Source organism: Gluconobacter cadivus, assembly GCF_015244745.1.
GTDB lineage: Bacteria > Pseudomonadota > Alphaproteobacteria > Acetobacterales > Acetobacteraceae > Gluconobacter > Gluconobacter cadivus.
Window position 1 is genome coordinate 1 of record NZ_JABCQI010000011.1, and the last position, 90,563, is coordinate 90,563.

Sequence of the window (90,563 nt, forward strand, 5' to 3'; positions counted from 1 at the left end):
CTCAAGACCCTCAGTGGCCTTACCCCTTACGAATACGTCTGCAAAATCTGGACTTCAGAGCTAGAAAGATTCATCATCAATCCAACCCATCAAATCCCGGGACTAAACACCGTAGCGGTCCTGCAATTCGGTGGTCAGCGTGGACAGATCGCGCCCGGCCATGACGGAACGCTGAACCATCGCCGAGACGTCGCTTAAATGCTGCTCGGCGATGCTTTTGATCAGCTCGACGTTCTCATTGATTACGCCATCTAACACATCCGTCACAGCCTTAGATGGTCGGAACTTCACTGCAAATCCGGCCTGCTTCAGCTTGCTCATCAGCGATGTGTCAGCGCCCTTCTGCCACTTCCCCGCCTGCGTCTCCGCCATCTTCCGCGCCCGGTCATCGAACAGACTGCGCCAGCGCACCGTCAGACGGTTCATGACCTTCTGAAGTTCGTCCGCCACGCTGTCCTGCGCAATGGTGGCTTCATGCTTTCGGTAGCTGGCCTTCAGCCAGTAAGTCAGGCTTGCGTCCATTTCGTCGATCAGAGCCATTAGCGCCTTATAGTAGGCAATCTCAACTCCGGCATTGGGTCGGACAGGCTTGAGTGTCTTAGGATGCTTACGCTGCTGCGCAGACACGCAACGTAAAGCCATGGCGATCTCCGATCAAAAGTGCGCCGAAGGGCGGCTCAATGTTTATGTAGGTTCGCCTTGATTGATCGAGATGCCCCCTAAACCCCACTTGCCCCTACATTCCCCGCCGCCGGATCTGACAACAGCGAGATATGATCGTCTCCATCTTCTGGGGGCGGCGGAACATCATCAACATCAATGCCGTCAAACGGGCTATCCGGGTCGTCAGCCACGACCTTGCGCCCTTCCTCTGGCGATACGACCCCGGCTTCGATCAGTTCAACCACGGTATCAGCCTTGGTCTTGAGGATCGCAGCCTTTGCGGCGTCATCCATCTGCCAGAGCGGGATGAATGCAAAATCAATGCTTTAATCAATCTCCCCCCAGAGAGACAGCATGATGATGCGCATCACTCGCGTGAGGTGAGGCCGGAAGAACTGTTCCTGATAGGCGGCGACCCGGTCATACCAGACCCTGATTTCACCATCTGACGAAGCATTGAGCCCGGATGGAGAGATACCCGTAAACTTGACCAGCGGCATCTGGGCGACAACACAGATTTGTTCCAGTGCCTGAGCCTGAAGCTTGTCCAGCCCCGCCAGATTGGCCGAAAGGATCTGAAGCTCTTCCTTTTCCTTGTCCGTAAGCATAACGCCACGGTTGGAGCGAAACTTGATAAATGACTGCACGCGGTCAATTAGGCCGCCAACGCCTACTTTTTGCATGGTGGCCATGAGATCGGTTTTCAGATTAACGATGGAGCAGCCGTTAATAAGATCTGCCACGGACTGTCGTGTTCTGAGCCAGTTATCGACATAAGGCTTGGCCATCTGGGCCAGAGACATCCCGCCAAAATTGTATGATGGCTTCAGAATGTCTGGCACGTCGCGAGATACGAAACGCAAAAGACGACTTTCGTGCAGGTTCGCGCCCTGCACCCACCATGTGGATGGGCGATAGAAAGCGGATTTTAGGGGGTCTGCAGCGTTGTAGTCGTTCGGACTAATCCAGATCGGGTCAATTACCCGCAGCGACTTGAGAGCGCCAATGCCGATGGTTTCAGGTTCGACGAGAAGAGGTGTGGCAAGATCCGGAGAACGTGTCGGCAAGCCTGTATCCAGATAAAGCATCCCCAGACCATAGAAGCCGTCATATTCCGAGAGTTGACGAAACCGGTCCCGTACCTTCAGGCGCGTAAATTCTGATCGGAGATCCTTCAGGCGTTCTGATTTATCTTCTCCGTCCGCTGCACGAAACTCGATCCATTCGCGGGTAGATTCCTCGGCCAGTGTTCCGACGATGTGACGGTATTCGGCCCGCTGAGCCATGGCGGCCAGGCGCGGATAGCCCATGAAGGCCACCCCATCTGCCACAGCGTTATTCATGAAGTTCTGAACGGCAGGCGGTATGGCGCTGTCCTGCGCAATGGGAGATGCCTTCGGCCGGACGCCGTCAAGTGGACGGTAAAGGGCGTATGAAGGCCGGTCCGCCCCACGAGAGAGGCCACGCTCCACCTCGCGCCATACGTCCCCATTGAATGGAAAGGGGGTTGCCTCGGCAATGCGCGGTTCCACCCGAGCGCGCGTATTGTCCACTGCTCGCTTGCGGGTAAAAGGCCACATAGATAAATCCTAGATCATTGCCATTTCAGCGGGGGTTAGACGCCGGAAGCCGTTAGACGGCTGGTCCTCAAGCATGACTTCCGTCAGACCCCAGACCATCGCGTCCGCACGGTCGGGTGAGCGGGCGCCTTGGAAGCCGGAGGCCGAGAACTGGCACATCTGGTCCTCAAGATCCGGGAAGCGGCCGTGATGCATGACCTTGCCCTGTTCGTAGAGGGCGGCAATTGGCTCGGCTCGAGCATATTTCCCGCGGGAGGCCGTGACCAGTTTAACCGGAGCAGTTGCCCGGACAGACCGGATCGTCTGCTCAACCATCGCGCCGCCAAAGTTCCGTTCAGCGACAATCCGATCCGCTTTCCACAGATCCAGTGCATCCAGAGCGACTTTTGCCCACCCTGCTGGTCCCTGACGACAGGTGAGATCAGCAAGAACGTGACCAGTGCCATCACGGTCCACTCCCGTCACCGCAATGCCAATTTCGTCAGAACGATAGTCTTCGGGACCGGAGCATCCGGAGGGGTCGACTGAGACAACAATTCGACGCATCTGCAACAGCACCCCACCGCGGTTTGCATCCGCTATCGGTGCCGAGCGTTTGATAAGGTCCAGAGTCCAAAGCGCACCATCAATGGCTGTCTGGTAATTGCCAAATAGAAAGCGCTGACGTTCCTTCTCGGGCAGGGATTCAAGCTGTTTCAGATATTCGGGCGACAGGTTTGCTCGGTTCGCGTCCGGGTTGATCTGCATCGTCGCATAATCGGTAGGGTCGGGCAGGGGGTCTCCGCCCTTGGGCTCAACCTTCCGCTCAAACAGGCTATAGAGCCAGTGCGAAGTCGTTGGCGGGTTGGCGTCGATGTATTCCTTGACCGAGAGACAGGTTTTCTGCGCCAAGCGGGTCAGCAGCATATTCCGCGCCGCGTAGCTGATCTGGCTTGCTTCGTTCATGTAAACAGTCGCGAACTCAAGCCCGAGGATCTTCTCGGTCCGCTCCGAACTGTCCAAGCCGTGAAACAGGATCTCCGAGCCATTCGGAAGGGTGACGTACCAATCAGTCCGGTTGAGCGTGTATGGCAGATCCGGAAAGCAAAGTCGCATGACCTTCGGGAACGTGTCGCCGATAATCGTGTGCTTCAGGGCATTGAAGCGGTGACGGAAGATACCGTGTCGCGAGCCCGGAGCCTTCACCGCCCGGATGATAATGGCGCGGATCAACAGGAAAGTCTTACCCGACCGAGAGCCACCGCGAAGGAGGATATGCGTTGCTGGAGAGCCTAGAAGACGATTTGCGTCGGCCTGAGCGGGGTTCAGTGTGGCAACCATGGATTACAGCGCATTGTCATCCGAGGTGATGGTGACGGCGATGGCACCGCTCTGTTGAACGTCATGCCGTTCCCGGTACTTCTCAGGTCGATGCGCCTTTAGAAGCAAGGTAGTCAGACTGTCGCTGAACTTCCGCTGCATAAGGGGTTTGCCCGTCTCGGGATCGCGGACAATCTGCCCCATAGAGATGACGTACTCCTCGTGACCATCCAATGCCCTACGACGTGCCTCAGCTTCCAAAGCATCGGTTGCCTCGTCAATCGCATCTTCCCATGCCCGGGCAAATTCGGGATCGGCCTCACGCCATTTGTAGGCGGTCGCCCGGTCAATCAACGCTATTCTTGCAGACTCCGAAATGTTCGACGTTTTACGAAGATGCTGCAGGAATATCTCACGCGGATTACGCGTTGAGCGTGTTGTTTTCGTTGTCGTCCGACCTTTAGCCAGACCTTTTCGCCCAGCCATAGGCTTGATCCTTCTTGAATGGGAAAACGCTGCCTGTCTCACCGCCCATCATTTATGGGGGCGGAGCCTATCTATGCGTTGCGTCGATTACGTTTGCCTGTGGGAACGGCCTCAAGGGAGATCAGGCCTCTCAGTTTTGAAATGAGAACCGTAACGAGAGCACCTACAGAGCTACATGGCTTGCAACAGCGAGAAACCATGAGCTTCTTCAAGCTGTCGCGCCGAAACTTCTCGACCGATAGCCAACCTGACACGCGCCACCAATTCCCCGGTCGCCTGATATCCCGCAGGTTCCACAAAGCGAACAGGGACACCAAAGGGCACACACCTGATTGCAGCTTCGCAATCAACGCGAAGATTGATCGCGTCGAACCAGGAGGGCTTCACATCTGCCCGATGACTTGGAACTGGGCATAGAACAATCGGGCAAATCGCCACGCTGTAATGTGTCAGGGAGACAACTAGATAGCGGCCATTCTTCCACCACACCACATCACCGACTGTGAGGGCGGGTGAGGGCATGGCGAATTGTCCGAGATATTTTGCGCTACAGGCGCAATTCTTCAGTGTTGCCCAACCGTATCAGGGCACGCTGGCAGGTACAAGCCCTTTCTCGGCGGCATTGCGTTCGATCCGCTGCCTGATTTCTCGGCGAGTGTCTGTATAGGCCGCGGGGAGCTGCTCAAGAACGAGCGCGCATTGAGCGGAGACCTTCCCGCGTTGAAGAGCTTTTCCGAGAGCCGGGTAAAGCGCTGCTCCCATGGCTGAAAACGACAGTTCCCGAGCCAGCATCATCTCCAGGCGCACATGAGCGCAGAACCCGAGCCGATCGCGAACCATTCCGATCCGCTCAGCCGCATTCCCACGGGAAATTGCGAATGTGTGCACGTTCCCCTTCTCGTATCCAGACGGCAGGACATCACTCAAAATGTCCAAATATCCGTGGTTCGCAAAGACATAATCGCAGATCCACCATTTCGCGGCAGTGACTGCATCGCCGTTAATGTCGCCAGCCATGTGCAGAGCGTTGACGGTATTCAGCTTGATCCTCTTCTTGCCCTGCCACTCATAATCCCCCTTCGAAAGCCGTTCGGGTGTTGGAGAATTATCCTCCGCTTTGGCTGGAATGAATGCCGTTTTTCGTACCGTCTTCGGCGTTGAAAACTGGCGGATCGTATCGCCGAGTCCGGCACGGGATTTCTGGGCTGCTGGCATGGGGAGAGGTTAGTACAGGGGAGGGTGGCTGTACAAGGAGGAACCTGCCATAAATTCAGGTTATGAGTGATCCATCTTCGCAAATTATAGAATTCTTCCGACACGTTGACGCAGCAACCGGCGGGTACCCCTCCCATATGCTGGAGCGTTTGGTAGATAGTATCTGGGACAAAGGCCTGAGTTACGGCCGAAGACTTCTTTTTCAGAAAACTGCGGACAAAATGCACGCTGCCGGCAAGCCTGTTTCCGAGACGTCCTCCCCTCGCTTGATTGCAGATATTCTTCGCAATGCGGACGGGGTAACTGATGAAACAATCATGGATTTATGGGCTTCTTTACTCGCTAAAGCAGCAACCGGGGACGACAAAAATATTAGACCGATATATTTCGATTTGATATCTAAACTTTCTCCACGGGATGCTTTGGTATTTTCAATACTAGGCTCAGAAGAGATAGAGGATACGAAGGAATTATTAAAACACGTTTCTCCAGTAATGATTCCAAGTACAAAAAGATTACACAGAAGTAAATTTATACAAACTAATTCTTCGATGAATGATTATGAACTATCTTTTTGTTACGACGCATTGGAGAGGCTCGGGCTGGTGGAAATGAACCACCAAAATTACCGCCAGCTTTCTATACTCGGCCGCGGCTTCTACCAAACGGTTTGTTCGCGGAATCAAGAGGACACACCTTCGAACCCCGACACCGAAAACATATAACCGCGACACCAACAAAATCAGGCTGGGCCTACGACTGCTGCAAGTGCGGGAAGGGCGCACCGTTTGGTGTTGAGCGCCCGAACGGAGATCTGCACTATTGCTATGAGTGTTGGCCGCAGCGTAAGGATTGAGAAACCAAATGACTAAACAAGAAACAATTCAGAAAATTATAGAACGAACAACATCAAGGATTCAAAAGCCAAATCCCAAAGATTATCGATATGTTATTATGATCCGTTGGAACGGCACCGAATTATGTCATCGTATAGCCCATTATAATTTTTCTTGGTCTAATACCAAAATCATTAGAAATTAATTACGACCACAATAACATTTATAATATTTGTGGTGCACCCTCACTGGAAGAAGTGATTGATAAAAATTTATTCGATATAGAGAAATTCGAATATGGAGGCGACAAATTCCTCGGAAAATATTCAGATAAATCTGACAGAGTTGCCTACTCGAATTCGCTCACCACTGCCCTTCCGCCCAAGGATTCAGAAGAGTCATAACTTCATCTCGCGCGTGGATGTTCTTAAGCAGCAGGATGTATTGGCTTCTGCTCTCCTTGGCCAAGGACTGTACGATCAGGATCTCTTTCAACCATAATTGCGCGTCTTTCCTCACTCGTGGTTCGGCCTTTCGACACCCACATTTCGAGAGCCCGCATTGCAGCATCCACCGGGGTTTCAGCGCGAGCTATGGGATGTCCTAGATGTGAAAACGTAGTTAATTGAGGATCAACAATCTCAACAAACCACACGTCTTCTTGAGGCGAAGGAGTCAGAATCCAAGTAACATGAGTTGGCAATTCCGCCTTCAACAGCGTTACGGCTTGCTCTAAATCAGCGCTCATCATTACTCTCCGATATTTTCCCGTCCTCAAGCCCCTTCTGGATCAGGCGACGGATAACTTCGGTGTGGCAGAGATGAAGTCCAGTTAAGCTTGGAGAACCCTCTGCGCTCTAATCAGAAATAGGCGCGAACAGGGTCTTTCCCGGCTGCCTTGGCGCGACTTTCCATCCGCCGCAAAAGCTCCCTTTTGGCAGGCGTCCGTAAGGCGCCCTTATTCCTAAGGCTTTCGATACGCTCGGGCGTCTCCGTCAAGCCGAGCGCTTGCTTTCGGGCGCTGATGTCGTGAAGCATGTCATCAAGGCGCAGCATAATCACTCCTTGGCAGTAACAGACTAATGTCACCACCTTCTTCCTCAACTCGTTTCCTGAGGTATTCCATATCAATTTTCGCTGCCAAAAGAAACATAAGTCTTGCCTGTTCCAGGCGTGATGAATCGTTTGGGGGCGCGACGGAATGCTGTGCCAACCTATCTGCTATAATATCTTCCACCGCCGGGAGCGTGATGTGGCGTCCTTCACGAACACTTACAGCGACAAGCCTGCGGCGATCAGCGCGCCCATCAAACAATGCCCCCGAAACGGCCTGAAAGCCGTATTCCGGATGTTGGGGATGATAATAGCCAATGTGTAAGCGCCCAGAGCGGGTTTCTTTGATGAATCCACACTTGGCCATTACGTTGCCGAAGACCTGATCATCAATAACGACAAAATCGAAGTCTCCTGAACTGAATGCTCCAGCCGTGTAAAGAACAGTCGCAGCGCCGCCTACAAGAACAGCATCGTGCCCCACTGTCTCCCGATAAAGCCTGAACGCTCCGGCTAACTCCGCAAGGGCTTCCAGAAAACTGGCAGGAACATCATTCATGGGGACAGTTTTCGTCCGTGGGGGCACTATCGTGCGAAGCCAGTCCGCGTTGAATAAGACGTCGAATGGCTTCAGGTCTTGATGGAAGGTCTTCTTGGTTCCGTCTCCATCCGTCCAATGCAAGTAGCCCATCACGATCAATACGGACGTTTACCGCCTCACTATCGACAGGGGGTCTACCTTTTTTCGGTTTCTTAGCGCTATCTATTGACATTATGATTTTATAGCGCGATAAAAAGTGGGCCGCAAGCGAGTTCGCACCTCGCAAGCGGCCCTAACCACCAACCGGAGATTACCCGGCCATGGCTAAAGCCATTCATACCACAATTGCGACTTTTCGTCTTCTGTTCGACCGGAAGTTCTCCGTGACGATCACGCCGATCATGGTGAAGGGAGACGAGGCATGAGCGCGTCACTCGCCAATATCGCCGTTACCATGTCTTCCCGCGAAATCGCGGAACTGACGGGGAAAATCATCAACACGTTCGGCGCGATGTTGAGAAGATGCTTGCAGACCTGAAGCTAGACGAAAAAGGGTATGTCCAAACTTGGACACACCCCCAAAACGGGCAGGAATACGAGGAATACGCTCTCCCCAAAAACCTGACCATGAACCTGATCACCGGCTATCGGGCCGATCTGCGCCTCAAGGTGATTGACCGCTTAATGGAGCTTGAAGCCGCACCAACCTTCAAAGCCCCGACCAACATGCGCGAAGCCCTGATGTTGGCACTGGACCAGCAAGAGGAAATCGAACGCCAGAAAGCCCTAATTGACGCAGCTGCGCCAAAGGTAGCCGCCCTCGACCGGATCAGCACGGCAGACGGATCATACGGCCTGACGGAAGCGGCGAAGATCCTCCAGATCAAGCCCAAGGCGCTGATTGCGTTCATGGCCACGTCACAGTGGATTTATCGCCGGAACAACGCGAAGAACTGGCTGGCCTATCAAGCCAAGATCGACGCCGGGTATCTCTGGCACAAGATCGCCACCTACACAGACCCGAACGGCGAGGAAAAGACCCGCGACACGGTGAAGGTTCTGCCGAAGGGTCTTGCAAAACTGGCCCAGATCGTGCCGGGCGCGAAGATTGATCCGGACCTGATGCAGATGGAGGCGCGCCCTTTCGCCAAATCCCCGGAGCCGGCGTCATGAACGCGCTGACCACCCGGCAGGACGCACGGGTTACAGGCGCCGTCATGGTCGAGGGTAAGATGCTATGCTTTGACGCAACGGACTACGATCTCGAACCGGGAACGGAAGCCGTGGCCATTGGGACGAAAGGCGAGATCTATGTCGCGCCCATCGCGAAAAACCATCCAGAGGACCGGGCACGACTGGCCCGCATACGCAGCGCGCTCATTCCGTATGTGTCTGGCTTCTATTCCACCAAAGTGCCTGAATTTTTACAGGTGAAGGTTCTCAGGCGGTATGTCCCAGTGCCCGCCGCTACCTCGGTAAAAGCAGGGAAGGGCGCTGCCCGGTCGCTGGCAGCAGCCTGACTATGGAGCCGCCTTTCGGGGCGGTTTTTAGGTAGATATATTTTTTTGGTCGGCGGGTTGCTCTTTCTTTTTTGTGAAGCGAGCTAATTTTGCGACAATATTATGTAATTTTACGAAATTATGTAATTTTACGAACTTATAAATATAACACGCGCCTGTGATCACGGCCAAAATTGTGACTCCTATAGCTAACCAATGGTTCACGTTGGGATCATTTTTCTGGATGACCGAGACATTATAGGTCCAGTAGGGAATAAGAAATCCAGCAGCAGAAAATAGCGCCGCAAATTCAGCTAGCGATCTGTTTAGTCTTGCATTTTCCATTTCCCAGCATATTTTCTTAAAGTCATACCATTTCTTTTTGAGTTCAATTTTTTTGTCTATAGTGTCGGCATCACAGGCATCACCTAATTCAGTCTCTTTTTTCAGAAAGAGACCATCTAATTCACCTTCAAATCTCAAGATGTCTTCGAGTCTTTTTGCTTGTTCTTTTCCGTTAACAAAGCCATCTAGTAAAGACACAAAAATAATCCTCAATTCATAAATAAGTTTATGAATAATACTGCATTTGGTTCGATTAAGGAATAATGAAAAACACCGCCCTCGCTGTTTATTGTTCCATAATTATCGAACAAAGCCGTAGAGGCATCGCCATTGGCCGTAGACGTTTTCGCATCATCGTGGTATCGCCTTACATCCCACACCGCACTCAGGGGCCAAAGGCGGTACCTCTCCGTGCATAATATCCGGGATGTTTCGTTGCATCATGTCCGGTTCTCCATTTCTCCACCGGCTGCACGCAGCTCGCGGATAACCGCATCGGCCAAAGTACCAGCCCGAGCCAGTTCTGCCCGATCCGGCCGCTTGCGCTCCGGCTCATGCGGCTTTTCCGCCATGGCAAGGATCTCCCGTAGCCCAGCCACCTCGGACCGGATCTGCTCGGCAAAAGGCCGGAGATGCGCGTACAGCTCACCCGGCGCGGGCCAGCGCGATCCAACAGGATAGCCTTTCCGGTCCGCCTGCCGTGTCCATGCGATCCGGGTTTCCGGGGCCCATGCGCCATCGGGAATGTCAGCACAGACCTCGGCAAAGACCGCGCAGATTTCGCCGGACGGGACTGGAGCGTTCGAGACCAGCGTTGCGAGCTTGGCCAGCCAGGTCTTGATTCCCTCGAACGGCGGCGGCATCAGCGCGGCTTCAGCCATAGCGAGCTGGCGGCGAACTGCGGAAAGGCGATCGGGCGTCAGGTCGGAGCGCCAAAGGTACCCTTCGCGCTTGGCTGCGATCAGGGCCCTGAGGTCTCCGCTTGCCGGAGCGTAGGCCACAGACTTGGCGACGGTGCCACGGTGGATTTTTGCGATGTCTGCCATGGTCAGTACCCCTCCAGCATCACGCCGGATTTCCACGCTTCCGCGTTGTCGGCCCGTTGCTGCGCCTTGCTCGGGGCAGCCTGCGACCGCATCCCGTCCTCACGCCGAACCCAGTTCCGCCACGTCGCGTCCCAGTCGGCCTTACAGCCCTTGGTGCCCGGCACACCGAGCCAGTAGTCGCGGAACACCTCGGCAGTCCGGACCGGATCGACCTGGTTGGCCTCGGCGAACTGGATTTGCTCGGGGGTCGGCTGCCAGTCGGCAAGGAGGCGGGAGGCCCGTTTCGGCTTTTCCGATTTCGGTGCGGGAGCGGGTGGCGCGTCGGCAGGCGCGCTTTCTAACTCACGCAGTGAGTTCTTTCTTTCTGTATCTGCTTCTGCTTCTGTTTCTTGGTGTTTAAGGGGAGGGGTTGCGTTTGCCTTAAGGGAGGGGGTTAACCCCTCTGCGTCTTCACCCTTAACCTTGCGCTTTCCCTTTCCGATAATGTTGGGATTACCCCCTTTCTTACCGTTGGCAGCGGCTTCATCGCTGATGGCCTTATCCCTGACCATACGGCGGCTGAAGATGGTGCCATCTTCGGAACGGCTAAAAACTCCGTTTTCTTCGAGTTCAGCCACCAGCTTGGTTGCCTCGCGTTCAGAGCATCCGAGCACAGCGGAGAGCTGCCGCATGTTTGGCGAGCGCCCATTGACTAGCAGGTGTCCGACCGGATCAGCGTCTGCCATCAAGCACAGCATCTCGATCCAAGCGCCACGTGCTGCGAGCGAGCACATTCGCAGCGCCGGGTCGCGTTGCCAGTCCTGCCACCAAAACTTTGCCCATCTGCGTGCGCTCATGCCGCCACCTCTGCGCCCACAATTTCAGTGATCGTAACGACCGTCCTCTGTTCGCACAGGCGACACTTCACGGCCTTCACATCAAGTACGAGATGCTTCGGCCCATCGTCCACGATAAAGCCCAGCCCGCGCTTGTTCTTGATGCGCTGGCGAGCGCCTAGCGTCCGCACAACAAGCGGGCAAGGTGTCGTCAGGCAGTCGATTAGACGCTTGGCAGAGCCCGCCAGATTGTCCGTATCAGGCGTTCCGACAGAATGGCGCTCGATCAGGACATGCGCCCGCTCAAACGGCACAGACGGGCGCAGGTGATACGCCACAGCCATGACTTCGCGCTGCATCTGCTTCTTCTGCCTCGTTGCTGTGAAGTGGCTGTAGCCAGTCGTGCGGTTCACAAGCGGATATGGCGCGGGTAGGGTGAAGGTGATTTTCCGGGTCATTGCACGTGTCTCCACGCTTGACCTTGAGCAATACGGATGATTTGCGCGCGACAGAGGGAGAATTTCTTATCCAACTCAGCCACAGGCAATCTGAGAGTTTTTAATTCTCGATATCGACGACGAATATATCGCACATCGTCTTCGGTTATTGTTGCACGGCCGTTTCTGGTGCCACGCGGGTCTGTGCCGTGCCTGCGTCGATCGGCGTCATTCTGACGTCGAGTTGCCCACCGCAAGTTTTCAACAATATTGCATAAACGTGACCCATTATTGTGGGCCACCTCATGCGTGATGCTCGGCTTTGGTCCAAGAAAAGCCATTGCGACGAGAGCGTGCGCTGATTTGTTGAGGCTTTTCCCATCCGTATCAGTGAGTGAGTAACGGATATATCCGTCCACATCGACAAATCCGCGCAGGCGTCTCCCAACTCCTCGTCTGTCACTGTTCAGCGCAATGCGTAAATCTCCGCAGTTGGAGACTTCATAGTGCTCCAACCCCGGTACAGATTTCCAAATAATGGCTTTCACTTTCACGCCCCCATCCCGAGCGCGCGCCGATATATGTCTAAGAGCGTTTCAGCCTCTTCAACATCTGCCGGCTCCATCTTGCGGATCCTGATGATCTGTTTGATAGTTTTAGAGCAGAAGCCGGCCGACTTGGCTTCGGAGAAAATGTCTTTGATGTCGCCAGCGAGAGCTTTGCGCTCTTCTTCCAGGCGCTCGACCCGCTCGATGATGGAGCGTAGGCGATCCGCCGCGATGCCGCCCACAGCGGCGGAGTTATGGCCTGTCATATCGGTCATCGGTTCTGTCCCTTCATCGGGTGGATCGTTTCAACCACGGCGTAACCAAGGGCATTCAGAACCCGGTTGCGTGCGTCGGGTCGGCCATTATTCACGGCCTGGGAAATATCGGACTGGTTGATGCGCAACGCGCGAGCCAGCGCGTGCTGACCTCCGGCCAGCTCGACCGCATCGCTGACGATTGATTGCGCTTCTGAAATCGGACGCTCGGTCATTTCCGAAGCTCCTCCCGCGCAGCATCCAGCGCACGGCGGTACCGGGCCATCTCAGCCTCAGCCCAAGCGGACCAGGCATCCCAGTCGCGCCAGAGAATGCGCAGCCACGCAAACCGGTATGACGGAGGCGGCCCCGCGTGATGGCCGAACCCGCACCGGCCTAGTTTAAGGGTGAACCAGGGCATTGTGTGTCCTCACGCGCCTTGCGGCGCTCTGCGACGAGGCGTTCAACCTCGTCCGCAATGGAGTTGCAGGAGGCCATCAGCTCGATCAGCGCCTCGGCATCGGGCGTGCATCGACCATCCAGCCAGTTTCGTGCGGCTCTCGGCGTCTTTCCTGAAGCGCGGGCCAGCATTTCTTGCGCGAAGCGGAGCGGGCGAAATTCGCGGCCAATCACTTCGAGCAGGGCTTCTTTGACGGGACGTGAAAGCGCGTTCATGCGCCCATCCATGTAAAAATTGCGCCCATTTGGGCGGGTTTTTGACCAATCATTCCGCACTGGCTTCCTCCATTCTCTGCCGTGTCACCGAGCAGAGAAGGAGCAACCACGATGGAAGGAGAGCCGCCCCAGACGCCACAATTCGAGATCGACGCGGACACGCCGCACCTTGCCGCCGCACTGTGCCGGGACGCCCAACTCTGGGGCGCTCTGCACAGTCGGCAGCCGCAGGAGGTCAAAGACCACTTGGCGCTCAAACTGGCGATGTTGGTTGGAGCGGACATCTGGGGCTGAGGCTCAGTGCAGCCCGCGGTCCCGACCGAACGCACAGTCCGGAACAGGAGGCGCATGACCGCCGAACAACGCACGCCACGAGACGTCCGAAAACGGCTCAAGCGGCCCCCGTAGGACCGGCTCGGCACGCTCCTTCTTGGGATGCGTCGCTTCCTGACGGGCTTTCTTCCATCTGGCCCGGAGCGCTTTCGGAGCATGGCGTTCCATCGCGGCCGACAGGGAGGCAGGCGAAACACCCAGGGCCTTCGCAATGGTGCCAGCGCTTTCATTGCGCTCCATCATCTCAAGGAGCGTCGGCATCAGCGGGTCCCAGTCGATGCGATTATGCGTGTTCTGCGGAGACGAGCCACCCGTTGCGCTGCCGTTCGGCGACAGGCCCGCAAGGCCATGACGGCCAATCATCGAGGAGAGGGAGGTTTCCTTCAACCCGAGTTGAGTAGCGATCTCGCGGCGGGTCTTCCCGGCTCGGAGCATCGCCTCGACCTCGGGAAGGTGAGGTGTCCAGTCGTGGCGCACCGTCATTGTGCGACCCTCCCGGCGAAGTGAGCTCGGATGAACGCGGCAAAGGAGAGGGCGCAGAAGGCAATAGAAGCGAAATCAAGCATCGTCCCGGACTCCCTTCACGGAAGTATCAGGCGTAGCGTCATTGCGGGGATCGGCGGCAACCGAGTCCCCGCTTTCACCATCTGACAATACAGAGGATGAACCATGTCCGAAAATGCGCCCTTCATGCATGTCACGCCCAAGTACCCGAAATGCGGAGAGAACCTTTCCATCAAGATCTTGGGGACGGAGCCATCGAACGACGATCTCGTCTTTTGCGAGGCCTGCGGTTTCGAGGCTGGGACACGCCGTGAGGTCTTTGAGCACATTCGCGAGAACAACCGAGACGATATCGTCAATACGGCGCGCGATGAGATTGCAAAGCTCCTCAAGAAGTCCCTCGGGAAACTCTGATCTGATCTTGAAGGTGAGGAGGTCAGGCATTGGCTGGCTCCTTTGCGGGCAGGAAGTCATTGAACGTGACTTTCCCCGCCGTGAATTCTGAGATGCGCTGGATTACTGGGAGTGCTGGAGTGCGCTCATGCTTCAGATACCGATATACGGTCCTGATGCGATGGGGCCCGGTCACGCCAATAGCATCGGCGAGATCCGAGACGGTAACGCCTTCTTGGCGTCGGTATTCGTCAAGGGTCATGGCCATGAACGTATGGCCGCAATGGCCAGAACGTCAATCATTAACGGCCATCATGGCCATATATTTTTTATGCCAGATATGGCCAGACTGGACACATGACTAACGAGATACCTGAGAGCCGCGTTCAAGAGCTTCGTTTGATGCGCGGGATGCGTGCCGCTGAAGTCGCACGCATGGCGAGCATGGACCCTTCCACTTACAATAAAATTGATAAGGGGAAACGGGGAGTATCGCCGCAGTTTGCCAAGCCTCTAGCGTATGCGCTGAAGGTCGGGCGCCTCGATGTTCTGGCCGAAATCGGGTCTCCAATTAGAGACGATGCAGACGAAGATCTGGAACGCATAGCTCTCGGACTTGATGAGCCGCAGCAGAACGAAAACAGCCTCAACGTTCCTGAGATCGACGTCAGTCCACAAGCTGGCATGGGTGCTGTGGTTTCAGATATCGTAGAGCATCAGCAGCCCATAGATCACTGGAGCTTTCCGCGCACACTTGTGAGCGCGTTCATCTCTGATCCTTCAAAACTGACGATTATCCGTGTGGCCGGCGACAGCATGGAGCCGGATTACTGCGCCGGAGATCGCATCCTGGTCGACACTGGGCACACTACCCCGTCACCGGCTGGCGTCTATGTGCTCTGGGATGGTCTGGGCGTTGTCTTGAAGCGTGTGGAAGTCGTGATGGGATCAGAGCCTAAGCGCATCAGGATCATGAGCATCAACCCCGCATATCCGGCCTACGAATTGGCTCTCGATGATGTGCGGATCAACGGCCGCGTCGTTGGGAAGTGGACTTGGAAGTGAGGGTAGGATGAGCGAAGGACTCGGCAAAAAAAATAACGTTATCAAGGCGATGCCACGAAATATAGCCCGTCAGGAACTCGGGCAAAATCAACATGATTTAGACCTCGGCATTGAACTCCAAGCTGAAATTGATGGCATTGGAATGGGTGTCCTTCGTGACGGAACGCCTTTTCTAACTGGGAGGGGGCTTGCAAGGCTCGTTGATATTGAAAACCTGCATATCCGTACTATTAGCCATGAATGGAATGAAGATCCTCTCAAACCTCGTGTTGCCCGGATAAAAGAGATTTTGGATAAATCTGGGATTGATTATAAAAATGCGCATATCGAAATAGTCGATGGATCTCGCACTATACATGCATATCCAGCGCCAATATGTCTTGCTGTGTTAGAATACTATGCGTTTGATGCAGCTAAACCACGAGACAAAGCGCGGGATAATTTTCGGATCTTGGCTGGAAAAGCTCTTCAAGAACTCATTTACAGTAAAGTCGGATATGACCCGACCGGACAACAAAGATTTCGTAAGTGGCATGAGCGCATTGAACTGAACCACCAAAGCGCTCCAGCAGGCTTTTTCAGTATTTTTAATGAAGCACATCCGATAATTTATGAACTCATTATGGCCGGTGCTGAAATCGGTGAAAAAATGGTCGTTGATATTTCTATTGGGAAGGGCTGGGCATCCTATTGGGATGCGAATGGCTTAGCTAAACGATATGGGGATCGAGAAAAATTTCCTCATAGATATCCTGACGATCACCCGCAAGCTAAATCGAACCCTCAGATCGCAAATTGCTACCCGCTTGAATCTTTAGGTGAATATCGGAGATGGCTTCAAGAAGATTACTTGGGGCAGGGAAAGTTTGCAAAGTACCTGCGAGGAAGAATACCTCCATCAGTGGCTGAGTTAGCTATTGAAAGGCTGGCTCCTCAAGCGATTGAGAAAAAAAACTAACCCCACCCGGCTCCGGCCGGGTTTTTTGATGCGATCAGCTCAAAAGGGATGTCCGACATGGATCTTAGCCAGAGAATTGCAGAGTATGGCGCTGAGGCCGTGAATTATTACGTCAAAATGGCGAGGCTCAAATACGACAATGAGGTCAGAGAAGAATTTGTCAGCGCGCGGATAGCAATAGCTTTGTTCGAGCGAGACGGCCTCGCTGCTCATGTTGAACGAGACTACCTCAGAATAGTGCAAGAACTGGGGAATGAGGTTAGTTCAAAAGATATTTCCAGCATGGGAAGCAAGCGCGCCGATATCGCAATTTATAATTGCGATGGCAATCCCTTAGCAGTTATTGAGGTGAAAATTTGCGACGAGGGCGATCGAAACGGCGCAGCAGTATTAAGTGACTACGAGAAAATCCAGAATCTTCGCGAGAGGGTTACGATAGACACCTATCTTGCTATTCTTCTCACAGATATTAACGACACAAAAAGATGCGAGATACGGCGCGGCAATCTAGAAGAAAGCTTGCATAGTCCCTTCACCGGTGACAGTGGTCTCATCCGCTCTCAAGATGCCGCTTGGGAATGGCAATTCCTTGCAGGAAAATTCTGACGCTCAAGTCGTTGAAAGCATCTTCCCAGGAAACTCACATCCCAGAACGGCTTTGAATAATCGTCACCCGCCAATGGAGACGACAATGCCCGACATTCGAACAGCCTGCGGCCAGCCCCCAGTGCCGCCGCCAAGTCCTCCCGGACCTCCGCACCCAAATCCATACCCGCCACCGGGTGAGGGTCCGCCACCCATGCAGGAACCGTCCCAACCGGTGAGCTGACAGAGACCTAGTGAGAGCCGGGTTTCTTTTGGTGGAAATGGATGGCCATAAAAGATATGGCCAACATGGCCAAATAAACATTGACGAACTGGCCATAACGGCCATAAGGTTCTCCCACACCGCACGAAGCGGCGAGGGAGAACCACAATGGCGAACCTGCCTGACAATTTCTCACAGAGTGCGTTTGATGCCCGCTACGGCGCTGGCAACACGGCTCTGGACGACGAATACGATTATCTGCGCGGATTGCAGGCTGCGTATGACGCGATCGACGTTCTGGAAGATCCGAACGACGATCAGCTTTCCGAACTACTGACCCTTGAGGATCAGATCGCAGATCAGCGCATCACCATCTCGATGATGGAGGATGCGTGATGTCAGCAACACTCACACGCCCGGTCTCTTATGATCAGGCCTGCAAGGATCTGGCTCCGGTCTGGGAATATCTCAAAGAACAGCGTCAGCAGGCCAATTTCCTGCACGGGACGAGGGCAGAGCGGGCATTGCGGGATGAGCGAACCGCCGAAATCGACCGGGTGGAAAAGCGCCTGAATGACTTCGTGGCCCAAGTAACCACCGACTGACACCAGCAGTAAACGACAGGAATTTCTGAAATGCGTGAAACAGCAAACGCCCGAGGTGTGTCTGGTGAACTGGAGTTCTTTCCGCCTGCGGTACGGCGGGAGATCCTGAACCTTGAGAGCCTGATCACTTACCACAGCAATCAGGCGATTATCGCGCCGCTGGAGAATGACCGTCGTGTGGCTCGGGACGTGAAGACGTCGGCGCTGACCCGCCTGAACGGGATCTACGAACGCCCCGACGTGAAGCAGGTCATGCGGACGCTCGGCGCGGTGCATGCCGGTCTGGCCTTCATCATGATGGAAACGCGGGGGGTGGCATGACACTCCGCGTCTACACCGACCTTGAGCAGGGCACGGACGAATGGCTGCAGGCACGTTGCGGCGTTCTGACGGCAAGCGTGATCGGCAAGCTGCTGACCCCGACCGGGAAGGCCGCCAAGAACGAGACCGCGCGCCGACTAGTTCTGGATCTTCTGGCGCAACGCATCAGTGGCGTGGTTGAGGAAGTGCCTCAGACCTTCGCGATGCAGCGCGGTCATGAAGACGAGATCGAGGCCAAGCTACTCTACGCCCAGAACATCGCCCCGGTGTCTGAGGTTGGCTTTATGACCGAGGACCGGTTCGGCTTTACGCTCGGATACTCACCAGACGGCCTGGTTGGTGACGATGGCCTGCTCGAATGCAAGTCACGCGCTCACGGCCTGCAGTTCGGCGTGATCTGCGGTGGGGACGTCCCGGCCGAATACATGGCTCAGATCCAGACCGGCTTGCTGGTATCCGGCCGGAAGTGGCTCGACTTCATCAGCTTCCCGGCCATGGGCGGCGGCAAGATGATGATCCGCCGTGTCTATCCGGATCCAGTGATGCAGGACGCGCTGATTGATGCCGCGATGGCCTTTGAAGGCGAGATCGCAGCCAAGCGCGCTGAATACGAAACAGCCCTGAAAAGCCCTGATCTGCGGTTCCTGGATACGGAACGGCGCGTCTTCAATGAAATGGAGCTCGTGGTCTGATGATTGACCTTGCCCCCACTATTATCGCCAAAAGCGACCAGCTCAATGCGGATGATCTCGTGTCCGGCCCGATGACGATTACGATTAATCGCGTCACCAAAGGGTCCGCTGATCAGCCTGTCCTTTTTTTCTATGAGGGCAGTGGGAAGAAATCTTTCCGCCCCTGCAAATCCATGCGCCGGGTTATTGCGGAAATCTGGGGGCAGGATGCCACCAAAGCTGTCGGTAAATCCATGACCGTCTTCCGCGATGCGCAGGTGCAATACAGCGGGCAAGAAGTCGGCGGTGTTCGCATCAGCCACATGTCTCACATCGACCAACCGCGCTCGGTATCTCTGATCACCACGCGAGGGCGGCGTGGTCTCTACAATGTCCAGCCGCTTATTGTAGACGTGCAGACCCCACAAGACCGCGGAGAATATTCAGCTCCGCGCAATAACCCCGCCGAGGGCAAGGCCGCCGAATGGACCGACCGGCAGATCTCCATGATTGCCGCGGTAAACCGCATTGAGGATCTTGAGGCCGGAACATCTTCAGACGGGTTCATGAAGAACCTTCAGCGCCTTGAGAAATCGCGACCCGAACTTGCAGACAGACTGAAGGCTGCATTGGGCCAACGCGTCGAAGACCTGACCACGGCTACCAAAACTGCTGATCAGGGCGAATGGGCATGACCCATCCCCGCGAAATCAACGAGGACCTGAGCGACGTGATTGCGCGCTCCCTCCTCATGGAGTGGATCGAGCGTGCAGCGGCCCTGCCGTGCCTCTCAGACCTCCGACATGACGACAGCGAAATCCGCCGCGAGTGCGGCCTGCTGAATGCTGAGAAGTGGAGCGCGTGATGCCCAATCTATTCCGCCCGATCCTGTTCGCGGCGCGCTCAATTCGTGACCTGTGGCGCTGGCTCACGAACGATCATGACGACTTCAATCCCGACCGCGATGACATGGGGCACTACCGATGAGCCAGACCGAACAGAAGCGTGAATATGGCGAAGCAACGGCTCTAGAAATCATGCGCGCTCTTGGCTTGTCCTCGCACGACCTGCCGAAATTGGCGCGTTACGCCCGGAAATGCTTTGAAGATGGCGCGGCGGAACAGCGCCGGAAGGATGCGGAGGGGCAGGAGCCGGTTGCGTGGCATTATTACGACGAAGAGGATGATGACGACCGTGGAGGGTGGCGGTACTCCAGCTCGAAGCCGTCAAGTCGTTATGAAGACGTACACCCTCTCTACACGCACCCCGCTAACGTCGCCGCACAGGCAGTACGGATTGCGGAGTTGGAGGCAGAGAACGGACGTCTGCGCAGTCGATATCTTCCAGAAAATCTGACCGATCCACTTCGGGAGGTTCTGGGGCGCATGTGTTTCGAGTGCATCACGATTGCCAGAGCGTTGCGGACTGACGGGATGGAAATCCGACATCGGGCAGAAGACGAACAGGCGGAGGTCATCTTCTTCTTACTTCCGTTTGTTCTCGCTTACGGAAGTGACTGGAGAAAACATGCCGCCGAGGAACTTGGAGGAATGGCCGAACGTCACCGCGCCTCCCTCACACGCGAGGGAGGGGTGTGATGGTAGAAGAAGGGCAAACCATTGCAGTCTGGTTTTCATGCGGCGCGGCATCAGCAGTCGCTGCCAAGATGGCAATCCAGCAGTATGGAAACATAGCGACTATTCGTGTTCTGAACACGCCAGTATTGGAAGAAGGGGCGGATAACCAGCGGTTTCGGCAGGAAGTGGAAAACTGGATTGGCATCAAGATTGAGACCGTCACCAACCCCAAGTGGCCGGAAAATTCCGCTCAAGCGGTTTGGGATAAGACGCGGTTCATGTCTGGGCCACGCGGAGCGCGCTGCACTTTAGAACTCAAGAAGAATGCCCGGTACGGATGGGAAAAAAACAATCATGCAGACTGGCACATTCTCGGATTTACAGCCGATGAGAATGATCGTTTCCAGCGGTTTAAATTGACGGAACGCAGCAACGTCATTCCTATTCTGGCCATGTATGGCCTCAAGAAACGGGGCTGTTTTGAACTTCTTGAAAAAGAAGGCATCCGGCTGCCTGAAGCGTATGCTTTGGGATATCCAAATGCGAACTGTCGTGGATGCGTCAAGGCAACGAGCCCGGCTTATTGGGATTTGGTTCGGCGCATTGACCCCAAGGTATTTGTGGCCCGAGCGCAGACTTCCCGCGCTCTAGGGGCTCGACTTGTGGAGATCCACAAAGAGCGCATCTTTCTGGACGAGCTGCCCGCCCAGACGGAGCAGCAATCACTCATTTCTGCGCCGGATTGTGGTTTTTGGTGTGAAGAGCCCGCAGGAGACCCGGCATGAACGGGCGGGAGGATACGGAGCGCCTGGACTGGTTTGACCAGAACTGCGCCCGCGCCCGATCAAGATGGAATGATTCCACCAAAAGCGTGGAATGGGACGTCCGAGGCGGAAACTGGCGCGCCTCATTCCGCGCGGCGATTGATGCAGCCATGGACCCGGAGAAAATGGGATGAGTGACGTAATAAGAAACGCAGAAATAAAGTGCGATGTGCTCGAAGCCCTTCAGCGGCAGGGTATGGCTCGCAAAGAGAAGCATAGCGTTTCTCCAGGCGAGCGAGTTGACCGCGTTCTGTACGAACTGAACCGCATGGGCTGGACCATAGTCCGTCAGGGAGAGCGCGATGAGTGAGGCCCTGCAAAACACACTCACCCTGAAAGACGTTCTCGAGAGGCTCAAGGGCCGGATCGGCCGAACGCGCCTTATCTATCATCTGCGCGATGTCAAAGAATACGATGGCGGCCCAACCCACCGCAGGTGGGGCAAGCGTATCATCTTTCTTCATGCCGATTTTAACCGACTGGTACTGAGCCTAGAATGCAAATCAAGGTCGTCAAACGATCATCATCCAACACGCTCTATCTCCGCGGCTCCCTCAACGGAAAGCGCATTTTTGAAAGCACAGGAACTTCTGACCCCCAAAGGGCAGAAGAATACCGGGCGAAACGCGAAGCCCAGCTATGGACGGAAAGCGTCTATGGCAAAAAGGCCGTCGTCACTTTCTCCCATGCCGTAGCGGCGTATGTTGAGGCCGAGCCGAGGTCTGATGCGACAAAGGCATACCTCTTGCGACTGCTTAATTACTTCGGAATGACGCGTCTGGCGGACATCAATCAGACTGCGCTTGATGAAGCGTACAAAGTGGTTTTGCGAGATGGTGCCCAAGCTAGTCCGGCCACGAAGGTCCGTTCAGTTTTAACGCCCCTTCGGTCGGTGCTGGAGTTTGCAGCGATCCGCCAATGGTGCGACCGGCCTGCGTTCGATAAGCCTCGCATTCCGGTTGGTCGAACGGTCTATCTCCGCCCGGAGCAAGTGAGGCGCCTGATCGACAATGCTGCGCCTCACCTGAAGCCGCTTCTGGTATTCTTGTTCGGCACGGGCGCACGCATGTCAGAGGCTCTTGAGCTTGACTGGGCCTGCGTGGATCTGAGAGGAGGGCGGGCCGTCGTTTGGCAGAAGCAAGGAAACGAGCGGCATATCGATCTGCCGCCACGCGTCTGTGCGTCGCTGGCTTCTCTGCCGAAGCGGGATGGGCGCGTATTTCGTCCCGTTCGCGCGAGGAAATCAAGAAACGGGCAGGGCAGGGAGATCGGAGAGGCTTATTCTGGAAACGGCCGAACGAGTGGCGGCCAGATCAAGTCTGGATGGTCGGTGGCTTGCCGCAAAGCGGGTCTGCCAGGACACATGCGCGTCTGGACGCCCGTGGGGCAAGAGAAGCCGAAGAGCGTATTTGTGCCAGACGTCACTCCTCACGATGCCCGTCACACATGGGCAAGCTGGCAATACTGCCTGCACAAGGATCTGATGCGCCTTAAGGCTGACGGCGGATGGGGCAACATCACGACGGTCACGCGCTACGCCAAAGTGATGCCGGACGCCTATCGAGATGAAATTCTGGAATGGCTGGGGATCCAGTAGGATGCGATTCGCACGAGATCGCTGGCCCCGCAGCACCTGCACCAGTTTTGCACACATCATAATGTCGCTAAGCGCATTAATATGAACAAACTTGAACTGACGGGTTAAGATCGTTTGCCTGAAAATTCGGCACTAAGCGACTGATTTTGGGGAGTTTTTCACCGGACCGAGTGGTGGGCGCAACAGGGATTGAACCTGTGACCCCTACCATGTCAAGGTAGTGCTCTACCGCTGAGCTATGCGCCCCCGGTCCGGTGAGGTGGCTTTTAACGGTGTCCGCTAAGCCTTGCAACCCCCTTTGAGGCGGAATATGGAAAATTATGAAAATTCCTTCGCCTCTAACGTCGTTCAAGGTAGATTATCCGCGGAATAACGCCACTCCTGTCATTGTATCCTCTCCGCATTCAGGACGCTATTATCCTTCTGATTTTCTTGGCAGTGCATCCCTGTCTCTTTTTGAGCTCCAGCGGATTGAAGATCGCTTCATGGATCAGTTGCTGGAGGATGCCCCTGATTTCGGAGCGACTTTGTTGAGCGCAAACTTTTCCCGCGCCTGGTGCGATGTGAATAGAGACTGGCGCGAGGTTGATCCGGAGATGTTTGCTCCCACGCCTCCTGAAGACGAGGTTCTGTTAAGCGCCAAGGTACAGGCTGGATTTGGAGTGATTCCGCGGTGTATTTCGCAGGGACGCCAAATCTACGGGCATTCCTTGCAACTTTCCGAATTAAGAAAAAGAATTGCTACAGCGTGGCTTCCTTACCATGAAGCTCTTGGGGCGCTTTTGGAAGAGGCACGTCTGCGCTTTGGATACGCAATCCTTCTCGATATGCACTCGATGCCGAAATTACCTTATGCGCGTTCAGGCGATATTGTACTTGGAGACGTACACGGAAAAAGCTCCAGTAAAGAGATAATTGACAAAATAGAGACCGAAATAAAATATAGTAATTGTTCGGTTCGTAGAAATTTTCCATATTCGGGAGGCTATATTACGCAGCATTATGGAAGACCGGAAGAAAAAATACATGCTGTTCAGATAGAAATCTGCCGCTCTCTTTATCTGAACAGCGCGACCCTTGAGCCGGGAAGCGGCTTTATGGAAACAAAGAAAAATATGCGGCGTTTTCTCGCCGCCATATCGGGCTGGACCTTGTAAATTCATAGGGATCGCCCTGTTCATCCCGCCTTGACGGATCATTTTTCTTGGTGCGCGCAGTTTGGTTTGGTTATCGCCATATTGCCGCTTCCAGGCTGTTTCCGTCGATGAAGCAAAGTGCGTTTCTCCACTGGAAACACTAAGCGCTGTCTGTACCGATGAGGCGGGTCGGTATGGGTCATTGTGGATTATCACCGGATCAAACTGGAGAGAGGTCAAGAATAGTCACGTCTAGGACAGACGTCGTTTTTCTTGACCTCAAAACCCTCATAAAATTGAGTAATGGAGACTTGTGATGGTCCAGAATTTTACGCCACTCTGGGGATCCGCAACAGATACGCCAGATGTGATCGGCTTGGTCAAATCACCTCAGATTGCCAGCGCGTTTGGTAATAAGGTTGATGCAGATGGCGGACAGTCCATCAACCAATCAATTCAGTCCGGTGCGCTTGATGCACTCAGTACGCTCGATGGTGTGAGCGTTACGGATGTGCTGGCGGCCAGTAGTCGGGCGCAGGTGTCTTCGGTAATGCAGTTCAGGGCGCTTAAGACTGCCCCTGTTGCGGTTACACTGACATCGTGGGACGGGACGACCCAGACGCGAGGGGCTGCTGGAATTTTTCTTCTGGCATCTGATGGGCTTGTGGCGGATGGAGGTGTCGTCATTGCGACGGCGGGCGCCGGAACCTATCGCCGCGTTTTTCAGGGCGGGGTGGATCCGGCTTGGTACGGTGCAATCGGGGATGGCACCTCGCACCCGGCTTCAACGATGTTTGCCACACTGGCCGATCTGCAAACGGTTTTCCCCAAAGCTTATAGCCTATCACAGGAAATGGACTGGCTGGCGATTCAGGCTGCCTCGCTCTCGGGATATGGCGTTTCCGGCCCAAAGCGGGCCTATATGATGTGCAACAGTGCGGTTGCCTCCGATGACAAACCGCTTGTCTGGATTCCGGGCACTACATTCGGGTCGTTCGGTGGATCAACTTTCGATTTCACGGCGTTGGAAACCGCCGCTGACAGCCAGGATTTTGTGACAAACGGTACGTTCTCCGATACAAGCGGTGCAGGTTGGTCTAACGCCACGATCTACCCGGCAATGCAGATCACAGATGCAACCTTTACGACCGGTGCAGCTATATTTACCGATCCGGCTGCCCATGGAGCCTGGACCGGGACAGTCTCGGGCGGTGTTATGACCGTGAGCGGGTTTTCAGGAAGTCCTGGGCTGGCTGTGGGTTCTGTGGTTTATGACATTGACAACACGCTCGCTTCGGGGACGACGATCACGAAACTGCTGACGGGGACGGGGGGCGACGGCACGTACCAGATCTCTGATGGCGCGGCGTCTATTACAACTGCGGTCGCCATGTCAAACTCCACCGGCCATTATGGGCAGTTTGGCCAGAAGCTTACGTTGCCGGCCGGAAATTATACGCTGGACGTCAAGTACGAGGTTACGCTCGGGGCATCTTATGCGAATGGAAACGGACAGCCGGGGAATGTCGGGGTTTCGTTCAGTGCGAATGGTCCAGGGTCTGGAAATAATCCCTGGAATAATTATGTATTCAAAGACACCGGCTGGGCAGATCCAGCAGTTGAAGGCGAGATTTCGTTTGCATTCAATGTAGCAGAAGCTGGGAGCGCGTGGCTGACCATTTCGGTTTCGGGTTATATCAATGTTCGCGTTACGAGCGTCTCCGTCAAGGCATTGCGGTGGAACTGCGCAGTTCTTTCGACACGTGATGGTGCCTTGGAGCACTATTCGAATAATGTCCTGATCGAAGGTCTTACGATCCTTGGGCCGACGGGTAATGCTGGCCTGACGGGCTTATTTTATAATTCATTTCAGAACACGGACGGCACGATCCACAACTTCAAGGATCTTTCCATACAGGGGTTCGGTGTTGGGATTGACTGGCGTAACGGGGCTTATCTCGCTGAATACTGGAACTGCTCCGTAACGTCCTCTGCATTATATGCGGTCCAGTTCCTGGCGGGCAGCGTCAATGCGGGCGAGAATTTCCGCTGGTACGGCGGCAGTCTTGGAAATTCGACAGGAATTGTGTTCAATCCGGGCGGGGCTGAAATCACATTTTATGGAACGTCTCTGGATTATTCGGACCAGATCGTCATCCAGAACACCGGCCGCATCGAGATGCATGGTGTGCATTGCGAAATGTGGGGACCTCAGACTGAGAACAAACCGCTGTTTCACTGTACCGGAAGCGGATACTTGGGATGGTTTGGCGGGATGATCCTGCTGGCCGGAAATTCGGCGACCTATAAGACGCCACCGGTCTGGATGGAACAGAACCTTTCACAGATCTGTTTTTACGGGACCCAGCTTTACAATCTGACAAGTGCGGATGGTCGGGCAGCTTATGGCGCCGGGTCGATCAAGACGTTTAACATGCTGAATACCGGAAACCCTAATATCGGGACGTTTATCAACGGGACTTCCGATCGACTGGGACTGTCAGGAAAGTTTATTCCGCAGTCCAAGTCCGTATTGTGCCGGGATGGGATTGGACTGGCTGGCGGCCTGTACTCCGACAATGCCGATGCGGTCTCCCAATGGGTATCGGATGGCGCGTCAGTCGCCATGAGCACGGCCTATACCGTCAACGGCAATCCTGCCGCGCTGGCGGTCACGACCCAGGGTAACAGTCGGAACGACCGCGTCGTGCTCTGTATCCCGATTGATCGTTATCAGTCAGGTTTTTTTAATATCCAGTGCCTGTTTCCCTACGATCTGACACAGACTGGTAAGGTTCTTTCAACGAATTCGCAGTCAGCAGCCTACTCGGATGATGTCTTTCCTCTCTATGCGCGAGCGTTTTACGTGTCGATTGTGGGTTATGACAGCTTCGGGAGGCCGAACTTTGGTGCGCGCGATCTGTTCGCGGGTGAAGCGGATTTCAGAATTCCAAAACAGGGTTGCACCCAATGGATGGAAGCTGGTTTTGCGTGTGCTTATTTGGGGCTGCCATCGGCAGGCACAGGCGAAAATGATATCTCGCTTGCAGGTGCGGGGGGGGCTCCGTCCTTTGCAACACATATCGCCATTGTTCTGGACAGCGAAAGTCTGCCTGCGACGACATATTACATTGGGGAATTCGGTGGCTCCGTCTTCTGATTTTTTTTTGTTGCAAAACCGAGATACGCTTAAAGAAATGCTAGCTTTAGAGACTTCATATTTTCCGCCCTTCTGAAGTTCAGTCCGGGTCGGAGGCGGGGAGCGATCATTCGTATCGTCCTCCTTATCGACGACCCGGCATAGGGCGGCTCATAGGATCACGTTTCCACTGAAATAATATCATTCTACAAACAGCCAGCTCACCACACTGGTTTCGGATCGCTTTGTTCACCGGGAGACGCCGTTTTTCTCGCGGCTTGCTGTAATGCAGCCGCGATGCGTTCGAAATCGCCGGAGAGGTGAGAAATCGAGAAGCGGATATGAGAGGGTGCCAATAAGGAACATTGGTGGCCAGCCGAAACCCGGATGTTTTGCGAAGCAAGAGAAGCACAGGCGGCCTCATCATTCAGAACAGGAATCCAGAAACTGAAACCTTCTCCGGTAGGGATGTCGATGCCATTGTGGCGGAGAGCAGAGGTCATTTCATGGCGTTGTTCCTGATGATGGCGATAGTTTCCGTGGATGGTTTGGTGAGTTTTCTCATTCTCCAGAAGTCGGGCGGCGACAGTCTGCAACAGACGACTGGTCCAGACGGGACCAAAGCTGCGATAGGCTTGGATTTCACGAATAATCATGGATGACGCGGAGACGATGCCCAGCCGCAGGTCTGGTCCCAAAATCTTGGAGAGCGAGCGCACATGGATGACGCGTGGACCAAGCCATACTCCAATGCTTTCTGCCAGCACGTCCGAAAACCACGGAAAAGCGTCGTCTTCGATGATCCATGTCGAGGGAGATGTTCTGAGGATCTGGGCAAGTTCGTGCAGGCGCGCGCGCGACATACGCTGACCTGTAATAGCATTGATATTGGGCTGCAGATATAGTGCCGTCGGATTTCTAGCCAGAGCCTGTGCCAACGATGCGGGGAGAATGCCGTCGGTATCACTTTGCAGCGGGAGGATCGAGGTACTCAGGTAATCAAGAATATCGAGAATTCGCATGGGAGCAGGATCCTGAACCGCCACAGTGGATCCTGGAGGAATGAGCGCCTGCATGGTGTCGAACAAAGCGCTGTAGGCACCATTGGTCGCCATGAAATCCTCGGCCGGATAGGGCCAGTGCGCGGCACAGATCGCGCGAAGAGCCGGAGAAATCGTTTCGTCGTTATAAGTATTAAGGTTGGGAATAGAGGTCAGTGCCTCGAACGCATCGGAGAGATGGGGCAGGCGGCCAGGATCTGGCGTATAGGACGTCAGATTGAGGCTGACATTTTCAGAGCTGAGACTTGCCGTGCGCCTGACAGGGCGGGGCGAGAGAAACATATTGCACACATGCATTCCGCGTCGGCCACGCCCGGCAATAATTCCCCTTTTCCGCAGGTCGGTCCAGGCGATGGAGACGGTAGCGGGACTGATACCCAGACCGAAAGCCAGATCCCGGATTGAGGGCAGACGTGTCCCCACCGGCAGTGTTCCACTCTGTATCAGGGCGGAAATCTGCCGTGCGAGACCCCGCGCAGAGCGGTCATGCAGGCGGTTTACAAACCACTCCGGATTAAACTCTTCCATATCGTGATTCCAGCAAATAAATGTCCAATAACGTAATATCATTTGCGCCAGAGGAGTGAAGGCCTCTTAATCATTTCGTTGCCGACCCTTTTTAGAACACGGATCGAAAAGACATGATGAGCATGCCTTCTTCATTCAGGCAGAGACGCCCCCTTTCGGCCGGAGCAGTTCTTCTCTGCGGAACCGCATGTCTCATTTACATGCCGACTGCGTTGGCGGAGACGTCGATCCCACATACGAAGCGCTTCAAAGCCCATCTTGCGGGCAAAGCTACCCCACTGGTGGCGCCAAAGAAAAGAACTGCGGTGCAGGCATCCCAGGCCGAAAGCCTTCAAGTGGAGGGACGGCATTTTTTTGCATTTGCCCAGGCGCAGCGTCAGCCTGATTCCAATACACGGATTTCGGCTCAAACCCTGCTGGAACGGCGGGTTGTGTCCGTGACCGATCTTCAGAATTTAGCGCCAAATCTCACAGTACAATCCCTGAAGGGTACGCAGAGCATCAACTATCACCTGCGGGGCGTTGGGATGGATGATTATTATGAGAACAACGTCTCATCCGTCATGGTTTATCTTGATGGAATAGCTTATCCGTTTTCGTCCATGACGGATGGCATGATGTTCGATATCGCAAATGTGGATATTGCGCCGGGCCCGATGGGCTTTACTCATGGCATGCCAGATACGGGTGGTGAGGTTTCTCTACAGTCGAATGATCCTACGTCTGACTGGCACGGGAATATTACCCAGGATATCGCCAGTTATGCGCGTTCGCGGACAAGTGGCTTTATTTCCGGTCCACTCGCCAAGAATCTATCGTTCAGAGTTGCAGCACAGACAACACAAGGCGGGGGATGGCAGTATAACCCGTTGAATGGGGCGCATCTCGGCGACCAGAACCAGACCTCGCTTCGCGCCAAACTGAAATGGACACCTGACGATAAGACGGTCATTGCCTTGGGAGGACACTGGACGCGGGATCTGTCTGAACTGGTCAATGGCAATCCGGTCATCAACCTTGCGCCAGCGTGGCAGAAATATCCGAAATTCTCCGGCTACCGCCAGACGGCCTGGGGAATTCAGCCCGGTTTTGCAAAACTTGTTGGGCGTCCCGAAAGTCTGAAACCGTCTGAAGATAATATTTTCTGGGGTGCGGATTTCCGGATCAGCCGTGAATTGGGTTTTGCACGTCTGGAATCCATTTCGGCGTTCGAAACAGAGCGTCAGGGCGAATACTCGGATGAGGACGGTACAGAACTTGCGACTGGCGACGTTTATCGAAATGTGAATGGCGACGTCTTTTCGCAGGAACTGAAACTGGTTTCCACCTTACCAGGAAAACTGCACTGGACAGTAGGCGCCTATTACAATCGCTCCCGTATGCAACAGCAGTTTTATAACAATTTTAGCGATTATCAGGGGCGCGGATATATTTCAGAAAGCGCGTACGATCAGAACCAGCAGGCGTTTTCGCAGTATGTGAAGGTGAACTACGATCTTACGAAAATCATTACGGTGTTTGGTGGCCTGAACCACATGTCGGATGATCGCCAGCTTCTAAATTTCAAAACGATCAAATACGGTGTGAACACTTTAGACTTCGCCCCTGAAGGGGCGCTAACGAACCAACTGGGTGGGTTACTTGGGATCCAGGCACAGCTGACAGAACATCTGCAAACCTATTTCAAGGTCAGCAAGGGGTTCAAGCCCGGTGGGTTTGCTGCCAACAACACGGTTGCGCAGGCGCAGCTTAAGGCGTTCAAGCCAGAATCCCTCGTGGCGTATGAAGTGGGTTTCAAGAGTGAACCCCTGCCAGGAAAATTGCGCCTCAACGGTGCAGCATTCTATTATGACTACCATAATCAGCAGGTCGTTTCGAGTTTCCTGCTGAACAATTACGGTCCGCTTGGGACGTATGTGAATGTTCCCCATTCGGCAATCTGGGGTATTGAAATCAGTGCCGAGGCCCATCCGGTATCCCACATCTATATCAATGGTAACATGGGATATGAGCGCGGTTCCTACACATCCTTTTATGCGCTCAATACACCAGCCGTGAACGCCAACCGGGTCGCGACCGGAGTTTATAAGTCGTTTTATACGGATTATCGTGGGGCTGATCTCGGTATTCCGAAACTGACGCTGAGTGGCAGCATCGCCTATCGCGCCAATCTGCCCTACGGCCTGTCTACGGATCTGGGCGTAAATGGTAATTACCGGGATTCACAGGCGATGACGATCGGCGGGACGGGTGCCTACAGGCTTCCGCCATATTTCCTGATGGGGACATATGTCACCATCGGGAACAAGAAACAGGGCTGGAATGCCACGATCTACGTCACGAATCTTCTCGACCGGCACTACAGCATCACGTCCTCATCGCAGAGCACGACATATCAGCATGTACCCGGAGCACCGCGTTTTATTGGCGGCCGTCTGAGTTACGGTTTTTAAGAGGGGACTGTGATCATGAAAGTCGCATTGGGACAATTTGCAGTCGCTGCGGACTGGGAAACCAATCAGAAGCAGTGTCTGGAACTGATTGAACGTTCAAAAACGGAAGATGCCGACCTCCTGCTTCTGCCTGAGGGTATCTTGGCCCGCGATATCAACGATCCGGAAATCATGCCTCGGACCGCCCAGCCCCTTGATGGGCCCTTCATGGAAGGGTTGAAACAGGCAAGCTACGGGATCGCCGTGGCAGGATGCGTGAATGTTCCGGACGGGCAGGGGCGTTTTTTCAATACGCATTTCGTTATGAAGGATGGTGCCTTTATTGCGCTGTATCGCAAGCTACATCTTTACGATGCTTTCAATATGAAAGAGTCCCAAAGAACGTCTCCCGGCGTAGAACTGCCACCGGTTCTGGACATTGCTGGCATGCGGGTGGGTCTGATGACCTGCTACGATGTCCGCTTCCCCGAGTTGGCCCGCCATCTAGCGCTGGAAGGCGCAGAGGTTCTCCTCCTGCCGGCTGCCTGGGTGAGGGGGCCATCCAAGGAACGTCACTGGGAAGTTATGGCCGTAGCAAGGGCGCTTGAAAATACCTGTTATGTCGTGGCTGTTGGAGAATGTGGTCCGCGCAATATTGCTGCCAGTATGGTGGTAGATCCGCTTGGTGTCGTGACACTGGCTTTGGGTGAGGGACCAGCGCTTGGTTTTGCGACATTGCACCGGGAGCGCATTACTCATGCGCGTCGTATCCTGCCCGTTTTAGAGAACCTGCGGTTTACGGCGCCTGTACTGGCGCCCGTTTCGGCCGACGCATGACTTCAGAACTGACGTCCAAGCGAGATGGTCTGCGTCCATGGTTGGCGTTGGTTGGTCTTGTGGTTCCGGTCAACCTGATGATGGCACTCGACAAGAACAGCTTCGCGCTCGCTGCTCCGCGTATCGGACAGACGTTGGGGCTCGATTATGTGCATATTTCTCTAGTGATTTCCGCTCTGTCCTGGAGCTATGCGGTCATGCAGCTGCCTAGCGGATGGCTGGTACATCGGCTGGGGCCGCGCCGCGCGCTGGGAATGGCATGTCTGTTGTGGTCCTTAACAACGATGCTTATGCCGCTTTCAGCCGGTTTTGTATCTTTTCTGGTGCTACGCATGGCGATGGGGGCATTCCAGGCGCCGGACTGGAGCGCGAGTGTTGTGGCGGTGCATGACTGGTTTGCTCCTGAGCGGCGATCACGTGGCAATGCCGTATTACTTGGTGCCCTGTATCTGGGGTCCACTCTCGCCGGCCCCCTGACGACCGAAACGACGCTGATGTTCGGCTGGCAGCGGTGCCTGTTCGTTTTCGGATGCTTTGGCGCAGTCCTGAGCGTCGTGTGGCTGTTGCTGTTTCGCGATGGTCCGTACCGTCATCGGGAAGACACGCCAGCACTCCTTCCCGACAAACATGTTGTATATCAACTTGCCACATCAGGAGGCTTCTGGGCTATCGGCGGCTTTTATTTGTGCATGCTGGCAGTTCAGTCCTTTTATCATGTGACATTACCTCAATATCTTCTCTCGGCACGTCATCTGTCTTACCGGGAGATGGGCTGGGTATTTAGTTTGCCCTGGTTCTGTCTTTACGGTTCGGTTGTCACCAGTGGCTTTGTCAGCGATCGGATCTATGCGCGAACAGGATCGGTTTTTCAGGCCAGGGTGCTGTTTGGTGCTGCAGGAGCCGTAACAAGTGCGCTGTCTTTGGAAGCTGCGGCCCTCTGTCACGGGACTATCGCCTCGGTAGTGTTGCTTTGCGCCGCGTTGGCAGCTCTTGGTCCGTGTCAGGTGTCGATCTGGACTCTGGCACAGGAACTGACCCGTCATCATGCTGCCGTGGTCGTTGGGTGGGCTGGATTCTGCGGGAATCTCGCTGCGGGTGTTGTGCCAGTTCTGACGGCTCATCTTCTTAAAACTGGGCTGAGCTGGCCCAATGCATTGCTTTTACCGTGTCTACTCGGTGTGCTCGGAGCAGTGTGCTGTCTGCTGACAGGATATTTCGGGCAGATCGATGAATGCCAGAATACATCTTCAAGTAATACTTCACGGGAATCGTATGATGTCTGAAATTTTCAATGGTGTATGGATGATTGAAAATGCCTCTTCTTCATGGAGCGATGGAAAATTTCCTCCCGATATGAGCTTACGCCTTTGGCTCAATTTTCAAGACGGGCGGCTGATTTATCACTCGGAAAACAATACTGATAAAAGCCAGCCTGTCAAAATGCTCGACTATGATACGCCCCTGACCGGAGAAAGCAGCCCACTGCGGGGGAGTGCACGGTTTGACAGTGTACGTGTTCGCCAGATCTCGGAACGGGAATTCGAAATTTTGGAGATGCTTGGAGACGACGTTGTCGTAGCGGCATATTGGCGTTTTTCAGACGATGCAAAAAATCTCTGGCGCTGGGGAGTCGGAAAATCTCCGGAAGGGCGCTCTCGATCTTATGAAGAACTGTTTATCCGCCAGAATTAAGCTTTATCGATTGGAGGAAAGATCGCATTTCCCAAAACTATGAAAGCATGCCAGAAAAGCAGTTTCATAAGGGTTTGTGGCGCCCGGTAGGCGCGAAAGCGCAAGGACAGTATTAGACAGCATGAAAAAACAGCTCTTCTAACGGAGATTGCCATACAACGTCGCGGCAAACGCAGAGTAAAAAGTCATTACCTAGAACCATCAATCAATCCGGCATACCGTAAAACCAGGCGTCTAGGACACAATCAACGCTTCTTTAATCTCTTTGATTCAGAATATTGAAAATTCTGTTATGTTATGAAAATCAAGTGTTTCTCATAAAGGGAATGCAGTCACAATTTTAAAAAGAAGATTTTGAAAAATTATAAAATATTATAGACCAATCAGAAAATAGAATATTATAAATATGGAGACACTAAATTGATAAAACGCAAAAGAGGGGCGTTTTTAATAGCTTCATTAATAATTTTTTTATCAGGATGCGCGACGTCAGAATTGGATACAGCACCCTCCAGTCCTGATCATCCATGGACCCCTAATGTCACGTCTGGAGGTGTCATTATTCCTGGAAAAGAGAAAAGGATCTCCGCTTTATCTCTACCTGGAAAATATACCCTTCCTTCCAATCCAAACGCGGCTATTGAGGGGAGTGCGCCATTAATCAATAACCAGAAAAAAACTCCCTATAATTTAGCGGAGTTAATTGATATTTCGCAGTCTTCTAATCCTCAAACGAGGAAAGCATGGAATACCGCACGGGATGCTGCACTGGCCGTTGGCATCATTAAGAGTACCTATCTTCCAACGTTGACGGCGACTGTTGTAGGGGGTTGGTCTCGGGCAAGAAGTCAGACTACAGAAGCCTCTCTGAATGCGGATGACTATGGATCCATCGGCATTAACGGCACCCCGAGGCGGGGAAGCTCAGGTACAGCTGAGGTACAAACTGTAGGCTTGCGCTGGTTACTGTTTGACTTTGGACGAAGAGAGGCATTGATTCGCGCCGCACGCCAAGCCCAGCTGGCTACAAATGTTTTATTCACAGGTGTACATCAAAAAATAATCTATAGCGTTACCACTGCCTTCTATACGCATGCAGCGGCATCCACCCGGGCACAACTCTTGCAAACTGCTCTCGAAAACGCAGAGCATGTGCAGGCTGCAGCCGAAGCGAGGCTGAAGCAGGGGCAGGGAACAATTATGGATGTCACTCAAGCACGGCAGATTACGGCTCAAGTTAATCTCCGTCTTGTGCAAGCTGAAGGTGAAGAACAGAATACCTATCTGGCGTTACTTAATAATATGGGTGTTTCAACAAACTCACACCTCGATCTTGAAGACGTATCGGGTCGTCCTCTATCGTTAGAAGACGTTCGTTTGAGCGATGAAGTGGTTAAGGCCGCGGTTGGACGTCGTCCTGATGTATTGGCCGCTTATGCTGCAACACGTTCTGCCAAAAGCCGAATTTCTGCAGCGCGAGCGGCATTTCTTCCAAGTATTTTTATGACCGGCAATGTGGCATATTCAACGGGAAGAACGAGCCTGACCTCCATCCCGAGTGCCAGCGATAGTGTTTCTCCTACTCTTAATCTTTCAGGAAATCGCTTTAGCACTTTAATTCTTGGCGGTATTAGCGTGCCTATTTTTGACGGCGGTCTGCGCGCTGCCATTGTCAAACGTGCACAAGACCAAGAAGATAGTGCAGAGGCTACTCTTCAGCAGACAGTTAATGGCGCCGTCCAACAGATCGTTTTGGCGGAAAATGCTCTTCATACCAGCCTTCAGGCCTACGAAGCAGCCTCTAAACTCCGCGTGGCATCGCAAACGAATTTCGATGCAGCTTTATTGTCGTATCGCGCAGGGACAGGATCTGTGACGCAAGCGGAGTTAGCGCAAAATGGACTTCTTGATGCCAATATCAGTCGTTCAGACGCTTATTATGCGGCTCTGATTGCAGCTGCGGGGCTGGCTTTTGGAACAGGCTCGCTGGGCTAGCTCATGTTGACAAAACATCCGACCTAGAGCGCATTCCTGATTGTCTCCATCTACAGATATGTGTCCGTGCCTTCGAGCGCGCTCCGACGAAAGGACGCTGGAAGCCACCTGAAGGCATTTTAGGTTTATGACATCGGGAATGGTGGCTGGCCGTTTGATGCGGTCACGCCGCCATCCACGGGCATGATGAGACCTGTGATGTAGGACGCGTCGGCGCTCGCTAAAAATGTAATGGCGGCGGCCATATCTTCTGGTTCTCCCAAGCGCTGTAATGGCACCCGATCTTCCACACTTTTGACGAAGCCTTCGTCCTTAACCGCTTCTGCCGTCATGGCCGTACGTGTGACGGAAGGACAGATTGCGTTGACGCGCACACCCTTTTTGCCGTGGTCCATGGCCATGACGCGGGTCAGGTTCACCACGCCTCCTTTCGCGACATCATAATACGCCGTATTCCAATCTCCTCGCATGCCAGAAACCGAAGCGGTGTTGACGATGTTGCCTTTCGCTTTGATCAGCATGGGGAGAAATGTACGGCTAACGTTGAGAGTGCCGGTGAGGGTTGTCGCGCAGACGGTGCTCCAGGTTGCCAAATCGCAATCCAGAACGGTGCCCATAGCAGTCACTCCAGCGTTATTCACCAGAACGTCAAGTGTTCCAAACTGCTTCTCGACAAATTTATAGAGATCCTCAACCTGTTCCGGAGCAGAAATATCCGTCAGGGATGGCACGGCATATTTCGGGTCCAGCACCTTTGTAACGTCATCAAGCTTTGCCTTGTCCCGATCAACGAGGAGGACATGAGCGCCCTCGTCAAGAAACCGAAGCGCTGTAGCGTGCCCAATCCCTGAGGCCGCGCCCGTCACGAGAACCTTCTTATCCTTGAAACGCGATAATCCGTGAATAGACATGAATGCTTTCCCTACACAGTTCAGGAGATAAAGCGCTGTCGTCCCGGATGGTTGCCACAATAAGACACTCGGCCTGCCTGACGACAAACCGTCATCCATCGTGGAGATGGGGTGTTGGCCATTGTCATTCTGACATCGCGCATTACCGTCGCTGCGTGCGTAGGGCTAATGCATAGCGTGGTGGCTGTCATTCGCATGGCCTTAAGCGCTGCGCTGGGTCATAGCACACGCTTCCTTGTCGTTGGCTGGGCAGGAAGCGTATTGCTTTCCTACTCCGCAATCAGCTTCTTCAGCCGATCAATTCCACGTTTTCGGCAATCAATATACCTTCCAACAGCACCGTCGCGCTTTCAGAATGATGATAGCTCTGCGCGTCTTTATTCGCCATGCGAGGCCGCGCATTTTTGCTGCAGTCGCTGCATGGCATCGGGGGACATTGGTGCAACCATCATGGCCCTGTAACTCATGCAGGCAACCGTTTCATGCTCTGGAGGCTTACTAGAGCCGCCAGAACAGGCATTCAGAACGAAAGCCAGAGAAGCTATAGCAAACAGGCGCAAAACACTTCTCAAACCTGATAAAGTTCCAGAGGAAGACCGTCTGGGTCTGAGAAAAAAGTGAAAAGGCGGCCTGTATACGGATCTGTTCGAACAGGCTCCGATTCCACACCATGACGCTCAAGATGCTGCACCACTGCAGAGATGTCCTGAACACGAAAAGCCAAGTGCCGTAGGCCACAAGCTTCTGGCCGCGATATCCGAGGAGGAGCCGCCGGAAAGGAAAAGAGTTCGATTTGCGCGTCACCAACCTTGAGGTCGCACTTCCAGGAGTCGCGTTCGGCACGAAAATTTTCAGCGAGGACGGGGAAGCCCAGCACGTCAACGTAGAAATGTCGGGAACGCTGATAATCGGACGCTATGATCGCAACATGGTGGAAACCTAAGATGCCTCCTGAAGTCTGCTCCATTTGGTCTGTCCTCCACACAACATGATCAGATCAGTAGTAATGCCACGATCTTTCCATATCTACCATTTAGGCGGCAGTTTACCGGTCCGTGCTCTTCCGTCTAGATCGCGGAGGCCGATGTCACCCCTGTCCAGCAAGAAGTCTGGGGACGGGCCGTAATCTCGCCTGCTAAAGCGTATTGATTAGCGGCCGAGTACATCACAAGCTTGGGGCATAGCACATAGTGCAAGTGGTGAAGGCAAGAAGCTGATAAATTCTGCTCACGCCTTCACCTCGGACATACAGGAAACTCACAGTGTTTTCTGCAAGCGCTCACTCGTTGCCGGTCACTATATTATGGCTCACCCATAAATGCTCCGACTACGGGAATTCCTACAATGCAGCAACGACCACAATATCGAGAAGCATTTGCTCAGCCTCTTATCAGTTGATGACAGACGCCCTCAAGCTGGCTGTTCGCACTCAGATAGCCTGGCCGCCGGAAACCTCGATCCGCTGTGCATTGACCCAACGATTGTCTTCGGACAGCAGCGAGGCAATCATCGGGCCGATATCATCCGGAACTCCAGGACGTCCAAGCGCAGTTGCTTCCGCGATATGGCGGGCCACCTCCGGATTGTCCCGTACTACACCGCCTGAAAAATCCGTCTGGATAGCGCCCGGGGCAATTGTATTCACGGCAATGCGACGCGAGCCGAGTTCCTTGGCCATGTAACGTGTCATAACTTCCACCGCCCCTTTCATGGAGGCATAAGAGATACGGCCAGGGTAAGAAAAACGGGTCAACCCGGAAGAGATGTTCACGATCCGACCGCCATCTGCGATTAATGGCAGCAACGTTTGCGTCAGGAAGAGAGGACCTTTCACGTGAACACGATAAGCGGCGTCAAGATCCTCCTCCGTCACCTCGCCGAACAGGCCGCTATGCGACGTCCCTGCCATGTTGATGAGGTAGTCGAAACGCTCAACGCCCCAGTCGCCCAGCACGCGTTGAATCTCATTGGCAAAAGCCGGAAACGTGTGAATGTCGGCAGTGTCGAGTTGTAAGGCCACAGCGCGAACCCCGCTGCGTTCTACGCTGGCGACAACCGTGTCAGCAGCAGCCTTATTAGCGTGGTAAGTGAAGATCGACGAAATACCACGTCGGGCCAGCGCCTCGACAGTCGAACGCCCGAGGCCTCGGCTTCCGCCGGTGAGGAGGGCAATTGTTTTGACTTCAGGCATGGGACTCTCCGTTTGGTGGGAGCCCCATATTGCTCATCCTATCGACCGTTCGATAAGATCGTCCTTTCCGAAAGCATTGTTTTGCATCATGGAACAATCCCATGGACAGGCTTGCCACGCTCGATCTTTTTATCCGCATTGTTGATCGCGGCAGTTTCAGTGCTGCAGCCGCTGCCTGTGGCGTTTCGCGGCCGGTCGCGACCGCTGCGATCAAGGCGCTGGAGAGCAGGCTTGGCACCCGATTGCTACAACGTTCGACCCGGCACGTCCGGCCTACGGTGGAAGGAACCGCCTATTATCGGCGCTGCATCGCGATCCTGGCTGATCTCGAGGACGCGGATCGTGAAGCGGCTGGAACTGTTTCCGGCATTTTACGCGTGGACGTCGTCGGCTACCTCGCGCGCACCATCCTGCTGCCGGCGCTGCCCGATTTTCTCATGCGGCATCCCGCCCTGACCGTCCATCTCGGAGAGGGCGAACGGTTTGTCGATCTGGTCCGGGAGGGGGTGGATTGCGTCGTGCGGGCCGGCCCTCTTGCTGACAGCGACATGGTGGCCCGCCCCCTGGGGGTGATGGAAGAAATCACCGTGGCCAGCCCGGACTATCTGGCGCGGCATGGAATGCCCACGACACCGGAGGACCTTCAAGGCCATCAGATGATCGGTTTCGTATCGTCGCGCACCAGCCAGCCCCTGCCGCTGGAGTTCACGCGCGGAGACGAAGTGATCGAGATCATACTGCCGACGCAGTTGTTGGTTAGTGGCGCTGAAACCAGTGCCGCGGCCACGCGGCAAGGCTTTGGCCTTGTGCAGGCACCACGTTACCGCTTCATTGATGATCTCGCGAATGGCAGGTTGATTGAAGTTTTGCCCGATTTTCCCCCGACACCCACACCGCTCTCGGTGCTCTATCCGAGCAACAGACAGCTTTCTCCGCGTGTGCGTGTCTTCGTTGACTGGTTGGTGGAAATTATCGGCTCGGGGCTCCTTCCGAGCGGGTGAGGTGTGCCGCGAGAAGCCCGGCATTGACGGAAGCAAACCCGTTGTTTTCGAGTAATATTATGGCGGTTTGCTTCTCGGAAACATCCAGCACTGATCTCCAAAGAGATCAGCCGTCTGTCGATAGGGTTAACTCTTCCCAGTCCGCAATTTCCTTTTCCAGACGAGAGAGACGGTCACGAACCAGTTGCAGAGCATCACTCCCCAAAAGGAGTTGAGGTGGAGGCGTGTCCGACGCGATGAGTTGAAGCACTGCCGCGGCGAGTTTCGCTGGATCGCCCAGTTGTCTGCCGTTCTTCTCGTGTCGAGCGGCCCGGATAGGGTCGAACAAAGTATCATAGTCCCCGATCGAGCGCTCAGTCCGCACCATCGAACGCCCGGCCCAGTCTGTGCGGAACGATCCGGGGCACAATGCGGTGACATGAACGTCAAACGGCGTCATTTCCGCGCGCATGACCTCTGAAATCCCCTGTAAAGCGAATTTGCTACCACAGTAAGACGCCAAGCCCGGCATGGTGATGAGACCACCCATCGATGTCACGTTCACGATATAGCCGCCACGGCGTTTGCGAAAGCGCGGCAGGAAGGCTTTGGCGACTGCAATGGCTCCAAAAACATTCACGTCGAACTGGTGCCGCATTTCCTCTAAAGGGGATTCCTCCAGAATACCTTCATGGCCATATCCGGCATTGTTGATGAGCACGTCGATCGGACCGTGATCTTCTTCTGCCTGTGCGACAATGGCGGGAATACGATCGAACTCGGTGACGTCACACAGGACTACGCGGATATCCGGGAGTTGCTCCAGTAACGATGCTCTTGCGGTTGGCGAGCGGACTGTACCAATCACCCGATGACCGGCTTCAAGGGCAGCCCGGGCGATGGCCAACCCGAAGCCTGAATTGGCGCCTGTGATGAAAAAAGTATGCTTTGTCATGGCGTTGCTCTGTCTGGTTGTATTCACGCCTTGACCAATAATATTGAACCGGCGCCTTATCTATTGCAGTTCCTCTAATATTCTTGCCTGATCCTATGATCCCTCATTCCGCACCCTCTGCTCTCCTTGTACTAGCCGCCGCCCTTGCACCGCGCACTGGCTACAACGCCACGCTTTTGCCCGGTATTCGCATCCTGCGTTCCGAGACCGTCCTTGAAGATGTGCCGGTTCTTTATCGCCCTGGTGCGGTCTTTGTATTGCAAGGGGCCAAACAGGGGTTCCTCAATAGCGAGGTCTACCGCTATGACGCCGACCATTATCTTGCGGTTTCAGTCCCCGTACCTTTTCGGATGGCGTCGCAGGCCAGCGCCGACCAACCTCTGCTGGCTCTCTACTTTGATTTTGACCTGCATCTGGCCGCTGAAATTGTGACAGCACTGGAGGGACACATGGGTCATGACGAGGGAGTGCGAGCAAAAAGCATGGTTTCAAGCCGGATGACGCATTCCATTGTGGATGTGCTCCAGCGTCTGCTTCACGCTCTCCATCATCCGCAAGAACTTGCCATTCTTGGCCCGGGGCTACTCCGGGAATTGCATTATCGTGTCCTGATCGGTCCACAGGGGAACGCCCTGATGGCAGCGCTGCGTGGCCACGACACGTCAGACAGGATTGTACATAGCCTGAGGCTGATCCGCGAACGCTATAATGCTAGACTGTCGGTGCCAGAACTGGCTGCCGAGGCCGGTATGAGCGTTCCGTCCTATCACGCCGACTTTAAGGCCCTCACTGGAACGACCCCGATCCAATACATCAAGGTTTTGCGGCTACACGAAGCCCGGTTGATGGTTGCACGGCGCAAGGGTTCGATGGCCATGGTTTCTGCCGAAGTCGGCTATGCCAGTCCCGCCCAGTTTAGCCGGGATTTCAGGCGCCACTTCCATCGCACCCCAAGCGAAGAGGCTAAATGGATGCAAGAACATCTGGGAGAGTCGACCTTACAAGTCGAATTGCTTGTGCCGCCTTGAAAAAGGTCGGGAGCACCGGCAGGCTGCGTAGATCGTCTTCAGATCGAACTGGCCATGAGGACGCTGATGTCAGCCCGCCAGACCCATTTTGACGCTGGCGGTTTCCATACGGGCATGGCGCACAATCTGTGCCCCGCCATGCAGACCCAGTCCTCCCATGATGAAAGCCACGATGATATCCGGCCATCCCGTACCGGTGCCGAAAACGCCCAATGCCGCCAGTACAACCGCCAGATTGCCGATAGCGTCATTGCGCGAGCAGATCCAGACCGAGCGCATGTTCGCGTCCCCACTGCGGAAGCGGTACAGCATCAGAGCAACACCCCCATTGGCCAGCAGTGCCAGCGCGCCGATCAGGCCCATGGTTTCGGCATGCGGCAAAGTTCCTGACCAGGCGTGCCACAGCGTATTGCCCAGCACCCAGAGCGCGAAGACCAGCATGGTCACGCCCTTGAGCATTGCCGCTCGGCTACGCCACGCCAGCGCCATACCCGTGACGGTAAGGCTGATGGCGTAATTGGCGGTGTCTCCGAAGAAGTCGAGCGCATCCGCCTGCAGGGAGGCGGAACCCGCCATGACGCCGGCGATAATCTCGGTCAGGAAAAAACCGCCATTGACGATCAGGGCGATCCAGAGTGCTCGGTGCCAGTGGCGGTCATCGTGACCAGTCGAAGGAGAGACGGAACTTGGGCAGCAGGAGTCATGACAGCAGGGCATGGCGACACTCTCGCAAAAAACGAAGAGCACCCCATATCCACCCTGTAGTCACTACAGGGTCAAGAACTTCATGATGCAGACATATACGATCGGGCAGCTTGGCCGCCTGACGGACACGAAGGTTGAAACCGTCCGGTACTATGAACGCATCGGATTGCTGCCGCATCCACCACGGAGCGTTGGCAATTACCGCGTTTATGATGGCGCGCATCTGGCGCGTCTGGGCTTTATCCGCCGGGCGCGTGAACTCGGCTTTCCGCTGGATCAGGTGCGGGAGCTGCTGGAATTGTCCGGGCAGGAGGCTCGGTCCTGTGAACAGGTGGACGAACTTGTCCAAGCTCATGTCACGGATATCGAACGCAGGATTCACGATCTGCAGACACTCCGACAGGAACTGACACAACTTCTTGCACAATGTCAGCATGGCAAGATTGCCGAATGCCGGATCATTGAGGCGCTTCAGCCTCGTGTGACAGGGTAAACAACGGCCTAACGTTGGGCTCCCCGTTATCCACGCCAACGTGGTTGACCGAACCGCCCTGAGATCGGAGAAGATCGGCTTGCACGCATGACGCAGTATGGGGCGTAGTCCATAGTCGTACGGAACTATTTTTCTGTCCCTGTCATGTGCAAAGCCTGTGCGACAAGTCCAGACGGCCCTCTACAGGTCCTATTGATACAAAAATCACCTTGGTAGCCTGAAAGTGGTATGTAATACCCGGCTGAGACCGTCCCAAACAGATGATGGAGCACCGGACGTGGTCATCATGCCGGATATCTTTTGAAGAAAAACCACCTGGATCATGGTGGTATGAAGCGAACGGCGGACCTGCCAGTTTGTCCGCCCCCGGTCGTAGGTTTTGCAGATCGTTATGCAGACGGTTTTGTGGACACATATCATAGACATGACCGCGCCCAGCTTTCTCTGTTTCTTGGAGGAACGGTCACTGTCAGCGCTCTGGGCCAGAGTTTCGTACTGGGCACCGGGCAGGGACTGTGGCTTCCCGCCAACACGCTCCATCAGGCGGAGTGCCGCACGGACCTTACATTTCAGGTGGTTTATGTCGATCCGGGTCTGACCGAAGTCACTGATCTTCCCTGCAAGATGTTTGATGTTTCGTCTCTCATGCGCGGGCTCGTGGACGAGATCATTGCCATGCAATACGAATTTGTCATGGATGAGCGCATGACAGCCATCGCACGGCTTCTGGTCGATGAAATCAGACGCGCGGCTCCCATTATGAACCGGCTGATTTTTCCTGCCGATCAGCGTCTTTTGCGTGTGTGTATGGCCATTGTCGCCCAACCCGGAGACTGTCGGGACATCGACCACTGGGCACGCGAGGCTGGCATGGCTAGACGGACCTTTACACGACTGTTCCATCAGGAAATGGGGATGGGCTTTGCTGCCTGGCGCCGGCGTGTCCGGGTGATCGAGGCAGCATCCCGCATCGCTGCCGGGCAACCTGTCTCCGAAGTGGCATTTGAACTGGGGTACGAGAACGCTGGCAGTTTCAGCACCATGTTTCATCGGACGTTCGGAATGTCTCCCCGGTCCCTGCGGGCGACCACACTGACACCGGTTCCGTAACTTTCAACCGTCCTTCCGGCACCTTCCATTATCGTCGATCAGGCAGATTTTGTTTGCGTTCGGGCCAATGGCTTTCGCATCGGTTGATGACACCTGCAAATATGACTAGGAGCGCAATTAAGAGTTATTCTCAAAAAACAGACCACCGACCCTCTGGGTGCAGAAGCCGGTGACGACACATGGGTGGGGTATGCAGCGTAACAGGATCATCTACACGGGCCTTTTTTTGATCGTCCTGAATGATACGGCTTTCGCAGCCGATCAGGAAAAAAAACCTGATGCAGGTCGGCGTTCAGAAGCAGTCGTAGCTGCGCAGACTTCTCCAAAAACCGCGGAAACACGCGCAAAGGATGTCGAGCAGATCAAGGTTCGCGCTCATCTCGCATCGACCGTCGCTTCATCGGCCACCAAATCGAACACACCGCTTGTCGAGACCGCCCAGTCCGTGACGGTCATCACCCGTGACGAGATGGATGCGCGTGGTGTGCTGAACCTCAATCAGGCCGTCCGTTATGCTGCGGGTGTGACTGCGGATACGCGCGGTGGGGAAGGGACGCGCTATGATCTTTTTGATCTTCGCGGATTTACGGTTCCAACTTTTCTGGACGGGTTGAAATTTCAGGACAGTCCGACAGGTTTTGCGGTAGCCCAGACCGATACGTTCCGGCTGGATCGCGTCGAGCTTCTCAAAGGACCGGCCTCCGCGCTTTACGGCCAGTCGAGCCCCGGTGGCCTGACGGCCATGTCCAGCAAACTCCCCACGGACCAGCGGTTCTATGGCGGCGTAAATGCGACGGGCGGGATGTTCGATCTCTATCGTGTCGATGCGGATGTGGGCGGTTTTGCGACGAATGACGGGATGGTCCGTTACCGTGTGTATGGGACGGTCAACGGGCAGCACACGCAATTGAGCAGGACCGGAAGTCGACGTTTCAGCATCAGTCCATCCTTTACGTTCGGTGGCGATGGCCCGACGACCCTGACTTTGCTTGGGAACTACCAATATGACCCGGAGAACGGCTCTTATGGTGGCGTTCCGCTGATCGGCTCTCTCAAACGGGCCTCTTACGGGTATCTGCCGCGCAATTTCTATGACGGCGATGTATCAGCAGAAAAATTCAATCGTCGTCAGGGCGCCATTACCTACATTCTGAACCATCGTTTCAACAATGACTGGAGCTTCAGCACGCGCGGTCGGTATGATGACATCAGAACGGTCTACCGCAGTGTTTATAACAATGGATATTACGACAGTGATGACGGTATCAGCGGCCAGATGCTGTCGCGTTCAGCTTATGGGACGCAGGAACATACCTATAATCTGGCCTTTGACAGTCAGTTCAAGGGGAAAGTCCGCACAGGTCCGTTACGTCATACGCTGATGTTCGGCTTCGACTACATGCAGCAGAAAGCGAACGATACGGAAGCCTCTGGCGATGCGCCTGATCTGGACGTACTGCACCCGGACTATCATATGATTATTCCGGATCTGACGCCCTATCTGCACTATGTTACGAAGTCCCATCAGGCGGGCGTTTATGGTCAGGACGAGATCCGCTGGAAACGTCTGATCCTGACGGGCAGTCTCCGTAATGACTGGTACCGGTCAAGACAGGTCGAATATTTCGAGCAGTCGAATACACGGCAGAGTGCAAGCCAGATCACCTGGCGTGCGTCTGGTCTGTATCATTTCGATTTTGGTCTTTCACCTTATATCAGCTACTCGACATCCTTTCAGCCACAGTCCGGTACGGTGTCGAATGACGGAGGGGCAACGCTGCGTCAGGCTCATCCATCCATCGGAAAGCAGCTTGAAGGCGGCCTGAAATACCAGATCCCCGGCACGTCCGTCCTTTTGACTGCGGCGGGCTTTCATATCGAACAAAGCAACGTGCTCGTCTCCGTTGCCAATACCGGATACAGCCTGCAAAGCGGACTTGTTCATTCGGACGGTTTCGAATTTGAAGCACATGCCCAGCCATTCCATAATCTGATGGTTACAGCGGCCGTCAGCTTCCAGAAGGTCAAGGATGATTCTACCGGCAAGCCACTGATCCAGTCCGGCAAGGGGAATGCCTCCCTGTTTGCTTTCTATACGATGCCCTCGGGCCCGCTCAAAGGTTTCGGCTTTGGTGGGGGCATGCGGTATTCGAACAAGGCTTATGGCGGCGAAGCGACCTATGGGAGTGTTTGGCTTCCGCAATATGCTCTTTTCGACGCATCCGTGGCTTATGATCTGAAAAACCTGTCTCACTCCCTGCACGGCTGGAAAGTGTCTGCAAGTGTGAGAAACCTGTTTGATAAAAACTATATTGCGAACTGCTTCGCCTACGGCGCTGATGGGCAATACTGCTACTATGGTGAACGCCGGAATGCTCAGGCCAGTATAGGATACAGCTGGTAAGTTTTATATCACGCTCATACTTTCTCCGGTGCCTGGGAAAATGGCACTTCATCGAATTCAGAGCTGGTCTCTCACGGGGCATGAACTTCAGCTATGGTCGGAATGAATATAGAATTCGACGGGAACGGTCAGGGTGATGGGATCACCCTCGACTGTATCAGGCGGTGGTGGCAAGGGCTGCGCGCGCTTGGGAAGGGCTACAGCTTCCTGATCCAGAAGCGGATGACCCGAGCTGCTGGCGAGCGTTACTGAAAGCACATGCCCTCTGCGGTCCATCGAGAAAGTGACCGTCGGGGCGCCCTCTTCGTGATCAGCCATGGCGTCGGCGGGATAGCGTTTGAATTTCTCGAGTTGCGCCAGCAGCGCCCCCTGCCATGTGACAGGATCATGTGAGGCACGGGACGAGGATGCTCCCGGTGCAGGTGTGGCCTGTGACGGGGCGGGAGGGGCCTCAGAGGACGGCGGCGCGGTTGTCTGATCCGCTGGCGGTGTTTTGTCCGGGATCGGCTTCCGGTGCAGGGGAACCGGGAGATGTTTCTTCACGATCCTATGTGGTTTTTCCGGCTTGGGCACAGGAACAGGCGGGTGGGGCGCGGGGGATGGGGGCGCGGTAATCTTTGGTGGATCTACGGGTGCCGGATCGGGGATGGACTGTGTCTGCTGTGGACCGGGTGGAACATCCGTAGGCGGTGTCGGGATTGATACCGGTTCAGGAACCATGTCGATGGCAATCGCGGCAGGGGGCGGCGCGGGAACGGCCATAACCGGCGGCGGCAGCCGCATGACGTACCACAGAGTGCCGCTACTGATCGCAAGAACAGCCAGAAAGGACAGCCCCCAGCGGAGCGCGTCTGCGCGATGTTTCAGTCGGAACTGGTCTCGTTGCCATCTGCTGAAAGAGAAAAGATCCTCCGCGCGGTTGTCCAGTTCCCGCGGCCGCCCGGTCATCCCGATCACGGTGTACCTCCTGGAAAGGCAGCCGGGTTTGACGCTGTTTCGCCCCCTTCTTCCTGTCCTTGCAGGTTGACGAGCGCCACCTTGAGGTAGCCGGCCGAACGAAGTCTGTTCATCACCCCCATCAGCGTCCCGTAATCAACCGTCTTGTCTGCCCGCAGGAAGATGCGTTCGTCGTGATTTCCTTTTGTCGCCCGTTCCATCGCCGGGCCCAGTCCGCTGGTTTCCAGAGTGTCTTCTCCCAGAGCCAGAGTGTGATCCGCCTTGATCGTCAGGAATACGGGGTCCTCAGGTCGAGGCGTGGGTTTTTCGCTGGAGGACGGCAGGTCTACCGGCACATTCACGGTGGTCAGGGGGGCGGTCACCATGAAAATCACGAGGAGCACCAGCATCACATCTATGAACGGCGTGACGTTGATTTCACTGGCTTCGTGCGGGCTTTCGTCAGCGTGGCGGATGCGGATCATACGGTTTACTCCGCAGCAAGGGAGCGCGCCTCCCGCGAGACGTCAAAACGGACCACCTGTCCACTCCCGCCAGACGGCTGAATCCGGCTCAGGTCACGTGAGACCAGCCGCATGACAAGGGACGTCAGGTCTGCGACCTGCGCCCGGCAGGCAGCGGACTGCCGGGCCAGATGATTGTAGATGACGACAGCCGGAATGGCCGCAACCAGACCCAGCGCTGTCGCCAGAAGGGCTTCGGCGATGCCTGGAGCGACGACGGCGAGACTGGTGGCCTTGCTGGCGGCGATGCCTGTAAACGAGGTCATGATACCCCAGACGGTGCCGAAGAGCCCGACGAACGGTGCCGTAGCTCCAATGGTCGCCAGAAGCCCGGTTCCGCGCATGAGATGCCGGCCTTCAGCCGCTTCCAGCCGTTCGAGATGCAGGACGATCCGTTCTTTCAGGCCATCGCGATCATCAAGGATATCGTGTGAACGCCGACGTTCGGTTTCAGCCGCAAGAACCAAGACATGAGCGATGGATCTGTTGTCCCGTGTCCATTCCTCTCCCAGATCCAGCGTGTCCGCTTCAGCCAGAGCATTTTCGGCCTTCCGCAGCCTTTGGCGCATACGGAAAAATTCAACCGTTTTGGCGATGAAAACGGTCCATGTCAGCAGGCTGGCAAACGCCAGCAGACCCATCACGCACCGCACGACAGGACCAGCGTTGAGAAACATGTCCCAAGGGGAAAAGGACATCGAAGTGAGATCGGTCACAGGGGACCTCCTTTTGAAGACGGTCTGCTCCAGGCACGCCTCAGGCAGACAGTTATGACGGCCAGAGGCATGGACAGGCTGATCCATGAAACGGCGAGCCAGACGCCGTGCTGGCCCAGCAGCGCCGACATAAGGCCGGACAGCGTGAGAGCTCCAAGCAATGTCGGCCATGTCCAGATGGCAGTTGAGGACATGGAGGAGGGAAGGGCTTTAGCCTTCATCGCGCCGCATCTCCTGCATCGTGAGAAACGACGAGACCCGTTCTGTCGTCGAATTCGTAGCCAAGAGTTCGCAGGCGCGTATCTGCGCTGACCCTGCGTTTTGCAGCCCACAGAACAAGACCGCTGATCAGAACGCCGATCACCACGAGATCAAGAAGCGCCCAGAGAATGCGCAGCGGCATCCCGCCATAGTCGCCGAAATGCAGAGGACGGGAAATTTCCAGAAAGCGGAGATACCAAGGCATAGGGTATGCGCCGGTCAGTTCCCCGGTTCGGGCGTCAACCAGCACCGGCGTGAAGAGACGTGCGCGTAGTGGCGTAGCCCCATGTGTCCAAAGAACGTAGTGAACCGGGCTGCCGAAGGAAGAGCCCGGAAAAGACAGTTCAGTGACCACATTCCCCGGAGCTGCTTTCGCCGCAGTTTCAAAAGCGGCCTGTACGGAAGAGAGATGGTTCTGAGCAGGGACTGCAAGATTGGCATAGGGTTTGAGAATCTGTCGGACATCCGTCACGCGCCACAGGCCGAACAGGGGTGTCTGAAGTTCGTTGATCAGTCCCGTAAATCCGACAACGCTTGCCCAGACAAGTGTCGCTACTCCCAGCAGATTGTGCAGATCCAGCCAGGTGAGGCGCCGCGCACGATCCCGTCGGACGGTCCCGAACGGCAGGCGCTTCATGAATCGGCCATACAGAATGGTCCCTGACACAAGCGACGCAACGAAGATGCCGCCCATCAGTCCCAGAAACAGGCGTCCCGGCAGATAGGCGAACAGGCTGACATGCAACCGGCTGCACGTCCCCATAATGACGCCAGTCCAGGTCCGGGGTGGCGGTGGGGCATCTGCAGGTCGTGACTGCTTTAGGACTCTGGTGGTTCGGGCATCGAATTTGATCCAGTGACCGGAATTCCGGTCCGGGTATTTTTCGTCGTCTTTCAAGGCCTGCCAGCTTGGCGCCATGGACACCAGAACGGCGGGTTCATCATCATCGGGAGCGATGTCCGTGACAATCTGGCCCGGGAACAGGCTGTGTGCCTTTGCCACGATCGTATCCAGACTGGCATTGGACGTTCCGGGAGGGAGTGTTTCGTAAGGAGGATCGTCGTCTCCGACAAAAATGTCCCAGATCTGTTCGGAAAACAGAAGCGGCAGCCCGGTCATACAAACGATCAGAAGGAACAGGGTACAGATCAGACTTGTCCATTTATGCACCAGAAACCAGCGGCGAAGGGTCCGGGTAGTCATGACCGGCTGACCGTATCAAGAACTCTGATGCATACCATACAATGATACTCATTCGCATCTTCATTCCGTGAAAAGAGCCACCTCTGCGTCATCTGAACCTTCTCGCCTTATCCGATAGGGGGTCTGCAATTTCGAGCCCGACCGGGCTGTGATGTTCCCCTGTTCCTTCAGACGTTCGGGCAAGGCATTTTTTCACAACTCAGCATAAAAAATAACGTGGACGTGATATCGCGCTTCCCCAGACAGTCGTGAATGCGGACGGGAGAGGCGCTGTAGCCAGACATCTTGCGAAATGAAGATCTGTGTGTCATCAGAATTGCAAGTCGTTCTCAACTGCCGTCTGTCGGTCTGGCATCGGGAAGCTGTCTCTTGAAGTCTGAATCACTGCCTGTGGATCTGTATGAAACCCATCGCGCGGGGCTGCTGGCGTATGCCAGACGTCTCTCAGGAGACGGCGTGCTGGCTGAAGATATCGTCCATGATGCGTGGCTGCTCTTTTCGCGGCAGCCGAGTGGCAGTGTGTTGTCTCCGGTCAGCTATCTGCGGACCATTATTCGTAATCTTTTGCTGGGCCGTCTGCGTCGTGCCGGGATTGAACGTGTCAGTACGGCTGATTTTGACATGACTGTTGCCGGTATTGTTGACAATACGGTGTCTCCAGAAGAGACCGTGGCCACGCGGGAAATCGTCGTCAGGATCATGGACGCCATCGATGCGATGCCGGACCGTCAGGCTCAGGCGATCCGCATGTATCATTTTGAGGGTATGAAACTGCGCGAGGTTGCCAAGGTTCTGGGAGTTTCCGTCCCTCTGGTGCATGCTCTGATTGCTGAAGGTATGGCAATCTGTAATAAAATCCGCAGGGAAGGGCAGTAAGCCGCGGTGCGCACTACGCTTTTCATGAAAAAGATGCGGTCTTGCGTATCATTCCGGTATGACTTCTCAGTGCATGCGTTTTTGTCTCCGTCATGCCTGTGTAGGGCTGCGCCTGAGAAACTGTTGTGCGATGGGACCAGAATGGCTCATGGATAACTCTCACAACGCTGATAAGGCAGCATCTGGCTGGTATATTGCACTGCGCGAAGACAGTGATGATCCGGAACTGAGAAGTGCTTTTGAGGCGTGGCTGGCACAGGACCCGCAACATCGCCAGTCCTGGCAGGATATAAACGCTACAGCACGGGTCATGAAATCCGTTCCTGTCATGCAACGACGGAAAAGGCAGCGCGGTGTCCGGTATGGTGGCTATGTTGCTGCAATGGGCATGCTTGCCGCAGCCTGTCTGGCGACCGTTCTGCTCGTGCCTGATCTGATGCTTCGGCTTCGGGCAGACTATTACGCGCCGCCCGGCATGACGCGCGACATCCGCTTGGCAGACGGCAGCAGGATCGTCCTCGCTCCGCGCACAGCGCTTACGGTGCATGTCACGCCTCGGGCACGCCAGATCGAACTGCTGCGGGGCGAGGCCTATTTCATTGTTAGACATGATGAAACCCGACCGTTTTCGGTCAATGCAGGTCCTGTTACAACGACGGATATTGGAACGGAATTTGATGCGAGGACGGACGGGTCAAAGACGGAAATAGTTGTGAAAGAAGGGGAAGTTCATGTTTCAGCGCGAAGCGGGCTTCCTTTTGAAAAGGATCTTCGTGTCGGAAACTGGGCTGAGATAAGCCGAGCGCGCGCTGCAACGGGTAACCAGAGTCCAGATACGATCGCGCTGTGGCGCACAGGGACGCTTGTTGCCCGGGACAATACCATAGGTGAGATGGTCGCAGCCCTTCAGCCCTGGATGCATGCACGCATTATGGTGATGCATGGAAGTCTGATGGAAAAGCGCGTGACAGGATCATACGATCTCCATCATCCAGAGGAATCGCTTGCGCTCATCGTGAGGCCTTACGGTGGAGAGATAGCCTCTTTTTCTCCGTGGCTTGCAGTCGTGACGGGGCATTAAGTCCGATGGGATTTTTATATCGAAAAAAATAATATTTACTTAAATCAATACCTTATAAGAAAATAGTTTCTGATGGATGTTTTTTTTCGAAAAACGGAAGACGTCAAACATCTCACTGTCATAGGCAAAAGATGCAAATGACTTGCATTATCAAAAAGCCGCAGAGACAGGAAATGCTGCGTCCATGTGTCCATCAGGATTTTTAAAGACCCCTCTTGTTGCATCGGTTCTTATACTTGGTGGCACAACTGCCCTGAGTGCGGCTGTGTGCGGAACGGCTCTGGCGCAGATTGAAGCAGGGCAATCAAAATCACGTTTCGATATTTCAGCAGGCTCCCTGTCAGATGCGCTGGTTGCTTTCAGTGCGCAATCCCATCTTCAGATCACGTCACAGGCCCCCGCGCTGTCAGGGCATCGCACAAACGGTCTGCATGGCAGTTTTACGCCGGATGAAGCGCTGGGACATCTCCTGTTGGGAAGTGGTCTGTCCTGGCGGCCAGCAGGATCTTCCGCCGTACAGATCATTCCTGCGACCCGGTCGGCTTCGATCACACTGGGCCCCGTCCGGGTTGGAGGGACTGCTGCCCGGATGTCCAATCCTCAGGCAGCTTATGGTCCGGGCGAGGGATTTTTTGTAAGTCACTCGACTGCGGCCACTAAAACCGATACGCCCATCGTCGACATTCCTCAGTCCGTTTACGTGATTGGACGACAACAGATGGATGATCTTCAGCCACTCAATGTGGCCGAAGTTCTGCGTTATATGCCCGGAATTACGGACCCGATGGGAGGGAGCGGAATACCGTCGATCAATTCGCACGATATTTATCAGCGCGGATTTCAAAGTGATACATTCGTGGACGGTTTGATGACGGGCGTGTCGCCTTCTACCGTGGAGCCGTTCATGCTTGACCGGGTGGAAGCCATGAGCGGTCCCGCGTCAGTGATGTACGGACAGGCGGCGCCGGGCGGGATCATCAATGAAGACCTCAAGCGACCAACCGAACAGGCACAGCATCAGTTCAATGTGGGTTTCGGTAGTTATGGACGCTATGAAGGCCAGTTTGATACCAGCGGCCCACTGACAAAAGACGGCCAACTCCTTTACCGTATCGTCGCCGTCGGAAATACACAGGGCGATCAGGTTCAGTACGTGAAATATCAGAGAGTGGTCGTTCAGCCAGCTTTGACCTGGAATATCGATGAAAATACGAAACTCACACTGATTGGGCAGTATAATTATACACCTTCACTGAGATATGCCGCCGGCGGACCGGCAATCGGGTCTCTCTTTCCCCAGAAATATGGACGATACAGCCCAACGATTGATACTGGCGATCCGGGGTTCGACAGGTCTTATGACAAGAGCCATCTGTTCGAATATATTTTCTCGCATAAGTTCAACCGTCATTTGCAGTTCAGCCAGAATTTTCGGTACGAGTATGACGACAGTTACTTCGCCCAACTCTTCAGTAATGGACTGGTTGCTGGTACGTCCGACATGAAGCGTTATGCGCTCGTTGATCACTTTAAAGGATGGGCCGCTTTACTCGATTCACATCTTCAGGGTGATTATGATACGGGTCGGGTTCACCATACTCTTCTGGTTGGCGTGGACTACAGGGATCAGCCCGACTCAGGAACGTACGCATTCGATTTTTCCACCGTTCCAACACTAAACCTGCTGAGTCCGAAATATTATCAATATAACTACAGCGATTTTATAAAACAGACCGGCAACAAATGGGATACCGAGAACGACTCCCTATCCCAGACAGGTGTCTATTTTCAGGACCAGATGAAATGGAAAGGCCTCAATGTCATGATTGGTGGCCGTCAGGACTGGGACGATTATTATAGTACGTTCAAGAAGGCTTTTACGTGGCATGTCGGTGTTTCGTACAAGACAGATTTCGGGCTTTCTCCCTATTTCTCTTATGCAACTTCATTCTTCCCACAAACATCCAACGTCTATGGAAAGGGAATTGCTGATCCCCTTGAAGGCAAGCAGTGGGAGGTAGGTTTGAAATATCAGCCAACCAACACGAAAATGCTGTTCACTGCGGCTGCGTATGATCTGCGGGAAAACAATGTTCTGGAAAGTGATCCAGATCATCAGAACTTTTCTCTTGAAATCGGACAGGTCCGGGCGAGGGGCGTTGAACTTTCAGCAAACGTCAATATTACACAAGGGCTGAATCTGAACGCTAATTATACATATATGTCTATATATAACAGCCGTACGACACTGACTTCGACGGACATCAACGGAAAAACGGTTTCGCTGCAGGGTAAGGCTCCCACCGAACTTCCCCGGAATACCGTTAATCTCTTTGTCGATTATAAATTTCAGAAAAATTCCCTGAACGGCATTTTCGATGGCTTATCGTTGAATGCGGGCATGAGATATGTCGGCTTTTCCATGGGGGACGAAGCCAATTCCTTTCATGTTCCCGCCTACACGGTGTTTGATGGGGGCGTGAGTTACGATTTTGGGACGTTAAGCAGGCGTCTCAAAGGACTTAATATGCGGGCAAGTCTCGTCAATGGTTTCAACAAACAATATGTAGTGGAATGTTCGTCGAGCAAATCCTGTTCATGGGGGCAGCTTCGCCGGGTAACGGGGCAGATCGGATATCGTTGGTAACTCTGTAGCGTTTGAAAGCCCACCACCCAGAGAGGCAGTGGGCAATGTTTCAAGGCCAGCAGGGGCTACGGCAATGGATTACCAACGATATCCTATGAGCCCGAAAATTCGGCGCTGTTCACCGTACTGGCAGGTATCTAAACCACCGCATGATGTATAGGTTTTGTTTGTGGAATTTGTCATACTCAGCCGGACATGTAACCCTTTTAACGATGGGAATGTCTGAGCGAAATTATAATTCAGACCGCTATCGAACAAGACATAGGCTGGATTGCGGAAGGAGTTGGCTTCGTCGCCCCACGCAGAACCAATATAGCGCACACCGAAATTTATCGACAGCCCCGGTGCAAGAGATGTCGGAAAGCGATAGTCGATGAAGACTGATGCAGTATGTTTCGGTTGATAAACAAGCGTCCTGTGGAGCAGTGATACTGTCTCACCCCCGATCGTATCAGCTGTCAGGTCTGTTTTTGAGTTGACTGGTCGCGAATAACTATAGCTGGCTGTCAGATCCAGCCCTTCTGCCAGATTGGCATTTGCAGAAAGCTCGACACCGCGTGAACGAACCTGTCCGATTTCAAGATCGTAATTCGGAAAATCAGGATCGCTGACCAGAACATTATTTTCTTTTACGTCATAATAAGCCGCAGTGAAAAATGTCTGTATATGAGGGATCTGGTATTTCAGCCCAGCTTCCCATTGATGCCCGTTAAGCGGATCGGCCTGCCTGAGAACCTGATGGTTATAGATAGATCCTGTCTGCGGCATGAAGGATGTCGAATAGTTGAAATATGGTGCCAGGCCGATACTTGAAACATAGTTAATGCCAGCATTCCATGTGAATGGGCGATTAAATATATGTCTTGCTCCATAAGAATTCCAGTCCTGCCGCCCAGCCAGCGTGAGGTAGAATTTGCGCCATTTGATCTGGTCCTGAAAATATATGGCATATTGGGAATACTGATAATGATAATGTGTGAATTTTCCCTGTGTTGCTGAAATATAGTCGCTCATTGTGTATTGATTGTATTTCGGGTCCGTGATGCTGATGGATGGAACATTCCCGAAGGAAAATTTACTTCTCCCGTCTTCAGCCTGTGTCCGGTAGTCCACACCGACAAGCAGGTTGTGCCTTACCTGGCCCGTGGAAATTTTGTAGCTCAGGTTGCTGGTCATCTGGACGGAGCGTCCATTATTATTGTTGTTACAGGTTGCATAGCGACTGATCGTTTTATTTGCGAGATCAACAGTATCCAGCTGAAGATTGCAGTGACTGTCTGCCTGACCATCGTACCGGACAGTACTGTTGAATTGCATATTTTGGGAAAAATCGTGATGTAGGAGAACTTCTCCCAGATATTCTCTGTCCCAATTGCGATCAAAAGATGGGTCGCCATAATATCGGTTAACAGGAATATGCCCTAGAGGACTGCTGAGGGCACTTCCATAAGCAGGAACATAAGCACCAGAAATGGTCTGAGGAGAATAAGCGAACTGTCCAATCAGAGTGATGCTGGTTCTGTCATCGATTTTCCATTCCAGGTCACCCTGAATGGCAACGCGCTTGTAGTGCTGGTAATCGACCTGCGAGCCCTGTGTATTGCCGAGGGCGACAACTCGGTAGAGGACGTTGCGTTTTTTGTTAAGCGGGCCACCGAAATCGAGTTGTCCTTCATAGCGGCCATAATTGCCGAACCCGACATTAACCTCATGGCGGGCCGTGGTCGTCGGGCGTTTCAGGGTCATATTGATAAGACCCCCGGGTGTGGACTGGCCATACATGACTGAAGACGGTCCGCTCAGGGCTTCGATCCGATCGAGGAAAAACGGATCTGTAACGGAAGTACCGTTCAGGAGGCCATCTACGAAGGTATAGGATTCAAATCCGCGCTGATGCACGGGCTGGAATGTATCGCTTGAAGGGGAACTTGAGAGAACGTTCCCCGGAGAGGTAACGACGCCAGGTGTGTAGCGCAGGGCTTCGGCAATACTCTGTGGCTGAAGATCATCCATCTGTTTTCTGGTGACGACATAGATCGATTTTGGAGTTTCGATCATGGCAGTGTCGGTTCGGGTCGCTGATGCGCTTCGGGTTGCGACCAGCCCAACGCCCGGTCCATATGCTGACTGGGGATCAGAATTCCTGGAGACACGGCCGCCAACCCTGACAGGTCCGAGTCTGATAGCGGAAACAGCAGAAGCCTTCTGGATGACGATGGTGTCTTGCTGTGCGCGCCGGTAATTTAATCCATTTGCAGAGAGAAGCTGCTGCAGGGCAGCAGATGCGTCCTTTGCCCCTATAACGGGCTGTGACGTTTTTCCGGAAGTCAGAGCTGGATCGTATGTGATCTGAAGCCCCGCTTTTTTACCCAGAACTTCCAGAGCCTTATCCAGAGGCATCGCCGGGATCGTGTATGACTGAGACTGGGAAAGCTGAAGCGGGGCGGCGAGTGCTCCGGTGGATACCCCCAGTGTTCCAGTCACGCCCGCAAATATCAGGATAGATCGGATGGAGAGGGATGAAGATTTTTCGAAACTCCGTTCAGTGAGCGGATTTTCACAGGGCTTCGTCGGTTTCAAGAGTGTGGCGTCCTTGTTAAGAATGCATCGCATTTACAATAAGGACGGATGGCGGTAAGAATTTTTAAGAGGGCGGCCGGAATTAATTCAGCAAATCATGTGCCGAAGCGGGCACGACAATCATAAAGTGGGTTCCGAGCCTGTGTACGGTTCCCCCTGCTGGCATCAGAACAGCGCGCAGGGCGGCGGGGATATCGTGGAGATTATAAAGCCCTCCAATCCGATGCAGTTTTCGTTCTGGGAATGGTGTAAGAATGAAGCCTGGATAATAGCGTCTCAGGGTGGCGATCACATGATCGCTGGTATCATTTTCAACAACCAGTGTTCCGTCCCGCCATGCCCCGATACAATCAGGATCGACTGTTGTACGGGAGATTCTGCCGCTTTGCAGATCAAGCGCCAGTTCATCTCCCGGACCCAGTCGTGTCTCTGGAAGGCTTGGCTTCATTTGCCAGGAAACTCCAACACGTCCGTCCTGAACGTCAACCCGAATTTGTGTAGAATCCATTCGGATATCAAAGCGCGTACCGATGTCGCGGGCCTGCAGGATGCCGGCCTTTACCTGAAAAGGGCGACGAGGATCATGTCGGACATCGAATAAGGCTTCTCCGGCAAGGAGTGTGACATTCCGTCGTTCAGCGCTGTAATGAACGGCAATTGCAGTGTGGCCTCCCAGTGTGACGACGCTGCCATCGGATAGAACGATCCGGCTGTTCTGGCCGACCGCTGTCTTATGATCTGCCATGGCCGCGGTCTGGATTGCAGGGAACCCAAGCCAGAGTCCTGCGCAGGCCGCAGCGGCAAGGGCGATGGGCAGGCTTTTGGCCAGCATTCTGCTGCGGTGGATTTTTTTGAGCGGTTTCCGGCTTTCTGCTGGCAGGGAAACGTGAGCAAAAGCTGGCGTGGTCTGTCCAGTCAGGCTCCAGGTGTGGAGTGTTTCGCGCCAGGCTTGGGCGTGAAGGGGAGAGGCCGCATGCCAGGCGGCAAAATCCTGTTTCAGGATGTCATTATCTGGATCGTCCGTCAGAACAATCGCCCAGAGGTTGGCTTCTGATCTGATCTGCTCAGAAAGAGGGATATCCGGAATCTGTTTCATGGTTCGTCGGCTCTCCTCTTCGCTCGAATGGAGGTTATCGAGCACGGGGAGCGCATATTGATGTCAGTCATTCAGGTGCGGGGATCGGCAGAATCAAGAACATTCTGGCATGCAAGAAGAGCATCGTTGATAAGTTGGGAGGCACGTACAACGGAAATATCGAGTGCTATCGCGATTTCCCTCAGTTTGAGGCCTTCAAATCGCTTCATCTCAAAAGCGCGCCGTGTGCGCGCGGGCAGGGCAGCCAGAGCCTGTTCCACAGCATCCAGTTCTTCTCGTCCTGAAGTATGGAGTTCTGGTGTCAGAGGATCGGCAAGGAGGATTTCCAGCCCCTGATCCGCAATGTCGGAAGTTTTGCGGATATTGCGTTGGCGCATGGTATCGATGGCAAGACGGCGAACAACCTGAAGGAAGTAAGCCAAGGGATGTCGGATCTCCAGCTCCGGTCGGTGGGTCAGCGCAATTTTGACAAAAGCGTCGTGAACAAGATCTTCGGCCTGCGCCCTGCATCCAACAATGGACGCAGCAAGATCTACGGACCGGTGCCTGTAACTGAGATAGGCATCTAGGACGCACTTGCTTTCATCTGCCGGCACGACACGGTCTTTCCTGTCCGATCGGCACAAGGCTGCTGATTCGGGTTTTATAGATAATGATAATTATTATCATTCAAAACAGTAAAAGAAAACCCCGTTCTGTTTATAGTGCATAGGTCCTGTTGCTGTGTCGGGTAACTGCTCTGACTGTTGCCGAGCATCGTAAAATATAAGTGATTTTCAACGTTTTCATGATTTTTGCGGTCGGAAAAGAAAAACGGCGATACTTCCCAGGAAGACGGCATAATAAACAGAAGTTACGGCGTTTCCGGTCATGATATCGGGTTTGACGAGCCCCAACAGAAGGATGATGGCAGTTCCGCTGATGCAGCCTGCGGTCCAGCCGGGAGTCAGTCGAGCCAGAATGGCGGTGGGGAGGCTGTCCCGGGAGAGGCCTGCTGCCTTTTCACGGCGGCGGCGGGCGTCGATCCAGAGCCGGTTGCCGGTATAGAACATGCCGGCTCCTGCAAGACCCAGAACGACATAACCCCATCGGATCGCGTTGCCGCCGAAACTGCCGAAATGCAGTGCGAAGAAAACCGTCAGGATGGCAAAGCCGGTTTTCTGATGACCGGGGAGGTAATCCGCGGACAGGATTTTGCCGCTGCGGGGATCGACCGTGGCGAAGCCTGCCGTGGGACCGCGCATGCTGTAGCGGCTGTCCTGCCCGCTGACACGCAGCATCATGCCGCCATGGCCCTGACTATAGGCCAGTGTGGTGGGGACGAAGCCCGGGGCCTGTGTTCCGAGAGACGTCACGAGTGCGGTCGGGGTGAGGAGCGGTGCGTCGGGGTGTTGGTCCGCCGTGATGGGATGAGGCCTTGTATGCGTCGGAAGATGCTGGGAGGCATGGGATGTGCCGAAAACGCGGCTTTGCACTGCGAAAATGGGGTCATGGAATGCGAAGACCACCGAGGTCAGGGCCATGACGATGTGAAAGGGCAGCGAAAAGAAGCCCAGCAGATTGTGCAGGTCCAGCCAGAGTTTGCGCGGCCCCTCGCGGAAGCGGAAGGCGAACAGGTTGCGGGCCAGTGTGGGCAGGAACAGCAGCATGCCTGAGATCAGGGCTATGCCATAGAGCAGCGCGATGATGCCCATGAACGGTCGGCTGATTGCATGGGGCAGGGGGATGCCCAGTTCCTGATGCAGCATGTCGATGAAATGCGCGACCGGGGTGATGGCCTGCTGACGGACGACCAGCGCGCCGTCTGGGGCCAGCGTTGCGACGAACATCGGCCCTGCGTCGTGGCCGTGGGGCGGGTGTACAGGCCATGCCACGCGGCCAGGAATGCTGCGGTCCGGGGCTAGCAGGATTGTGTAGGTCTGCCGCGCCTGCGGATAGGCGCTAAAGATTTTTTCGAGCAGGTCTGGTGTCCGGGACAAGGGCAGCGGGGGCGGCATGTCGAGTTGAGGTGAGGTCAGGTTCTGGAGGGGCTGTTCGAACATGCTGATCGCACCGGCGAAGAACGCCACGAACAGAAGCAGCCCGACACAGATCCCGACCCAGCTATGGACTTCGCGGTAGACGCGCAGGATATCGGAACGGATTTTCATCAGGATAATGCTCTCAGGAGCAGAAAGAGACCCCAGAGGACAACGCAGCCCCCGCCCAGCACTGCCCAGGCCCGGCGACCTGTGGGGAACAGGAAGCAGGTTCCCAGCACCAGAACCCACAGAATGGCTGTCAGCCACATCAGGGCTTGAGCGGAGAGGCTTCTGGGGTCACCATTTGTGCCAATGAGGCGTCCGAGGACGGCCATGATGGCGAATGTCATGCCACCGCCCGCGAGGATGGCGGCGGAGACTTTCGCGACCCAGTGCCGGTTGTCGAGAGTTTGCGGCAGGCGCGTCATGGTCGGGACCTGCCAGCGAGGAGAGATGCGCCCAGTGGCAGCAGGCACCAGACGATCATGAGCAGGGTCATGCCCATCAGGCAGGCGGTGCAGAAACTCGTTGTGGTTGTCAGGATGATTGTTCCGGCAAGCACAGACCCGACCCCGAGCAGAATCGAAACATTGCCTTGCAGGGGGCGGTTCAGGAGTTTCTGGTTGGCGGAACATGCATAGAGCAGTGCTCCGCCCCCTGCGATGAACAGGGTTGCGAGAGCGTAGGACAGGGCCGGACTCACCAGCGGTATTCCAGTCGGGCGGTGAGGTTTCTGCCCTGCCCGTAATAACAAGCGGCTACCGCCGTACAGGTTGCGACGAAGCGCTTGTTGGCGACGTTGCGCATGTTGAGCGAGAGCATCAGGCCCTTATAGGCGGGATGGGCATCGCCGACATCGTAGCGCAGAAAGGTGTCGAACAGCGTGTAGTCCGGGATGGCCAGTTTGTTGGCCGTGTCGCCGTAGCTTGTGCCGGTGTAGCGCACGCCGCCGCCGACCCCCAGACCGCGGAGGGCGCCGTAGCGGATGCGCTGGTCGATGAAGAGCGAGGCCATCCATTTCGGGGCCTGCGGCAGATAGTTGCCGACCTGTCCCGGTGTGTTGGACTGCCGGATGCGGGCGTCGCTGCGCGTTCCGGTGAAGATCACGGCCATGTCCCATGGAAGGGTGGCGCGTCCTTCGAGTTCGAGGCCGCGGACGCGACCTTTGCCTGTCTGGATCAGGCAGGTCGCGGTACCGCAGGTTTCGCCGTCGGGGTCGGGGGTCGTCATGTTCTTCTGGGTGATCTGGTAACCGCCGAACGTGACATAGATGCTCTTGCCGTACTGGTAGCGGATGCCGGCTTCGTACTGGTCGCCAGTGGTCGGCTTGAAGGGCAGGCCGTTCTTGGCCGTGGACGGATCAGAGACGGTCGGCTGGAAGGACTGGGCATAGCTGAAATAGGGTGCCAGTCCGTTATCGAACAGATAGACGCCGCCCGCGCGCCAGGTGAAGGCCTGCGATGGCGTGATGTATCGCTTGCGGGTCAGGATATTATAGGTGTTGTCATTGGCCCAGTCCTGACGGCCGCCGATTGTAACGCGCAGGCGCTCGAACTTGAGCTGGTCCTGAAAATAGATTCCGTTCTGGCGGCTGACCGTGGACGTATAGACCTGCGGCGACAGGTTGTTTTCGTAACCTGCGCTGCCACGGCTGACAGGATCGAAAATGTTAAGAAGCGGCTTGACCAGTGTCGCGCTGACGAGGTCGCGGTCATGGTTCCAGTCCGTGAAGAAATAGTCTGTCCCTGCGAGGAGGAGGTGACGTACGGGGCCGGTGCGGACATGGCCTTCGATCTGTGTGTCCATGGCGACGCCCTGTGACCGTCCCCGGCCTTCCACGGCACGGCGGTTGACCGTTTCTCCTGCCACACATCCCGCAACAGTACTGGCGCATTTCGCAAGCGTGTCACCCGAGAGGACCGTGGAGCGGTAGAGTGTGTCGAGATAGGTATAGCGGACGTTGTTCCGCACCGTCAGGAAACGGTTGAAGCGATGTTCCAGAAACGATCCGAAAAGCGCCTGATTTCGGTCGAATGTGTTCCAGTCGGGTTCGCCGATATTGGCGTCATTGGCGATGTAACGGCCTTTGGAGGCGTAAAGCGTGCCAGTTGCGGGCAGGAACTGGAACGTCGAACCGCCGACATCGCGCTGGTATTGCGCCAGCAGTGTCCATGTCGAATGGGGAGCAAATTTCCATGTCAGGCTGGGGGAGACGTAATAGCGGCCCGCCGTGACGTCATTGACCTGTGTGCCACCATATTTCGCCAGAGCGACCATCCGGCCCGTGAGGCTACCGTTATGGGTCAGTTTTCCCGACACATCGCCGGAAGCCTGTCCCTGCCAGTTTTCCAGATCGGTGTATCCGCTGCTCTGGACGAAGAACTCTCCTTCGCTTTTTTCCGTCGGACGTTTCGTGACCAGATTGACCACGCCGCCGGGCGCCGTCTGGCCGTATAACGCTCCGGATGGGCCTTTCAGGACGTCGATCTGCTGGAGGGCGAACGGATCGAACGATGTGCGCGTCCACTGGCCACCGGCGGGCAGGCGCAGACCGTCCACGAAATTGTTGTTCGATGAAAAACCGCCCGCCCCAAATCCACGCACGGACACTTCGTCAACCCGGTTGTCGATGCCCTGTGGTTCGGCCTGCACACCTACGGTGTAGGCGAGGGCATCGGCGATGGTGGGGGAGGAGCGCAGTTCGATTTCATCGCGGCTGACGATCGAGATCGTCTGGGGAGATTCGATGATGGGTGTGCGGGTTTTGGTCGAGGCTCCGGCCTGCGACAGGCCCGTTGCGGTAACGGTGATGATTTCGGCAGGCCAACCTGTCGCTTTCGGCTTCGCAGGCCTGGCGGTCTGGCCAGACGTAGTTTTCCCGGTGCGTTTGTCCTGCGAGTCAGAGGGGGTTGCGGATGCGATCTGTGCGCTCAGGGCGAGGCAGGACGCCGTACCACAGATAAGCCGGGAGAAACTCATGGAGCGCCTTCATTAAAACTAAATTTACCCCTTTCTATTTCGATAATGAGAATCATTGTCAACTGGATGACGTGGATGGATAGGAAAAATACTTATTGTTGCCAGAGGCGACACATACCCGATTAAAGTCCGCAGAAGGCAGGTGCCGCACGTGCAATAACGGAAAAAATGGCTGGATAAATTGACCCGGGAGCGTCGAAGACCGGCTTGTAGCAGTTAGGCTGCCATAGGGAATGTGACCCATGGCGGCATAGAACTGCTGCACGGTTTTAGCCTACGCTATGTCTCTCAGTACCACCGCGTGTGCTCAGATATAGGATTATTTTTCCATCAGATGATGGGCGATGCCACTGAGGGTCCTTCGCCTTGCCTCCTGAGAATATAACGGCGCACCGATCAGGAGTTCATCAGGCCTGTACCGCTCTGTGAAAGCGGAAATGTTTTTTGTGACGTCTTCTGCGGTTCCTACGAAAGTATAACGTAGTGTGCTGTCAAGGAGACGCTGTTCCTGACTATTCCAGGACACTGACCGAGGTGCAGGAAAAGTCGACGGACGTCCCTGACGTAAAGCAACGAAATGCTGCTGTAGAGATGTTGCCGCCTGCTGCGCTTCGGTCTGTGTTTCTCCGATCACTGCGTTGATGCTCAGCATGGCATAAGGTGACTGCAGTCGCTCCGAAGGCTCAAACCGCTCACGGTAAAGCGCCAGAGCCTCTTCCATCAGATCAGGAGCGAAATGGCTGGCAAATGCGAATGGCAGCCCCATGATGGCGGCCAGATGAGCGGAGAACAGGGACGATCCCAGCAGCCAGACCGGTATAGTCAGCCCCGCGCCCGGAACGGCAAAGACTGCCTGACCCTGTTCCGGCTTTTCAAAGTAACGTAGAAGTTCGAATACGTCCTGTGGGAAGCGGTCAGCAGAGGCCGGATCACGACGCAGCGCGCGCATTGTGGCCTGATCGGAACCGGGCGCCCGTCCCAGCCCGAGATCGATCCGGCCCGGATAAAGGCTTTCCAGCGTGCCGAACGCCTCGGCAACAGCAAGCGGCGCATGGTTTGGCAGCATGATCCCGCCTGCACCCACCCGGATGGTTTTCGTAGCGCCTGCGACATAGCCGATTACTACCGCAGTCGCAGCGGAGGCAATGCCCGCCATTGAGTGATGTTCAGCCAGCCAGAAACGCTTGAAGCCCAGACTTTCCGCATGCTGCGCAAGATCCGCACTCCGATGAAGCGCCTCGGTCGCCGAACTGCCTTCGGTGATGAACGCGAGATCGAGAATTGAAAGTGGAATCATGTGCAACGCCCTGTCAGCAGTTTGCCCATACAGGTGGGGTGAACTGTGGGATGTGCCAAGCAGAAAGGGCCAACCTTCTAAAACTCGGGGGACGCCCTGCTCCGACCTCAGAAAAGATGGCTACCGATACATCCCCGCGATCCTGGACCTCCATACAACGTGATCTCCCCCAAGAAGTCAGAGCAGAGAAAACACATAAAATACCTCTCACAAAACATTTTATATGTGATATTCGAGCTAAATATAACGAAATCTATAGATGGAATGATAGCCTCACGCCGAGGCGCCAGTTTTATCTTTAGCGGTCAACAAATTCTACGAGGCAATCCGTGGCCAAGTCCGATCCCGTCGTCCAGCTTCCGGATGGCTTTTACCTGAACCGCACACCATTGCTCGCATTCGGGCTGCTCTGCTGTCTGTTTTCATTATGGGGCTGCGCAATGAGCCTCAATGATGTGTTGATCGGGCAGTTCCGCAAAGCCTTCATGCTGTCGGATTTTCAGTCCGCGCTCGTACAGTTCTCGTTCTATATCAGCTATTTCGTGCTGGGCATTCCAGCCGGTATGATCATCAAACGCTTCAGCTACAAATGGTCGATCCAGCTGGGCTTGCTGCTTTATCTCATCGGCTGCTGCCTGTTCTTTCCCGCTGCCCATTTCGCGACGTATCAGATTTTCTTCGTAGCGCTGTTCGTCGTGGCGGCAGGGCTGGTCTTTATTGAAACTGCGGCCGATACCTATTGCACCCTGCTCGGCCCTCCGGGGCGCGGTACCCATCGCCTGAACTTTGCCAGTGCTTTCCAGCCAATCGGCGCCATTCTGGGATCCAGCATGGGAGCTTACCTGATTTTCAGGGATGGCGATCTTTCGCGTGAACAGCTCTCCGCCATGCCAGCGGCTCAGGCGTGGCAGCATCAACTCGGCATGATCCACGCCACTCTCGAGCCATATGTTTATATTCTCGGAGTGCTGCTGGTCGTCATGATCGGCATTGGCATCACGCATTATCCGGCCTGCAAGGGGCGGGATCAGCACAAGAAGCACGCCCTTGATACGACCGGCGCCCTCAAGCGCCTGTTCGCCAACAAACGCTTCGTCCTCGGTATTCTGACGCAGTTCCTGTATGTCGGCGCACAGGTGGGCGTCTGGAGCTTCATGATTCGTCTCTCCATGAGGCTGGGACACATCAACGAACGACAGGCCTCCGTATATCTGATCCTGTCATTCTGTGCGTTTTTTGCTGGCAAGCTGGTCGCCAACTTCTTCATGCGACATGCACGGCCTGCAAGAGTTCTGCTCGTCTATAGCTTGCTCTGCATTCTCGCACTGGGGTACGCGGTGATGGTGCACGACTTTACGGCTGTCTATGCGGCCATCCTCGTCAGCGGACTGCTTGGCCCCTGCTGGCCTACCATTTACGGCCTTACCGTTGATGAACTTGGTCATGACCGTGCTTACGGCGGATCCATTCTGGTAATGAGCATCAGCGGCGGCGGTATCCTTCCGCTTCTGCAAGGCTATATCTCAGACGCTACCGGCGGGAACATGCAGCTTGCATATATCGTTCCGATGGGATGCTTTATTGTGATCGCGATGTTCGCAGCATACTGCATGAAAAAAACAGATGAAACGGCTGCCAATGCCGTATTCGATGCCACGCTTTAATGACGTCATATGCCGGAAAAACTTCCATACGGCGTTCGAACACGAAGCCATATCGCTTCGTGTTTGTGGCACCTTTGGTTCGTCTCTCTGGTTAAGTCCTGTCTAAGTTCTCCTGTGTAAATCCAGATCTTCTATTCAAGGCGCAAAGCGATAATTGAAGAGAGGCAGGATCCGTTCGCGTGTCGAGCATGCCTTCGCCAAACAGAAGGTGTAGATGGAACTGTTCGTCCGGACCGTCGGCATTCCCCGGCCTCTATGAGGATCGACTTAGCCACCTCTCTACAGCATACGCTGATTTTTGTGGTGCTGCCTTGCTTACGCACAGCGATACCTGTCAGCACTGGACACCCCCATCCGTATTTTGGTTGCCATTTGTTCTTTTTTGTTAACAGACACAAATCGGATGGAAGAAAAGGGCAGATTTGGCTGCCTTTGGTCAATAACGGTCACTAATGGCGAAGGGTATTTCTGGCAGGAGAGTGTCTGTCATATCTTCTCGCCATATTATTGAAAATAGAAGATATAAAGCTTTTTAGAAATTAAAATTCCCGGATTGATACCCGGCCTTATTTCTCTCTGCTATCCCGCGCCACCCGATCCTAGCAAGTGGGATGCCACTAAGCAGGGAAATGAAAATGGGGGGCGATCAGATTCGGTCGAAAAGGGCAGGGGCGCTTATCCTCTTGCAAACAATAGACTTCCCAAAATCGTTCTCACAAAACCATTGACGCGCTCTCGTTTGTTCTCTTTATGTTCTATTATGGAGGCCAGAAAGATGAACTACCAAGGCGACCGCACGATCGGCTTCGCATCCCTCGCAGGTGACAATATCGAAGGCACGATCGGCCTGATGTCAGCCGCCTACTGCTGAAATGGGGAGAGATCTGCGAGGCCATGGCACACTATGCGAATAGGGCCGCAGAGAAGCTGAGAGAGGACGGCCTGGAAGCGGTGCATCTCTCCGTTCTGATGCAGACCAATCCGCATAATGGCGATCCCTGGTACGCCAAGCACGCGGCCGTCACGATCGAGCCGACGTCTGATGCCCGAGATCTGATCCGGCACGCCACAGCACTCGGTCGTGCCATCTGGCTTCCGGGCTATCGGTATTTCAAGGCTGGGGTAATTCTGTCTGATCTCCGCCCTGCCGGCAGTCAGGGTCAGATGTTTGCATTCCCGGATCCGGTCCAGTCCGCCACGGTCATGGCCGCACTGGACGCGGTGAATGCCCGCTTTGGAAGCGGGACACTCCGGCCGGGATCAACGGGACTGAAGCGGACATGGTCGCCGCGACAGTCCCTGTTGTCAGCCCGCTACACGACCAGGCTGGAGGAGATCGTGAGGGCGAGGAGTTGGTAACTTCCGCTTACGCCTACATCTCGGTCATAAGCAGAGCCGTTCAAGCTTCCGGAAAGCGGACGGTCTGCATTAGTCCTCGTTATCCGCCGATGTCCTCCTCCAGACTTCTGATTGCTGCATGTGCAGCTGATCAGGAGAAACTATCATGGAAAAGAAAACGCGTTTTCCATCGCCTACGCTGAAGGCGTCCGTGCCTTGGAATGCAGGAAAAATGGTTGGCGCCAAGAGGGCGCTCAAAGAAAAGCACGTTTGGGCTATTCGGTTCTGGCTGGGGAGCGAGCATCGTATCAGAGACAAGGCTTTGTTTGATCTTGCTCTCGACAGTAAGCTCCGAGGCTGCGATCTTGTCAGCCTTCGTATCGGCGACATCGTGACCAGTGGTCAGGTGCGCCACCGAGCCATGGTCGTCCAGCAGAAAACCCGGCGACCTGTGCAATTCGAAATTACAGAAACAACGCGGGAAAGCGTGCGGACGTGGCTGGAGCACCGCGGTGGTGGCCTGAATGATTATGTTTTTCCAAGTCGCCTCAGCGCCAAAGCTCACCTGAGCACAAGGCAATACGCCCGGCTTCTGGATCAATGGGTTCAGGCGGTGGGACTGATCCCCGGGGAATATGGAACTCATTCGCTCCGCCGGACTAAGGTTGCCATGATTTACAAACGAACCGGTAATATCCGAGCCGTGCAGATCCTGCTGGGTCATTCAAAACTGGATAGTACGGTTCGATACCTTGGGGTGGACGTTGAGGACGCTCTGGCACTGTCGGAAGCCACGGATCTCTGAAATCGAATGTGTCTCGGGAATTCTCTACCTCCTCCTTCTGTGTACATGATATGATGACACATAGGGAGGAGACCATGAGCGAGCATCTTTCAGATAACGCGCCAGCCCCACAGAAAATCGGGGTTCGGGAGTTCCGGGGAAACCTGACTGCTTATCTGCGGCAGGTCAGGCAGGGCAGTACGATCCTCGTGACGTCTCACGATCAGGTCGTTGCTGAACTGCGGCCACCAACTCCGTCCTATCGCCCCCGTCGTCAGCCGGGAGCTCTTCGTGGGCGGATCAGAATGAGCGAAGATTTTGATCAGACACCTCTCGAGATTCTTGAAAGTATGGAACGCGACCTGTGAAGGTTCTGCTCGATACGCATGCGTTGCTTTGGTGGCTTTCGGACTCCGAACGGCTGGGTGAGAATGCACGAGAGATCATTGCAGATCCGGCCCACGATCTTCTGGTAAGTATCGTGTCACTCTGGGAGATTGCGATCAAAATCCGTATCGGAAAGCTGGATGCGGATATGGATGATATTCTGGCAGCCATCCCTGTGGAAGGCTTCTCTCTGCTGTCAATACAGCCTGAACACCTGCAAATCCTGATATCTTTGCCTCTGCATCATCGTGATCCGTTTGACCATCTCCTGATGGCGCAGGCGCAAGCTGAACACGCCACGTTCCTTTCGGAAGACGGGCAAATGGATCACTACCCCATCAAGAGAATACGCTGTTCATGAATGTAGAAACCGCAAGATCGGTCGAGCGGACTTTGCGGCTACCTGTCTAGATACTGTCGCCACGATGGAGCCGACAGTGACGCCAGCATTCCAAACCTACCATGCCAGAATGATTCGGGTGCTCGATTATATCGGATGTCATCTCGACGATCAGCTGGACCTGGAAGCATTAAGTAAGGTCGCAGCGTTCTCGAAGTTCCATTTCCACCGGCAATTCACGGCGTTCTTCGGACTGTCAGTTCATCGTTACATTCAGCTTAGCCGAATGAAGCGCGCTTCGTTCCGGTTGGCCTATCGTGACGATCAGAGCGTCACGCAGATCGCGATGGATGCCGGCTACGATGCCCCCGATGCTTTTGCCCGCGCTTTTCGGCAACGGTTCGGGCAGTCACCGTCATCGTTCCGAAAATCTCCTGACTGGGAGACGTGGCTTACTGCCTTCGGGCCTCTCATGAATGCGAGAAATAAGCTCATGCAACAGATTTTCAACAGAAGTGATGTGACCATTCGAGAGGTGTCACCCATTCGGGTGGCGATCATGGAGCATCGTGGGCCTCCCGCCACGATCGGGACGACCATTCAACGGTTCATCAGATGGCGAAAAACGGTCGGGCTTGTGCCGCGGAGTAGCGAGACGTTCAACATATTTCGTTGCGACCCGCAGGCCACAAACCCAAACGATTACAGACTGGATTTATGCGTTGGGACTGAGCGGGTCTTCGAAGCAGGCAATGAGGACATTTTGTCCAGCACCATTCCTGGCGGGAGGTGTGCCGTCTTGCGGGTCGTAGGTCATACCGACGATCTGGAAACCGCTGCTCTCTATCTTTACCGCGACTGGCTCCCGCAAAGCGGGGAGGAAGCCCGCGACTTCCCCCTCTACTGCCAGCGCATCGCATTTTTTCCAGAGGTACCCGAGCACGAAGCGGTTGCAGACCTATTTCTACCGCTTAAATAAAAGACTGGAATGGCCGCCTGCACCTTCCAGAATTAAGCAGGAGATAAGCCAGCTTATCGCGCAAAATCCCTGTCCGTTTAGTCCTTGAGGGAAGCAGAACTCTGCTTACGCCTTCGATATGTTCAGATGCCGACCTCTCCGTCAATTCCGAGACGGTTCAAGCACAACACCTGATTTGAACTCCGCCGCTCATCTTACGCGTAACCTTACCCATAAGCCCGTCCTCTCGCAGGTCGGATGACAGCTTATCGTCCTGTCCGAAAAATGGTGTCCACCTCTGTATGTGAAAAAGGGTATGTTTACACAAAACCCAGCATTATGCCTGACAGGAACAGTGCTGTCAGAACAAGTGAGAGATAGGTCAACACCATCCCAAGCCCTCGCAGAGGTGGCATCATTGCCGTACATGCCGATAACGTGGAGAACTTGCCCGCAGACAAGTGCGATGCCGATACTCAGTGCAGGCCATAGGGAAGCGGTTTCGGCTTCGGTCAGAACGAGGCCAATCAGGCAGAGACGAACATTTCGATGAAGTTTCCCTGCGCCCTGATACGGCGATGCAGCGGTTGATCGGGGCTGTCCCCGATCATATCTCCTATCTTCACGCGACGTAGAGACACGGGAACAGAAAGCCCGATCAAAGCGACTGAGACAATGGCGATAAAAAAGGAACTGATGGGAAGGTGAGGCATGTATTCAGGGCTCGATTGCTTGAGGCTCCGCCAAAGCGGAGCCTCTGGTTTGCTCAGTCTGAGACGATGTCGAACGTATTGCCGTCCAGATCCAGGAATGTTGCGTAACGGATCTGCGGGAGTTCATAGCGTTTGACGAGCGTTGCGCCGATACTGAGCAGGTGCTGACTTTCATGGTCGAGATCAGATGTTCTGAGGTCGAGATGTACGCGATTGCGCTGTATGGGAACCTCTTCGATCTTCTGAAACTGGATGAGAGGAAGATCGGGCGATGGAGCCAGTTGGACGATCTGGCCATAATCATTGCCAATCGCTAGTCCTAGAGCCTTGGACCACCATGCTGCGAGCTTCTGCGGATTGGTGGTATCGATAGTGACAGCGTGAATTTTCATGATCTGTTTCCTTGTAACGGGATCGGCCCGAGCGGCAATGAACTGCAAGGGAGAGGCAATCATGGTGATCCCTCCAGTTGCCCCGACCAGTGCTCGTCGCGTTACCGGTTCAGCGCGCTCTGTCGATGATCGATCCACCATCGGGTGTCAGAGAATATCCCGTCATGAACTGGGCATCCTTGCTGGCCAGAAAGAGAACCATAGGGGCAATGTCTTCTTCCGGGGAACCATAGCGACCAAGCGGGTTGGTGGCTGGCGGCACATTGGCCTCTGGTCCCCAGGTTTCGGCGACGGGGAGAACATTGTTGACAGTGATCTTGTCACCGGCCCATTCACGCGCAGCCGTTCTGGTTAGCGCACGCACGGCCTCCTTTGCCATATTGTAAGGCCCCATACCTGCAAGGCCGATAATCCCGGCCATCGAACCAAAATTGATGACACGCCCAGTGCCGCTGGCCTTGAGATGAGGATAGGCAGCCTGCATGAAGTGCAGGTAGGCGGTTGGTCCCATGTCGAAATTGCGCTGAAGCTGCTCAGTCGACAGATCAAGGATCGACGAATAGGCGACGGTTGCATCGAAAGCATTGTTCACAAGGATGTCGAGACCGCCATAAGCCGCAATCACCTTGTCCACGGCTGCCTTGATCTGGTCCGCATTTCCTGCGTCGGCAGGAACCGCCAGAGCGGTGCCGCCAGCAGCTTGGATATCGGCAACAACTGCATCGACGCCAGGCGGTGTGCGTGACAGCACGGCGACCTTGGCGCCTTCAGCGGCAAACAGTTTGGCGGTGGCGCGACCGATGCCACGGCTGGCGCCTGTGACGAGTGCGATTTTTCCTTCAAGTCGTCCCATGGTCATTTCCCTTTGGTGTTTAAGGTTTTGCTGTGTCAGCGCGTGCAGGCCATGGCGTATGGCGACGGGACCGCACGTGCAGTGTTCTGGGTCGTGAAAGACGCGGTCAGCAGCACCAGACCGATCAAAGCGGGCAAGGCACCCTGAGGTTTCCGAACCCCGAGATGTGCCGATCCGGACAGGAGCAGCTGAAAGAAGATACCCGTATAGGCCAGATCGCTCAGGGGAATGCTGATCCGTGAGAGGATTGCCAATGGTCCCAAAATCTTGACCGCGATCATGAGCGGCACGAGGTATGGTGCTGGATAGTTCAAGTCCGCCAGTGTCTGTCGAACCCACGCGGCTTTGGTCAGGTACAGGGTCGCAGAACCGAAATAGAGCAGCGACAGAAGGATCGTGCTGATCCAGTAGAGAAGGGTTGCGGTCATAACTGTTCCCGATCGCATCGTGCTTCGATGAGATCATCGGCCCGATGTCACGCTGTATTCATACGCTCATTGGGTCTGACGCCACGAGCGTGTATAAGATTTGATCCTCTGCATGAATTGTCGCAAGTAGGATGAATTACTGACAGTAAGTATGGAAAGTATGACTAATGGCTGACGATGACTTCACCATGCAGGACGAGATGCGACGCGCTTTCTCGATGCTCTCAGGCAAGTGGAAGCTCGAAATCATGTGGCTGCTCAACCAGCGCGTTCATCGATTTGGCGAATTGCGCAAGGTGATACCCGGCATCACCCAGCACATGCTGACCGCCCAACTCCGCGAACTGGAGGCAGATGGTCTGATCTCCCGCACGGTGTATGCGGAAGTCCCCCCACGTGTGGAATATGAAATGACCGCCAAAGCACGGGGTCTCGGGCCAACCATGGAGGCACTGAGCGCGTGGTGGCTGGAGTATGGTAAAACCGTGCCTCAGAAAGCGATCACTCGGGGGCGGAAGAAGCAGAGGTTAGAAAAATAAAAGATCGAAAGGTTTTTCTCAGCGCACCACACAAATCCTGCGTGAAATTTTTGTTCGATTTCGCGTGATTAACAACTGCGAACATATATGCATTGTTTGATGAGGTTTCTTCATCGAGGCATTGAACGAATAGGGGGAAGAAAAGTCTGCATTAAGCGCTATTTTCGATACCGTAATGTGAACGCCCTCTGCATGGAGAATGACAATGTCGAGAATTATCGTCATCGGTGGCACGGGCCATATCGGAACATATCTTGTGCCAGCGCTTGTCGATCAGGGGCACGACGTGGTCAGTGTCAGCCGGGGACTGGCCAAAAGCTATATTCATAACACGGCCTGGGATCGCGTCGAGCAAGTTGCGGTGGATCGTCAAGCGGAAGAAAAAGCTGGCACGTTTGTTAACCGCATCGTCGACTTGAAACCGGATATCGTCATCGACCTTATTTCGTTCAATCTGGCCAGCACCCGGCCACTGGTTGAAGCGCTCCGTGGTAAGATCGAACATTTCCTGCATTGCAGCACGCTCTGGGTTTACGGCCACACCGCCGCAGTACCAGCGGGTGAGGACGAGCCTCTTAATCCCTTCGGCGAATACGGTATCGACAAGGCTGAAATTGAAAAATGGCTTATGCACGAGGCGCGTACCACTGGCTTCCCCGCGACAATCTTTCGCCCCGGTCAGATCGTTGGCGAAGGATGGACCCCGATTACGCCCCTCGCGAACGACAAAGCAGCCGTTTTTTCCAAAATGGCTCGTGGTGAAGAAATCGTCCTTCCCAATCTCGGACTGGAGACGGTGAACCATGTTCACGCGGCCGACATTTCGCAACTGATCCAGCGTGCAATGACAAATCGCAGCGTTGCAATTGGCGAGACGTTCAACGCAGTTTCAGATACGGCGCTGAACCTGAGAGGCTACGCGGAGACGATCTTTACGTGGTTTGGTTTCGAACCGAAGATTGCTTATGCTCCCTATGAGGAATGGATGAAGCTGCAGCCCACGCCAGAAGAAGCCCATCACTCTTGGGAGCATTTCGCGCGGAGTTCGTGCCTGTCTATCGAAAAAGCTCGCCAGAAACTCGGTTATGAGCCTGCCTACAGCAGCATAGCTGGTGTCAAGGAATCAATTGCGTGGCTTATCGAGAACGGCAGGGTGGAAAAGCCCGAGGCTTGGGGGTGATCGTCCCCCCAAATTCACGGCTTGATTGCTCTCGTGATCACTACGCTAGCGTTTGAAGAAAAGAAGATTGTGGCGTGTGCCAGCAGGAACGATTGAAACCCAAAATATGTCCGTAGCGCGCTCCCAACTCACCGATTTTGCCTACTTTCTAGCCGTCGCCAGACATCGCAACTTTCGATTGGCCGGCCTGGAAATGGGGGTGAGCCCCTCGGCAATCAGTCATGCGTTAAAGGGGCTGGAAGCAAAGCTTGGCGTGCGTCTCGTCAATAGAACGAACCGCAGCGTGACGTTGACCGCCGCAGGTGAAGAGTTCCGTGATTCAATTGAAGTGCCGCTGAAAGATATCGATCAGGCCGTGGAACGGCTGAACAAACATCGTGATTCCCCCCAAGGACGCATCCGAATTAACGCGCAGGTGGATGCCGCACACACGATTTTACCCCCTGTTCTGGCACTCTATGCAGAGCGATATCCCGAAATAAAAATCGAAATTGAAGCTACGGACCGTCTGGTAGATATCACCCATGAGGGGTTCGATGCCGGTATCCGTGTCAGTGGCACCGTGCCGGAAGACATGGTGGCGCAGCGTATTTCAGGCGATTTACGGTGGATTATAGCAGGAGCTCCAGCGTATTTTGAGCGGTTCGGTATCCCACAGACACCGAGCGACCTTAAAAATCACCGCTGTATCAACGGGCGATTAGGTGACGGACGTATTTATCAATGGGAATTCGAAGGGCCTGATGGCGAGTTCTCAATGTCAGTCCCGACCCAGTTTGTCCTGAATGATCGTCCCACGATGTTGGCCATGACGTTGGCTGGCTCTGGTCTTATGTATTGTATGGAACCCGTGTTTTCCCCCTACCTGAAAAATGGCGGGCTTCAGATTGTACTTGAAGAATGGGCTGCCCGAGGTGAGGGGTATCAAATCTACTACTCCAGCCGAAGACAGGTCCCTCTGGGTTTGCGCCTGTTGATCGATCTTATCCGGGAAGTTCGTCCCTTAGGTTTGTAATTCACACATGAATTCAAGACATCTCCCGGTAAACATGCCCGTCATGTGAGGATGCGGCCCTTCGTTTTTCCATGATTATTTAAAAGCCCATAAACATGTTGATAAGCAGTTTCAATTTCGACAGGAATGTCGACATGTGGGATGAAGCCTCGTCCCAATGGTCCGTAGCCGTTTTCGTCGTCTCGTAACCGGGGAATTTCTCCCATAATCAGGGACAAAAATCGCTCAGGGCTCCACAACCCAAACGGTAACTCCGCAGCATATGTCGTGATCCCGTCTTGCGTCTGGAGACGAGGCACAAAGGTCGGACAGCTATAAAAAACGGCTTTACAGGACGCGTCCTGCCAGACCTTCTGGAAGGTCACGAAAGTTCGTAACTGCATCGTCGGATCCTGAAAGAGGATGATCGTCCGGGCTTTCTGCTCCAGTTCCGAGAGAAGAGACTTCGTAAAGACTGCGTTCTCACCGCAGTTAGTCGAGCGTGTTTCCAGAATCAGTTTTTCTTTTGGGAAATTCTAGGCCTGAGAAGCCAAAGCACCAAAAATTTCAGATTCTGATCGGTTCTCCATGTTTTCTTTTGGCAGCAGGTTTTCTGCTCTGACGCGCTCCACAAGAAGCATGGTCGAGTGCCCAATCCCGCCGGAAAAAACCAGGGGACAATTTGCGTCCAGTGCCGCTTTGCAAGCAGCATGAGCCGTTTCAAGAATGGCATTCCCCGCGTGAACCACCAGATCGACTGGCTTACTGTCAGGCTGTGGCAGGACAGTAAGCGACAAAAATGCCGCTATTGCATTGACGGCATGAATATCACTCTGCGTTTTCAAGAAGCTACTGAACTCGGACATCTGATGCTCTTTTCTCGTCGAAAGCTCCACTAAACAGGACATAACGTTTCATCCGCAATACGCGCGATTCAAGAAAATGCCCCCAACAAGCTGCTTTTCATCCGTAGGAAGTATCTGATGGTATCCCTGCCTTCACTGCTGGCTATTCCCAACCCTTACGACACGAAAAACCGGTAGTCCGATTACGCCTACATGTCAGACCTCCCAGCGAGTATGATGCTTCTCCGAAAGCCGACATTTGGTAAGCGAACCGCCATAGACCAAGGCTGAAGTCCGTATGACCGCAGATCTTGCCACGACAGCAGTACGACGCGCTATTGCCTTGCGTCAGCGGCCACTAGGCTGCATCCATGCTGCGACCGATCTTCCTGAATGGGCTGAAATCTGTGAAGGTAAAAAAGCCATCGAGATGTATGTGAACAATTACAATCTCGACACGGCTCAGTCGAAGAGTCTTCAGATCACCATTCACTCCGTTAGCTAAAGAAAGTCTGAGAATGCCCAATCCGTGGAAGGGAACTGACGGCTTTCTGTTTTTTGCGACGGACCGGTTTGTGGCCGTAGCCGCCACGATGACCTGTGGATGGAATTTTATTTCGCCAACCGGTTGGTGCGCGCATACGGCGGCACCTGCGTCCAGAGAGTGGCTGATCGAGAATATCGATCACGCCATGAGGACAAGTGAAGATCTCCAAGACACAGAAATCTTTCACGATTGTAAGCAAAGAAAGGCACTGCAGGCGCTTGGCCTGAAGAGAAATGATGCCCTATGGGCCGAGATCCGCAGGGCTTATAAATATCGGACGCCAGCCAATGCGCGCGCGTCCACCTGGATGGTCGCTGTGAGCCTTGAAAAGACCAGAAGCAGAATACAAGTTGCAGCGATTATCAAACACCGCAATGGCACCTGGGAATCATGGGAAAGTCCCCACACGTCCAAACGCATCTTCCTGCCTCTCGATGCGACCGCAGAAGACATTACCGACGCGACACTGAAGATGCTGACCCTGAGCACGCTGCGGGGTCTGACAATGCAGGAAGCCGCCGAAAACCCTGCGACGTGAGGGAGCTCTTGTTTTCCCACATATGTTTTGAAGCGCTATGTCTGCTCTCGGAAAGACACCCTGACCTAAAAGCTATGTGTGAGGACACCGGTGACGTCCGCTGTCCTGCTATTATTGTCAGATAGCCGACCTTCCGTTTACCCCCGCTTTACTGACGAAGCACAGCCATCAATCACAATGATGTCGTTGGGCGAGACGACTCTAGTTAGTGATCCGGCTCGGTGTCAGTGTGCATATCGTCGCTCAGTTCACGATTGACCCATATCCATAGAAACAGACGAGAGTGAGCTAGTTGTTCATTCGATCTGCCTAATGCGATGCTGTTGCGTACTGCTTTGGCGTAACCCCGAAATGTCGACGAAACTGATTGATGAGGTGGCTCTGGTCATAAAAGCCAACGCTCGTCGCCGTTTGCGCGGCACTTACGCCTCGAGCGAGAAGGGTTTTGGCGTGACCGAGCCGGATTTGTGTCAGGAATTGATGGACCGACAGTCCAGTCGCTGTCCGGAAACTGCGCATGAGATGATATTGGCTAATCCCAACAGCCGAAGCGACCTGATCGATGCTCAGATGTCCGTGAAATTCGTCTGCGAGAAATGTCTGTGCCTTCCGGATATCGGCGGGACGAGATTCAGCTTTGATTGATCGCCCTGTACGCTCGCCATACCGTGCGATGATATGACCCAGTGCTTCATAAACGGCGCATTGCCGCTCAAGCGGATCCTGAGACTGTGAGGCGAGCAACGAGGCCTGTAAGAGCCTATCGGCGAGGTCCGTGTTCTGGCGGAGAAGGTCGAGTCCAAAATCGAGGTTGCCCGCCCCCGGCAAGATATCTGCCGCTAGCATGTCGATGAACGGGGCAGTTGGGTAGAAAGCGCAGTAATCCCACCCGAGATCGCATTCCACGGCTTCGCCAGTATGCACTTCCCCCGGTGGGATAATCATGACGGTACCTGGCTCAGCGACGCCTTGATAGCGCGCAATGCGGTGTCGTTGAGCGCCGCGAACGAATGCGGCAATGACGAATTCATCATGCGAGTGCGCGGGATAGCGATAATCGAAGCAGGATGCCCGCAGCACATCCATCCCACCCTGCAGACTGGAATCACGCCACAATTTCAACCTGTCTCGGGGGTTCGCCATCGTTCCTTCATCCCAATCTGTGCCCTGTGACGCATCAGAGCAGGATTTTCCAATCCTGTCCCGAATGCATCGATTATTCAGGATACAGATTATTACGGAGATGAGCGATCAGACATGAATGAGATTTCATCTCAGCGCCCTTTACGCCAGAAGACTATCGGCATTCTCGGCGGCATGAGCAATCAGGCGACTGGCGAATATTATCGGATGCTTAACGAGCAACTGAACCAGCATTTTGGTGGCTGGGATAATGGCGAGATCATCATCGCATCGGTTAATTTCGGGAACATCCAGTCTTTCGTGCGTGAAGATCGCTGGGAAGAAGCCGCGGCCTATCTGGAGGACAAGATCCTGCGCCTTGAAGCGGCAGGTGTTGATGTCATCGCCTGCGTCTCCAACACTATGCACCGCGTGGTCGAGCCGGCCATGGCGGGACGCACGACTCCGTTCATCCATATCGCTGACCCGACCGGCGAAGCCATACGCAAGGCCGGGATAGCCCGCGTAGCTTTGCTAGGTACGATGCCGGTTATGCAATCGGGAGCGCTATGCAAACGCTATCGCGAGAAATTTGGTGTAGAGGTGATTGTCCCAAACGAAATCGACAAGGAAATTGTCGATCGCATCATCTTTGACGAACTGGTTCGTGGTGACCTGAGGCCAGAGTCCAAGGCCGAATATCTGCGTGTAGTTGAAGCGCTACGGGCAGAGGGCGCGGAAGGCGTAATCCTGGGTTGCACCGAGATATTTCTGCTTATCAACCAGTCAGATTTTCAAGACTTCCCTGTCTTCGATACGACCGGTCTGCATATTCAGGCCATCGTAGACTTTGCTCTGGCAAAATAACTGCTCACCGTGGCCTGTGAAGAAACGACACTGACATTCAGGAGAGAGTAATATGCACATGATTGGCCTCATCGGCGGTATGAGTTGGGAAAGCTCGGCAGAATATTACCGCATCATCAACGAAGGCGTTCGCAATAAGCGTGGGCCGACGGCATCCGCACCCTGCCTGCTCTGGTCTTTCGACTTTTCCGAGATCGAAGCGCTTCAGCATAAAGGGGACTGGGAAGGCCTGACCGGAAAAATGGTCGATGCGGCGCAGCGGCTCGAAGCGGGGGGAGCCAAGGTTCTGCTGATCTGCACCAACACCATGCATCGCATGGCTCCAGCGGTACAGGCGGCGGTCAGCATTCCGCTCCTGCATATTGCTGACCCAACGGCCGAGCGGATCAAGGCGGCAGGTTTTTCGAAAGTTGGCCTACTGGGAACGGCTTTTACAATGGAGCATGATTTCTACAAAGGTCGTCTGATCAACAAGCATGGTCTCGACGTTATCGTGCCAAACGACGAGGATCGTGCGACCGTTCATCGCATCATCTACGAAGAATTGGTGGCAGGCCAGATCAAGGAGTCATCCCGCGCAGCCTACAAAGCAGTCATTTCCCGTTTAGTCGAAGCGGGTGCAGAAGCCATCATTCTGGGCTGTACCGAAATCATGCTGCTGGTACGCCCCGAGGACAGCAGTGTACCGATCTGTGACACCACAGCGCTCCACGCTGAGGCCGCAATAGAGTACACACTCAAAGATTGACGATTTCGCATCCGTTATACGATTGACGCACCAGCAAGTCAGGTCAGGGAATATGAGAATGAAACCCGTCTGGGCACTGTTCCTCGCGATTTACCTTCTGGCCTCACCCGCTGGTGCGCAAACGATCAGAACCGATTATCCCGCTTGCGACCTGATGGCACAACGTGAACTTGTCGGCTCTGTTGGAGCCGAGATCATGGATCCGCAACAGGCGCATATTGCGGAACGCGCTAACATCCTTCAGGCGGACATTGGCACCGCCCGCAGGGCGCGCCGCATCTCACAACGACTGGCCGATCGTCTGTGGCGCAAGGTTGAGGCTGTTCGTACGAATACGAACCCCCTCAAGCGCAATCAGACATTTCTGGGCGCGGCAGAACGCACATCTTATGACCGACAACTTGATAGCATTGCTGGCACGTTATGCCGCTGACGGTATGGAAATTAGAACGTCTAAAGAAGCACTATTTTCCGTGATAAGCGGACCTTCGGGTTCCCCCCCCCCCTGACCTGCCTGTCTGTTCTACATTGTGGGAGCAGACAGGCAGCAGACGCCCACATGTCGGACATTTTAACAGGCAATTACTCAGCGTTTAGCCGACATTAGGGTATAACAATCTCGCTGCCAGTTTTCACTCTATCTAAGGCAATGAGTGAACGATAACTGGATACAAAATCATTTTGAGCGAATATACGACGCGTTATTTGTTCATAGGATTTTACGTCAGAGGTTACAATAATCAATACAAAGCTAATTCCTCCTGTGACATAGTAACACTGCTGAACTTCAGGTGTCGATTTGAATACGTTTTTTGCTGAATCAACAGTTTCTATGCGCTCATCCTTTAAGTGAACTTCAACTATAGAGGTAATGTTCATATCAACAGCATGCACATTCAGAAGAGCACAATTTTGCTTGATAATGCCGCTCTTCTCCATAGCGGCAATACGTCTCTGCACAGCCGCCGCTGACAGATGAACATTCTCTGCAATGCGCCGCTGTGGTGTTTTGTTGTCTTTTTGAATAATGCGCAGAATTGCTCTGTCAAACTCATCCAACTGCTTCACGGTGGTCTTTTTTCTCATAAGCGAGTTTTTGTTGCATTTTTAAGGTGAATCAAGAGCACAAAAATCAATTCCTCGATGATACGTCTCTCTTTAAGGGGAGAACATCGTGCTCGATACGGAAACAGAAAATCGCTCTAAGACAAGCTATAATATCCCATTGGGCACTTTATGTGGTGTTGGTGCGGGTGCTTTGTGGGGCTTGGTATTTCTTGCGCCTGAACTGGTGCGTGATTTTACTCCTCTTCAACTGGCTATTGGGCGCTTCCTAGCCTACGGGATCATTGCCTTTTTTGTTATTATGCCTCGCTGGCCCGTATTGAAATCACGCCTAAAAAAGCAGGATTGGCGCGCCCTCTTTTGGCTCTCTTTATTTGGAAATACTTTATATTATATTCTTCTGTCCAAGGCGGTGCAAAGTGGCGGTATAGCATTAACGTCTTTGGTAATAGGATTTCTTCCTGTAGCTGTTACGATTATTGGAAGCAGAGACAAAGGGGCTGTTTCCTTAACATCGCTTTTGCCATCTCTTCTTCTGTGCGGTGCAGGTGCAGTTTGCATTGGGTGGCAAGCTCTTAAAGCACCTGAAGCGACGCACCAAACAAGTATGGGGCTCTTATGGGCGATTACCGCACTTTTGTCTTGGACAGCTTATGCTGTTGGAAACAGCCGCAGTCTCGTGCGTCTAAGCACAGTTTCAGTCCATGACTGGAATCTTCTGATGGGTCTTGTTACCGGAGCTCAAGCCGCCTGTCTTGTCCCCATCGCGCTACTCAGTGGTCACTTGGATCACGACCTTATGTCGTGGAGTTGTTTCGTTGGGGTCTCTACGGCAGTCGCAATTATTGCTTCTTTCTTGGGTAATGCTTTGTGGAACAAGATGAGCCGCCTTCTTCCTTTAACTATGACTGGGCAGATGATTCTTTTCGAGACGCTCTTTGCTCTCATCTACGGGTTTCTGTGGGAAGGTCGGTGGCCTCGCCCCATCGAGGTCGCTGCATTTACGCTCATTGTTTGTAGTGTAATGACATGCGTATCAGCTCATCGAAAACATCATCGCACGTTCAGTAACGCTGCGATGCAATCATCCCGGAACGGAGTATAAAATCGTGGCATCTATTTCGTTCGAAGAGTTCATGAATATAGATATTCGTGTGGGCACAATCATGGAAGTTAATCCATTCCCAGAGGCGCGAAAACCAACGTGGAAGCTGAAAATCGATTTTGGAGTTGAGCTCGGAGTAAAAAAATCAAGCGCTCAAATTACAGGTTTATATAAATCTGATGATCTATTGGGTCGGCAAGTTACATGTGTCGTGAATCTCGCACCTCGACAAATTGGACCTTTTGTCTCGGAGGTCTTAACGCTTGGATTTCTTGATATCACAAAAAACGTCGTTCTGGTTGAACCTGAACGACAAGTCCCAAACGGTAGTCGGTTATTTTGACCGACAAGGCTTATTTGAAGTGTCCGATAGATCCGAAGCGGACCAACCGCTTTCCCCCGCTGAACTGCCTGTCCGCTCAAGGAATGTGAAGCGGACAGGCGGCAGACGCCTACATTAAAGACATAGCCGCAGCATTTGGTAGTTCAGAAAGCAGACATTTTTGAAAACAAAATGCTTTGAAACCAACATTGAAAAATTAGATATTATGAATATCGCGAAGCATTCCATTCCGAGTTACTTCGTCGATCCCGTATCCATAATCCAAACTAGAAATAAAATCACTGCTTGTTTCGGATAAATCTATTATTACATAGTCCATCCTTATTATTTTCAATATTTCATCAAAATAATTTCTTAATCTATCCCTCGATTTTGCAATTTTATCTTCAATTTTATGAAAACACTCTCCGTTTTGAGGAACGAATTTCTGATCAATATGAGATCTATAATTATTTAATAAATCTGGATAGAAATCTTTAAAAGAAATGAGGTGGCTAAGTTCAATCGAAAGCTTTTGGAATAAATCATATAATTTTTCATTATATAGATGAAAGTCGCTACTCTTGGTCACATACTCAATAGATTGAGCAAATTCCAGTGTGGCGCGGCTCATCATGTTTGGTATCTCATTGAGGCATTTACCAAAAAGGCCAACATCAATATGGCGAAAAAACCATTCTATCTGTCTAGTATCTCTAATTTTTTTTATTTCTTCTTCAGATTTTCCATCGATTTCATGTGGCTTTAAGGGATTTTTTTCGATAATAGTAGAGATTGCTAATTTTATAAGATGACAAAAATTTTTCGTTTCAATTTGGCAAACGATGCCATTGTCTTTTATTTTATATGTAGAAATTCGTTGTCGATCAAAGTCAAAAGGAATCCCTGAAAAATTAGCGATTCCTTCATTAAATAATAGTATAATTCTGCCCCATCCAATATAAGCTGCAGCAAGTCCAATCTCGAACGTGACGTTTGGATTTGGAAAACTCTTCGACTGGTCATTTTTTACTAGTACCGTAGTAATATCGGCGATAAATATATCGCATTCACGAATTTTATTCGCAATGGTCTGCGGTATATTAGGTGCTCCGGGCTCATTTAGCGTTGCTTCGTCTCGTTCCAACATTAATAGAGAAGTTTCTTTTATATTCTTTATGGCATTGTCAATGGCTTTTCGTATTTGTTTTGTGTTAACATTTTTTCCTACGTCACTTTGCCATGAAAAAAATATTTTCATCATTTTCTCGCATTTTTTTGTTACAATTGTATGTTTTCTAGGTGTCTCACACGTTATGAGGCAGAGCAAATGCTGCAACAGCAAGGTACATTATAGATCGTTGGACCTGCAACTCAGAGTAGATACGAATTTATTAGGTGTGGGCACACATCTCTTCTCAAGCCGGACCCTCTGCTTTCCCCCTGAACTGTCTGTCTGTTCTAAAATGTGGAATCAGACAGGCGGCAGTAGTTGCCACGACCAATAGGCGTTACTCAAGGCCCTTTTGCTTCCTGTCTGCCGCATGAAGCTTGTCGATGTCCGCCGTTGAGAAATTTACTGGCAACGAGGCTTGCGTTAGGTCGTCCGAGAATATGTCCATACTGGCGATGAGTTGGAGGAACCAGATGTCGATTTCGGTACGCTGTTCCTTGAGGCCAAGGTGAGTAACGCGATTAATGCTGAAAGCAAGAAAATCGGCGATTTGAATTGGCGGCTCCAAGTGCGATTCGGCATATTGTCCGTCGTAGAGATCGCCCCATTCGCGAAATAAGGTATTCGCAATCGGTTTGCCGGGCTTAGCCCGCCCAGCCAGCATCGATACGTAAGGTCAGCGGTTCCGGTGGACCGGGCATCCGATGCTTGACCTTCGTAAGGAGAAAGAAAAGCGCCTGTCCATCCCTTTCCCTGAGGTCGAATCCATCCACGCTGAGGTCGAAACGGATTGCGTGATCCGCTAAGGTGCGGTCGTCGACCGTCTGCACCTGCACAGGCCATCGGTGCATCCGGTAAATTTCAGCAAAGAACTCAAAAATCTTGAGGTTAAGCTCTCCCGGTGCATTTCTCCATTCCTTGTTGCGATTGTAGATATCGACAAAGTGAAATTCGGTCGGGCTGATATCGAGCAAGCTGGGCATTTCAGCGAGGCAATTTACTATATTTGCGCGGATGCCATCGACCGCATGGTCCGGAAATTCGACCGCGACGTAGGTACTGCGCGCTCCGGTTACGTATTTCGAAGGGGTGGCCGTGATCGGCCCGTAGGTGTCGTCGATTGCTACGTGCATGGTTACTGTGTTTCCTCCTTCTCTCCAGACGAAAGAACGATGCATTTCTATAAGTATCGCAAATAGTTAAGGTCGAATTTGTAATGACCAATGGGCGAACGTCAGCTGACAAAAACTTACTCATCGAAAGGAGCCCACCCACGATAAGGCGGCAGCTGTCATGAGCGCGAACGATGTGTATGGCTGCTTTCGGCTATTGCTTCCCGATAGCCGACATTCCGTTTTCCCCCCCCTATAGCGGCCCTTCTTATTCCTTCTTAAATCCTACGAATGGCCGGACCTTCTTTTCAAAGCAGTGCTTTACATTCGACATCAGCCCCTCGACATGCGCTGTCAGTGCCGTCCGGTCCCCCTCAATCCGCTCTGCCACCCGCTCCCGCACAACATCATTCTGACCGAGCAGCGCCCCGGCATAACCGACTTGCCGTCCGGCCTCGGCATCAGCCAGGGCCGACAAAGGCACAAACTGGACCGGCACGTTCAGGGTCTGGCCTTTCGTCCGGCTGGCATCCGCCTGAAGCCCGAAGACTGGCAGAGCTGAAGATGCCGAAACTGAGAACGATCCCGACTGACTGAAGCTGCCGGATAGATCCATCGTCACCGGCCCCGCAATCATGGCCACGACCGGATCTGACGTCTGCTGCGCGCACTGGAGCGCCCGGACGTTGGCATCGAACTGGGCGGTCTGATCGGCCGTCCAGTGCTGCACACCTGAGACACTGACGACGCCAGCCTTCGTCAGATCCGCCTGCACCCCCGCAATGGCCTGACTGATCGTGACGGGCGATACGGATCCGGCTGAACAGGCCGAGAGAGCCAGAAGCCCGCAGAGCCACAGCGCCCTCATACCAGCGTCTCCCCGCCCAGACCTGTCCAGGCCTTCGTGTTCGGGTTCCACATCGCCATGACACCCTGAGCGCCAGAGCCGATGGCCTTATCGGTCACGACCGCGCGCTGCCACGCGGCAGGCGATGCTGGTAGCGTGGCAAAGGTGTAGGCGTTGTACGCCAGAATTGCCGGTTCGACCGCGAGAGTCGCCTGATTCTTCTGACCGTTGAACGCAATGAGAGGTGACTGCCATGCCGACCGGTCTGACGTCCCTGCGAAAAGCTCCAAATCGGGATAGAACTTTCCATTGGTGTTCGTGTAACCCCGAAGCATCCAGTAACGTCCTTCAGGATCGTCCTGATTTGTCCAGAGAAGCGCGCCGATCGTCCCGGACCCAGACCGGCCGTCGAGGTTTAGCGCGTTGGACTGGGTCGAACCACTTCCGTCAGGGCATTTATATGCGGAAATAGACGCAGCAGATCCATCCGCGTTGGCAAGGATCAAACCAATCGGGTCGTCGGTCATAGACGTCAGGATGAAGAAATTTTCTCCGAAATATCCTTTGTCTATTCCAACCTTAACGACTTTCCCGTCAGGGAAACCGAGCGTGAATAAGCCTCCGTTATCGTCGAAAGATTCTTGAGCGGCGACGATGGCGGGAAGATTATATTTACCCGATGCATCTTTGGTGTTGTCGATCAAGAGCGGGAAGTAATTCGCTCCGTTGGCTGCCGTGTATCCGAGCGCAGCATTGACCGTCGCGGCCGTGACGTTGGCATCCGATCCAGCAGTTCCCGGCGCACCTTGCGGGCCGGTGGCGCCTGTCGCTCCCGTGTCCCCCTTCGCCCCGGTCGCGCCTTGCGGACCTGTAGCGCCGACAGCACCCGCTGGCGCTTCGAATATCGCCGGAGCGGTGGTCGTGCCATCCGTGAGCGTGGCGGTCAGAGTTACCGTCGACGGCTGGCCTGCCGTAACTGCCCCCTGCATGACGTTGATCGACCGGATCCCGGCACCCTGTGTCCCGCCCGAAGACAATGCCGCAATCCACTGACCGATGGTCTGGGCTTTGCCGCCTGACGTGACATTCAGCCCGGAGCCGTCTCCGGAATACGTCCCGGCCGTCACGCTCTCGAACGACGGCGTGCCCACGGGAGCGGCGTCTTCTGTCGCCATCACGACGCGGCCGTTCGAGGAATACCCGGAGGGCAGTGCCTCGATGCCGGCAATCAGCACCTTGCCGTTCGTCAGGGTGTCAGCCGGGAAGTCACCGGGCGGGGCGGTTGCCACGGTCAGCGCCGTGATCTGAAGGACAGCCATTACGGAATAGACGCGGCCCTGCTGGGTGGTGATTTCAAAGAGGATCTTCTGTGCCGTGTTCGGCTGCCCGCTGGCGAGGAACGCCACGACCAGTGTCCCGGCCACGGCAGACCACATGACCTTGAGGTCATAGTCCCCGTCCGTGGCTGTGGTGACGACGGCGGAGCGGATCGCGGTCAGCGTGTCGCCTGTGCCGGCCAGCAGGGTGGAGAAATCCAGCACATAGTCCAGGCAGTCGGCCGAGGCCTTTGGCGTCCACATCACCTGGGCATACAGACCGGTGCAGGACTGGAGCGTCACCGTCCGCAGTGGAGAGGGCGTGAGATTGTGGATCATGGTCATGCGGCCCTCACTTCTGCCAGAAGGGCGTCGAAGTCCTCACCGGTCGGGGCCGTACCGGGAATGCCCAGCCAGTTCTCCCGCGACAGCAGGCCATAGGCTTCATCCGCAATCCGCGTGAAGGTGCTCCACGGCATGAAGGTGCGCGTGCCCCAGGTGTTGAAGAACACGCCGTCCGGGTTGTAGCCGACGAGCGCGATGGCATGGCCGCCCGCAGGCGTATGGTCGGAGATGGCCTCCCAGTCCCAGGTCTCGCCCAGACCCAGATCGAGGAAGCCTTGCGGCACCTGCACACCCGCCAGCACGCCGCCCAGATAGGCGATGGCACGGCGGATGCCCACGACATCGGTCGGCGCGATGGAGCCATAGGCGGTCAGGTAATCGCGGGTCTGTCCCGGCCGGAGCAGGCCGTTACGGCGCCAAGCGTTGAGTTCGTCCAGCAGAATGGTGCCCGGGTCGTATCCGGTTTCGGCATTAAAGCCCGTCAGCGCCGCATAGTTGGCCAGCACGGTTTCGGTCGAGAGCATGACCAGCGATTGCGCGGCCTTCGTCCAGGTCGCCACCAGGGCCGCGTGAGCGGCGAAGGCGCAGCAGCCGAAGCGGTCATTGCCCCACATCTGATAGGGCACGTTCTGCGACCAGTCCCGCGCTTCGGGCACGGCCGGCAGACGCACGGCCAACACCCGGCCGAGGCGATAGGTGCGCGGGTCATGTTTCGGGGCGCGCTTGCCCAGTTTGTAGGTCATGGATTTTCCAATAAAAAAGCCGCCCGGTGAGGGACGGCTGCTAACAAAAAGGTTTTCAAAAATAGATAGGAACAACGGGACTTTGTTTGGGCCAGAAGATTGGTATCGTTATTTTTTAGGAGTAGTAAATGGAAGGTAACATGGAAGACATAATTCTCTCCTATGATGAGATGGCTTCGTTAAGAAGTTTCCTCATAGCTACAGTTTTTAACTTTTTTGACGCCATAGAAATGGAAACAATTGGATATTATGATTCTAGAGATATATTAACTACAGCAAGTAACATATATTCCATCATAAGGTTTGATATAAAAGAATATAAAAATCCATTCTCAAGTAAAGATTGTGATATTATAAAAAATTGCATTCTTCATGGTCAATATGGATTGGGAATATATTCGAATCTCAAACAGTTAATCGATTATGAAACGTGCGATTTTAGTGAGGTTATGGATAAATTATATCTATACATAAAAGAAAATATTCATCCTTAGAGCCTTCTTGGAAATTTAAGGATGAGCGTTTCTACGCAGAATGATCTTAGGCTCCGGACTCATGGCCAGAACATGCCGACCAGCAGCCAGATTGCCGCGCCACAATCGCGACGCGGCAGAGGCCCAGCATCAGACGCCCTGATAGATCCGGGCGCGGATCAGCTCCGGCGACTGGACCGGGGCGGCATAGGGTGCGGCCGTGACACCGGCCAGCGCCTCGACAAGCGGAATCATCGCCTGAACGGTCTGCATGTAGGTGGCAGCCGAGGGCGAATAAACCTTCACGATCGGGGTCGCGATCGCCAGCAGGGTTTCGAGATCCGTGCCGAGAGACTTGGTCCAGTCCTTGCCGGTCGCCACGGTGATGGAGCCATTGGAGTTGGCGGCGACCTGTGCGGTCACGCTGCGGATCTGCGCGACCAGGTTGTCGAACTTGGCCTTGTCACTGGCGGAGAGATGGCTTTCCAGTTCAGGAATGCCCTCGATCGCCTGGACGGCATAGGCGATGGCCGTGGCGTCACTGTTGAGCGCGGCCGTGTTGAAGCTGGCCGTCGTCGGCGTGGTGGTGCAGGCGGCCGTGGAGCCGAGAAGAAGGGCACCGAGGCTGAGGGCGAGAAAGCGATTGCGCATGATGTCTCCAGACATAAAAAAACCGCCTCAGAGGGCGGTGGAAGAAAAAGCGGTCTGACAGGCGGGGCCTGCCTCCTTCGGGTCAGGCGTTCGGCTTGGGAGGCGCACCAGCCTTGGGATGGGTGGACGCCGGATCGAGGCCCAGCTTGCTCGCCTCGATCATGCGGCTGGCCTCGGCCGGGATCATCAGGGCCTTGGCATCGGGCTGATAGGCGTTGGTGTTCCAGCCCTTCGACTGCGCCAGGGCAGAAACGACCTTGTAGAGCAGCGACAGCCTGCTTCCGGCCGCAGGAGGTTTCCAGAAGCGCATGGCCAGAGCGGCCGCTGCGATCAGGAAGGTCAGGATCGAGACGATGTCTCCCGCCGCCTTGGCCGGCAGGTACGGCAGGACCGTCTGGAACAGGGTTGTCCAGTCCATTTTCAGTTCTCCAGATATGAAAAAACCGCCTCGGGGGCGGTTGTTCTAAAAGATTGAGATCAGGGGGCGCTTACTGCAAAGCCGCTCCAAGCTGTACGGGATACCATTTCCCGTTTTCGTAAATGACGGGCACATGGTCATCGCTATCGTTGATGATCATTCCTTCAGCCGGCGCTGTGAAGTTCAGAATGACTTCTTTGGAATAGCTGGAGATCTGCACCGGGACAGTGAATTTCGCACTGTCGAGTGTCAGGTCGAGCGCGGCCTGGTAGACGTTTTTGCTGGCAAAGGCGAAGGTGAAATGACCGCCGGCATAGTCCACCCACACTTCGGAGTTGCCTTGCGTGGCATCGATCCTGGGCGTGCCGTCCGGATTGAAGCCGTTGATCCCGGCATTCCAGGTCCTGAAATGATACCCATCGCCCATTTCTTCAAAATTGCGATTTGCCCACATCAGCCCCCGGTTGCCTGAACTGTCATCGATGCCGTTGACCTTCATCGGAGCCGCCGTCGAAGACGCCTTATAGACATTGTCGATGAACTGGAGCCCTTGGTCGGGATCGATCCGCAAGCCGTCGACGACATCCCCATAGCCATAGCGACCTGACGATGCCGGGGCCGTCGCATGACCCTGTGTTGCGGCCAGGGTCGGCGTGCTGGTCTGCCCGTTGGCGAACGATGCGACTGTCGGGCAAAGACCTTTTTGAGAAGACATAACAGCAGAAGCGCTTGCAGGGAGGTTCACCGTATCAGCCATGCCCGCCGACAGCAGATCCACCGCAATGCGGGAAATACTCTCGGAATCAGTGTCATTGCCAATAGAGTTGGTGTCTGCCGAACTGGAATACTGGCCGACCATCCAGTAGTTCGGAAGCGCATCTACGCCGCCGATGGAATGGGCTGCCAGATAGTGCGCCAGCGCCATGGTGTTTTGACGCATGATCGTATCGTAACCGTACTGCGGAGAGCTGCCATCCTGCTGGAACGGGGTA

Annotated in this window: 107 protein-coding genes, 1 tRNA gene and 2 pseudogenes; 52 read left to right on the top strand and 58 right to left on the bottom strand. The window is 54.3% G+C overall.

The features are described from left to right. Positions 1–198 (top strand): annotated as a pseudogene (locus tag HKD28_RS15795) (hypothetical protein); the annotation flags it as partial. Here the strand turns inward: HKD28_RS15795 and HKD28_RS13855 are convergent. The 7 genes from HKD28_RS13855 to HKD28_RS13880 all read right to left on the bottom strand — a co-directional run bounded on the left by HKD28_RS13855 (position 103) and on the right by HKD28_RS13880 (position 5,243). Further along, the gene (locus HKD28_RS13855) at positions 103–642 is read right to left on the bottom strand and encodes a hypothetical protein (RefSeq protein WP_194268826.1); all 540 of its coding nucleotides are present in this window, start codon (positions 640–642) and stop codon (positions 103–105) included. The pseudogene HKD28_RS15795 and the gene HKD28_RS13855 overlap by 96 nt on opposite strands. Before the next feature lie 77 nt (positions 643–719). Continuing rightward, positions 720–956 (bottom strand): hypothetical protein, encoded by a 237-nt coding sequence (locus HKD28_RS15800; RefSeq protein ID WP_235993501.1) that lies wholly within the window; start codon positions 954–956, stop codon positions 720–722. 33 nt (positions 957–989) lie between these two features. Next, positions 990–2,243, bottom strand: coding sequence for a DUF1073 domain-containing protein (locus tag HKD28_RS13860; protein WP_235993502.1), 1,254 nt, complete (start codon positions 2,241–2,243; stop codon positions 990–992). 9 nt (positions 2,244–2,252) lie between these two features. Further along, the gene (locus HKD28_RS13865; RefSeq protein ID WP_194268827.1) at positions 2,253–3,563 is read right to left on the bottom strand and encodes a phage terminase large subunit; all 1,311 of its coding nucleotides are present in this window, start codon (positions 3,561–3,563) and stop codon (positions 2,253–2,255) included. Between the two features lie 3 nt (positions 3,564–3,566). Further along, the gene (locus HKD28_RS13870) at positions 3,567–4,028 is read right to left on the bottom strand and encodes a hypothetical protein (RefSeq protein WP_235993504.1); all 462 of its coding nucleotides are present in this window, start codon (positions 4,026–4,028) and stop codon (positions 3,567–3,569) included. Positions 4,029–4,199: 171 nt separating this feature from the next. Continuing rightward, complete coding sequence (locus tag HKD28_RS13875; protein WP_194268828.1) at positions 4,200–4,550, bottom strand: hypothetical protein; 351 nt, start codon at positions 4,548–4,550, stop codon at positions 4,200–4,202. Between the two features lie 60 nt (positions 4,551–4,610). Continuing rightward, the gene (locus tag HKD28_RS13880) at positions 4,611–5,243 is read right to left on the bottom strand and encodes a hypothetical protein (RefSeq protein ID WP_194268829.1); all 633 of its coding nucleotides are present in this window, start codon (positions 5,241–5,243) and stop codon (positions 4,611–4,613) included. A 62-nt stretch (positions 5,244–5,305) separates the two neighbouring features. Between HKD28_RS13880 and HKD28_RS13885 the strand changes: the two genes are divergently transcribed. Further along, positions 5,306–5,968, top strand: a complete 663-nt coding sequence (locus HKD28_RS13885; protein WP_194268830.1) for an Abi-alpha family protein — start codon at positions 5,306–5,308, stop codon at positions 5,966–5,968. Positions 5,969–6,506: 538 nt separating this feature from the next. Here HKD28_RS13885 and HKD28_RS13890 read toward each other — a convergent pair. From HKD28_RS13890 to HKD28_RS15805, 3 genes are all read right to left on the bottom strand, one after another. Beyond that, the gene (locus HKD28_RS13890) at positions 6,507–6,827 is read right to left on the bottom strand and encodes a hypothetical protein (protein ID WP_194268831.1); all 321 of its coding nucleotides are present in this window, start codon (positions 6,825–6,827) and stop codon (positions 6,507–6,509) included. A 113-nt stretch (positions 6,828–6,940) separates the two neighbouring features. Continuing rightward, positions 6,941–7,135: a hypothetical protein gene (locus HKD28_RS13895; RefSeq protein ID WP_194268832.1), complete on the bottom strand. Its 195-nt coding sequence runs from the start codon at positions 7,133–7,135 to the stop codon at positions 6,941–6,943. Continuing rightward, positions 7,122–7,691, bottom strand: coding sequence for a hypothetical protein (locus HKD28_RS15805; RefSeq protein ID WP_235993506.1), 570 nt, complete (start codon positions 7,689–7,691; stop codon positions 7,122–7,124). The genes HKD28_RS13895 and HKD28_RS15805 overlap by 14 nt, the downstream gene beginning before the upstream one ends. A 609-nt stretch (positions 7,692–8,300) precedes the next feature. On the opposite strand from HKD28_RS15805, the gene HKD28_RS13905 reads away from it, so the two are divergent. Next, on the top strand, positions 8,301–8,846 hold the full coding sequence (locus tag HKD28_RS13905) for a phage antirepressor KilAC domain-containing protein (RefSeq protein WP_235993508.1): 546 nt from the start codon (positions 8,301–8,303) through the stop codon (positions 8,844–8,846). Next, positions 8,843–9,193, top strand: coding sequence for a hypothetical protein (locus HKD28_RS13910; RefSeq protein WP_194268834.1), 351 nt, complete (start codon positions 8,843–8,845; stop codon positions 9,191–9,193). The genes HKD28_RS13905 and HKD28_RS13910 overlap by 4 nt, the downstream gene beginning before the upstream one ends. Before the next feature lie 27 nt (positions 9,194–9,220). Here the strand turns inward: HKD28_RS13910 and HKD28_RS13915 are convergent, their stop codons facing one another. From HKD28_RS13915 to HKD28_RS13955, 9 genes are all read right to left on the bottom strand, one after another. After that, positions 9,221–9,715, bottom strand: a complete 495-nt coding sequence (locus tag HKD28_RS13915) for a hypothetical protein (protein ID WP_194268835.1) — start codon at positions 9,713–9,715, stop codon at positions 9,221–9,223. A 242-nt stretch (positions 9,716–9,957) separates the two neighbouring features. Next, positions 9,958–10,563: a hypothetical protein gene (locus HKD28_RS13920; protein WP_194268836.1), complete on the bottom strand. Its 606-nt coding sequence runs from the start codon at positions 10,561–10,563 to the stop codon at positions 9,958–9,960. A gap of 2 nt (positions 10,564–10,565) precedes the next feature. Further along, positions 10,566–11,399, bottom strand: a complete 834-nt coding sequence (locus HKD28_RS13925; protein ID WP_194268837.1) for a hypothetical protein — start codon at positions 11,397–11,399, stop codon at positions 10,566–10,568. Next, entirely contained in the window at positions 11,396–11,836 is a 441-nt protein-coding gene (locus tag HKD28_RS13930; RefSeq protein ID WP_194268838.1) for a hypothetical protein, read from the bottom strand. Before HKD28_RS13930 ends, HKD28_RS13925 begins: the two co-directional genes overlap by 4 nt. After that, entirely contained in the window at positions 11,833–12,369 is a 537-nt protein-coding gene (locus tag HKD28_RS13935; protein ID WP_194268839.1) for an HNH endonuclease signature motif containing protein, read from the bottom strand. The genes HKD28_RS13930 and HKD28_RS13935 overlap by 4 nt, the downstream gene beginning before the upstream one ends. After that, positions 12,366–12,638: a DUF2312 domain-containing protein gene (locus HKD28_RS13940; protein ID WP_194268840.1), complete on the bottom strand. Its 273-nt coding sequence runs from the start codon at positions 12,636–12,638 to the stop codon at positions 12,366–12,368. Before HKD28_RS13940 ends, HKD28_RS13935 begins: the two co-directional genes overlap by 4 nt. Further along, complete coding sequence (locus HKD28_RS13945; protein WP_194268841.1) at positions 12,635–12,853, bottom strand: helix-turn-helix domain-containing protein; 219 nt, start codon at positions 12,851–12,853, stop codon at positions 12,635–12,637. The genes HKD28_RS13940 and HKD28_RS13945 overlap by 4 nt, the downstream gene beginning before the upstream one ends. After that, positions 12,850–13,038 (bottom strand): hypothetical protein, encoded by a 189-nt coding sequence (locus HKD28_RS13950; protein WP_194268842.1) that lies wholly within the window; start codon positions 13,036–13,038, stop codon positions 12,850–12,852. The genes HKD28_RS13945 and HKD28_RS13950 overlap by 4 nt, the downstream gene beginning before the upstream one ends. Then, positions 13,014–13,292 carry a hypothetical protein gene (locus HKD28_RS13955; RefSeq protein WP_062448114.1) on the bottom strand — a complete coding sequence of 93 codons (279 nt, stop codon included), beginning with the start codon at positions 13,290–13,292 and terminating at the stop codon, positions 13,014–13,016. The genes HKD28_RS13950 and HKD28_RS13955 overlap by 25 nt, the downstream gene beginning before the upstream one ends. Positions 13,293–13,403: 111 nt before the next feature. Between HKD28_RS13955 and HKD28_RS13960 the strand changes: the two genes are divergently transcribed. After that, positions 13,404–13,586 carry a hypothetical protein gene (locus HKD28_RS13960; RefSeq protein WP_194268843.1) on the top strand — a complete coding sequence of 61 codons (183 nt, stop codon included), beginning with the start codon at positions 13,404–13,406 and terminating at the stop codon, positions 13,584–13,586. 3 nt (positions 13,587–13,589) lie between these two features. Here HKD28_RS13960 and HKD28_RS13965 read toward each other — a convergent pair whose 3' ends face one another. The 3 genes from HKD28_RS13965 to HKD28_RS13975 form a co-directional block, all read right to left on the bottom strand. Next, positions 13,590–14,108, bottom strand: a complete 519-nt coding sequence (locus HKD28_RS13965) for a hypothetical protein (protein WP_194268844.1) — start codon at positions 14,106–14,108, stop codon at positions 13,590–13,592. Between the two features lie 75 nt (positions 14,109–14,183). Continuing rightward, positions 14,184–14,573 (bottom strand): hypothetical protein, encoded by a 390-nt coding sequence (locus HKD28_RS13970; protein WP_194268845.1) that lies wholly within the window; start codon positions 14,571–14,573, stop codon positions 14,184–14,186. Then, positions 14,566–14,790 carry a helix-turn-helix domain-containing protein gene (locus HKD28_RS13975; protein WP_194268846.1) on the bottom strand — a complete coding sequence of 75 codons (225 nt, stop codon included), beginning with the start codon at positions 14,788–14,790 and terminating at the stop codon, positions 14,566–14,568. The genes HKD28_RS13970 and HKD28_RS13975 overlap by 8 nt, the downstream gene beginning before the upstream one ends. An 89-nt stretch (positions 14,791–14,879) precedes the next feature. Between HKD28_RS13975 and HKD28_RS13980 the strand changes: the two genes are divergently transcribed. From HKD28_RS13980 to HKD28_RS14045, 15 genes are all read left to right on the top strand, one after another. Further along, a complete protein-coding gene (locus HKD28_RS13980) occupies positions 14,880–15,587 on the top strand; it encodes a LexA family transcriptional regulator (protein WP_235993509.1) in 708 nt (235 codons plus the stop codon). 7 nt (positions 15,588–15,594) lie between these two features. Continuing rightward, positions 15,595–16,545 carry a hypothetical protein gene (locus HKD28_RS13985; protein ID WP_194268847.1) on the top strand — a complete coding sequence of 317 codons (951 nt, stop codon included), beginning with the start codon at positions 15,595–15,597 and terminating at the stop codon, positions 16,543–16,545. 57 nt (positions 16,546–16,602) lie between these two features. Further along, positions 16,603–17,151 carry a hypothetical protein gene (locus tag HKD28_RS13990; RefSeq protein WP_194268848.1) on the top strand — a complete coding sequence of 183 codons (549 nt, stop codon included), beginning with the start codon at positions 16,603–16,605 and terminating at the stop codon, positions 17,149–17,151. Between the two features lie 370 nt (positions 17,152–17,521). Continuing rightward, complete coding sequence (locus tag HKD28_RS13995; RefSeq protein ID WP_194268849.1) at positions 17,522–17,749, top strand: hypothetical protein; 228 nt, start codon at positions 17,522–17,524, stop codon at positions 17,747–17,749. Further along, complete coding sequence (locus HKD28_RS14000) at positions 17,749–17,958, top strand: hypothetical protein (protein ID WP_062446852.1); 210 nt, start codon at positions 17,749–17,751, stop codon at positions 17,956–17,958. Before HKD28_RS13995 ends, HKD28_RS14000 begins: the two co-directional genes overlap by 1 nt. A gap of 30 nt (positions 17,959–17,988) precedes the next feature. Continuing rightward, positions 17,989–18,279 carry a hypothetical protein gene (locus tag HKD28_RS14005; protein ID WP_194268850.1) on the top strand — a complete coding sequence of 97 codons (291 nt, stop codon included), beginning with the start codon at positions 17,989–17,991 and terminating at the stop codon, positions 18,277–18,279. Further along, a complete protein-coding gene (locus HKD28_RS14010; protein ID WP_194268851.1) occupies positions 18,276–18,971 on the top strand; it encodes a lambda exonuclease family protein in 696 nt (231 codons plus the stop codon). Before HKD28_RS14005 ends, HKD28_RS14010 begins: the two co-directional genes overlap by 4 nt. Beyond that, the gene (locus tag HKD28_RS14015; RefSeq protein ID WP_194268852.1) at positions 18,971–19,645 is read left to right on the top strand and encodes a hypothetical protein; all 675 of its coding nucleotides are present in this window, start codon (positions 18,971–18,973) and stop codon (positions 19,643–19,645) included. Before HKD28_RS14010 ends, HKD28_RS14015 begins: the two co-directional genes overlap by 1 nt. Next, a complete protein-coding gene (locus HKD28_RS14020; RefSeq protein ID WP_194268853.1) occupies positions 19,642–19,815 on the top strand; it encodes a hypothetical protein in 174 nt (57 codons plus the stop codon). The genes HKD28_RS14015 and HKD28_RS14020 overlap by 4 nt, the downstream gene beginning before the upstream one ends. Continuing rightward, positions 19,815–19,937, top strand: a complete 123-nt coding sequence (locus HKD28_RS15950) for a hypothetical protein (RefSeq protein WP_268898566.1) — start codon at positions 19,815–19,817, stop codon at positions 19,935–19,937. Before HKD28_RS14020 ends, HKD28_RS15950 begins: the two co-directional genes overlap by 1 nt. Next, positions 19,934–20,548, top strand: a complete 615-nt coding sequence (locus HKD28_RS14025) for a hypothetical protein (RefSeq protein WP_194268854.1) — start codon at positions 19,934–19,936, stop codon at positions 20,546–20,548. The genes HKD28_RS15950 and HKD28_RS14025 overlap by 4 nt, the downstream gene beginning before the upstream one ends. Beyond that, complete coding sequence (locus tag HKD28_RS14030; protein WP_194268855.1) at positions 20,548–21,312, top strand: hypothetical protein; 765 nt, start codon at positions 20,548–20,550, stop codon at positions 21,310–21,312. The genes HKD28_RS14025 and HKD28_RS14030 overlap by 1 nt, the downstream gene beginning before the upstream one ends. Continuing rightward, a complete protein-coding gene (locus tag HKD28_RS14035) occupies positions 21,309–21,485 on the top strand; it encodes a hypothetical protein (RefSeq protein WP_194268856.1) in 177 nt (58 codons plus the stop codon). Before HKD28_RS14030 ends, HKD28_RS14035 begins: the two co-directional genes overlap by 4 nt. Then, complete coding sequence (locus HKD28_RS14040) at positions 21,482–21,661, top strand: hypothetical protein (RefSeq protein WP_194268857.1); 180 nt, start codon at positions 21,482–21,484, stop codon at positions 21,659–21,661. The genes HKD28_RS14035 and HKD28_RS14040 overlap by 4 nt, the downstream gene beginning before the upstream one ends. A 186-nt stretch (positions 21,662–21,847) precedes the next feature. Beyond that, complete coding sequence (locus tag HKD28_RS14045; RefSeq protein WP_194268858.1) at positions 21,848–22,948, top strand: tyrosine-type recombinase/integrase; 1,101 nt, start codon at positions 21,848–21,850, stop codon at positions 22,946–22,948. Between the two features lie 171 nt (positions 22,949–23,119). On the opposite strand, the gene HKD28_RS14050 is transcribed toward HKD28_RS14045, so the two are convergent. Next, a tRNA-Val gene (locus HKD28_RS14050) sits at positions 23,120–23,194 on the bottom strand. Positions 23,195–23,268: 74 nt separating this feature from the next. Between HKD28_RS14050 and HKD28_RS14055 the strand changes: the two genes are divergently transcribed. Both HKD28_RS14055 and HKD28_RS14060 read left to right on the top strand, forming a co-directional pair. After that, positions 23,269–24,105 carry an N-formylglutamate amidohydrolase gene (locus HKD28_RS14055; protein WP_194268859.1) on the top strand — a complete coding sequence of 279 codons (837 nt, stop codon included), beginning with the start codon at positions 23,269–23,271 and terminating at the stop codon, positions 24,103–24,105. A gap of 295 nt (positions 24,106–24,400) precedes the next feature. After that, positions 24,401–27,244 (top strand): hypothetical protein, encoded by a 2,844-nt coding sequence (locus HKD28_RS14060; RefSeq protein WP_194268860.1) that lies wholly within the window; start codon positions 24,401–24,403, stop codon positions 27,242–27,244. A gap of 200 nt (positions 27,245–27,444) precedes the next feature. Here HKD28_RS14060 and HKD28_RS14065 read toward each other — a convergent pair whose 3' ends face one another. Further along, on the bottom strand, positions 27,445–28,812 hold the full coding sequence (locus tag HKD28_RS14065; protein WP_194268861.1) for an aminotransferase-like domain-containing protein: 1,368 nt from the start codon (positions 28,810–28,812) through the stop codon (positions 27,445–27,447). Between the two features lie 305 nt (positions 28,813–29,117). On the opposite strand from HKD28_RS14065, the gene HKD28_RS14070 reads away from it, so the two are divergent. From HKD28_RS14070 to HKD28_RS14090, 5 genes are all read left to right on the top strand, one after another. Further along, entirely contained in the window at positions 29,118–31,265 is a 2,148-nt protein-coding gene (locus HKD28_RS14070) for a TonB-dependent receptor (RefSeq protein WP_328750677.1), read from the top strand. Positions 31,266–31,280: 15 nt separating this feature from the next. Next, positions 31,281–32,081, top strand: coding sequence for a deaminated glutathione amidase (locus HKD28_RS14075; RefSeq protein ID WP_194268863.1), 801 nt, complete (start codon positions 31,281–31,283; stop codon positions 32,079–32,081). Further along, complete coding sequence (locus HKD28_RS14080; protein WP_194268864.1) at positions 32,078–33,364, top strand: MFS transporter; 1,287 nt, start codon at positions 32,078–32,080, stop codon at positions 33,362–33,364. Before HKD28_RS14075 ends, HKD28_RS14080 begins: the two co-directional genes overlap by 4 nt. Then, positions 33,354–33,773, top strand: a complete 420-nt coding sequence (locus tag HKD28_RS14085; RefSeq protein WP_194268865.1) for a hypothetical protein — start codon at positions 33,354–33,356, stop codon at positions 33,771–33,773. The genes HKD28_RS14080 and HKD28_RS14085 overlap by 11 nt, the downstream gene beginning before the upstream one ends. Before the next feature lie 423 nt (positions 33,774–34,196). Then, the gene (locus HKD28_RS14090) at positions 34,197–35,768 is read left to right on the top strand and encodes a TolC family protein (RefSeq protein WP_328750711.1); all 1,572 of its coding nucleotides are present in this window, start codon (positions 34,197–34,199) and stop codon (positions 35,766–35,768) included. A 125-nt stretch (positions 35,769–35,893) separates the two neighbouring features. On the opposite strand, the gene HKD28_RS14095 is transcribed toward HKD28_RS14090, so the two are convergent. From HKD28_RS14095 to HKD28_RS14105, 3 genes are all read right to left on the bottom strand, one after another. Beyond that, positions 35,894–36,679 (bottom strand): meso-2,3-butanediol dehydrogenase, encoded by a 786-nt coding sequence (locus tag HKD28_RS14095; protein ID WP_194268866.1) that lies wholly within the window; start codon positions 36,677–36,679, stop codon positions 35,894–35,896. Positions 36,680–37,247: 568 nt separating this feature from the next. Next, positions 37,248–37,646 (bottom strand): SMU1112c/YaeR family gloxylase I-like metalloprotein, encoded by a 399-nt coding sequence (gloA2, locus tag HKD28_RS14100; protein ID WP_194268867.1) that lies wholly within the window; start codon positions 37,644–37,646, stop codon positions 37,248–37,250. Between the two features lie 462 nt (positions 37,647–38,108). Further along, positions 38,109–38,870, bottom strand: a complete 762-nt coding sequence (locus tag HKD28_RS14105) for an SDR family NAD(P)-dependent oxidoreductase (RefSeq protein WP_194268868.1) — start codon at positions 38,868–38,870, stop codon at positions 38,109–38,111. Positions 38,871–38,971: 101 nt separating this feature from the next. Between HKD28_RS14105 and HKD28_RS14110 the strand changes: the two genes are divergently transcribed. Beyond that, positions 38,972–39,871: a LysR family transcriptional regulator gene (locus HKD28_RS14110; RefSeq protein ID WP_194268869.1), complete on the top strand. Its 900-nt coding sequence runs from the start codon at positions 38,972–38,974 to the stop codon at positions 39,869–39,871. Between the two features lie 106 nt (positions 39,872–39,977). Here the strand turns inward: HKD28_RS14110 and HKD28_RS14115 are convergent, their stop codons facing one another. Next, positions 39,978–40,805 (bottom strand): oxidoreductase, encoded by an 828-nt coding sequence (locus tag HKD28_RS14115; protein ID WP_194268870.1) that lies wholly within the window; start codon positions 40,803–40,805, stop codon positions 39,978–39,980. A 95-nt stretch (positions 40,806–40,900) separates the two neighbouring features. Here HKD28_RS14115 and HKD28_RS14120 point away from each other — a divergent pair, with 95 nt between their 5' ends. After that, a complete protein-coding gene (locus tag HKD28_RS14120) occupies positions 40,901–41,833 on the top strand; it encodes an AraC family transcriptional regulator (RefSeq protein ID WP_194268871.1) in 933 nt (310 codons plus the stop codon). Positions 41,834–41,902: 69 nt separating this feature from the next. Here HKD28_RS14120 and HKD28_RS14125 read toward each other — a convergent pair whose 3' ends face one another. Then, positions 41,903–42,580 carry a cation transporter gene (locus HKD28_RS14125; RefSeq protein ID WP_457851967.1) on the bottom strand — a complete coding sequence of 226 codons (678 nt, stop codon included), beginning with the start codon at positions 42,578–42,580 and terminating at the stop codon, positions 41,903–41,905. Between the two features lie 40 nt (positions 42,581–42,620). Between HKD28_RS14125 and HKD28_RS14130 the strand changes: the two genes are divergently transcribed. From HKD28_RS14130 to HKD28_RS14140, 3 genes are all read left to right on the top strand, one after another. After that, on the top strand, positions 42,621–43,031 hold the full coding sequence (locus HKD28_RS14130; protein WP_194268872.1) for a MerR family transcriptional regulator: 411 nt from the start codon (positions 42,621–42,623) through the stop codon (positions 43,029–43,031). 330 nt (positions 43,032–43,361) lie between these two features. Then, complete coding sequence (locus HKD28_RS14135) at positions 43,362–44,141, top strand: AraC family transcriptional regulator (RefSeq protein WP_194268873.1); 780 nt, start codon at positions 43,362–43,364, stop codon at positions 44,139–44,141. A 190-nt stretch (positions 44,142–44,331) separates the two neighbouring features. After that, positions 44,332–46,545, top strand: a complete 2,214-nt coding sequence (locus tag HKD28_RS14140) for a TonB-dependent siderophore receptor (RefSeq protein ID WP_194268874.1) — start codon at positions 44,332–44,334, stop codon at positions 46,543–46,545. 87 nt (positions 46,546–46,632) lie between these two features. Here the strand turns inward: HKD28_RS14140 and HKD28_RS14145 are convergent, their stop codons facing one another. Genes HKD28_RS14145 through HKD28_RS14165 form a run of 5 tightly spaced genes read right to left on the bottom strand, consistent with a single transcriptional unit; the run spans position 46,633 to position 50,186 of the window. Further along, complete coding sequence (locus tag HKD28_RS14145; protein WP_194268916.1) at positions 46,633–47,493, bottom strand: energy transducer TonB family protein; 861 nt, start codon at positions 47,491–47,493, stop codon at positions 46,633–46,635. 5 nt (positions 47,494–47,498) lie between these two features. Further along, positions 47,499–47,966 carry a TonB system transport protein ExbD gene (exbD, locus tag HKD28_RS14150; RefSeq protein WP_194268875.1) on the bottom strand — a complete coding sequence of 156 codons (468 nt, stop codon included), beginning with the start codon at positions 47,964–47,966 and terminating at the stop codon, positions 47,499–47,501. A 5-nt stretch (positions 47,967–47,971) separates the two neighbouring features. Beyond that, positions 47,972–48,721: a tonB-system energizer ExbB gene (gene exbB, locus HKD28_RS14155; protein ID WP_328750686.1), complete on the bottom strand. Its 750-nt coding sequence runs from the start codon at positions 48,719–48,721 to the stop codon at positions 47,972–47,974. Beyond that, positions 48,718–48,942, bottom strand: coding sequence for a hypothetical protein (locus HKD28_RS14160; protein ID WP_194268876.1), 225 nt, complete (start codon positions 48,940–48,942; stop codon positions 48,718–48,720). The genes exbB and HKD28_RS14160 overlap by 4 nt, the downstream gene beginning before the upstream one ends. Then, complete coding sequence (locus HKD28_RS14165) at positions 48,939–50,186, bottom strand: PepSY-associated TM helix domain-containing protein (protein ID WP_194268877.1); 1,248 nt, start codon at positions 50,184–50,186, stop codon at positions 48,939–48,941. The genes HKD28_RS14160 and HKD28_RS14165 overlap by 4 nt, the downstream gene beginning before the upstream one ends. 369 nt (positions 50,187–50,555) lie before the next feature. Between HKD28_RS14165 and HKD28_RS14170 the strand changes: the two genes are divergently transcribed. The 3 genes from HKD28_RS14170 (at position 50,556) to HKD28_RS14180 (ending at position 54,790) form a co-directional block, all read left to right on the top strand. Further along, on the top strand, positions 50,556–51,062 hold the full coding sequence (locus HKD28_RS14170; protein WP_228125648.1) for an RNA polymerase sigma factor: 507 nt from the start codon (positions 50,556–50,558) through the stop codon (positions 51,060–51,062). A gap of 148 nt (positions 51,063–51,210) precedes the next feature. Then, entirely contained in the window at positions 51,211–52,143 is a 933-nt protein-coding gene (locus HKD28_RS14175) for a FecR family protein (protein ID WP_194268878.1), read from the top strand. 142 nt (positions 52,144–52,285) lie between these two features. Next, positions 52,286–54,790: a TonB-dependent siderophore receptor gene (locus HKD28_RS14180; RefSeq protein ID WP_194268879.1), complete on the top strand. Its 2,505-nt coding sequence runs from the start codon at positions 52,286–52,288 to the stop codon at positions 54,788–54,790. Between the two features lie 78 nt (positions 54,791–54,868). On the opposite strand, the gene HKD28_RS14185 is transcribed toward HKD28_RS14180, so the two are convergent. The 8 genes from HKD28_RS14185 to HKD28_RS14220 all read right to left on the bottom strand — a co-directional run bounded on the left by HKD28_RS14185 (position 54,869) and on the right by HKD28_RS14220 (position 64,763). Continuing rightward, positions 54,869–57,370, bottom strand: coding sequence for a TonB-dependent siderophore receptor (locus tag HKD28_RS14185; protein ID WP_235993513.1), 2,502 nt, complete (start codon positions 57,368–57,370; stop codon positions 54,869–54,871). A gap of 82 nt (positions 57,371–57,452) precedes the next feature. Continuing rightward, positions 57,453–58,466 carry a FecR family protein gene (locus HKD28_RS14190; RefSeq protein ID WP_194268881.1) on the bottom strand — a complete coding sequence of 338 codons (1,014 nt, stop codon included), beginning with the start codon at positions 58,464–58,466 and terminating at the stop codon, positions 57,453–57,455. Between the two features lie 71 nt (positions 58,467–58,537). Further along, positions 58,538–59,062 carry a sigma-70 family RNA polymerase sigma factor gene (locus HKD28_RS14195; protein WP_194263341.1) on the bottom strand — a complete coding sequence of 175 codons (525 nt, stop codon included), beginning with the start codon at positions 59,060–59,062 and terminating at the stop codon, positions 58,538–58,540. 189 nt (positions 59,063–59,251) lie between these two features. Next, positions 59,252–60,616, bottom strand: a complete 1,365-nt coding sequence (locus HKD28_RS14200) for a PepSY-associated TM helix domain-containing protein (RefSeq protein ID WP_194268882.1) — start codon at positions 60,614–60,616, stop codon at positions 59,252–59,254. Beyond that, positions 60,616–60,963, bottom strand: coding sequence for a hypothetical protein (locus tag HKD28_RS14205; protein WP_328750692.1), 348 nt, complete (start codon positions 60,961–60,963; stop codon positions 60,616–60,618). The genes HKD28_RS14200 and HKD28_RS14205 overlap by 1 nt, the downstream gene beginning before the upstream one ends. Further along, positions 60,912–61,190: a hypothetical protein gene (locus HKD28_RS14210; protein ID WP_194268883.1), complete on the bottom strand. Its 279-nt coding sequence runs from the start codon at positions 61,188–61,190 to the stop codon at positions 60,912–60,914. Before HKD28_RS14210 ends, HKD28_RS14205 begins: the two co-directional genes overlap by 52 nt. Further along, positions 61,187–63,466: a TonB-dependent siderophore receptor gene (locus HKD28_RS14215; RefSeq protein ID WP_194268884.1), complete on the bottom strand. Its 2,280-nt coding sequence runs from the start codon at positions 63,464–63,466 to the stop codon at positions 61,187–61,189. Before HKD28_RS14215 ends, HKD28_RS14210 begins: the two co-directional genes overlap by 4 nt. A gap of 319 nt (positions 63,467–63,785) precedes the next feature. Next, positions 63,786–64,763 (bottom strand): LLM class flavin-dependent oxidoreductase, encoded by a 978-nt coding sequence (locus HKD28_RS14220; protein ID WP_194268885.1) that lies wholly within the window; start codon positions 64,761–64,763, stop codon positions 63,786–63,788. Between the two features lie 329 nt (positions 64,764–65,092). Between HKD28_RS14220 and fucP the strand changes: the two genes are divergently transcribed. From fucP to HKD28_RS14255, 6 genes are all read left to right on the top strand, one after another. Beyond that, positions 65,093–66,427, top strand: a complete 1,335-nt coding sequence (gene fucP, locus HKD28_RS14225; RefSeq protein WP_194268886.1) for an L-fucose:H+ symporter permease — start codon at positions 65,093–65,095, stop codon at positions 66,425–66,427. An 882-nt stretch (positions 66,428–67,309) separates the two neighbouring features. Continuing rightward, positions 67,310–67,786 (top strand): DUF4113 domain-containing protein, encoded by a 477-nt coding sequence (locus HKD28_RS14235; RefSeq protein ID WP_328750714.1) that lies wholly within the window; start codon positions 67,310–67,312, stop codon positions 67,784–67,786. 145 nt (positions 67,787–67,931) lie between these two features. Continuing rightward, positions 67,932–68,570 (top strand): tyrosine-type recombinase/integrase, encoded by a 639-nt coding sequence (locus HKD28_RS14240; protein WP_194268887.1) that lies wholly within the window; start codon positions 67,932–67,934, stop codon positions 68,568–68,570. A 50-nt stretch (positions 68,571–68,620) separates the two neighbouring features. Next, a complete protein-coding gene (locus HKD28_RS14245) occupies positions 68,621–68,917 on the top strand; it encodes a type II toxin-antitoxin system Phd/YefM family antitoxin (RefSeq protein WP_194263414.1) in 297 nt (98 codons plus the stop codon). After that, positions 68,914–69,297, top strand: a complete 384-nt coding sequence (locus HKD28_RS14250) for a type II toxin-antitoxin system VapC family toxin (protein ID WP_194263415.1) — start codon at positions 68,914–68,916, stop codon at positions 69,295–69,297. Before HKD28_RS14245 ends, HKD28_RS14250 begins: the two co-directional genes overlap by 4 nt. A 76-nt stretch (positions 69,298–69,373) precedes the next feature. Next, positions 69,374–70,255 (top strand): AraC family transcriptional regulator, encoded by an 882-nt coding sequence (locus tag HKD28_RS14255; RefSeq protein ID WP_194268888.1) that lies wholly within the window; start codon positions 69,374–69,376, stop codon positions 70,253–70,255. A gap of 745 nt (positions 70,256–71,000) precedes the next feature. Here HKD28_RS14255 and HKD28_RS14260 read toward each other — a convergent pair. From HKD28_RS14260 to HKD28_RS14270, 3 genes are all read right to left on the bottom strand, one after another. Next, entirely contained in the window at positions 71,001–71,339 is a 339-nt protein-coding gene (locus HKD28_RS14260) for a VOC family protein (protein WP_194268889.1), read from the bottom strand. Positions 71,340–71,448: 109 nt separating this feature from the next. Further along, entirely contained in the window at positions 71,449–72,192 is a 744-nt protein-coding gene (locus HKD28_RS14265) for an SDR family NAD(P)-dependent oxidoreductase (RefSeq protein ID WP_194268890.1), read from the bottom strand. 35 nt (positions 72,193–72,227) lie between these two features. Beyond that, positions 72,228–72,620, bottom strand: a complete 393-nt coding sequence (locus HKD28_RS14270) for a DoxX family protein (RefSeq protein ID WP_194268891.1) — start codon at positions 72,618–72,620, stop codon at positions 72,228–72,230. Positions 72,621–72,787: 167 nt separating this feature from the next. On the opposite strand from HKD28_RS14270, the gene HKD28_RS14275 reads away from it, so the two are divergent. The 3 genes from HKD28_RS14275 (at position 72,788) to HKD28_RS14285 (ending at position 75,354) form a co-directional block, all read left to right on the top strand. Continuing rightward, the gene (locus tag HKD28_RS14275) at positions 72,788–73,159 is read left to right on the top strand and encodes a winged helix-turn-helix transcriptional regulator (RefSeq protein WP_194268892.1); all 372 of its coding nucleotides are present in this window, start codon (positions 72,788–72,790) and stop codon (positions 73,157–73,159) included. 205 nt (positions 73,160–73,364) lie between these two features. Next, positions 73,365–74,339 carry an NAD-dependent epimerase/dehydratase family protein gene (locus HKD28_RS14280; protein ID WP_194268893.1) on the top strand — a complete coding sequence of 325 codons (975 nt, stop codon included), beginning with the start codon at positions 73,365–73,367 and terminating at the stop codon, positions 74,337–74,339. Between the two features lie 76 nt (positions 74,340–74,415). Further along, a complete protein-coding gene (locus tag HKD28_RS14285; RefSeq protein ID WP_328750696.1) occupies positions 74,416–75,354 on the top strand; it encodes a LysR family transcriptional regulator in 939 nt (312 codons plus the stop codon). Positions 75,355–75,395: 41 nt separating this feature from the next. On the opposite strand, the pseudogene HKD28_RS15810 reads toward HKD28_RS14285, so the two are convergent. Together HKD28_RS15810 and HKD28_RS15815 are read right to left on the bottom strand one after the other, a co-directional pair. After that, positions 75,396–75,854 (bottom strand): annotated as a pseudogene (locus HKD28_RS15810) (YdcF family protein); the annotation flags it as partial. Between the two features lie 15 nt (positions 75,855–75,869). After that, complete coding sequence (locus HKD28_RS15815; RefSeq protein ID WP_235993516.1) at positions 75,870–76,199, bottom strand: hypothetical protein; 330 nt, start codon at positions 76,197–76,199, stop codon at positions 75,870–75,872. A 277-nt stretch (positions 76,200–76,476) separates the two neighbouring features. Between HKD28_RS15815 and HKD28_RS14295 the strand changes: the two genes are divergently transcribed. Both HKD28_RS14295 and HKD28_RS14300 read left to right on the top strand, forming a co-directional pair. Beyond that, positions 76,477–76,683 (top strand): hypothetical protein, encoded by a 207-nt coding sequence (locus HKD28_RS14295; protein ID WP_194268894.1) that lies wholly within the window; start codon positions 76,477–76,479, stop codon positions 76,681–76,683. A 70-nt stretch (positions 76,684–76,753) separates the two neighbouring features. Beyond that, a complete protein-coding gene (locus tag HKD28_RS14300; protein ID WP_194268895.1) occupies positions 76,754–77,263 on the top strand; it encodes a hypothetical protein in 510 nt (169 codons plus the stop codon). Between the two features lie 309 nt (positions 77,264–77,572). On the opposite strand, the gene HKD28_RS14305 is transcribed toward HKD28_RS14300, so the two are convergent. After that, positions 77,573–78,406 (bottom strand): helix-turn-helix transcriptional regulator, encoded by an 834-nt coding sequence (locus HKD28_RS14305; protein ID WP_194268896.1) that lies wholly within the window; start codon positions 78,404–78,406, stop codon positions 77,573–77,575. A 114-nt stretch (positions 78,407–78,520) separates the two neighbouring features. Between HKD28_RS14305 and HKD28_RS14310 the strand changes: the two genes are divergently transcribed. From HKD28_RS14310 to HKD28_RS14320, 3 genes are read left to right on the top strand one after another with little or no spacing between them, the layout of a single operon-like run. Continuing rightward, positions 78,521–79,252, top strand: coding sequence for an aspartate/glutamate racemase family protein (locus HKD28_RS14310; RefSeq protein WP_194268897.1), 732 nt, complete (start codon positions 78,521–78,523; stop codon positions 79,250–79,252). A 58-nt stretch (positions 79,253–79,310) separates the two neighbouring features. Beyond that, positions 79,311–80,000: an aspartate/glutamate racemase family protein gene (locus HKD28_RS14315; protein WP_235993518.1), complete on the top strand. Its 690-nt coding sequence runs from the start codon at positions 79,311–79,313 to the stop codon at positions 79,998–80,000. A 58-nt stretch (positions 80,001–80,058) separates the two neighbouring features. After that, on the top strand, positions 80,059–80,433 hold the full coding sequence (locus HKD28_RS14320) for a hypothetical protein (RefSeq protein ID WP_194268899.1): 375 nt from the start codon (positions 80,059–80,061) through the stop codon (positions 80,431–80,433). Between the two features lie 170 nt (positions 80,434–80,603). On the opposite strand, the gene HKD28_RS14325 is transcribed toward HKD28_RS14320, so the two are convergent. Then, positions 80,604–81,068: an Lrp/AsnC family transcriptional regulator gene (locus tag HKD28_RS14325; protein ID WP_328750703.1), complete on the bottom strand. Its 465-nt coding sequence runs from the start codon at positions 81,066–81,068 to the stop codon at positions 80,604–80,606. A 106-nt stretch (positions 81,069–81,174) separates the two neighbouring features. On the opposite strand from HKD28_RS14325, the gene HKD28_RS14330 reads away from it, so the two are divergent. Further along, complete coding sequence (locus tag HKD28_RS14330; RefSeq protein WP_328750705.1) at positions 81,175–82,170, top strand: DMT family transporter; 996 nt, start codon at positions 81,175–81,177, stop codon at positions 82,168–82,170. Positions 82,171–82,174: 4 nt separating this feature from the next. After that, entirely contained in the window at positions 82,175–82,513 is a 339-nt protein-coding gene (locus HKD28_RS14335) for a tRNA-binding protein (RefSeq protein WP_194268901.1), read from the top strand. Positions 82,514–82,709: 196 nt separating this feature from the next. Here HKD28_RS14335 and HKD28_RS14340 read toward each other — a convergent pair whose 3' ends face one another. The 6 genes from HKD28_RS14340 to HKD28_RS14365 form a co-directional block, all read right to left on the bottom strand. Continuing rightward, positions 82,710–83,756: a TIR domain-containing protein gene (locus HKD28_RS14340; protein ID WP_194268902.1), complete on the bottom strand. Its 1,047-nt coding sequence runs from the start codon at positions 83,754–83,756 to the stop codon at positions 82,710–82,712. Between the two features lie 247 nt (positions 83,757–84,003). Continuing rightward, positions 84,004–84,330: a DUF3800 domain-containing protein gene (locus HKD28_RS14345; protein ID WP_194268903.1), complete on the bottom strand. Its 327-nt coding sequence runs from the start codon at positions 84,328–84,330 to the stop codon at positions 84,004–84,006. Continuing rightward, a complete protein-coding gene (locus HKD28_RS14350) occupies positions 84,311–84,799 on the bottom strand; it encodes a hypothetical protein (protein WP_194268904.1) in 489 nt (162 codons plus the stop codon). Before HKD28_RS14350 ends, HKD28_RS14345 begins: the two co-directional genes overlap by 20 nt. A 247-nt stretch (positions 84,800–85,046) precedes the next feature. Beyond that, complete coding sequence (locus HKD28_RS14355) at positions 85,047–85,646, bottom strand: hypothetical protein (RefSeq protein ID WP_194268905.1); 600 nt, start codon at positions 85,644–85,646, stop codon at positions 85,047–85,049. After that, positions 85,643–87,280, bottom strand: coding sequence for a collagen-like triple helix repeat-containing protein (locus HKD28_RS15955; RefSeq protein ID WP_207729010.1), 1,638 nt, complete (start codon positions 87,278–87,280; stop codon positions 85,643–85,645). The genes HKD28_RS14355 and HKD28_RS15955 overlap by 4 nt, the downstream gene beginning before the upstream one ends. 2 nt (positions 87,281–87,282) lie before the next feature. Beyond that, on the bottom strand, positions 87,283–88,029 hold the full coding sequence (locus HKD28_RS14365) for a C1 family peptidase (protein WP_194268906.1): 747 nt from the start codon (positions 88,027–88,029) through the stop codon (positions 87,283–87,285). 128 nt (positions 88,030–88,157) lie between these two features. Here HKD28_RS14365 and HKD28_RS14370 point away from each other — a divergent pair, with 128 nt between their 5' ends. Next, on the top strand, positions 88,158–88,523 hold the full coding sequence (locus HKD28_RS14370; protein ID WP_194268907.1) for a hypothetical protein: 366 nt from the start codon (positions 88,158–88,160) through the stop codon (positions 88,521–88,523). A 129-nt stretch (positions 88,524–88,652) separates the two neighbouring features. Here the strand turns inward: HKD28_RS14370 and HKD28_RS14375 are convergent, their stop codons facing one another. The 3 genes from HKD28_RS14375 to HKD28_RS14385 form a co-directional block, all read right to left on the bottom strand. Beyond that, positions 88,653–89,153 carry a hypothetical protein gene (locus HKD28_RS14375; RefSeq protein WP_194268908.1) on the bottom strand — a complete coding sequence of 167 codons (501 nt, stop codon included), beginning with the start codon at positions 89,151–89,153 and terminating at the stop codon, positions 88,653–88,655. An 82-nt stretch (positions 89,154–89,235) separates the two neighbouring features. After that, a complete protein-coding gene (locus HKD28_RS14380) occupies positions 89,236–89,571 on the bottom strand; it encodes a hypothetical protein (RefSeq protein WP_194268909.1) in 336 nt (111 codons plus the stop codon). Between the two features lie 70 nt (positions 89,572–89,641). Next, a partial coding sequence (locus HKD28_RS14385) for a hypothetical protein (protein WP_194268910.1) occupies positions 89,642–90,563 on the bottom strand: 922 nt, incomplete at its 5' end.

Bases quoted from the DNA above. Each gene is read 5' to 3' on its own strand.
- HKD28_RS13855 (WP_194268826.1), bottom strand. From the start codon at position 642: ATGGCTTTACGTTGCGTGTCTGCGCAGCAGCGTAAGCATCCTAAGACA.
- HKD28_RS15800 (WP_235993501.1), bottom strand. From the start codon at position 956: ATGGATGACGCCGCAAAGGCTGCGATCCTCAAGACCAAGGCTGATACC.
- HKD28_RS13860 (WP_235993502.1), bottom strand. From the start codon at position 2,243: ATGTGGCCTTTTACCCGCAAGCGAGCAGTGGACAATACGCGCGCTCGG.
- HKD28_RS13865 (WP_194268827.1), bottom strand. From the start codon at position 3,563: ATGGTTGCCACACTGAACCCCGCTCAGGCCGACGCAAATCGTCTTCTA.
- HKD28_RS13870 (WP_235993504.1), bottom strand. From the start codon at position 4,028: ATGGCTGGGCGAAAAGGTCTGGCTAAAGGTCGGACGACAACGAAAACA.
- HKD28_RS13875 (WP_194268828.1), bottom strand. From the start codon at position 4,550: ATGCCCTCACCCGCCCTCACAGTCGGTGATGTGGTGTGGTGGAAGAAT.
- HKD28_RS13880 (WP_194268829.1), bottom strand. From the start codon at position 5,243: ATGCCAGCAGCCCAGAAATCCCGTGCCGGACTCGGCGATACGATCCGC.
- HKD28_RS13885 (WP_194268830.1), top strand. From the start codon at position 5,306: ATGAGTGATCCATCTTCGCAAATTATAGAATTCTTCCGACACGTTGAC.
- HKD28_RS13890 (WP_194268831.1), bottom strand. From the start codon at position 6,827: ATGAGCGCTGATTTAGAGCAAGCCGTAACGCTGTTGAAGGCGGAATTG.
- HKD28_RS13895 (WP_194268832.1), bottom strand. From the start codon at position 7,135: ATGCTGCGCCTTGATGACATGCTTCACGACATCAGCGCCCGAAAGCAA.
- HKD28_RS15805 (WP_235993506.1), bottom strand. From the start codon at position 7,691: ATGAATGATGTTCCTGCCAGTTTTCTGGAAGCCCTTGCGGAGTTAGCC.
- HKD28_RS13905 (WP_235993508.1), top strand. From the start codon at position 8,301: ATGAACCTGATCACCGGCTATCGGGCCGATCTGCGCCTCAAGGTGATT.
- HKD28_RS13910 (WP_194268834.1), top strand. From the start codon at position 8,843: ATGAACGCGCTGACCACCCGGCAGGACGCACGGGTTACAGGCGCCGTC.
- HKD28_RS13920 (WP_194268836.1), bottom strand. From the start codon at position 10,563: ATGGCAGACATCGCAAAAATCCACCGTGGCACCGTCGCCAAGTCTGTG.
- HKD28_RS13925 (WP_194268837.1), bottom strand. From the start codon at position 11,399: ATGAGCGCACGCAGATGGGCAAAGTTTTGGTGGCAGGACTGGCAACGC.
- HKD28_RS13930 (WP_194268838.1), bottom strand. From the start codon at position 11,836: ATGACCCGGAAAATCACCTTCACCCTACCCGCGCCATATCCGCTTGTG.
- HKD28_RS13940 (WP_194268840.1), bottom strand. From the start codon at position 12,638: ATGACCGATATGACAGGCCATAACTCCGCCGCTGTGGGCGGCATCGCG.
- HKD28_RS13945 (WP_194268841.1), bottom strand. From the start codon at position 12,853: ATGACCGAGCGTCCGATTTCAGAAGCGCAATCAATCGTCAGCGATGCG.
- HKD28_RS13950 (WP_194268842.1), bottom strand. From the start codon at position 13,038: ATGCCCTGGTTCACCCTTAAACTAGGCCGGTGCGGGTTCGGCCATCAC.
- HKD28_RS13955 (WP_062448114.1), bottom strand. From the start codon at position 13,292: ATGAACGCGCTTTCACGTCCCGTCAAAGAAGCCCTGCTCGAAGTGATT.
- HKD28_RS13960 (WP_194268843.1), top strand. From the start codon at position 13,404: ATGGAAGGAGAGCCGCCCCAGACGCCACAATTCGAGATCGACGCGGAC.
- HKD28_RS13965 (WP_194268844.1), bottom strand. From the start codon at position 14,108: ATGACGGTGCGCCACGACTGGACACCTCACCTTCCCGAGGTCGAGGCG.
- HKD28_RS13970 (WP_194268845.1), bottom strand. From the start codon at position 14,573: ATGCCTGACCTCCTCACCTTCAAGATCAGATCAGAGTTTCCCGAGGGA.
- HKD28_RS13975 (WP_194268846.1), bottom strand. From the start codon at position 14,790: ATGGCCATGACCCTTGACGAATACCGACGCCAAGAAGGCGTTACCGTC.
- HKD28_RS13980 (WP_235993509.1), top strand. From the start codon at position 14,880: ATGACTAACGAGATACCTGAGAGCCGCGTTCAAGAGCTTCGTTTGATG.
- HKD28_RS13985 (WP_194268847.1), top strand. From the start codon at position 15,595: ATGAGCGAAGGACTCGGCAAAAAAAATAACGTTATCAAGGCGATGCCA.
- HKD28_RS13990 (WP_194268848.1), top strand. From the start codon at position 16,603: ATGGATCTTAGCCAGAGAATTGCAGAGTATGGCGCTGAGGCCGTGAAT.
- HKD28_RS13995 (WP_194268849.1), top strand. From the start codon at position 17,522: ATGGCGAACCTGCCTGACAATTTCTCACAGAGTGCGTTTGATGCCCGC.
- HKD28_RS14000 (WP_062446852.1), top strand. From the start codon at position 17,749: ATGTCAGCAACACTCACACGCCCGGTCTCTTATGATCAGGCCTGCAAG.
- HKD28_RS14005 (WP_194268850.1), top strand. From the start codon at position 17,989: ATGCGTGAAACAGCAAACGCCCGAGGTGTGTCTGGTGAACTGGAGTTC.
- HKD28_RS14010 (WP_194268851.1), top strand. From the start codon at position 18,276: ATGACACTCCGCGTCTACACCGACCTTGAGCAGGGCACGGACGAATGG.
- HKD28_RS14015 (WP_194268852.1), top strand. From the start codon at position 18,971: ATGATTGACCTTGCCCCCACTATTATCGCCAAAAGCGACCAGCTCAAT.
- HKD28_RS14020 (WP_194268853.1), top strand. From the start codon at position 19,642: ATGACCCATCCCCGCGAAATCAACGAGGACCTGAGCGACGTGATTGCG.
- HKD28_RS15950 (WP_268898566.1), top strand. From the start codon at position 19,815: ATGCCCAATCTATTCCGCCCGATCCTGTTCGCGGCGCGCTCAATTCGT.
- HKD28_RS14025 (WP_194268854.1), top strand. From the start codon at position 19,934: ATGAGCCAGACCGAACAGAAGCGTGAATATGGCGAAGCAACGGCTCTA.
- HKD28_RS14030 (WP_194268855.1), top strand. From the start codon at position 20,548: ATGGTAGAAGAAGGGCAAACCATTGCAGTCTGGTTTTCATGCGGCGCG.
- HKD28_RS14035 (WP_194268856.1), top strand. From the start codon at position 21,309: ATGAACGGGCGGGAGGATACGGAGCGCCTGGACTGGTTTGACCAGAAC.
- HKD28_RS14040 (WP_194268857.1), top strand. From the start codon at position 21,482: ATGAGTGACGTAATAAGAAACGCAGAAATAAAGTGCGATGTGCTCGAA.
- HKD28_RS14045 (WP_194268858.1), top strand. From the start codon at position 21,848: ATGCAAATCAAGGTCGTCAAACGATCATCATCCAACACGCTCTATCTC.
- HKD28_RS14055 (WP_194268859.1), top strand. From the start codon at position 23,269: ATGAAAATTCCTTCGCCTCTAACGTCGTTCAAGGTAGATTATCCGCGG.
- HKD28_RS14060 (WP_194268860.1), top strand. From the start codon at position 24,401: ATGGTCCAGAATTTTACGCCACTCTGGGGATCCGCAACAGATACGCCA.
- HKD28_RS14065 (WP_194268861.1), bottom strand. From the start codon at position 28,812: ATGGAAGAGTTTAATCCGGAGTGGTTTGTAAACCGCCTGCATGACCGC.
- HKD28_RS14075 (WP_194268863.1), top strand. From the start codon at position 31,281: ATGAAAGTCGCATTGGGACAATTTGCAGTCGCTGCGGACTGGGAAACC.
- HKD28_RS14080 (WP_194268864.1), top strand. From the start codon at position 32,078: ATGACTTCAGAACTGACGTCCAAGCGAGATGGTCTGCGTCCATGGTTG.
- HKD28_RS14085 (WP_194268865.1), top strand. From the start codon at position 33,354: ATGATGTCTGAAATTTTCAATGGTGTATGGATGATTGAAAATGCCTCT.
- HKD28_RS14095 (WP_194268866.1), bottom strand. From the start codon at position 36,679: ATGTCTATTCACGGATTATCGCGTTTCAAGGATAAGAAGGTTCTCGTG.
- gloA2 (WP_194268867.1), bottom strand. From the start codon at position 37,646: ATGGAGCAGACTTCAGGAGGCATCTTAGGTTTCCACCATGTTGCGATC.
- HKD28_RS14105 (WP_194268868.1), bottom strand. From the start codon at position 38,870: ATGCCTGAAGTCAAAACAATTGCCCTCCTCACCGGCGGAAGCCGAGGC.
- HKD28_RS14110 (WP_194268869.1), top strand. From the start codon at position 38,972: ATGGACAGGCTTGCCACGCTCGATCTTTTTATCCGCATTGTTGATCGC.
- HKD28_RS14115 (WP_194268870.1), bottom strand. From the start codon at position 40,805: ATGACAAAGCATACTTTTTTCATCACAGGCGCCAATTCAGGCTTCGGG.
- HKD28_RS14120 (WP_194268871.1), top strand. From the start codon at position 40,901: ATGATCCCTCATTCCGCACCCTCTGCTCTCCTTGTACTAGCCGCCGCC.
- HKD28_RS14130 (WP_194268872.1), top strand. From the start codon at position 42,621: ATGATGCAGACATATACGATCGGGCAGCTTGGCCGCCTGACGGACACG.
- HKD28_RS14135 (WP_194268873.1), top strand. From the start codon at position 43,362: ATGAAGCGAACGGCGGACCTGCCAGTTTGTCCGCCCCCGGTCGTAGGT.
- HKD28_RS14140 (WP_194268874.1), top strand. From the start codon at position 44,332: ATGCAGCGTAACAGGATCATCTACACGGGCCTTTTTTTGATCGTCCTG.
- HKD28_RS14145 (WP_194268916.1), bottom strand. From the start codon at position 47,493: ATGACCGGGCGGCCGCGGGAACTGGACAACCGCGCGGAGGATCTTTTC.
- exbD (WP_194268875.1), bottom strand. From the start codon at position 47,966: ATGATCCGCATCCGCCACGCTGACGAAAGCCCGCACGAAGCCAGTGAA.
- HKD28_RS14160 (WP_194268876.1), bottom strand. From the start codon at position 48,942: ATGAAGGCTAAAGCCCTTCCCTCCTCCATGTCCTCAACTGCCATCTGG.
- HKD28_RS14165 (WP_194268877.1), bottom strand. From the start codon at position 50,186: ATGACTACCCGGACCCTTCGCCGCTGGTTTCTGGTGCATAAATGGACA.
- HKD28_RS14175 (WP_194268878.1), top strand. From the start codon at position 51,211: ATGGATAACTCTCACAACGCTGATAAGGCAGCATCTGGCTGGTATATT.
- HKD28_RS14190 (WP_194268881.1), bottom strand. From the start codon at position 58,466: ATGAAACAGATTCCGGATATCCCTCTTTCTGAGCAGATCAGATCAGAA.
- HKD28_RS14200 (WP_194268882.1), bottom strand. From the start codon at position 60,616: ATGAAAATCCGTTCCGATATCCTGCGCGTCTACCGCGAAGTCCATAGC.
- HKD28_RS14215 (WP_194268884.1), bottom strand. From the start codon at position 63,466: ATGAGTTTCTCCCGGCTTATCTGTGGTACGGCGTCCTGCCTCGCCCTG.
- HKD28_RS14220 (WP_194268885.1), bottom strand. From the start codon at position 64,763: ATGATTCCACTTTCAATTCTCGATCTCGCGTTCATCACCGAAGGCAGT.
- HKD28_RS14240 (WP_194268887.1), top strand. From the start codon at position 67,932: ATGGAAAAGAAAACGCGTTTTCCATCGCCTACGCTGAAGGCGTCCGTG.
- HKD28_RS14245 (WP_194263414.1), top strand. From the start codon at position 68,621: ATGATGACACATAGGGAGGAGACCATGAGCGAGCATCTTTCAGATAAC.
- HKD28_RS14260 (WP_194268889.1), bottom strand. From the start codon at position 71,339: ATGAAAATTCACGCTGTCACTATCGATACCACCAATCCGCAGAAGCTC.
- HKD28_RS14265 (WP_194268890.1), bottom strand. From the start codon at position 72,192: ATGGGACGACTTGAAGGAAAAATCGCACTCGTCACAGGCGCCAGCCGT.
- HKD28_RS14270 (WP_194268891.1), bottom strand. From the start codon at position 72,620: ATGACCGCAACCCTTCTCTACTGGATCAGCACGATCCTTCTGTCGCTG.
- HKD28_RS14275 (WP_194268892.1), top strand. From the start codon at position 72,788: ATGGCTGACGATGACTTCACCATGCAGGACGAGATGCGACGCGCTTTC.
- HKD28_RS14280 (WP_194268893.1), top strand. From the start codon at position 73,365: ATGTCGAGAATTATCGTCATCGGTGGCACGGGCCATATCGGAACATAT.
- HKD28_RS15815 (WP_235993516.1), bottom strand. From the start codon at position 76,199: ATGTCCGAGTTCAGTAGCTTCTTGAAAACGCAGAGTGATATTCATGCC.
- HKD28_RS14295 (WP_194268894.1), top strand. From the start codon at position 76,477: ATGACCGCAGATCTTGCCACGACAGCAGTACGACGCGCTATTGCCTTG.
- HKD28_RS14305 (WP_194268896.1), bottom strand. From the start codon at position 78,406: ATGGCGAACCCCCGAGACAGGTTGAAATTGTGGCGTGATTCCAGTCTG.
- HKD28_RS14310 (WP_194268897.1), top strand. From the start codon at position 78,521: ATGAATGAGATTTCATCTCAGCGCCCTTTACGCCAGAAGACTATCGGC.
- HKD28_RS14315 (WP_235993518.1), top strand. From the start codon at position 79,311: ATGATTGGCCTCATCGGCGGTATGAGTTGGGAAAGCTCGGCAGAATAT.
- HKD28_RS14320 (WP_194268899.1), top strand. From the start codon at position 80,059: ATGAAACCCGTCTGGGCACTGTTCCTCGCGATTTACCTTCTGGCCTCA.
- HKD28_RS14340 (WP_194268902.1), bottom strand. From the start codon at position 83,756: ATGATGAAAATATTTTTTTCATGGCAAAGTGACGTAGGAAAAAATGTT.
- HKD28_RS14345 (WP_194268903.1), bottom strand. From the start codon at position 84,330: ATGCTGGCTGGGCGGGCTAAGCCCGGCAAACCGATTGCGAATACCTTA.
- HKD28_RS14350 (WP_194268904.1), bottom strand. From the start codon at position 84,799: ATGCACGTAGCAATCGACGACACCTACGGGCCGATCACGGCCACCCCT.
- HKD28_RS14355 (WP_194268905.1), bottom strand. From the start codon at position 85,646: ATGAGGGCGCTGTGGCTCTGCGGGCTTCTGGCTCTCTCGGCCTGTTCA.
- HKD28_RS15955 (WP_207729010.1), bottom strand. From the start codon at position 87,280: ATGATCCACAATCTCACGCCCTCTCCACTGCGGACGGTGACGCTCCAG.
- HKD28_RS14365 (WP_194268906.1), bottom strand. From the start codon at position 88,029: ATGACCTACAAACTGGGCAAGCGCGCCCCGAAACATGACCCGCGCACC.
- HKD28_RS14370 (WP_194268907.1), top strand. From the start codon at position 88,158: ATGGAAGGTAACATGGAAGACATAATTCTCTCCTATGATGAGATGGCT.
- HKD28_RS14375 (WP_194268908.1), bottom strand. From the start codon at position 89,153: ATGCGCAATCGCTTTCTCGCCCTCAGCCTCGGTGCCCTTCTTCTCGGC.
- HKD28_RS14380 (WP_194268909.1), bottom strand. From the start codon at position 89,571: ATGGACTGGACAACCCTGTTCCAGACGGTCCTGCCGTACCTGCCGGCC.